The organism is Klebsiella sp. F11 (assembly GCF_056712265.1).
Genome location: NZ_CM160060.1, coordinates 1641716 through 1757058, shown reverse-complemented (window position 1 = coordinate 1757058; position 115343 = coordinate 1641716). Strand labels below are relative to the sequence as shown.

General features: G+C 57.2%; 103 protein-coding genes and 1 tRNA gene (2 of these 104 running past the window's edge). 30 read left to right on the top strand and 74 right to left on the bottom strand.

Features of this window, described 5'->3' with window-relative positions; genetic code table 11:
• On the bottom strand, positions 1 to 419 hold the beginning of the coding sequence (gene yejK, locus AC1M2H_RS08800) for a nucleoid-associated protein YejK (RefSeq protein WP_095100661.1). The gene continues 589 nt to the left of window position 1, outside the view; only the first 419 of its 1008 coding nucleotides appear in the window; it begins with the start codon at positions 417 to 419; its stop codon lies beyond the left edge, outside the window.
• Between the two features lie 190 nt (positions 420 to 609).
• Between yejK and AC1M2H_RS08795 the strand changes: the two genes are divergently transcribed.
• From AC1M2H_RS08795 to eco, 5 genes are all read left to right on the top strand, one after another.
• Entirely contained in the window at positions 610 to 837 is a 228-nt protein-coding gene (locus AC1M2H_RS08795; protein ID WP_426814100.1) for a YejL family protein, read from the top strand.
• 19 nt (positions 838 to 856) lie between these two features.
• The gene (gene yejM / locus AC1M2H_RS08790; RefSeq protein WP_480151071.1) at positions 857 to 2617 is read left to right on the top strand and encodes an LPS biosynthesis-modulating metalloenzyme YejM; all 1761 of its coding nucleotides are present in this window, start codon (positions 857 to 859) and stop codon (positions 2615 to 2617) included.
• Between the two features lie 76 nt (positions 2618 to 2693).
• Positions 2694 to 2770 (top strand) — tRNA-Pro (locus AC1M2H_RS08785).
• 297 nt (positions 2771 to 3067) lie between these two features.
• Positions 3068 to 4177 (top strand): AI-2E family transporter, encoded by a 1110-nt coding sequence (locus tag AC1M2H_RS08780; RefSeq protein ID WP_426814098.1) that lies wholly within the window; start codon positions 3068 to 3070, stop codon positions 4175 to 4177.
• A 227-nt stretch (positions 4178 to 4404) separates the two neighbouring features.
• Entirely contained in the window at positions 4405 to 4896 is a 492-nt protein-coding gene (gene eco / locus AC1M2H_RS08775; protein WP_480151070.1) for a serine protease inhibitor ecotin, read from the top strand.
• Between the two features lie 46 nt (positions 4897 to 4942).
• Here eco and mqo read toward each other — a convergent pair whose 3' ends face one another.
• Positions 4943 to 6574 carry a malate dehydrogenase (quinone) gene (gene mqo, locus AC1M2H_RS08770; protein ID WP_480151069.1) on the bottom strand — a complete coding sequence of 544 codons (1632 nt, stop codon included), beginning with the start codon at positions 6572 to 6574 and terminating at the stop codon, positions 4943 to 4945.
• 270 nt (positions 6575 to 6844) lie between these two features.
• Between mqo and AC1M2H_RS08765 the strand changes: the two genes are divergently transcribed.
• On the top strand, positions 6845 to 8092 hold the full coding sequence (locus AC1M2H_RS08765) for a SulP family inorganic anion transporter (protein ID WP_480151068.1): 1248 nt from the start codon (positions 6845 to 6847) through the stop codon (positions 8090 to 8092).
• Here AC1M2H_RS08765 and mgtE read toward each other — a convergent pair.
• The 6 genes from mgtE to AC1M2H_RS08735 form a co-directional block, all read right to left on the bottom strand.
• The gene (gene mgtE, locus AC1M2H_RS08760) at positions 8055 to 9491 is read right to left on the bottom strand and encodes a magnesium transporter (RefSeq protein ID WP_480151067.1); all 1437 of its coding nucleotides are present in this window, start codon (positions 9489 to 9491) and stop codon (positions 8055 to 8057) included. The two genes, AC1M2H_RS08765 and mgtE, sit on opposite strands and share 38 nt — an antisense overlap.
• Positions 9492 to 9641: 150 nt before the next feature.
• Positions 9642 to 11285 (bottom strand): multidrug ABC transporter permease/ATP-binding protein, encoded by a 1644-nt coding sequence (locus AC1M2H_RS08755; protein WP_480151066.1) that lies wholly within the window; start codon positions 11283 to 11285, stop codon positions 9642 to 9644.
• Positions 11286 to 11360: 75 nt separating this feature from the next.
• A complete protein-coding gene (alkB, locus tag AC1M2H_RS08750) occupies positions 11361 to 12011 on the bottom strand; it encodes a DNA oxidative demethylase AlkB (protein WP_480151880.1) in 651 nt (216 codons plus the stop codon).
• Positions 12011 to 13072, bottom strand: a complete 1062-nt coding sequence (gene ada / locus AC1M2H_RS08745; protein WP_480151879.1) for a bifunctional DNA-binding transcriptional regulator/O6-methylguanine-DNA methyltransferase Ada — start codon at positions 13070 to 13072, stop codon at positions 12011 to 12013. The genes alkB and ada overlap by 1 nt, the downstream gene beginning before the upstream one ends.
• 72 nt (positions 13073 to 13144) lie before the next feature.
• A complete protein-coding gene (apbE, locus tag AC1M2H_RS08740; protein WP_480151065.1) occupies positions 13145 to 14197 on the bottom strand; it encodes an FAD:protein FMN transferase ApbE in 1053 nt (350 codons plus the stop codon).
• A gap of 102 nt (positions 14198 to 14299) precedes the next feature.
• Entirely contained in the window at positions 14300 to 15394 is a 1095-nt protein-coding gene (locus AC1M2H_RS08735) for a porin OmpC (RefSeq protein WP_480151064.1), read from the bottom strand.
• 771 nt (positions 15395 to 16165) lie between these two features.
• On the opposite strand from AC1M2H_RS08735, the gene rcsD reads away from it, so the two are divergent.
• Both rcsD and rcsB read left to right on the top strand, forming a co-directional pair.
• Positions 16166 to 18820 (top strand): phosphotransferase RcsD, encoded by a 2655-nt coding sequence (rcsD, locus tag AC1M2H_RS08730; RefSeq protein ID WP_480151063.1) that lies wholly within the window; start codon positions 16166 to 16168, stop codon positions 18818 to 18820.
• Between the two features lie 16 nt (positions 18821 to 18836).
• A complete protein-coding gene (rcsB, locus tag AC1M2H_RS08725; RefSeq protein WP_041146527.1) occupies positions 18837 to 19487 on the top strand; it encodes a response regulator transcription factor RcsB in 651 nt (216 codons plus the stop codon).
• 93 nt (positions 19488 to 19580) lie between these two features.
• Here the strand turns inward: rcsB and rcsC are convergent, their stop codons facing one another.
• Together rcsC and gyrA are read right to left on the bottom strand one after the other, a co-directional pair.
• Positions 19581 to 22412, bottom strand: coding sequence for a two-component system sensor histidine kinase RcsC (gene rcsC / locus AC1M2H_RS08720; protein WP_480151062.1), 2832 nt, complete (start codon positions 22410 to 22412; stop codon positions 19581 to 19583).
• A gap of 154 nt (positions 22413 to 22566) precedes the next feature.
• Positions 22567 to 25206 (bottom strand): DNA topoisomerase (ATP-hydrolyzing) subunit A, encoded by a 2640-nt coding sequence (gene gyrA, locus AC1M2H_RS08715; protein ID WP_480151061.1) that lies wholly within the window; start codon positions 25204 to 25206, stop codon positions 22567 to 22569.
• Positions 25207 to 25352: 146 nt separating this feature from the next.
• Between gyrA and ubiG the strand changes: the two genes are divergently transcribed.
• The 4 genes from ubiG (at position 25353) to yfaE (ending at position 30193) form a co-directional block, all read left to right on the top strand.
• On the top strand, positions 25353 to 26081 hold the full coding sequence (gene ubiG, locus AC1M2H_RS08710) for a bifunctional 2-polyprenyl-6-hydroxyphenol methylase/3-demethylubiquinol 3-O-methyltransferase UbiG (RefSeq protein ID WP_480151060.1): 729 nt from the start codon (positions 25353 to 25355) through the stop codon (positions 26079 to 26081).
• 345 nt (positions 26082 to 26426) lie between these two features.
• Entirely contained in the window at positions 26427 to 28712 is a 2286-nt protein-coding gene (gene nrdA, locus AC1M2H_RS08705; RefSeq protein WP_480151059.1) for a class 1a ribonucleoside-diphosphate reductase subunit alpha, read from the top strand.
• 96 nt (positions 28713 to 28808) lie between these two features.
• The gene (nrdB, locus tag AC1M2H_RS08700; RefSeq protein WP_480151058.1) at positions 28809 to 29939 is read left to right on the top strand and encodes a class Ia ribonucleoside-diphosphate reductase subunit beta; all 1131 of its coding nucleotides are present in this window, start codon (positions 28809 to 28811) and stop codon (positions 29937 to 29939) included.
• Entirely contained in the window at positions 29939 to 30193 is a 255-nt protein-coding gene (yfaE, locus tag AC1M2H_RS08695; protein ID WP_045855971.1) for a class I ribonucleotide reductase maintenance protein YfaE, read from the top strand. The genes nrdB and yfaE overlap by 1 nt, the downstream gene beginning before the upstream one ends.
• A gap of 62 nt (positions 30194 to 30255) precedes the next feature.
• On the opposite strand, the gene glpQ is transcribed toward yfaE, so the two are convergent.
• Together glpQ and glpT are read right to left on the bottom strand one after the other, a co-directional pair.
• Positions 30256 to 31335, bottom strand: a complete 1080-nt coding sequence (gene glpQ, locus AC1M2H_RS08690; protein ID WP_480151057.1) for a glycerophosphodiester phosphodiesterase — start codon at positions 31333 to 31335, stop codon at positions 30256 to 30258.
• Between the two features lie 9 nt (positions 31336 to 31344).
• Complete coding sequence (gene glpT, locus AC1M2H_RS08685; protein ID WP_480151056.1) at positions 31345 to 32691, bottom strand: glycerol-3-phosphate transporter; 1347 nt, start codon at positions 32689 to 32691, stop codon at positions 31345 to 31347.
• A 271-nt stretch (positions 32692 to 32962) separates the two neighbouring features.
• Here glpT and glpA point away from each other — a divergent pair, with 271 nt between their 5' ends.
• Genes glpA through glpC form a run of 3 tightly spaced genes read left to right on the top strand, consistent with a single transcriptional unit; the run spans position 32963 to position 37009 of the window.
• Positions 32963 to 34585 carry an anaerobic glycerol-3-phosphate dehydrogenase subunit A gene (gene glpA, locus AC1M2H_RS08680; RefSeq protein WP_480151055.1) on the top strand — a complete coding sequence of 541 codons (1623 nt, stop codon included), beginning with the start codon at positions 32963 to 32965 and terminating at the stop codon, positions 34583 to 34585.
• Entirely contained in the window at positions 34575 to 35834 is a 1260-nt protein-coding gene (glpB, locus tag AC1M2H_RS08675) for a glycerol-3-phosphate dehydrogenase subunit GlpB (RefSeq protein ID WP_480151054.1), read from the top strand. Before glpA ends, glpB begins: the two co-directional genes overlap by 11 nt.
• Positions 35831 to 37009, top strand: coding sequence for an anaerobic glycerol-3-phosphate dehydrogenase subunit GlpC (gene glpC / locus AC1M2H_RS08670; protein ID WP_480151053.1), 1179 nt, complete (start codon positions 35831 to 35833; stop codon positions 37007 to 37009). Before glpB ends, glpC begins: the two co-directional genes overlap by 4 nt.
• Positions 37010 to 37034: 25 nt before the next feature.
• Here the strand turns inward: glpC and yfaU are convergent, their stop codons facing one another.
• From yfaU to AC1M2H_RS08635, 7 genes are all read right to left on the bottom strand, one after another.
• Positions 37035 to 37838 (bottom strand): 2-keto-3-deoxy-L-rhamnonate aldolase, encoded by an 804-nt coding sequence (gene yfaU, locus AC1M2H_RS08665; protein WP_480151052.1) that lies wholly within the window; start codon positions 37836 to 37838, stop codon positions 37035 to 37037.
• Positions 37839 to 37854: 16 nt separating this feature from the next.
• Positions 37855 to 39144, bottom strand: coding sequence for an MFS transporter (locus tag AC1M2H_RS08660; RefSeq protein WP_480151051.1), 1290 nt, complete (start codon positions 39142 to 39144; stop codon positions 37855 to 37857).
• Between the two features lie 52 nt (positions 39145 to 39196).
• A complete protein-coding gene (gene rhmD, locus AC1M2H_RS08655; protein ID WP_480151050.1) occupies positions 39197 to 40402 on the bottom strand; it encodes an L-rhamnonate dehydratase in 1206 nt (401 codons plus the stop codon).
• A gap of 13 nt (positions 40403 to 40415) precedes the next feature.
• Entirely contained in the window at positions 40416 to 41198 is a 783-nt protein-coding gene (locus tag AC1M2H_RS08650; RefSeq protein ID WP_480151049.1) for an IclR family transcriptional regulator, read from the bottom strand.
• Between the two features lie 204 nt (positions 41199 to 41402).
• Positions 41403 to 42599, bottom strand: a complete 1197-nt coding sequence (locus AC1M2H_RS08645) for a nicotinamide mononucleotide deamidase-related protein YfaY (protein ID WP_133599199.1) — start codon at positions 42597 to 42599, stop codon at positions 41403 to 41405.
• A gap of 94 nt (positions 42600 to 42693) precedes the next feature.
• Entirely contained in the window at positions 42694 to 43236 is a 543-nt protein-coding gene (locus tag AC1M2H_RS08640; protein ID WP_480151048.1) for a YfaZ family outer membrane protein, read from the bottom strand.
• A gap of 303 nt (positions 43237 to 43539) precedes the next feature.
• Positions 43540 to 44496 (bottom strand): Rpn family recombination-promoting nuclease/putative transposase, encoded by a 957-nt coding sequence (locus AC1M2H_RS08635; protein WP_480151047.1) that lies wholly within the window; start codon positions 44494 to 44496, stop codon positions 43540 to 43542.
• Between the two features lie 137 nt (positions 44497 to 44633).
• Here AC1M2H_RS08635 and nudI point away from each other — a divergent pair, with 137 nt between their 5' ends.
• Entirely contained in the window at positions 44634 to 45059 is a 426-nt protein-coding gene (gene nudI / locus AC1M2H_RS08630; RefSeq protein ID WP_480151046.1) for a nucleoside triphosphatase NudI, read from the top strand.
• 81 nt (positions 45060 to 45140) lie between these two features.
• On the opposite strand, the gene menE is transcribed toward nudI, so the two are convergent.
• The 7 genes from menE to AC1M2H_RS08595 form a co-directional block, all read right to left on the bottom strand.
• Positions 45141 to 46514, bottom strand: a complete 1374-nt coding sequence (menE, locus tag AC1M2H_RS08625; protein WP_480151045.1) for an o-succinylbenzoate--CoA ligase — start codon at positions 46512 to 46514, stop codon at positions 45141 to 45143.
• Positions 46511 to 47476 (bottom strand): o-succinylbenzoate synthase, encoded by a 966-nt coding sequence (gene menC, locus AC1M2H_RS08620; RefSeq protein ID WP_480151044.1) that lies wholly within the window; start codon positions 47474 to 47476, stop codon positions 46511 to 46513. The genes menE and menC overlap by 4 nt, the downstream gene beginning before the upstream one ends.
• A complete protein-coding gene (gene menB / locus AC1M2H_RS08615; protein ID WP_480151043.1) occupies positions 47476 to 48333 on the bottom strand; it encodes a 1,4-dihydroxy-2-naphthoyl-CoA synthase in 858 nt (285 codons plus the stop codon). Before menB ends, menC begins: the two co-directional genes overlap by 1 nt.
• Before the next feature lie 14 nt (positions 48334 to 48347).
• Positions 48348 to 49106: a 2-succinyl-6-hydroxy-2,4-cyclohexadiene-1-carboxylate synthase gene (gene menH, locus AC1M2H_RS08610; protein WP_480151042.1), complete on the bottom strand. Its 759-nt coding sequence runs from the start codon at positions 49104 to 49106 to the stop codon at positions 48348 to 48350.
• Positions 49103 to 50773 (bottom strand): 2-succinyl-5-enolpyruvyl-6-hydroxy-3-cyclohexene-1-carboxylic-acid synthase, encoded by a 1671-nt coding sequence (menD, locus tag AC1M2H_RS08605; protein ID WP_480151041.1) that lies wholly within the window; start codon positions 50771 to 50773, stop codon positions 49103 to 49105. Before menD ends, menH begins: the two co-directional genes overlap by 4 nt.
• A gap of 76 nt (positions 50774 to 50849) precedes the next feature.
• The gene (menF, locus tag AC1M2H_RS08600) at positions 50850 to 52145 is read right to left on the bottom strand and encodes an isochorismate synthase MenF (RefSeq protein WP_480151040.1); all 1296 of its coding nucleotides are present in this window, start codon (positions 52143 to 52145) and stop codon (positions 50850 to 50852) included.
• 125 nt (positions 52146 to 52270) lie between these two features.
• Positions 52271 to 52747 (bottom strand): GNAT family N-acetyltransferase, encoded by a 477-nt coding sequence (locus AC1M2H_RS08595; RefSeq protein WP_480151039.1) that lies wholly within the window; start codon positions 52745 to 52747, stop codon positions 52271 to 52273.
• Between the two features lie 54 nt (positions 52748 to 52801).
• Between AC1M2H_RS08595 and rnz the strand changes: the two genes are divergently transcribed.
• Entirely contained in the window at positions 52802 to 53722 is a 921-nt protein-coding gene (gene rnz, locus AC1M2H_RS08590) for a ribonuclease Z (RefSeq protein WP_480151038.1), read from the top strand.
• A gap of 83 nt (positions 53723 to 53805) precedes the next feature.
• Here rnz and nuoN read toward each other — a convergent pair whose 3' ends face one another.
• The 14 genes from nuoN to AC1M2H_RS08520 all read right to left on the bottom strand — a co-directional run bounded on the left by nuoN (position 53806) and on the right by AC1M2H_RS08520 (position 70539).
• Positions 53806 to 55263, bottom strand: a complete 1458-nt coding sequence (nuoN, locus tag AC1M2H_RS08585) for an NADH-quinone oxidoreductase subunit NuoN (protein WP_480151037.1) — start codon at positions 55261 to 55263, stop codon at positions 53806 to 53808.
• A 6-nt stretch (positions 55264 to 55269) separates the two neighbouring features.
• A complete protein-coding gene (nuoM, locus tag AC1M2H_RS08580) occupies positions 55270 to 56799 on the bottom strand; it encodes an NADH-quinone oxidoreductase subunit M (protein WP_480151036.1) in 1530 nt (509 codons plus the stop codon).
• A gap of 250 nt (positions 56800 to 57049) precedes the next feature.
• Entirely contained in the window at positions 57050 to 58891 is a 1842-nt protein-coding gene (gene nuoL / locus AC1M2H_RS08575; protein ID WP_480151035.1) for an NADH-quinone oxidoreductase subunit L, read from the bottom strand.
• Positions 58888 to 59190, bottom strand: coding sequence for an NADH-quinone oxidoreductase subunit NuoK (gene nuoK, locus AC1M2H_RS08570; RefSeq protein WP_002913148.1), 303 nt, complete (start codon positions 59188 to 59190; stop codon positions 58888 to 58890). The genes nuoL and nuoK overlap by 4 nt, the downstream gene beginning before the upstream one ends.
• The gene (gene nuoJ, locus AC1M2H_RS08565; protein ID WP_480151034.1) at positions 59187 to 59741 is read right to left on the bottom strand and encodes an NADH-quinone oxidoreductase subunit J; all 555 of its coding nucleotides are present in this window, start codon (positions 59739 to 59741) and stop codon (positions 59187 to 59189) included. Before nuoJ ends, nuoK begins: the two co-directional genes overlap by 4 nt.
• Positions 59742 to 59751: 10 nt before the next feature.
• Positions 59752 to 60294 (bottom strand): NADH-quinone oxidoreductase subunit NuoI, encoded by a 543-nt coding sequence (nuoI, locus tag AC1M2H_RS08560; RefSeq protein ID WP_015365590.1) that lies wholly within the window; start codon positions 60292 to 60294, stop codon positions 59752 to 59754.
• A 14-nt stretch (positions 60295 to 60308) separates the two neighbouring features.
• A complete protein-coding gene (gene nuoH / locus AC1M2H_RS08555; protein ID WP_076945791.1) occupies positions 60309 to 61286 on the bottom strand; it encodes an NADH-quinone oxidoreductase subunit NuoH in 978 nt (325 codons plus the stop codon).
• Positions 61283 to 64009, bottom strand: a complete 2727-nt coding sequence (nuoG, locus tag AC1M2H_RS08550) for an NADH-quinone oxidoreductase subunit NuoG (RefSeq protein WP_480151033.1) — start codon at positions 64007 to 64009, stop codon at positions 61283 to 61285. Before nuoG ends, nuoH begins: the two co-directional genes overlap by 4 nt.
• A gap of 82 nt (positions 64010 to 64091) precedes the next feature.
• Positions 64092 to 65429: an NADH-quinone oxidoreductase subunit NuoF gene (gene nuoF / locus AC1M2H_RS08545; RefSeq protein ID WP_480151032.1), complete on the bottom strand. Its 1338-nt coding sequence runs from the start codon at positions 65427 to 65429 to the stop codon at positions 64092 to 64094.
• A complete protein-coding gene (gene nuoE, locus AC1M2H_RS08540) occupies positions 65426 to 65926 on the bottom strand; it encodes an NADH-quinone oxidoreductase subunit NuoE (RefSeq protein WP_480151031.1) in 501 nt (166 codons plus the stop codon). The genes nuoF and nuoE overlap by 4 nt, the downstream gene beginning before the upstream one ends.
• A 2-nt stretch (positions 65927 to 65928) precedes the next feature.
• Positions 65929 to 67737, bottom strand: a complete 1809-nt coding sequence (nuoC, locus tag AC1M2H_RS08535) for an NADH-quinone oxidoreductase subunit C/D (protein WP_426814062.1) — start codon at positions 67735 to 67737, stop codon at positions 65929 to 65931.
• Between the two features lie 88 nt (positions 67738 to 67825).
• Positions 67826 to 68500 (bottom strand): NADH-quinone oxidoreductase subunit NuoB, encoded by a 675-nt coding sequence (nuoB, locus tag AC1M2H_RS08530; RefSeq protein WP_002913178.1) that lies wholly within the window; start codon positions 68498 to 68500, stop codon positions 67826 to 67828.
• A 15-nt stretch (positions 68501 to 68515) separates the two neighbouring features.
• Positions 68516 to 68962 carry an NADH-quinone oxidoreductase subunit NuoA gene (gene nuoA / locus AC1M2H_RS08525; RefSeq protein WP_004865103.1) on the bottom strand — a complete coding sequence of 149 codons (447 nt, stop codon included), beginning with the start codon at positions 68960 to 68962 and terminating at the stop codon, positions 68516 to 68518.
• A 653-nt stretch (positions 68963 to 69615) separates the two neighbouring features.
• Entirely contained in the window at positions 69616 to 70539 is a 924-nt protein-coding gene (locus AC1M2H_RS08520) for a LysR substrate-binding domain-containing protein (RefSeq protein ID WP_480151030.1), read from the bottom strand.
• An 881-nt stretch (positions 70540 to 71420) separates the two neighbouring features.
• On the opposite strand from AC1M2H_RS08520, the gene alaA reads away from it, so the two are divergent.
• Positions 71421 to 72638, top strand: coding sequence for an alanine transaminase AlaA (gene alaA, locus AC1M2H_RS08515; RefSeq protein WP_480151029.1), 1218 nt, complete (start codon positions 71421 to 71423; stop codon positions 72636 to 72638).
• Positions 72639 to 72724: 86 nt separating this feature from the next.
• Entirely contained in the window at positions 72725 to 73324 is a 600-nt protein-coding gene (gene yfbR, locus AC1M2H_RS08510; protein WP_480151028.1) for a 5'-deoxynucleotidase, read from the top strand.
• Positions 73325 to 73369: 45 nt separating this feature from the next.
• On the opposite strand, the gene AC1M2H_RS08505 is transcribed toward yfbR, so the two are convergent.
• The 4 genes from AC1M2H_RS08505 to yfbV all read right to left on the bottom strand — a co-directional run bounded on the left by AC1M2H_RS08505 (position 73370) and on the right by yfbV (position 76986).
• On the bottom strand, positions 73370 to 75202 hold the full coding sequence (locus tag AC1M2H_RS08505; protein ID WP_480151027.1) for an SLC13 family permease: 1833 nt from the start codon (positions 75200 to 75202) through the stop codon (positions 73370 to 73372).
• A gap of 76 nt (positions 75203 to 75278) precedes the next feature.
• Positions 75279 to 75938, bottom strand: a complete 660-nt coding sequence (locus tag AC1M2H_RS08500; RefSeq protein ID WP_480151026.1) for a sugar phosphatase — start codon at positions 75936 to 75938, stop codon at positions 75279 to 75281.
• 11 nt (positions 75939 to 75949) lie between these two features.
• Positions 75950 to 76444 (bottom strand): YfbU family protein, encoded by a 495-nt coding sequence (locus AC1M2H_RS08495; protein WP_426814057.1) that lies wholly within the window; start codon positions 76442 to 76444, stop codon positions 75950 to 75952.
• Between the two features lie 86 nt (positions 76445 to 76530).
• Positions 76531 to 76986: a terminus macrodomain insulation protein YfbV gene (gene yfbV, locus AC1M2H_RS08490; protein WP_426814056.1), complete on the bottom strand. Its 456-nt coding sequence runs from the start codon at positions 76984 to 76986 to the stop codon at positions 76531 to 76533.
• A gap of 338 nt (positions 76987 to 77324) precedes the next feature.
• Here yfbV and ackA point away from each other — a divergent pair, with 338 nt between their 5' ends.
• From ackA to AC1M2H_RS08475, 3 genes are all read left to right on the top strand, one after another.
• A complete protein-coding gene (ackA, locus tag AC1M2H_RS08485; RefSeq protein WP_480151025.1) occupies positions 77325 to 78527 on the top strand; it encodes an acetate kinase in 1203 nt (400 codons plus the stop codon).
• A gap of 254 nt (positions 78528 to 78781) precedes the next feature.
• Entirely contained in the window at positions 78782 to 80926 is a 2145-nt protein-coding gene (gene pta / locus AC1M2H_RS08480) for a phosphate acetyltransferase (protein ID WP_480151024.1), read from the top strand.
• A gap of 170 nt (positions 80927 to 81096) precedes the next feature.
• A complete protein-coding gene (locus tag AC1M2H_RS08475; protein WP_480151023.1) occupies positions 81097 to 83790 on the top strand; it encodes a sigma-54-dependent transcriptional regulator in 2694 nt (897 codons plus the stop codon).
• A 36-nt stretch (positions 83791 to 83826) separates the two neighbouring features.
• On the opposite strand, the gene alsE is transcribed toward AC1M2H_RS08475, so the two are convergent.
• The 13 genes from alsE to AC1M2H_RS08410 form a co-directional block, all read right to left on the bottom strand.
• Positions 83827 to 84510: a D-allulose 6-phosphate 3-epimerase gene (gene alsE, locus AC1M2H_RS08470; protein WP_480151022.1), complete on the bottom strand. Its 684-nt coding sequence runs from the start codon at positions 84508 to 84510 to the stop codon at positions 83827 to 83829.
• 3 nt (positions 84511 to 84513) lie between these two features.
• Positions 84514 to 85557, bottom strand: coding sequence for a galactitol-1-phosphate 5-dehydrogenase (locus AC1M2H_RS08465; RefSeq protein ID WP_480151021.1), 1044 nt, complete (start codon positions 85555 to 85557; stop codon positions 84514 to 84516).
• Positions 85558 to 85596: 39 nt separating this feature from the next.
• Positions 85597 to 86160: an SIS domain-containing protein gene (locus tag AC1M2H_RS08460; protein ID WP_480151020.1), complete on the bottom strand. Its 564-nt coding sequence runs from the start codon at positions 86158 to 86160 to the stop codon at positions 85597 to 85599.
• Positions 86161 to 87201: a galactitol-1-phosphate 5-dehydrogenase gene (locus tag AC1M2H_RS08455; RefSeq protein ID WP_480151019.1), complete on the bottom strand. Its 1041-nt coding sequence runs from the start codon at positions 87199 to 87201 to the stop codon at positions 86161 to 86163. It abuts the gene before it with no gap.
• Between the two features lie 83 nt (positions 87202 to 87284).
• Positions 87285 to 88106 (bottom strand): PTS system mannose/fructose/sorbose family transporter subunit IID, encoded by an 822-nt coding sequence (locus AC1M2H_RS08450; protein WP_480151018.1) that lies wholly within the window; start codon positions 88104 to 88106, stop codon positions 87285 to 87287.
• Between the two features lie 48 nt (positions 88107 to 88154).
• The gene (locus AC1M2H_RS08445) at positions 88155 to 88895 is read right to left on the bottom strand and encodes a PTS mannose/fructose/sorbose/N-acetylgalactosamine transporter subunit IIC (protein WP_480151017.1); all 741 of its coding nucleotides are present in this window, start codon (positions 88893 to 88895) and stop codon (positions 88155 to 88157) included.
• A 199-nt stretch (positions 88896 to 89094) separates the two neighbouring features.
• Positions 89095 to 89577 carry a PTS sugar transporter subunit IIB gene (locus AC1M2H_RS08440; RefSeq protein ID WP_480151016.1) on the bottom strand — a complete coding sequence of 161 codons (483 nt, stop codon included), beginning with the start codon at positions 89575 to 89577 and terminating at the stop codon, positions 89095 to 89097.
• Between the two features lie 14 nt (positions 89578 to 89591).
• Positions 89592 to 89981: a mannose/fructose/sorbose PTS transporter subunit IIA gene (locus AC1M2H_RS08435; RefSeq protein WP_480151015.1), complete on the bottom strand. Its 390-nt coding sequence runs from the start codon at positions 89979 to 89981 to the stop codon at positions 89592 to 89594.
• Between the two features lie 302 nt (positions 89982 to 90283).
• The gene (locus tag AC1M2H_RS08430; RefSeq protein WP_480151014.1) at positions 90284 to 91237 is read right to left on the bottom strand and encodes a transketolase family protein; all 954 of its coding nucleotides are present in this window, start codon (positions 91235 to 91237) and stop codon (positions 90284 to 90286) included.
• Complete coding sequence (locus AC1M2H_RS08425) at positions 91230 to 92060, bottom strand: transketolase (RefSeq protein WP_480151013.1); 831 nt, start codon at positions 92058 to 92060, stop codon at positions 91230 to 91232. Before AC1M2H_RS08425 ends, AC1M2H_RS08430 begins: the two co-directional genes overlap by 8 nt.
• Positions 92057 to 93448 (bottom strand): PTS ascorbate transporter subunit IIC, encoded by a 1392-nt coding sequence (locus tag AC1M2H_RS08420; protein WP_480151012.1) that lies wholly within the window; start codon positions 93446 to 93448, stop codon positions 92057 to 92059. Before AC1M2H_RS08420 ends, AC1M2H_RS08425 begins: the two co-directional genes overlap by 4 nt.
• Positions 93449 to 93468: 20 nt before the next feature.
• Positions 93469 to 93741, bottom strand: coding sequence for a PTS sugar transporter subunit IIB (locus tag AC1M2H_RS08415; protein WP_041146575.1), 273 nt, complete (start codon positions 93739 to 93741; stop codon positions 93469 to 93471).
• Positions 93742 to 93818: 77 nt separating this feature from the next.
• A complete protein-coding gene (locus AC1M2H_RS08410) occupies positions 93819 to 94262 on the bottom strand; it encodes a PTS sugar transporter subunit IIA (protein ID WP_480151011.1) in 444 nt (147 codons plus the stop codon).
• 237 nt (positions 94263 to 94499) lie between these two features.
• Here AC1M2H_RS08410 and AC1M2H_RS08405 point away from each other — a divergent pair, with 237 nt between their 5' ends.
• Complete coding sequence (locus AC1M2H_RS08405; protein WP_480151010.1) at positions 94500 to 95519, top strand: LacI family DNA-binding transcriptional regulator; 1020 nt, start codon at positions 94500 to 94502, stop codon at positions 95517 to 95519.
• Positions 95520 to 95523: 4 nt separating this feature from the next.
• Here the strand turns inward: AC1M2H_RS08405 and yfcD are convergent, their stop codons facing one another.
• The 4 genes from yfcD to AC1M2H_RS08385 form a co-directional block, all read right to left on the bottom strand.
• A complete protein-coding gene (gene yfcD / locus AC1M2H_RS08400) occupies positions 95524 to 96078 on the bottom strand; it encodes an NUDIX hydrolase YfcD (RefSeq protein WP_426814041.1) in 555 nt (184 codons plus the stop codon).
• A gap of 58 nt (positions 96079 to 96136) precedes the next feature.
• Positions 96137 to 96688, bottom strand: coding sequence for a phosphodiesterase (gene yfcE, locus AC1M2H_RS08395; protein WP_480151009.1), 552 nt, complete (start codon positions 96686 to 96688; stop codon positions 96137 to 96139).
• A gap of 54 nt (positions 96689 to 96742) precedes the next feature.
• Positions 96743 to 97387: a glutathione transferase gene (gene yfcF, locus AC1M2H_RS08390; protein ID WP_480151008.1), complete on the bottom strand. Its 645-nt coding sequence runs from the start codon at positions 97385 to 97387 to the stop codon at positions 96743 to 96745.
• Between the two features lie 85 nt (positions 97388 to 97472).
• A complete protein-coding gene (locus tag AC1M2H_RS08385; RefSeq protein ID WP_480151878.1) occupies positions 97473 to 98894 on the bottom strand; it encodes an aldehyde dehydrogenase family protein in 1422 nt (473 codons plus the stop codon).
• 103 nt (positions 98895 to 98997) lie between these two features.
• On the opposite strand from AC1M2H_RS08385, the gene AC1M2H_RS08380 reads away from it, so the two are divergent.
• The 6 genes from AC1M2H_RS08380 to AC1M2H_RS08355 all read left to right on the top strand — a co-directional run bounded on the left by AC1M2H_RS08380 (position 98998) and on the right by AC1M2H_RS08355 (position 103603).
• A complete protein-coding gene (locus AC1M2H_RS08380) occupies positions 98998 to 99906 on the top strand; it encodes a LysR family transcriptional regulator (protein WP_480151007.1) in 909 nt (302 codons plus the stop codon).
• 78 nt (positions 99907 to 99984) lie between these two features.
• The gene (gene yfcG, locus AC1M2H_RS08375) at positions 99985 to 100614 is read left to right on the top strand and encodes a GSH-dependent disulfide bond oxidoreductase (protein ID WP_480151006.1); all 630 of its coding nucleotides are present in this window, start codon (positions 99985 to 99987) and stop codon (positions 100612 to 100614) included.
• 65 nt (positions 100615 to 100679) lie between these two features.
• Positions 100680 to 101042, top strand: a complete 363-nt coding sequence (gene folX / locus AC1M2H_RS08370) for a dihydroneopterin triphosphate 2'-epimerase (RefSeq protein ID WP_426814035.1) — start codon at positions 100680 to 100682, stop codon at positions 101040 to 101042.
• A gap of 18 nt (positions 101043 to 101060) precedes the next feature.
• A complete protein-coding gene (locus AC1M2H_RS08365; protein WP_480151005.1) occupies positions 101061 to 101954 on the top strand; it encodes a TIGR01777 family oxidoreductase in 894 nt (297 codons plus the stop codon).
• A 493-nt stretch (positions 101955 to 102447) separates the two neighbouring features.
• On the top strand, positions 102448 to 103014 hold the full coding sequence (locus AC1M2H_RS08360) for a helix-turn-helix transcriptional regulator (protein WP_480151004.1): 567 nt from the start codon (positions 102448 to 102450) through the stop codon (positions 103012 to 103014).
• A gap of 85 nt (positions 103015 to 103099) precedes the next feature.
• Positions 103100 to 103603, top strand: coding sequence for a GNAT family N-acetyltransferase (locus AC1M2H_RS08355; protein WP_480151003.1), 504 nt, complete (start codon positions 103100 to 103102; stop codon positions 103601 to 103603).
• Positions 103604 to 103641: 38 nt separating this feature from the next.
• On the opposite strand, the gene hisP is transcribed toward AC1M2H_RS08355, so the two are convergent.
• From hisP to argT, 5 genes are all read right to left on the bottom strand, one after another.
• Complete coding sequence (gene hisP, locus AC1M2H_RS08350) at positions 103642 to 104415, bottom strand: histidine ABC transporter ATP-binding protein HisP (protein ID WP_480151002.1); 774 nt, start codon at positions 104413 to 104415, stop codon at positions 103642 to 103644.
• Positions 104416 to 104422: 7 nt separating this feature from the next.
• Positions 104423 to 105139, bottom strand: a complete 717-nt coding sequence (locus AC1M2H_RS08345) for an ABC transporter permease (RefSeq protein ID WP_480151001.1) — start codon at positions 105137 to 105139, stop codon at positions 104423 to 104425.
• Positions 105136 to 105822: a histidine ABC transporter permease HisQ gene (locus tag AC1M2H_RS08340; protein ID WP_041146590.1), complete on the bottom strand. Its 687-nt coding sequence runs from the start codon at positions 105820 to 105822 to the stop codon at positions 105136 to 105138. The genes AC1M2H_RS08345 and AC1M2H_RS08340 overlap by 4 nt, the downstream gene beginning before the upstream one ends.
• 66 nt (positions 105823 to 105888) lie before the next feature.
• Positions 105889 to 106671, bottom strand: a complete 783-nt coding sequence (hisJ, locus tag AC1M2H_RS08335; RefSeq protein WP_480151000.1) for a histidine ABC transporter substrate-binding protein HisJ — start codon at positions 106669 to 106671, stop codon at positions 105889 to 105891.
• A 245-nt stretch (positions 106672 to 106916) separates the two neighbouring features.
• Complete coding sequence (gene argT / locus AC1M2H_RS08330) at positions 106917 to 107699, bottom strand: lysine/arginine/ornithine ABC transporter substrate-binding protein ArgT (RefSeq protein WP_133599261.1); 783 nt, start codon at positions 107697 to 107699, stop codon at positions 106917 to 106919.
• A gap of 21 nt (positions 107700 to 107720) precedes the next feature.
• On the opposite strand from argT, the gene AC1M2H_RS08325 reads away from it, so the two are divergent.
• The gene (locus AC1M2H_RS08325; RefSeq protein WP_480151877.1) at positions 107721 to 107909 is read left to right on the top strand and encodes a hypothetical protein; all 189 of its coding nucleotides are present in this window, start codon (positions 107721 to 107723) and stop codon (positions 107907 to 107909) included.
• Between the two features lie 80 nt (positions 107910 to 107989).
• On the opposite strand, the gene AC1M2H_RS08320 is transcribed toward AC1M2H_RS08325, so the two are convergent.
• The 8 genes from AC1M2H_RS08320 to truA form a co-directional block, all read right to left on the bottom strand.
• A complete protein-coding gene (locus AC1M2H_RS08320) occupies positions 107990 to 108559 on the bottom strand; it encodes a UbiX family flavin prenyltransferase (protein ID WP_480150999.1) in 570 nt (189 codons plus the stop codon).
• Positions 108560 to 108700: 141 nt separating this feature from the next.
• Positions 108701 to 110218 (bottom strand): amidophosphoribosyltransferase, encoded by a 1518-nt coding sequence (gene purF / locus AC1M2H_RS08315; protein ID WP_123755266.1) that lies wholly within the window; start codon positions 110216 to 110218, stop codon positions 108701 to 108703.
• 33 nt (positions 110219 to 110251) lie between these two features.
• Positions 110252 to 110740, bottom strand: a complete 489-nt coding sequence (gene cvpA / locus AC1M2H_RS08310) for a colicin V production protein (protein WP_480150998.1) — start codon at positions 110738 to 110740, stop codon at positions 110252 to 110254.
• A 312-nt stretch (positions 110741 to 111052) separates the two neighbouring features.
• A complete protein-coding gene (gene dedD / locus AC1M2H_RS08305; RefSeq protein WP_480150997.1) occupies positions 111053 to 111757 on the bottom strand; it encodes a cell division protein DedD in 705 nt (234 codons plus the stop codon).
• Positions 111747 to 113015: a bifunctional tetrahydrofolate synthase/dihydrofolate synthase gene (folC, locus tag AC1M2H_RS08300; RefSeq protein WP_480150996.1), complete on the bottom strand. Its 1269-nt coding sequence runs from the start codon at positions 113013 to 113015 to the stop codon at positions 111747 to 111749. Before folC ends, dedD begins: the two co-directional genes overlap by 11 nt.
• A 130-nt stretch (positions 113016 to 113145) precedes the next feature.
• On the bottom strand, positions 113146 to 114060 hold the full coding sequence (accD, locus tag AC1M2H_RS08295; protein ID WP_480150995.1) for an acetyl-CoA carboxylase, carboxyltransferase subunit beta: 915 nt from the start codon (positions 114058 to 114060) through the stop codon (positions 113146 to 113148).
• A gap of 200 nt (positions 114061 to 114260) precedes the next feature.
• The gene (locus AC1M2H_RS08290; RefSeq protein ID WP_480150994.1) at positions 114261 to 114920 is read right to left on the bottom strand and encodes a DedA family protein; all 660 of its coding nucleotides are present in this window, start codon (positions 114918 to 114920) and stop codon (positions 114261 to 114263) included.
• A gap of 148 nt (positions 114921 to 115068) precedes the next feature.
• On the bottom strand, positions 115069 to 115343 hold the end of the coding sequence (gene truA, locus AC1M2H_RS08285) for a tRNA pseudouridine(38-40) synthase TruA (RefSeq protein WP_480150993.1). Its footprint extends 538 nt past the window's final position; the window shows 275 of its 813 coding nt (coding positions 539-813); its start codon lies beyond the right edge, outside the window — the gene reads right to left on this strand; it ends in the stop codon at positions 115069 to 115071.

Sequence of the window (115343 nt, the reverse complement as noted above, 5' to 3'; positions counted from 1 at the left end):
TAGTGGGTGGAGCGGATATCCAGCTCTTCGTTGACCCGCATGCTGCTCAGGTTATTCAGCACCGCCACCAGCAGATACTCAACCGCCAGATAGCGATACTGGCAAAACAGGACGATCCCGCCTTCGGCAAAGGGATATTTCGCCAGCTCGTCGCGCAGGCGGCCGGTGGCCGCGCGGCTGAACGGCAGAAAATCCTCTTCGCCTTTGCGCTGCAGGCGCAGCGCCTGCGCCAGCTCGCTCTCTTCATTAAACAGGCCATAGGCCTTGTTTTTTGCGCTATAGACGCGATGCAGCTCGGCCATCATCTCCACGACCGTGGCATTAGGCTCGAGCAGCGAATCGCGCAGCACCAGCTCGAGGTTTTGTTCATCACGTTTAATTAACTGATGCAGGGCAATCTGGTCGATATCCAGACTCATGTTAAACTCTCCTTTTAGACCGGGCGGTATTCAACCACCGCCGGGACGGCGACGCAACCGGCGCATGACTCTTCGGCTCGCGGAAACTCGCGATCCTGCTCGCTTTTGCGCCGTGGCGAAAAAATGCGGAAAAAAAGCTGCTGCTACGGTAATATGTTGCCCTTTCACGAACAAACAGATTTTGACTTTTATGCCGCAATTATCCCGCTATAGTGATGAACACGTCGAACGGCTGCTCAGCGAGCTGACCAACGTGCTGGAAACACACAAAGCCCCCGTTGACCTTTCACTGATGGTGCTAGGCAATATGGTGACCAACCTGATCAATAGTAGCGTCGCGCCGGCGCAGCGTCAGGCGATCGCCCGTTCTTTTGCCCAGGCTCTGCAGTCCTCAATCAACGACGACCCGGCGCACTAAGGATAACCAACAACTTTATATGGTGACTCTTCGTCAGCCCTACCGAGAAAAAGTCTCCCAGATGGTCAGCTGGGGGCACTGGTTCGCCCTATTCAACATGTTGTTGGCTATGGTGCTCGGCAGCCGCTATCTTTTTGTCGCCGACTGGCCAACGACGCTGGGGGGACGCGTTTTTTCGTACGTCAGCCTCGTTGGTCACTTCAGTTTCCTGGTCTTTACCAGCTACGTACTGATCCTCTTTCCGCTGACCTTTGTCGTGATATCACAGCGGCTTATGCGCTTCCTGTCGGTCATTCTGGCCACCGCGGGAATGACGCTGCTGCTGATTGATAGCGAAGTTTTCACCCGCTTCCACCTGCATCTCAACCCTATCGTCTGGGAACTGGTTATCAACCCGGATCAGAACGAAATGGCGCGTGACTGGCAGCTGATGTTTATCAGCGTGCCGATTATCTTCCTGCTGGAAATGCTCTTTGCGACCTGGAGCTGGCAGAAGTTGCGCAGCCTGACGCGCCGCCGCCACTACGCGCGCCCCGTCGCCTGGTTTTTCTTTATCTCCTTTATCAGCAGCCACCTGATCTATATCTGGGCCGATGCGAATTTCTATCGTCCGATAACCATGCAGCGGGCAAACCTGCCGCTCTCCTATCCGATGACCGCGCGCCGCTTCCTTGAGAAACACGGCCTGCTGGACGCCCAGGATTACCAGCGTCGGCTGGTGGAACAAGGCGCTCCGGAAGCCGTATCCGTACAGTATCCGCTGAGCGATCTGCGCTATCGCGATCTCGGCGCCGGCTATAACGTGCTGCTGATTACCGTTGATAACCTGAACTACTCGCGTTTCGAGAAGAACATGCCAGAGCTTGCCGGCTTCGCGCAGGGTAGCGTCAACTTTACCCAGCATATGAGCTCAGGCAACAGCACCGACAGCGGTATTTTTGGCCTGTTCTACGGTATTTCACCGGGCTATATGGACGGCGTGCTGTCGGCCCGTATTCCGGCTGCGCTGATTACCGCGCTCAACCAGCAGGGCTATCAGCTGGGCCTGTTCTCTTCCGATGGCTTCAGCAGCCCGCTCTATCGCCAGGCGCTGCTGTCTGACTTCTCGCTGCCGGTCGCCAAAACGCAAAGCGATGAGCAGACGGCAAACCAGTGGATTGGCTGGCTGAATCGCTACGCTCAGGATGAAAACCGCTGGTTCTCGTGGATTTCGCTCAACGGCACCTCGCTTGACGACGGCCAGCAGCAGAACTTTGTACGCCGCTATAGCCGCGCGGCGGGCGATGTCGATACGCAAATCGGCCGGGTGCTCAGCGCCCTGCGCGAAGCGGGCAAGCTGGATAACACGGTGGTTATCGTCACCGCCGGTCACGGCATGCCGCTTAATCCTCAGCACGGCAAGTTTGACTGGTCGAGAGATCGGCTGCAGGTTCCGCTGGTGATTCATTGGCCGGGCGTTCCGGCGCAAACTATCGCGACGCTGACCGATAACAAAGATGTAATGACCACGCTGATGCAGCGTCTGCTGCACGTCACCACCCCGGCGAACGAGTATTCGCAGGGTGAAGACCTGTTTAGCCCTGCGCGTCGCCGCAGCTGGGTCACCGCGGCGAACGGCGATACGCTGGCGGTAACCTCGCCGGAAGCCACCGTGGTGTTGAACCACAACGGAACCTACAGCACCTGGAATAGCGATGGTAAGAAGATCGACAATCGCAAACCACAGCTCAGCCTGCTGCTGCAGATCCTGACGGATGAAAAGCGCTTTATCGCTAACTAATTGATTAATTATGAATCAATCGGTCGTTCCCCCGCTTGCATTCGCCTGGGGAACGGGTAATATTACCGCCATGCGTCGGCACGTAGCGCAGCCTGGTAGCGCACCGTCATGGGGTGTCGGGGGTCGGAGGTTCAAATCCTCTCGTGCCGACCAAAAAAAACCTTATAAACCAGCCTCTTAAGGCTGGTTTTTTTATGTCTGTTTTTTGTACGGGGAGTTAATGGGGTGAACCCCGGACAATAACCCCATACTTCGTCGCTATTCCTGCGTATCAGAACCTATAAAATATCCCATCGTCGATTCGTTTCGTTGCGCCCGAAAGCTGACGCGAACCCGGCCGCGGCGCCGCTCTTGCGCCAGGCAGCAAAATAAACTGCGATACCGCTGATTGTAAATCGAGAAATAGCTTCTATCATTCGACTGTATCAGTCATACGCCAGGAAGATAAATATGAGAGTTAATGGAATTACCAAGGGATTTTTTATCCTGATTTTACTGATAGTCAGCCTTGCCTTTTTTGACGTCCTTTCTCCCTATTACTCAGCCATTCTGTGGGCGGCGATTCTGGCCGTGATCTTCAATCCGGTGAAGAACAAGATCCGCGGCAGGCTTGGTGAACGTAATGGTCTGGCCTCGCTGCTGACCGTGGTGATTATCTGCCTGATTGTCTTCACCCCGCTGGCGATTATTTTCTCCTCGCTGGCGCTCGAGCTAAACATGGTTTACACCAGGCTTGAGCATAATGACACCCAGTTTCCTGCGGTAGTGGCGAGCCTGTTTGCCCATCTTCCGGAGTGGGTCAGAAGCTTCCTCTCGGAGCATAATCTCGACAGCGCCGATCAGATTCAGAAGCAGCTCTCAGACGCGGCGCTAAAAGGCGGCCAGTACCTGGCCGGCAGCGCATTTCTGATTGGCAAAGGGACGTTCGGCTTTACCATTAGCTTTGGCGTCATGCTGTATCTGCTGTTTTTCCTGCTCAAGGATGGTCCGTATCTGGTGATGCTGATCCTCGAGTCCCTGCCGCTGTCTAATTACGTTAAGCAGCACCTGTTTGCCAAATTTGCCGCCGTCGCCAGGGCCACCGTGAAGGGCACCGTCGCCGTCGCCCTGGTCCAGGGCATACTGGGCGGAATAGCCTTCTATGTCGTCGGGATTGACGGCAGCATTTTGTGGGGCGCGATTATGGCGTTTCTGTCGCTGATCCCGGCGGTAGGTTCAGCCATCGTCTGGGTTCCCGCGGCCATTTTCCTCTTCGCCACAGATCAGCTATGGCAAGGGGCGTTTGTCGTCGGTTTCTTCGTGATTGTTATCGGGCTGGTGGACAACATTCTGCGTCCGCTGCTGGTGGGTAAAGATACCAAAATGCCGGACTACATGATTCTGATAGCCACCCTTGGGGGCATGGAGATTTACGGTATTAACGGTTTTGTGATCGGTCCGCTGATCGCCGCGCTGTTTATCGCCTGCTGGAATCTGCTCTCAGGCCGCGAACATGCCGGCAATACCGATGAAATTGATGAAGAGTTTATCGAGGAAGGCAAGCTAAACCGCGATGAGTAGGCCGCTCGCTCGCGCCGTGACGTCAGCTGCCGCAGGCGGCAGCTGACACAAACCGTAAAATAATATCTCTGCAGTTAAGCATATTTTTAGCAAACTCCCATGCGTAACAACAATAAACCAGCATATAACGCTGCTTTATATGCAAATATTGGTAAATAAATCTTACCAATGGGGTGAAAAATGATACTCTTTTCGCGTTGAAGAACGATAACAAAGGATGATCGATCGTGAAAAAAATCGCTACGTTTGCTGTTTCCCTGCTGACCGTTGCCTGTGTCTCCACCAGCGCACTGGCCGCCGAACAGCCTCTGGAAAAGATTGCGCCCTACCCCAAAGCGGAGAAAGGCATGAAACGTCAGGTGATCCAGCTGCCGCCGCAGCAAGACGAATCGGCCTATAAAGTTGAGTTGCTGATTGGCCAGACGCTGGAGGTCGACTGCAACCACCACCGCCTCGGCGGCCAGCTGGAAAGCAGAACCCTCGAGGGCTGGGGCTACGACTATTACGTTTTCGATAAAGTGACGTCGCCGATTTCAACCATGATGGCCTGCCCGGACGGCAAGAAGGTGCCGAAGTTTGTCACCGCAGGGCTGGGTGACGCCGGCATGCTGCGTTACAACAGCAGGCTGCCGGTCGTGGTTTACACGCCGGATAACGTAGAAGTGAAGTACCGTATCTGGCGCGCAGACGAAACGGTCGGTAACGCCGTCGTGCGCTAATCGCGGGCGACAAGAAACCGGCGGCCAGGGCCGCCGGTTTTGCTTTCTACAGGGCGATATCCGCGATCGGCTTACCATCCGTCAGCGGCTTCAGCTCTGCCTGAGGAGCCTTATCCGCCACTGAGGCCGGCTCATAGCGCAGCTGCAGGACCTCGCTGGTCCACGCCAGCGCCTGCTCAATCGCCGCTGAATTGCCGTCAAGACGCAGGCCATAGGAGGGAATAATCTCTTTCAGCTTCGCCTGCCAGGCGGCTGAATGCACCTTATCCTTAAACACCGTTTCCATCAGCTGCAGCATAATCGGCGCGGCGGTCGAGGCGCCGGGAGAGGCGCCCAGCAGCGCCGCAACGGTACCCTCATCATCGCTGACAACTTCGGTTCCCAGACGCAGCACGCCCTTCTTACCGTTGCGCTTAATGATCTGCACGCGCTGGCCGGCCTGCCACAGGCGCCAGTCGCCTTTATTCGCTTCCGGATAGTATTCGCGCAGCGCCTCGTGACGATCTTTATCTTTCTGCATCACCTGGCTAATCAGGTATTTCACCAGATCGAAATTATCCAGACCGACGTTGAGCATCGGCAGAATATTTGACGTGTTGGTCGATGCCAGCAGATCCCACAAAGAGCCGTTTTTCAGGAAGCGGGTGGAGAAGGTCGCAAACGGCCCAAACAGCACCACGCGCTTGCCGTCAATAATCCGCGTATCGATATGCGGCACCGACATCGGCGGCGCTCCCACCTCGGCCTGGCCGTAGACTTTTGCCAGATGGTGGTTAACCACCTCCGGGTTTTCACAGACCAGGAACTGACCGCCGACCGGAAAGCCCGCGTACTCTTTAGCCTGAGGAATACCGGTTTCCTGCAGCAGCGTCAGCGCCGCGCCGCCGGCGCCGATAAAGATAAATTTGGCTTTAATCACCCGCTTCTGGCGGCGGTTGTTGGCATCCGCCAGGGTCACCGTCCAGCTCTTGTCGGCATTGCGCTTGAAGCGGCGCACAACGGTGCCCAGCTGCAAGGAGAAATTCGCGTGGGTCTGCAGCCCGGCAATCAGCTGACGGGTAATTTCGCCGTAGTTGACGTCGGTGCCGACCTCGGTGCGGGTCGCGGCAACCTTTTGCTGCGGATCGCGCCCTTCCATTACCAGCGGCGCCCACTCTTTAATCTGCTGATGATCTTCAGAATAGCGGATACCGCGGAACAGTTCGCTCTGCTGCAGAGCGGCGTAGCGCGCGCGCAGGAAGTTGACGTTATCTTCGCCCCACACAAAGCTCATGTGCGGTACGCTGTTGATAAACGATTTCGGCTTACTCAGAATGCCGCGCGTGACCTGGTGGGCCCAAAATTGACGAGAGATATGGAAGGATTCGTTGATATCGACCGCTTTGTCGATGTTGATCCCGCTGGCGGTCTGGGGCGTATAGTTCAGCTCCATCAGCGCCGCATGCCCGGTACCCGCATTATTCCAGCCGTTCGAGCTCTCTTCCGCAACGCTGGACATCTGCTCGACCATGGTAATAGACCAATCCGGCTCCAGTTCCTGCAGCCAGGTTCCCAACGTGGCGCTCATAATGCCGCCGCCAATCAACAGTACATCCGTCTCTTGCTCATGGCGGGTGTTGGTCCGAGGTGTACTTGAACCAACCGCCGGTGAGCTGGGTACGGCCATCTTTTTCTTCATCGAATTTGAGCCTTACTTTACTCGCTTTTTTATTTAGCGCAGGTGACACGATTATCAAGAATCAAAGTAACACTGAAGATAAAAAAATTAAATATTGTTTAAAATTTAAGTTGAGTTTTGAGATCTGTTATAAAAATGTTTAATAAATGTGTACCATAAATCACATTTTGTACTGGTATAAGCGACGCGGCCGCGCTATCATCCCTCGTTTTGTGACAGACCGCACGCAAGACTCGTCCCGGCTTAAACTAACCTGCGAACTTCCCATCTATGTCTCAGGCTCCAAACCACGCAACGCCCGCTGCAACAGGCGCTATTCGCCACGTACTCCGTTCGCCATCGCTGCTCACGCGCGAGGCCCTGGCTGGCGTTCTGACCGCTCTGGCTCTGATTCCGGAGGTGATCTCCTTCTCGGTGATTGCCGGCGTTGACCCAAAGGTCAGCCTGATGGCTTCCGTTGTGCTGTGCCTCGCGATGTCGATACTCGGCGGCAGACCGGCGATGGTGACCGCCGCCGCCGGGTCGGTGGCGCTGGTGATTGGGCCGATGGTGCATCAATACGGCGTCGGCTATATCCTGCCCGCCGTCATTTTGGCCGGTATTATTCAAATTTTGTTTGGTTTGGCCGGCATGGCCCGGCTGATGCGCTTTATTCCGCAGGCGGTAATGACCGGCTTCGTCAACGCGCTGGGGATTTTGATCTTCTTCGCCCAGGTCCCCCATTTCTGGAGCAGGCAGCCGCTAATCCTCGGCCTGTTCGTGCTGACGCTGCTGATTGTCCTGTGGGCGCCGCGCTATATTAAAGCGATCCCCGCGCCGCTGATTGCCATTGTGGTATTAACCCTGTTTACCGCCACCACCGGGCAGCTGCTGCCGACCGTGGGCGATGAAGGCTCGATGAGCGGCGGGCTGCCGGGCTTCACCGCCCTGCTGATGCCGCTCAATCTCGACACCCTGCAAATTATCTGGCCCTGCGCCCTGAGCATTGCCTTTGTCGGCCTGATGGAGTCGCTGCTGACCGCCAAACTGGTCGATGACCTGACCCACACGCCGTCCAGCAAAGCGCGCGAGAGCGCCGGGCTGGGAATCGCCAATATTCTCGCCGGGTTCTACGGCGGCATCGCCGGCTGCGCGATGATTGGTCAGACCATTGTTAACGTTGAAATGGGGAAAGGCCGCAGCCGCGTCTCCACCCTCGCCGCCGGCGCGGTGCTGCTGCTTCTGGTTACCGCGCTCAGCGAAGTGATGGCAAAAATTCCGATGGCGGTACTGGCCGGAGTGATGGTCATTGTGGCGGCAAAAACCTTCAGTTGGCACAGCCTGCGCCCGGCCGAGCTAAAGCGTAATCCGTGGCCGGAAACGCTGGTTATGCTGGTGACCGTCGGCGCAACGGTGGGCACCAGCAATCTGGCAATTGGCGTGCTGGCAGGCCTGGTGGCGATGGCGCTAATCCCACGCAGGCTGCGCAGCGGAGCGCCAGTTACATCAGGAAAATCGTCGCCAGACCGAGAAAAATAAAGAAGCCGCCGGTATCGGTGATGGCGGTGATCATCACGCTGGAGCCGACCGCCGGGTCGCGCCCCAGCTTCACCATCACCATCGGGATAATCACCCCCATCATCGCCGCCATCAGCAGGTTCAGCATCATCGCCAGCGTCATCACGCCGCCGAGCTGCGGGTCGCTGTAGAGCCACCATGTTATGGCGCCCATGATCCCGCCCCACACCAGACCGTTAATCACCGCGACCCCCATTTCGCGCAGGATCAGGAACGAGAAGCTTCCCGGCTGAATATGCTGCAGCGCCATCGCCCGTACGATCATGGTGATGGTTTGATTACCGGTATTGCCGCCGATCCCGGCGACGATCGGCATCAGCGACGCCAGCGCCACCAGCTGTGAAATGGTGTGCTCAAAGCCGTCGATTACCCGCGAGGCGATAAACGCGGTGCAGAGGTTAACCGCCAGCCAGGCCCAGCGCGTTTTCACCGCTTTGCTCACCGGGGCGAAGACATCGTCATCGTTGCTCAGGCCCCCCATCCGGCGTAAGTCGTTATCGGTCTCTTCATAGACCACGTCCACGATTTCGTCGATGGTCAGACGCCCCATCAGCTTGCCATCGGCATCAATCACCGCGGCGCTGAGCAGGTCATCACGTTCGAAGGTACGCGCAACCTTTTCCGCATCCTCATGCGGCTGGAAGGTGACCGGATCGCCTTCCATCACTTCCCCTACCCGCTTCTGCGTATCGTTAAGCAGGATGGTTTGTAGCTCCAGCTCGCCAAGCAGCAGCTTATTGCGGGTGGTAACAAACAGCTTATCGGTGTTTTCCGGCATTTTGCCTAACCGCCGCAGGTAGCGCTGCACCGCGGCAAGCGTCGCCTCCGGACGGACGGTGATCACCTCGAATTCCATGATCGCGCCGACGGTATTGTCGGCGTAGCGCATCATCTGGCGAATACGCGCGCGCTTATCCGCCGGCAGCGTCGCCAGCAGGCGTCCGGTCAGGTCGCGCGGCAGGTGCTGCAGGAGATAGACCTGCTCATCAATATCCAGGTTCTGCAGAGCGAAAAGCAGCTCGTGATCGCTCATCTTATCGATGAGATCGCCCCAGACGCTTTCCGACGCCTCAAGCAGCACTTCGCCGCGCTTATCGTCGGCAACCAGCCGCCACAGCGCGTTACGCGCGTCGTAAGGCAGCGCTTCCAGCGCATCGGCGAGGTCCGGCGGCGGCAGGTGGGAGACCAGTACCTCCACTTCCGCCAGATCGTCGGCAAGGGTGCCGTCGTCATAGCGTTCGGCCAGCGTTAATTTGCCCAGTAATGAGGAGGTAACGGCTTTATCGGTGCTCAGCAGCCAAATGAGGCGGGCGCGCTCTTCGTCGCGCAATCTGGCGCTTTTTTTATGCAAAACGGACATCGGTCAGGCAATCCTTGTGAGAATAGTTGGCCGACCAGCAGGCCAGGTGCCATAAGCATAGCGCGAGGAGGGAGAAATAATAACCGCCGGCAGGTTCGTCCGGCGGAAAAATCAGCAATAGCGCCCGCCGCTGGCCGGCAGGCGAGGATTTCAGGCGGTGCGGGAGACCGCATCGCGGGTCGCCAGCTCGCGCTCTTCGCCGGTCAGCTCCGCCAGCTGGCCGGCGCGCATCTCCAGCAGGCGGTCGGCATGCTGGAAATAGTGATCGTCGTGGCTGATGGCGAAAATGGTTTTGCCCATCTGCTGCATCAGCGGCAGCAGCACCTGATAAAACTCACGGCGGAAGTGCGGGTCCTGATCCGCCGCCCACTCGTCAAGCAGGATGATATCGCGGTCTTCGGCCAGGGCCAGCAGCAGCGCCACGCGCTTTTTCTGCCCCTTCGAGAGCTTCAGATCGAGGATCTTGCCGTTATCCAGCCGCAGCTTGTGGGTCATTTTCAGGTGCGCCATCCACTGGTTCACCCGCGCGGGGTCGGCCGCTTTCCCCTCCGGTCCCAGCAGCTGGTCAAACAGCCAGACATCGGTAAATACCGCCGAGAACAGCTTACGATAATCTTCCGGCCGGTCTACCGCCAGCGCCTTGCCATCCAGCAGGATTTCGCCGGAGGCCGGCTGATACAGCCCGGTCAGCAGCATCGCCAGCGTCGACTTGCCGCTGCCGTTGCCGCCGATAAGGAACACCAGCTCGCCGCGTTTCAGGGTCATATTAATGGGCCCGACGGCGAAGGTGTTGTCCGGATAATGGAAGCTGACGTCGCGCAGCTCCAGCGTCTGCCAGTGCGGATGCGCTTGCGGCCGCGGGAATTCGGCGCGGTACGGCGCCAGGGAGAATTTGTGCAGCTTATTGAAGGCCACTTGGGCGCTGAGCAGCGTCGGCAGCGCGCCAACGGCCGAGAGCAGCGGCGTGCGCAGGAACAACAGGGTCAGAGAGTAGGTCGCCGCCACCGCGGTATTCGCCCAGCCGAGGCCGTTGGCCATCCAGAACACCAGGCCGATGGCACCGAGCATCATAATATTCGACCAGTTCACCGCGCTGAGGTGGAAGGTGTCGGTGCGGATAATATGGTGCCGATACTCGCGTGCGTCCGGCAGATAGAGCTGGTTGAACACGTATTCGGCACGCTCGCGATTGAGCGTCAGCTCCTTGCGCCCTTCCAGCACCGTCTGGTAGTCGTGGTACAGCTTATCTTCGGTTTCCCGCAGCGTCGCCATATGCTTATAGACGCGCGCCACCAGCACAAATCCGCCCCAGATGGTAAGCGCCATCCACAGGGCGGTCACCAGCATCATTTTCCCCGACAGCCACGCCAGATAGGCGGCGGAGCCAAAGGTCAGAATAATCCCCTGCACCAGCTCGGGCAGGCGCACAAAGGCAATGGTGATGTTGCGTACGTCGCTGGTTAGGCCGGCGAGCAGCGAGGCGCTGCCGATCTTCTCAACTTTCTCGATTGGGGTGTCGAGGATGCGCTTAATGAACTCCCCGCGCAGGCGGAAAACAAAATGGTGCCCAAGGGTCGTCAGGGCCAGCTGCGATCCCAGCGTCACCGCCATCAGCAGCAGCAGCAGGCCGAGAAACTCCGGCAACACCGTCAGCGAGGTATCGACAACGGTCATCAGCCGCAGATTGATAAAGGCAATAAGCCCGATCCCCAGCGCCGCGCTGAGCAGGCTCAGGGCAATGACGGAAATAAACGGCCAGCGATACTGGCGCCAAACAAGTAGAAGAAGTTCCATAACAGGCAATCCGGGCAAGCAAAACAGCCAGCAGTGTAAACTGCTCGCCGATGACATCAAGAATAATTCTTATTTTTATTCTTTATTGCCCGCCAGCCGGAAGGTGAGGTTGTAGCGACAGGCGCCGGTGTCCGGATGGTCACCCTCTTTCAGCGGCTGAATGCCGTGATAGAACAGCCGCGACTCGCCGCCCCAGACCACCACATCTCCGTGCTCCAGCAGCACTCTGCGCAGCGGATCGCTACGCTGCAGTCCGCCAAACTGAAACACCGCCGGTAGCCCCAGCGATACGGAAACGATGGGCGCGCGCAGGTCGCGCTCGTCCTTATCCTGGTGCAGGGAGAGCTTCGCCCCGGGCTGATAGCGGTTGATCAAGCAGGCGTCGGGCGCAAAGCCCGGGTAGCCGCAGGCGAGCGCCGCCTCCGCGGCCAACTGAACGAAGATCGGCGGCATTGGCGGCCAGTCGCGTCCCGTGAGCGGATCGCCCGGAGCATACAGATAGCCGTGCATATTGGTCGTCCAGCCCAGCGGCCCGCAGTTGGTCATCGCCACCGACATGGTATAGCCGCCGGGCGTGACCATCTGGCGAAACGGCGAAGCCTCGGCAACGCGCAGAAGCGCCTGCAGCAGATCCGGGGCGCGCTGGCGGGCGAAGCGCCGCAGAATGGCGGCGCCGGGCGCCAGCGGCTCCTGCCAGGGCGGCGTATCGGCAAAGAGATCGAGCATCATGACTCCTCGGTTTGTGCTTCCCGGGCCAGCAGCTGCGCTTTGCGGGCGGTTCCCCAGCGGTAGCCGGAGAGCGCTCCGCCTTCGCGGACCACCCGGTGGCACGGAATAACGATAGCCAGTCGGTTGGCGGCGCAGGCTCCTGCTACCGCGCGGACGGCACGCGGCTGACCGATGCTTTGCGCAACCTGACGATAGCTGCGCGTTTCGCCCGCCGGGATCTGACGCAGAGCCTGCCAGACTCTCTGCTGAAAGGCGGTGCCGCGAATATCCAGCGGCAGGTCGATCGCCTGGCGGCTATCGTCAATATGGGCAAAAATCTGCGCCACCCGCGCGGAAAAATGCGCGTCGCCGGGCAGAAGCCGGGCGTGGGGGAACAGGCGGCGCAGCTCGTCTAGCGGCGCGTCGCCCTCGCCGGGCAGGACGGCGCATACCCCGCGCTCGCTTTGCGCCACCAGGCAGCGGCCAATCGCGCAGTCGCCGAACGTATAGACGATATCGGTATCATCCCCGCCGCGGCGAAACTGGCTGGCGGTCATGCCAAGCACGGCATCGGCCTGACGGTAGTAGCTGCTGCCGTCGGGAAAGCCTGCGGCCAGCACCGCCGGGGTTACTTTTCCCCCCTGCGCCAGCGCGTCCCGTAAACGCCGCGCGCGCCACGCCTGCTGCCAGGCCTTCGGCGTCATGCCGGTGACGGATTTGAATAAACGGTGGAAGTGGTACGGGCTGACCGCCAGCTCGCGGGCCAGCGCCTCGAGGGTTATCGGCGCTTCCTGCTCAAGCAGGCGGCAGGCCCTGGCGACTTTCTCGACCTTCTGCCGCTGCGGGTCGCTTTTGTCCGGCTGGCAGCGCTTGCAGGGGCGAAATCCGTCGGCGATGGCGGCAGCCGCATCAGGGTAAAAGCGGACGTTTTCCCGCAGCGCCCGCCGCGAGCGGCAGGACGGACGGCAGCACACGCCGGTGGTCAGCACGGCAAACACAAACTGACCGTCGGCGCGGGCATCGCGCTCGCATACCGCCTGCCAGCGGCGGTCATCGGTATCAGCAATAATCGGTTTCATCATCGGCTCCTGCTTTAAGTGTATAGCCAGTCTGCTTCACCGCCCGCTGAATAAAACCCGAAATCTTGCTGTTTAATTCTTTTCGCCAACCAGGAAGGTGCGGAACTGCGGCGACATCCAGGTTTTAAACCCCTCGCCCTCTTTGACAATCATATAGACGGCCAGCCCCTGCTCTTTCACTACCTCCTGCGCCTTTTCCGGACCGAGCACCATCAGCCCGGTATCCCAGCCGTCGGCTTCCAGCGCCGTCGGCGCAATCACCGTCACCGAGACCAGATTATGCTCGATCGGTCTGCCGGTTTGCGGATCGATCACGTGCGAGATCCGTTTGCCATCCAGCTCGTAATAGTTGCGGTAGCTGCCGGAGGTGCTGATACCGTGGCCGTTGATATCGACGATGGCCTGGACGGCATTTTCGCGATCGGTCGGCTTTTGGATCGCCACCCGCCACGGCTGCCCGTCGGGGTTCATCCCTCGGCTAACCAGCGCGCCGCCGACGGAGACCAGATAGCGGGAAATGCCCTCCTGCTCCATCAGGCGCGCCAGATGATCGGCGGCATAGCCCTCGCCCACCGTCGAAAGATCGACATACAGATCCGCAATATCCTTCTGCAGATACTGACGATCCGCGCGGTTAATCACCGTCAGATGCTGCAAGCCCGTCCGCGCTTTTGCCGCCGCGATCTGCTGAGGATCCGGCGTTTTTACCGGCTGCTTATCCGGGCCAAAGCCCCACAGATTGACCAGCGGCCCGACGGTAATATCCATTGCGCCGTGGGTTTTCGCGCCAATACGCAGCGACATGGTGACGATATCGGCCATCGCTTCGCTGACCGGCCACGGCTCAGTGGTGGTGGCGTGGTTAAATTGCATTAGCGCCGAATCGTTTTTCCAGGTGGAAAGCAGGCGATCGTCGGCGTCCAGCCGGGCCTGTACCTTCTGGCGCAGCGCCCGGGCCTTAGTTTCATCCACGCCAATGACGCTGACCCGCCAGAATGTGCCCATCGTTTTGCCATCCAGTACGGTCGCGGCGCTCTTTGGTGTCGCAGGAGAAGTGGCTGAATCACAGCCGGAAAGAAGTGCGCAAACGCCGAGCAGCGCGGCGCGGAAAAAAGTGATATCCATAAAATAGGTTCCTCTTGCTAAGGCAGCAAGAGTACACCAGCCTGCTTAAACGAGGCATAAAAAAAGGCGCCATAGGGCGCCTTTTTCGAAACTTCAGCGTGCTTAGAACTGGTAAACCAGGCCCAGAGCGACGATATCGTCGGTAGAGATACCGGCGTTACGAGTGAAGCTGTTGTCGTCCAGCAGGTTGATTTTGTAGTCAACGTAGGTGGACATGTTTTTGTTGAAGTAGTAGGTCGCGCCCACGTCAACATATTTCAGGATATCCTGGTCGCCGTAGCCTTCCAGATCCTTACCTTTAGACTGCAGGTAAGCAACGGACGGACGCAGACCGAAATCGAACTGGTACTGTGCAGCCACTTCGAAGTTCTGCGCTTTGTTAGCAAAGCCCAGGCTACCGGCGCGGGTTGCGTTGTAAGTCTGGGTGTACTGAGTCGCCAGGTAGATGTTGTTCGCGTCGTATTTCAGACCGCCGGTGTAGGTTTCAGCATATTTGCCGTCGCCCAGCAGGCCAGATGCGTTCTGATCATCGGTACGTTTAGAGTGACCGTATGCGAAACCAGCGCTGATGCCGTCCCAGATATCATAAGTTACAGAAGTACCGAAACCGTCGCCGTTCTGTTTGTTCCAGTCACGACCGTTGTTGGTCTGGCCTTCGCCGCTTGGGCTGCCGTTTTTACCCTGATACTGCAGAGCAAAGTTCAGGCCGTCAACCAGACCGAAGAAGTCAGAGTTACGGTAGGTTGCAACGCCGTTAGCACGGGACTGCAGGAAGTTGTCAGAACCGTAGGTGTCGCCGCCGAATTCCGGCAGAACGTCGGTCCAGGAAGTTACGTCGTAAACAACGCCGTAGTTACGACCGTAGTCGAAAGAACCCGCGTCGCCGAATTTCAGACCGGCGAATGCCAGACGAGTCCATGCCTGATCGCTGGAGCTTTCAGTGTTGTTCGCCTGAACGTTGTATTCCCACTGGCCGTAACCGGTCAGCTGGTCGTTGATCTGGGTTTCGCCTTTCACGCCAATACGCATGTAGGTCTGGTCGCCGTCAGCGCTCTTGTCGTCAGAGAAATAGTGCAGGCCGTCGATTTTACCGTAGAGGTCTAATTTGTTGCCATCTTTGTTATAAATTTCAGCCGCATTTGCTGCGCCTGCTACCAGCAGAGCCGGTACCAGGAGGGACAGTACTTTAACTTTCATGTTATTAACCCTCTGTTTGTTATATGCCTTTTATTATGCCACTGCTTACTGATTACCCTTCTAATCAGTCGGCTATATTCATTGTGCTGTAAAATGCAGAATAATCCAACAAGAATATGATACGAAAACTTCTAAGGTGTTTCAAAATGCCCACAAGATGTTTCAATTTGTAAACCAAAGGGAACTTTTCGCCACAATGAAAAATCGAAAAATAAGCACCAATAATCAAGAAAATATTTTTTTCAATTTAGAATCATGTGGTTATACACCCATCCAAGTATAGCACTGAATGACAAAACAAAACCGTCACCTGCGACTAGAATAACTATCGCTATCATCATTAACTTTATTTATTACCGTCATTCAGTTCTGAATGTCTGTTTACCCCTATTTCAACCGGATGCTTAGCATCCGGTTTTTTTTACCCTTCTTTACATAACTTTAATTATAACTGTGCCCGCCGCGATAAAAATAACGGTTATTAATCAATCACTCCGCGCATAAGAAAGTGCTTATCCGGGTAATTTCTTGTTATTTCGTGCTATTCCCTGAAACCAATCGGAAAATAACTGTACAGAATCAATCCCGCTGTACATTTTTATTGTTACCTCTTCTTTAAGATAAATCCCAAAGCAAAAAAAGCGCGGAAGGCCATTCTGTAGTATGGATTTGATAAATTAGCCTTTATACTGCTTAGCGAATTCACTCTGCTACCAGTTACCTTGGTGCAACATCCTGCTTACAAACATTGATGAGTCGCACTGCTACACGATGACCCAGAAAAAATTCACCCTGATACCTGGCAGCATCACCCGTTTCTTCATTTTAATGGTCATCGTCCTGCTGGCGACGATGAGCGTGACGCTGCAAAGCGCGGTCAACGCCTGGTTAAAAGAGAAAAGCTATCAGGTTGTCGACGTAAGCCATGCGCTGCATAAGCGTATCGATGCGTGGCGCTATGCCACCTGGCAAATTTACGACAATATAGCCGCTACCTCCTCCAGCGCCGCCGGCGAGGGTTTACAGGAGACGCGATTAAAGCAGGATGTCTATTATCTGGAAAAGCCGCGGCGTAAAACCGAGGCGCTGATTTTCGGCTCTCATGACAGCTCAACGCTGGAAATGACGCAAAAAATTTCCAGCTACCTCGATATTCTGTGGGGTGCGGAGACCATTCCGTGGTCGATGTACTATCTCAACGGGCTGGATAATAGCCTGATTCTGGTCTCGACCCTGCCGCTCAAAGACCTCTCTTCCAGTTTTAAAGAGTCGACGATTAGCAACGTGGTGGAGTCCCGCCGCGCGGAAATGCTGCTGCAGGCAAATACGCTCGACGAACGCGAAACCTTCTCCTCGCTGCGCCAGCTTTCATGGCAAAACGGCCACTATTTCACCCTGCGGACCACCTTCAACCAGCCGGGCCACCTGGCCACCGTGGTCGCTTTTGATCTGCCGATTAACGATCTGATCCCGTCCGGCATGACTCTGGACAGCTTCCGCCTTGAGCCTGACCCTTCGCAGAGCGCGACCGGCAATCCGGATAAAGAAGAGTCTGATAACGCCAGCATCAACTTCAACGGTACGCGGATTGAAATTACCACCGCCATTAATACCACCGGGATGCGTCTCATTTGGGTGGTGCCATTCGGTACTCTGATGATCGAGTCGCTGCAGAACGTCCTGCTGCCGCTGCTGCTGATTATCGGCCTGCTGGCATTGACCCTGTTTGGCTTCACGACCTTTCGCCACTACAGCGGCCGTAGCCGTCAGGCCGGGACGAGCGTCGCCGCCGCCAGCGGCGAGCATCGTACGCTGCGGGCAATAAACGAAGAGATCGTCTCGCTGCTGCCGCTGGGGCTGCTGGTTCACGATCTGGAAGCTAACCGCACGATTATCAGCAACCCCATCGCCGATCATCTGCTGCCGCATCTGAACCTGCAAAATATTACCAATATGGCGGATCAGCATCAGGGCGTAATTCAGGCGACGGTGAATAACGAACTGTATGAGATTCGCCAGTACCGCAGCCAGGTCGCGCCGCGAACGCAAATCTTCATCATCCGCGATCAGGATCGGGAAGTTCTGGTAAGTAAAAAGCTCAAGCAGGCCCAGCGCCTGTATGAGAAGAACCAGCAGGGTCGCACCGCGTTCATGCAGCACATCGGCGCCGCGCTGAAGCAGCCCGCCCGCAGCCTGGCGGAAGAAGCCGCCGCGCTCGGCGTCGCCGAAAGCCGCAGGCTGGCGCAGCACGCGGATGAGCTCGTACAGCTGGTTGACGAAATTCAGCTGGCAAACCTGCTGGAAAGCGATAGCTGGAAGAGCACGCCGGATCGGTTCTCAATTCAGGAACTGATCGATGAAGTGGTGCCAGAAGTGCTGCCCGTGACGAAGCGCAAAGGTCTGCAGCTGCTGATTAACAACGCCTTACCGGCAAACGAGCAGCGCTACGGCGACCGCGACGCGCTGCGCCGCACGCTGCTGCTGCTCATTCAATACTCGGTGACCACCACGCAGATCGGTAAAATCACTCTCGAGGTGAGCAAGGATGAATCCGCGGACGATCGCCTGACCTTCCGCATTCTCGATACCGGCAACGGCGTTTCGGCAAACGAAATCGATAACATGCACTTCCCGTTCCTGAACGATACCCAGGCCGATCTCTACGGTAAGGCCAATGCGCTCACCTTCTGGCTCTGCGATCGGCTGACGCGCAAGCTCGGCGGCCAGATGAATATCAAAGCGCGCGAATCTCTGGGCACCCGCTACTCCCTGCATCTCAAAATGCCGGCCAGTGAAGAAGAGAGCAACACCGGCGAACATCTGCTGGATGACGTGGTGGTACTACTTGATATTACCGCTAACGAGGTCCGAAAGATCGTCACCCGCCAGCTTGAAAGCTGGGGAGCGAGCTGCATTACGCCGGATGAGAGGCTGACCAGCCAGGAATACGATCTCTTTTTAACGGATAATCCGTCTAATCTTACTGCTTCGGGCTTGCTTTTAAGCGATGATGAGGTCGGGATACGAAAAATAGGCCCGGGCCAACTGTGCGTCAATTTCAATATCAGCGCGGCCATGCAGGAAGCGATTCTGCAACTGATTGAACAGCAGCTGGCGGAAGAAAACGTGCAACCTGCTCCTCCGGGAAGCGGGAGCAACGCCGAACTGCACGCCAGCGGCTATTACGCGCTGTTTGCCGATACTGTTCCGGATGATGTTAAGAGACTGTATACTGAGCTGGCAACAAGCGATTTAGCTGCGCTGGCCCAGACTGCGCACCGCCTCAAGGGGGCGTTTGCTATGCTTAACCTGGTACCCGGCAAACAGTTATGTGAAACGCTTGAGCATCTGATTCGCGAAAAAGATGCGCAAAGCATAGAAAAATACATCAGCGACATTGACGTTTACGTCAAGAGCTTGCTGTAGCAAGGTAGCCTAATACATGAATACTATGAACGTAATTATTGCCGATGACCATCCGATCGTACTGTTCGGTATTCGTAAGTCACTCGAGCAAATTGAGTGGGTAAACGTTGTCGGCGAGTTTGAAGACTCCACTGCACTTATCAATAATCTGCCGAAATTAGACGCCCATGTTTTGATTACCGATCTGTCCATGCCTGGCGACAAATACGGCGACGGGATCACGCTGATCAAGTACATCAAGCGCCATTTCCCGGATCTGTCGATCATTGTTCTTACCATGAACAACAACCCGGCGATCCTCAGCGCGGTACTGGATCTGGATATCGAAGGGATCGTACTGAAACAAGGCGCGCCGACCGATCTACCGAAGGCGCTGGCGGCGCTGCAGAAAGGCAAAAAATTCACTCCGGAAAGCGTTTCGCGCCTGCTGGAAAAAATCAGCGCCAGCGGCTATGGCGATAAGCGCCTGTCGCCGAAAGAGAGCGAAGTTCTCCGCCTGTTTGCCGAAGGTTTCCTGGTGACCGAGATTGCGAGAAAGCTCAATCGCAGCATTAAAACCATCAGTAGCCAGAAAAAATCGGCCATGATGAAGCTCGGCGTAGAAAACGATATCGCCCTGCTGAACTACCTCTCTTCCGTTTCGCTGAGCGCCACCGACAAAGAGTAACGCTCGCCTTCCCGGATACGGCGCGGCCATCATGCGCCATATCCGGGGCAACGACCCGCTCTGACCGGGCCGCGTCCGCGGAAAATTCTCGCCCTATCCTCTGCTCTTACGCACCCGTGCGGCGTACAGCGCCAGGGTTTGCTTAATAATATCCAGCGTCACCGGTTTGGAAAGACAGCTGTTCATACCCGACTCGAGGCAGCGCTGCTTCTCTTCCGCCAGCGCGTTGGCGGTAACCCCGATAACCGGCAGCGTCATACCCAGCTCGCGAATACGCTGCGTCAGGCGATAGCCGTCCATATTCGGCATGTTGACATCGCTCAGTACGATATCAATATGCTGCTTGCTCAGAACGGCCAGCGCATCAACCCCATCGTTCGCCGTCACGCACTGATAGCCCAACGATCCGAGCTGGTCGGCCAGCAGCCGGCGGTTGATCGGATGATCGTCCACCACCAGAATCATCATGTCGTCGTGGTTGGCCGTCTGCGCTTCCGGCGCGGATAGCGCCGGACCGTGCTCGGCGCTCGCCACCTCAATGCGCAGGATCCGTCCCAGCAGCGGCAGCAGCTCGTGCGGCGTCGTGACGCTATGCAGCCACTCTCCCGGCGCGCGCTCCAGCGGAATGCCGATATGTCGACGGCAGAAAATAATAGCCGCGGCCCCTGACCAGCCGGTACAGGACTCATCATCGGTGAGTAAAATATCGTCGGCTCCCGGCGCCTCGCCGGCATAGCTTTTCACCTTAACCCCGTGGTGATTGAGCAGCGAGGTGATAAACATCGTCAGGGCGGTGTTGTGAACGGCGAGCCAGCAGCATTTTCCCGCCAGACCATCAGCAACCAACGGTACACCGTTTTGCACGCCATACAGCGGAATACGGATGGTAAAGCGGCTGCCCATACCGGGCTCGGTTTCTACGGCAATATCGCCATCCATCATGCTGATGAGCTTCTCGCAAATCGCCAGCCCGAGGCCCGTTCCCTGGAAATTGCGCTGAACGCCGGTGCCGACCTGGAAGAACGGGTCAAACAGGCGCACCACCTCTTTGGCCGGGATCCCCTCCCCGGTATCGCGCACGCTGATTTGCAGATAATCGCCGGCGCACTGAACGTGCAGGATAATGCAGCCGGTATCGGTAAATTTGATGGCGTTACTCAACAGGTTAGAAATGACCTGCTGCAGGCGCATCGGATCGCCGGACATCAGCTGCGGCACATCGGGCTCGATAAAGCAATACAGCCCGAGCTGCTTGCGCACCACCAGCGGCAGATAGTTCGCCGAGATATGGTTCATCACCTCCCGCGGCGAGAACTCGCTCGGTTCGATTTTCAGCTGTTCGGACTCAATTTTCGAGAAATCCAGAATATCGCTGATGATCTTCAGCAGCAGGCTGGAGGAGTTGTTCATTGCCGTAACCAGCCGGTCGACGCCCTTCGGCAGCTCTTTGGTCTGCAGCAGATCGAGGTTGCCGATAATGCCATACAGCGGCGTGCGCAGCTCGTGGCTCACCGTCGCAAGGAACATCGATTTCGACTGGCTGGCCTGCTCTGCGGCCTGCGCCATCTCCTGCAGCGACTCTTCCATTTTGACGCGAGCGCTGACGTCCACCAGCACGCAGATAGCCACGTTTTCGTTGCGGTAGCGCGAGTGAACGAAGCTGATTTGCAGGTTGGTATTATTGCTGGTCAGCACATCGACAAAATTGACCTGCTGGCCGCAGATAATCTGCGTCAGCCGCTGCCGATCCTCATGGGTCAGCATATTGAGGTAGTTATGCGCCAGCTCGTTACTCAGAATATTGGTGCCGTCGAGAGTGCGCAGAATACAGATCCCCACCGGCGCCGATGCGACAATCTTACGGTTAAACTGCTCGTGTTCCTCGAGGCGCTGGGCGTCATTTTCCGCCGGGATAAAGATCCGCCGCTCGTACATTCGCGCGAGGGCGAAAAGCATCACCCCGGTCAGGATATTAAGGACTATCGCATTGAGGATCAGCATCCGAATACGCTCGAGAACCTGATCGACCGATACCGAGTAGACGATACTCAGGGAGGATGGCGGCAGGCTCTTCTTCATGGCCAGCTCGCGGAAGCCGGAGGTATAGCCGAACCAGATCCGTTCCTGCATCCAGCGGGCCTCGCCCTTGATTTTCGCCTCCGGGCCGGCGAGGGAGATGAGCGGCTGGCCGCTGTCGTCAAGGATCGTGACGTTCATCGGCAGGCTTCCCGGCGTGAAGAAGCTCTCCATGCGCAGGGTTTGTTCGACGCCGAGCATCGCCTGCAGGCGGTTGGCCATATACACCGGCGTCAGGGCATAGAAGTAGCCGACGCCGGGGCGAGCGCCCTGGCTAATCCAGAACAGATTGCTGCCGCGTTCGCTCTGCGGGGCGTCGCGGTACTGCTCGATACGCTGATGCAGCACCTTCAGCGCCTGGTCCCGCTCCAGCGGCATTTCTCGCAGCCCGAAGTTCGCCATGCACAGATTATCGCTGCCAATTAAAAAAATACGGTTGAGGTCGTAAGCCGCGGAGAAATTATCGCGCCAGTAGCGCATAAACCATGCCAGCGACTGCAGCGAACTGCGCCAGGTGCCGCTCATTGCTCCGCAATCTGAATCCGGGTAGAGCGGCTCGAAATCCGGCACCGCGATGTCGCCATTTGGCACCGGCGACGCGCCGCCCGGCCGATTGCCGGCAACGTACTTCAGCTCTTTAATAACATCGGCCGTGCGCTGGATATAGCGCTGCGCCTGATCGGCGTTGAGGTTAAACTCCTGGCGGATCTCCGACTCCCGGTCATGCAGCGCGTTAACAATATAAAACACCGACGCGAAAGCAATCAGCATCCACAGCAGAACCGCCAGCGCCCGGAACAGGTAGCGTGAAATTTTTAGCGTGGTATGAAAAGAAGCAAGATATTTCAATGTGGCGATGCTCGGCCGTCAGGGACTCAACAGAATGGGGTTAAGGTAGCGGTAAACAGGTTTTGTCGCAACGTTATACTCTCTGGATTACCCGCGCCGGGCAAATAAAAAAAGGCCGGGGTATCCCCGGCCCTTTTCGCAGCATTACCGCAGATTATTCATCATCTTCGGCGATGTCATCATCAGCGTCGGCGTCGATTTCCGGCGCGATATCGTCATCGCCTTCCGCCACGCTGCCGTCGATGGCATCCAGCTCTTCGTCATCGACCGGTTCAGCGACGCGCTGCAGGCCGACCACGTTTTCATCTTCCGCTGTGCGGATCAGAATGACGCCCTGAGTGTTACGACCCACGATGCTCACTTCCGATACGCGAGTACGCACCAGGGTGCCCGCATCGGTGATCATCATGATCTGATCGCAATCGTCCACCTGTACCGCCCCCACCACGGCGCCGTTACGCTCGGTCACTTTGATCGAGATAACGCCCTGAGTGGCGCGGGACTTGGTCGGATACTCTTCCGCCGCCGTACGCTTGCCGTAGCCGTTCTGCGTGACGGTCAGGATCGCCCCTTCACCGCGCGGAATGATCAGCGAGACCACTTTATCTTCACCCGCCAGCTTGATACCGCGTACGCCGGTGGCGGTACGGCCCATGGCGCGGACCGCGCTCTCTTTAAAGCGCACCACTTTACCGGCCGCGGAGAACAGCATCGCTTCGTCTTCGCCGTTGGTCAGGTCAACGCCGATCAGCTCATCGCCTTCGTTCAGATTCACCGCAATGATGCCGGCTGAACGCGGACGGCTAAACTCGGTCAGCGCCGTTTTCTTAACGGTACCACTCGCGGTCGCCATAAAGACGTTCACGCCCTCTTCGTACTCGCGTACCGGCAGAATGGCGGTGATACGTTCGTTGGCTTCCAGCGGCAGCAGGTTGACGATTGGACGCCCGCGCGCGCCACGGCTGGCTTCCGGCAGCTGATACACCTTCATCCAGTAGAGACGACCGCGGCTGGAGAAGCAGAGGATCGTATCGTGGGTGTTGGCCACCAGCAGGCGGTCAATAAAGTCTTCTTCTTTAATACGCGCGGCCGATTTGCCTTTCCCGCCGCGGCGCTGCGCCTCGTAGTCGGTCAGCGGCTGATACTTCACGTAGCCCTGGTGAGACAGGGTGACCACTACGTCTTCCTCGTTGATCAGATCTTCGATGTTGATATCCGCGCTGTTGGCGGTGATTTCGGTGCGACGCGGGTCGCCGAACTGTTCGCGCATCGCTTCCAGTTCTTCACGAATCACTTCCATCAGACGGTCGGCGCTGCCGAGGATATGCAGCAGTTCGGCAATCTGTTCGAGCAGCTCTTTGTATTCGTCGAGCAGTTTTTCATGCTCAAGGCCGGTCAGCTTCTGCAGACGCAGATCCAGAATCGCCTGGGCCTGCTGTTCGGTCAGATAGTATTGACCGTCACGCACGCCGAACTCCGGCTCCAGCCACTCCGGACGCGCGGCGTCATCGCCGGCGCGTTCCAGCATCGCCGACACGTTGCCCAGATCCCAGGAGCGGGCAACCAGCCCGGCCTTCGCTTCCGCAGGCGTCGGCGCGCGGCGGATAAGCTCGATGATCGGGTCGATGTTGGCCAGCGCAATCGCCAGCGCTTCAAGGATATGCGCACGATCGCGGGCTTTACGCAGCTCGAAAATAGTACGACGGGTAACCACTTCACGGCGGTGGCGCACGAACGCGGAAAGAATGTCCTTCAGGTTCATGATCTTCGGCTGGCCGTGGTGCAGCGCAACCATGTTGATGCCGAAAGAGGTCTGCAGCTGGGTCAGCGAGTAGAGGTTATTAAGAACCACTTCACCAACCGCATCGCGCTTGATCTCAATCACGATGCGCATGCCGTCTTTATCAGACTCATCGCGTAGCGCGCTGATCCCTTCCAGACGCTTCTCTTTCACCAGCTCGGCCATTTTCTCGATCAGGCGAGCCTTGTTCACCTGATAAGGAATTTCATGCACGATGATGGTTTCGCGGCCGGTTTTGGCGTCGGTTTCTACCTCGGCGCGGGCGCGAATATAAATTTTGCCACGACCGGTACGGTAGGCTTCCTCGATGCCGCGACGGCCATTGATAATGGCGGCGGTCGGGAAGTCCGGGCCCGGGATGTGTTCCATCAGGCCTTCGACGGAGATGTCCTCATCGTCGATATAGGCCAGACAACCGTTAATCACTTCCGACAGGTTGTGCGGCGGAATGTTGGTCGCCATCCCGACGGCAATACCGGATGAACCGTTTACCAGCAGGTTGGGGATTTTTGTTGGCATGACGTCAGGGATGCGCTCCGTGCCGTCATAGTTATCAACGAAATCAACCGTCTCTTTTTCGAGGTCGGCCATCAGCTCGTGAGCGATTTTCGACATACGGATTTCCGTATAACGCATCGCTGCGGCGGAGTCGCCATCGACAGAACCGAAGTTACCCTGGCCATCGACCAGCATATAACGCAAGGAGAATGGCTGCGCCATACGGACAATGGTGTCATAAACTGCGGTATCACCGTGAGGGTGATATTTACCGATTACGTCACCAACGACACGGGCGGATTTTTTATAGGCTTTGTTCCAGTCATTGCCCAATACGTTCATGGCGTAAAGTACGCGACGGTGTACCGGTTTCAGTCCATCTCGGACATCCGGCAGCGCGCGGCCAACAATGACCGACATCGCATAATCCAGATACGAGCTCTTCAGCTCTTCCTCAATGTTGACCGGTGTAATTTCTCTCGCAAGGTCGCTCATCTAACCGCTATCCCTCTACTATATCCCGGATTCAAAGGTCGCAAATTATAACACAGCCGCGGTGATACCGGTAAACCTATACGCTTTATTCGCTCCCCCAGCCTGATATACTCGATTGTCTTGCTAAATAAGGAGTAAAAGCGCTCATGAATGCCGAAAAACCGCCGGTGGCCCACAACGTTGATCATAATGAAATCGCTAAATTTGAAGCCGTCGCCTCGCGCTGGTGGGATTTAGAGGGCGAGTTTAAACCATTACATCGCATCAACCCGCTGCGCCTGGGCTATATTGCGCAGCGCTCCGGCGGCCTGTTCGGCAAAAAAGTGCTCGACGTCGGCTGCGGCGGCGGCATTCTTGCCGAAAGCATGGCACGGGAAGGGGCTACGGTCACCGGGCTGGATATGGGCTTTGAACCGCTGCAGGTGGCGAAGCTGCACGCGCTGGAAAGCGGCGTTCAGGTGGAGTATGTCCAGGAGACCGTCGAAGAGCACGCGCTGAAGCACGCGCAGCAGTACGACGTCGTGACCTGTATGGAGATGCTGGAGCACGTTCCCGACCCGCAGTCCGTCGTCCAGGCCTGCGCGCGGCTGGTGAAGCCCGGAGGCCAGGTCTTCTTCTCAACCATCAACCGCAACGGCAAAGCGTGGCTGATGGCGGTAGTCGGCGCAGAATACGTGCTGAAAATGGTGCCTAAGGGAACCCATGACGTGAAGAAGTTCATCAAGCCGGCCGAGCTGATCGGCTGGGTAGATCGGACAAATCTGAAAGAGCAGCATATTACCGGCCTGCATTTCAATCCGCTAACCAATACCTTCAAGCTGGCGCCGGGCGTAGATGTTAACTATATGTTGCATACAACGGCAAAAAACGCATAACGTCAGCTGTTTTTCATATGATGATTGCGCGGTATCAAGCCGCGTAATTTTCCCCGACGCTGAAGAAATCAGCACTCGATCAAATTTTCATTTTTATTTTTGAGTTTATTGACATCTTCTCCAGGCCTTATGCGACGTGCTCCCGGCTATTATTACGCTTCCGCAACCTCAATTTAACGTCAAAATCAACTCTTGTACTCAAAAGAATCCTTACTAGAATACTCACCATATAGCGTTCTTTTTATCAACAAACCCCTATATGTAGTATTTATCCACAGAGTTAGTCACAACGGCAAGCTGTGGATAAGCGGGGGATATTTTCTTTCACGGACAGGTAAAATCCACATGAATCAGAGTCTGCTGGTGACAAAGCGCGACGGTACAACCGAGCGTATTAATCTCGACAAAATCCATCGCGTACTGGATTGGGCGGCAGAAGGACTGAATAACGTTTCGATTTCTCAGGTAGAATTGCGTTCCCATATTCAGTTCTACGACGGCATCAAAACCGCCGATATTCACGAAACTATCATCAAAGCGGCCGCGGATCTTATCTCCCGCGATGCCCCGGATTACCAATATCTCGCCGCGCGTCTGGCAATTTTCCATCTGCGTAAAAAGGCCTACGGCCAGTTCGAGCCGCCGGCGCTGTTCGATCACGTCACGAAGATGGTCGAAAAGGGTAAATACGATACTCATCTGCTGGAAGACTACACGGAAGAAGAGTTCAAGCAGATGGATTCGTTCATCGTGCACGATCGCGATATGAGCTTCTCCTATGCGGCAGTCAAGCAGCTGGAAGGTAAGTATCTGGTGCAGAACCGCGTGACCGGCGAAATTTATGAAAGCGCCCAGTTCCTCTACATTCTGGTCGCCGCCTGCCTGTTCTCGAACTACCCGCGCGAGACCCGTCTCGACTACGTCAAGCGCTTCTATGACGCGGTCTCTACCTTTAAGATTTCGCTGCCGACGCCGATCATGTCCGGGGTGCGTACGCCGACCCGCCAGTTCAGCTCCTGCGTGCTGATCGAGTGCGGCGACAGCCTGGACTCCATCAACGCCACCTCCAGCGCAATTGTGAAATACGTTTCCCAGCGTGCCGGTATCGGTATTAACGCCGGGCGCATCCGCGCGCTGGGTAGCCCGATTCGCGGCGGTGAAGCCTTCCACACCGGCTGCATCCCGTTCTATAAGCACTTCCAGACCGCGGTGAAGTCCTGTTCGCAGGGCGGCGTGCGCGGCGGCGCGGCCACCCTCTTCTATCCGATGTGGCATCTGGAAGTTGAAACCCTGCTGGTGCTGAAAAACAACCGCGGCACCGACGCAAACCGAGTTCGTCACATGGACTACGGCGTACAGATCAACAAGCTGATGTACACCCGCCTGCTGAAAGGTGAAGATATCACCCTGTTCAGTCCGTCCGACGTCCCGGGCCTGTATGACGCCTTCTTCGCCGATCAGGACGAGTTCGAGCGTCTGTACACCCAATACGAAAAAGACGACAGCATCCGCAAGCAGCGCATTAAAGCGGTTGATCTGTTCTCTCTGATGATGCAGGAACGCGCCTCAACCGGCCGTATCTACATCCAGAACGTTGACCACTGCAACACCCACAGCCCGTTCGATCCGGTTGTCGCGCCGGTTCGTCAGTCTAACCTGTGCCTGGAAGTCGCCCTGCCGACTAAACCGCTGGACGACGTCAACGATGAAAACGGCGAAATCGCGCTCTGTACGCTGTCGGCGTTCAACCTCGGCGTGATTGAGAGCCTGGACGAGCTGGAAGATCTGGCGGTGCTGGCGGTTCGCGCGCTGGATGCGCTGCTGGATTACCAGGACTATCCGATCCCGGCGGCTAAGCGCGGGGCGATGGGCCGCCGTACCCTCGGTATCGGCGTGATTAACTTTGCCTACTACCTGGCAAAACACGGCAAACGCTACTCCGACGGCAGCGCCAACAACCTGACGCACAAAACGTTCGAAGCTATCCAGTACTACCTGCTGAAGGCCTCCAACGAGCTGGCTATCGAGCAGGGCGCCTGCCCGTGGTTCAACGAAACCACCTATTCCCAGGGCATTCTGCCGATCGATACTTATAAAAAGGATCTTGATACCGTCGTGAGCGAGTCGCTGCACTACGACTGGGAGCAGCTGCGCGAGTCGATCAAAACCCACGGCCTGCGTAACTCGACCCTCTCCGCGCTGATGCCTTCAGAGACCTCTTCGCAGATCTCTAACGCCACCAACGGCATTGAGCCGCCGCGCGGCCATGTGAGCATCAAGGCCTCGAAAGACGGTATTCTGCGCCAGGTGGTTCCGGATTACGAAAAGCTGCAGGACGGCTACGAGCTTCTGTGGGAAATGCCGAGCAACGATGGCTATCTGCAGCTGGTCGGCATTATGCAGAAGTTTGTCGACCAGTCGATCTCGGCTAATACCAACTACGACCCGACGCGCTTCCCGTCCGGTAAAGTGCCGATGCAGCAGCTGCTCAAAGACCTGCTCAATGCCTATAAATTTGGCGTAAAAACTCTGTACTATCACAACACCCGTGATGGCGCGGAAGATGCGCAGGACGATTTGGCGCCATCCATCCAGGACGACGGCTGCGAAAGCGGCGCTTGTAAGATCTGATAACGCCCCCCTCGCCTCAGGGCGAGGGAACATCAAAGCCCGGCCCCGTCTGCAGGGCCGGCGCGAGGGGCAATAACATCACAGGACGCACATTTAATGGCATATACCACCTTTTCACAGACCAAAAACGATCAGCTGCTTGAGCCGATGTTTTTTGGCCAGCCGGTTAACGTTGCCCGTTACGATCAGCAAAAATATGACATCTTCGAAAAGCTCATCGAAAAGCAGCTCTCCTTCTTCTGGCGCCCGGAGGAAGTTGACGTTTCCCGCGATCGTATCGATTATCAGGCGCTACCGGACCATGAAAAGCATATTTTTATCAGCAACCTGAAGTACCAGACCCTGCTGGATTCCATCCAGGGCCGCAGCCCGAACGTTGCGCTGCTGCCGCTGATTTCGATTCCTGAGCTGGAAACCTGGGTAGAGACATGGGCATTTTCTGAAACCATCCACTCGCGCTCCTACACCCACATCATCCGCAACATCGTCAACGATCCGGCGATGGTCTTCGATGATATCGTCACCAACGAGCAGATTCAGAAGCGTGCGGACGGCATCTCCAGCTACTACGATGAGCTCATCGAGATGACCAGCTACTGGCATCTGCTGGGTGAAGGCAGCCATAGCGTTAACGGTAAAACCGTCACCGTGAACCTGCGCGAGCTGAAAAAGAAACTGTACCTGTGCCTGATGAGCGTGAACGCGCTGGAAGCAATTCGCTTCTACGTCAGCTTCGCCTGCTCCTTCGCCTTCGCCGAGCGTAAGCTGATGGAAGGTAACGCTAAAATTATCCGCCTGATCGCCCGCGACGAAGCGCTGCACCTTACCGGTACCCAGCATATGCTGAACCTGCTGCGTTCCGGCGTCGAGGATCCGGAAATGGCCGAAATTGCCGAAGAGTGCAGGCAGCAGTGCTACGACCTGTTCGTGCTGGCTGCTCAGCAGGAGAAAGAGTGGGCGGATTATCTGTTCCGTGATGGTTCGATGATCGGTCTGAACAAAGATATTCTCTGCCAGTACGTCGAATACATCACCAACATCCGCATGCAGGCGGTCGGCCTCGATCTGCCGTTCCAGACCCGCTCCAACCCTATCCCGTGGATCAATACCTGGCTGGTATCCGATAACGTGCAGGTTGCGCCGCAGGAAGTGGAAGTCAGCTCCTACCTGGTGGGCCAGATCGATGCCGAAGTCGATGCCGACGACCTGAGCAACTTCCAGCTCTGATGAAACGCATTTTTTTGAAAATTTCTGACACTCATCTCGAGTGTCAGGATGAACACCGCTGCCTGCTTGATGCCCTGGAATCGCATAATATCGACGTGGAATATCAGTGCCGCGAAGGTTATTGCGGCTCCTGCCGCACGCGGCTGGTGTCCGGCCAGGTTGACTGGCTGACCGAGCCGCTGGCGTTTATTCAGCCGGGAGAGATTTTGCCCTGCTGCTGCCGGGCAAAAAGCGATATCGAAATCGAGATGTAGCTGCCCGGCAAAATCCCATCCGCGCCGGCCGGCGCGGACAGGTTTGCCATTCACGCCGCGGGTTAGCGGCGTTCCCCTTCTTGCTGCAGGAACTGCACCGCCTTATCCGGGAAGTCGCTGAACAGCCCATCGACGTCGGCCTTGTTATACAGCAGGTCGAACAGCTGATTCACGTTGGTCACGTAATCCGGCAGCTGGTCCGCGCGGACGGTATACGGGTGGACCACCAGATGCTGGCGATGCGCCTCTTTCACCATGTCGGTCAGCGTCACCTGCCCCGGTCCAGCGTTCGCCGCCACCAGCATGTGGTAGTCCGGACCAATACCGTCGGCGTATTGCGCAATCTGCCCCATCGCGCCGGGCTTAAACATCCAGTCATAGCTGTAGTTCACCCATTTACCATTCGCCTCGCGCTGCTGGGTTTCGTGCCAGTCGGTGTAAGCGATCAGCTGCACCAGATTCAGGTTCATACCCATCTTCGGTTCCAGCTCATTCTTAATGCGCTTAAGCTCGTTGGCATCAAAACATTGCAGATACACTTTATCCTGCTTGCTGGTGTAGCCATACTTCTTCAGCACCTGCAGGGCAGCGGTGGCGATATCCTTGCCTTCCTGATGGTGGAACCACGGCGCTTTAATTTCCGGGTAGATACCGATATTTTTCCCGGTTGAGTGGTTCAGTCCCTGAACAAACTCAATCTCCTCTTCAAAGGTATGGATGCGGAAATCCGCTTTTCCCATCGGGAATCGCCCCGGGAAGGTCTGGACGTTCTTACCGTCTTTCGGCTCAAACCCCTCGCTGAACTTCAGCGTTTTTATCTCCGCCAGGCTGAAGTCGATCGCGTAGAAGCGGCCATCCTGGCGCGCGCGCTGCGGGAATTTCTCCGCCACATCGGTAACCCGATCGAGATAGTGGTCATGCAGCACCACCAGCCGATCGTCCTTGGTCATCACCAGATCCTGCTCGAGGTAATCGGCGCCCTGGGCATAGGCCATCGCCTTCGCCGGCAGCGTATGCTCCGGCAGATAGCCGCTGGCGCCGCGGTGGGCGATGACAATCTTATCCCCCGCCTGAGCGGCAAAGCTCAGCGTGGAGCCTGCCAGCAAAATCCCGGTCATCAAGGTCGTTATTGCCGTTTTCATACGCATTCCTTAAGACTGTTTCAGCTGCTGGTGATGGCGTTTTTCGCCAAGCATCACCACAATCAGCAGCAGCACCGCCAGCACGCTACCGCCGATCATCACCATAAACCCGCCGTCCCAGCCGAAGAAGTCAACGGTGTAGCCGACGATCGCGCTGGCGGCAACGGAACCGCCGAGATAACCAAACAGTCCGGTAAAGCCCGCCGCGGTACCGGCGGCCTTTTTCGGCGCCAGCTCAAGGGCATGCAGGCCAATCAGCATCACCGGACCGTAAATCAGGAAGCCGATGACGATCATGCAGGTCATATCAACGCCCGGATTACCCGGCGGGTTAAGCCAGTAAACAACGGTCGCGATGGTCACCAGCGTCATAAAGAAGACTCCGGTCGCTCCGCGGTTGCCTTTGAACACCTTATCCGACATCCAGCCGCAAATCAGCGTCCCGGGGATCCCCGCATACTCGTAGAGGAAATAGGCCCAGGAGGATTTATCCAGCGCAAAGTGCTTCACCTCTTTCAGGTAGGTTGGCGACCAGTCGAGAATGCCGTAGCGCAACAGGTAGACAAAGACGTTGGCGATGGCGATATACCACAGCAGCCGGTTTGGCAGAATATACTGCTGAAAAATCTGCCGGGTGGTGAGTTCCTGTTCATGCTGCTCGCTGTAATCATCCGGATAATCGTTCTTATACTCTTCAATCGGCGGCAGGCCGCAGGACTGCGGGGTATCGCGCATCATGGCAAAGGCGAAAATGGCCAGCAGGATCGCGCCGAAAGCCGGCATATAGAGCGCCGCGTGCCAGTCGTTAAACCACGCCATCCCCAGCAGGAACAGCAGCGGCGGGATCCCGCCGCCAACGTTGTGCGCGCAGTTCCACACCGAAACAATGCCCCCACGCTCCTTTTGCGACCACCAGTGCACCATCGTGCGCCCGCACGGCGGCCAGCCCATCCCCTGGAACCAGCCGCAGAGGAACAGCAGTACAAACATGATCATGATGCTGGAGGTCGCCCAGGGCACAAAGCCCATAACCAGCATCACCAGCGCCGCCAGAATCAGCCCCGCGGGTAGAAAAATGCGCGGATTCGAGCGATCGGATACCGAGCCCATAATGAATTTTGAAAAACCATAGGCGATGGAAATCCCGGACAGCGCAAAGCCGAGATCGCCGCGGGAGAATCCCTGTTCAACCAGGTAGGGCATGGCCAGAGCAAAGTTCTTGCGCACCAGATAGTAGGCGGCATAGCCAAAGAAAATACCGATAAAAATCTGCCAGCGTAATCGACGATAGTGCGGGTCAATTTCCGCCGCGGGTAGACGCGCTTTGTGTGGCGCAGGTTTAAAAATAGTTAACATAGCAGCCTCCGTTGCCATTTGTTTTATATGGGTATCGGTAAAAAAAAACCTAATTTAATCACCCACTTCTGATATGGCGCGATGGTAGGGAAACCTCGCCGACGATACTGTGAAACATCGCACGCTTTGTTACAAAAATATGACAAAACATTCCATTGTGAGCATGAAATCACACTCCACGCTCGATAAACGCGCGAATATGCTCGAAATCAAACAATACGTACTGTTTGTGTGGCTAAATGGCGTAAAACGAAAGTAGAGGGATAGAGAGATGGCCGAGACCGGTGAATGTGATGTCATTGTCATTGGCGGCGGCGCAACCGGAGCAGGGATCGCCCGCGACTGCGCGCTCCGCGGGCTGCGCGTAACCCTGGTGGAACGCCACGATATCGCCACCGGGGCGACCGGGCGCAATCACGGGCTGCTGCACAGCGGCGCCCGCTACGCGGTGACCGATGGCGAATCGGCGCGCGAATGTATCAGCGAAAACCGGATCCTGCGCCGCATCGCCCGACACTGCGTGGAACCCACTAACGGGCTGTTTATCACCCTGCCCGAAGATGACCTCGCCTGGCAGCAGACTTTTATTCACGCCTGTCAGCAGGCCGGAATTGAGGCCCGCCAGCTCTCGCCCGCCGAGGCGCTGCGCATTGAGCCTGGCGTCAACCCCGCGCTGCTCGGCGCCGTTCAGGTACCCGACGGCACGGTCGATCCGTTCCGTCTGAGCGCGGCCAATATGCTGGACGCCCGCGAACACGGCGCCACCATCCTCACCGGCTGCGAAATCACCGGCCTGCTGCGCAGAGGCGATCGGGTCAACGGCGTGCGCTACTATGACCATAAGCGCCGCGAGAACCGCACGCTGCACGCCGGGGTAGTGGTCAACGCCGCCGGGATCTGGGGGCAGCGGATCGCGGAATATGCCGACCTGCGCATTGCGATGTTTCCGGCTAAGGGATCGCTGCTGATCCTCGACCATCGCATCAACCGGCACGTGATCAACCGCTGCCGCAAACCCGCCGATGCCGATATTCTGGTACCCGGGGATACCATCTCCCTGATTGGCACCACCTCGGTGCATATCCCCTACGATGAAATTGACGATAATCGGGTCACCGCTGCGGAAGTCGATACCCTGCTGCGCGAAGGCGAGAAGCTGACGCCCGCGATGGCCCACACCCGGGTGCTGCGCGCCTACTCCGGCGTGCGGCCGCTGGTGGCCAGCGATAACGACCCCAGTGGGCGTAGCGTCAGCCGCGGCATTGTGCTGTTAGATCACGCCGAACGCGACGGGATGGACGGGTTTATCACCATTACCGGCGGCAAGCTGATGACCTACCGCCTGATGGCGGAATGGGCGACGGACGCCGTGTGCCGCAAGCTCGGCAATACCGTGCCCTGCACCACCGCCGATACCCCTTTACCGGGCTCCCGCGAACCGATCGCAACAACTCTGCAGAAAATCATCTCGCTGCCCGCGTCGCTGCGGGGCTCGGCCGTTTACCGTCACGGCGATCGCACGCCCGCCTGGCTTGGCGATCGCCGCCAGCACCGCAGCCTGATCTGCGAGTGCGAAGCGGTGACGGCGGGGGAAGTGCAGTACGCGGTAGAAAACTTAGCGGTCAACAATCTGCTCGACTTACGCCGCCGCACCCGAATCGGCATGGGAACCTGCCAGGGCGAGCTCTGCGCCTGCCGCGCCGCCGGGCTGCTGCAGCGCTTCAATGTCGCCACGCCGGCGCAATCGCTGACCCAGCTATCGGAGTTTTTAAATGAACGCTGGAAAGGCGTACAGCCCGTAGCCTGGGGCGACGCGCTGCGCGAAAGTGAATTCACCCGCTGGGTCTATCTCGGGCTGTGCGGTTTGCAAAAGGAGCAGCAGGATGAAATTTGATTGCGTGATTATCGGCGGCGGGCTCGCCGGGCTACTTTGCGGACTGAGCCTGAATCAATACGGTTTGCGCAGCGCAATTGTCAGCCGCGGTCAAAGCGCGCTGCATTTCTCCTCCGCCTCGCTGGACCTGCTTTCCGAACTGCCCAACGGCGACAAAGTTACCGACGTCGCCCAGGGGATCGCCCGGCTGGCGGCCCAGGCGCCGGAGCATCCCTACGCGAAGCTGGGCGCAGAACGCGTGATGGACTACGCGGCGCAGACCCAGGCGCTGCTGGCCGCCAGCGGCATTGTGCTGCAGGGCGATGCCGCCCGGCCGCACCTGCGCGTCACGCCGCTCGGCACCCTGCGCGCCGCGTGGCTCTCCCCGCAGGAGGTTGCGGTTTATCCGTTAGCCGCCCTGCGCCCCTGCCTGGTCGGGATCGGCGGCTTTGCCGACTTCCAGCCGCATCTGGCCGCCGCGGCGCTGAATCAGCACGGAGTGAACGCCAGCGCGGCGGAAATCGCGTTACCGCTGCTGGACGTCCTGCGCGAGAGCCCGAGCGAATTTCGCGCCGCCAATATCGCCAGAGTGCTGGATGACGAGCGCCACTGGCCGGCGCTGCTGGCCGCGCTGCTTCCGCTGGCGCGCGAGCACGATCTGCTGATCCTGCCCGCCTGCTTTGGCCTGAGCGATAACCACCTGTATCTATGGCTACAGGAGCGCCTGCCCTGCCCGCTGCGCCTGCTGCCAACCCTGCCCCCTTCGGTAGCGGGAATGCGCCTGCATAGCCAGCTCCAGCGCCGCTTTATTCGCGGCGGAGGAACGTGGCTGGCCGGCGATGAGGTGACCAAAATCAGCCATCAGGATGGGACGGTCAGCGAGGTGTGGACGCGCAACCACGGCGATATTCCGCTGCGTCCGCGCTTTACCATCCTGGCCAGCGGCAGCTTCTTCAGCAATGGCCTGATTGCCGGACGCGATGGCGTGCGCGAGCCGATTCTTGGCCTCGATCTACAGCAAAGCCTGCCGCGTGAGAGCTGGTATCAGCGGGATTTCTTCGCCTCCCAGCCGTGGCAGCGCTTCGGCCTTAAAACGGACGCCATGCTGCGTCCGCTGCTGCAGGGGCGGCCGCTCAGCAACCTGTTCGCCGCCGGTTCTCTGCTCGGCGGTTTTGACGCTATTCAGCTGGGATGCGGCGGCGGCGTTTGCGCCGTCACCGCGCTGCACGTAGCCAAACAGATCAACGACCTTGCCGGAGGCGAACGATGAACGATACCCGCTTTGAGAGCTGCATCAAATGCACGGTTTGCACCACCGCCTGCCCGGTCAGCCGGGTTAACCCGCGCTATCCCGGCCCTAAACAGGCGGGCCCCGACGGCGAGCGGCTGCGGCTAAAAGACGGCGCCCTGTATGACGAAGCGTTGATGTACTGCATTAACTGCAAGCGCTGCGAGGTCGCCTGCCCCTCTGATGTTAAAATCGGCGATATTATCCAGCGGGCGCGGGAGCAGTACGGCCAGCACAAGCCCACTCTACGCGATGCGGTGCTGAGCCATACGGATCTTATGGGCACGCTTTCTACGCCGTTTGCGCCGCTGGTCAACGCCGTCACGGGACTACAGCCGGTGCGCCGGCTGCTCGATACGGCGCTCAAGATCGATCACCGTCGGACGCTGCCAAAATACGGTTTCGGCACTTTCCGCCGGGCATACCGCCAGCTCGCCGCGCGGCAGGCGCAGTTTAGCGACCAGGTGGCATTCTTTCACGGCTGCTACGTCAACTACAACCATCCGCAGCTGGGTAAAGATCTTATCCGCGTGCTGAACGCCATGGGCACCGGGGTACAGCTGCTGTCCAAAGAGAAATGCTGCGGCGTGCCGCTGATTGCCAACGGCTTTTTCGCCAAAGCCCGCAGGCAGGCGCTGAGCAACGTTGCCGCCATGCGCGAAAGCGCGCTGCCGACCATCGCCACCTCCTCCACCTGCGCCTTCACCCTGCGCGATGAGTATCCGCACGTGCTGGATGTCGACAACAGCGACGTGCGCGACAGGGTTGAGCTGGCGACGCGCTGGATCTGGCGCCAGCTTGACGGCGGGCGAACCCTGCCGCTCAAAGCGCTGCCGCTGAAGGTGGTCTACCACACCCCCTGCCATATGGAAAAGATGGGCTGGTCGCTGTATACCCTCGAACTGCTGCGGCAAATCCCCGGGCTGCAGCTCGAAGTTCTGGATTCGCAATGCTGCGGCATCGCCGGCACCTACGGGTTTAAGTCGGAGAACTACGCCTCTTCGCAGGCCATCGGCGCGCCGCTGTTCCGCCAGATTGAGGAGAGCGGTGCCAATATGGTGGTGACCGATTGTGAAACCTGCAAATGGCAGATTGAGATGTCCACCAGCAAGCGCTGTGAACATCCCATCACCCTGCTGGCGCAGGCGCTGGCCTGAAGCCCTGCGCCATTGTTACGGGGGGTCAGTAGCTCCCCTTCGCCTCCTCCCGCCGCGCGCCGGGCTTAAACATCGCCAGCCGGCTATCCAGCGCGTCGGTATAGAGCTGGGTATCTACGCCAACGGCGACAAAGCTGGCGCCCCACTCGAGGCTTTTTTGCGCCATTTTCGGATCGACGGCGAGGAATCCGGCCGCTTTGCCCGCCGCGCGAATGCGGCGAATGCTCTGTTCAATAATCCGCTGCACGTCAGGATGAGCGGCGTTATCCGGGTAGCCGAGAGAGGCGGATAAATCGGCCGGGCCGATAAATACGCCGTCGATACCGTCCACTTCGAGGATCTCATCCAGATTGTCGAGCGCCGTCTTGCTCTCAACCTGGATCAGCAGACAGAGCTCGTCATTCGCCTGCGCCATATAGTTCCCGACCCGTCCCCAGCGCGCCGCCCGCGCTACGCCGGCGCCCACTCCGCGCGTGCCGAGGGGCGGATAGCGGGTCGCCGCAACGATATCCCGCGCCTGAGCGGCCGTATCGACCATTGGGATAAGCAGCGTCCGGGCGCCGATATCCAGCACCTGCTTAATCAGGCTGCGGCTCCCTTCCACCGGGCGTATAACCGGCTGGCTGGCGTAGGGGGCAATGGCCTGCAGCTGATGGTAAAGATCCTGAATGGTATTTGGCGCATGCTCGCCGTCAATCAGCAGCCAGTCGTAGCCTGCCGTGGCGGCAATCTCGGCCACGTAGGAAGAGGTTGAGCTCAACCACAGGCCAATCTGCGTTTCTCCCCTGGATAATCCCGCTTTAAACGGGTTCGATAAAATCGCGTTCATAAAGTCTTCCTTAATATTAATGCGGTACGCTGCCGGACTGCGGCACCATGCGGGTTACGCTCAGTGAAAAGATAATAACGACGCCCACTATCGCCACGCAGGAGAGCGTCAGCAGGCCGGCGGATTGGCTGGAGAAAATCGTTTCCGCCTGAACGCGAACGATTGGCGCCAGAAAACCGCCGATTGCGCCAAACAGGTTGACAAAGCCAATGCCTGCGGCCAGCGCGGTGCCGGACAATAATTGCGTCGGTATCGTCCAGAATACCGGCTGGACGGCGATCACGCCGACCGCCGCGACGCACAGCGCCAGTATCGCCAGTACCGGCGGAACCAGTCCGGAGACGCCGATGCCAATCGCGGCCGCCAGTAGCGTCAGCGCGGCAATATTCCGCCGTTCGCCGGTCCGATCGGAGTAGCGCGGAATAAGCCAGGTCCCCAGCAGGGCCGCAATCCACGGGATCGCCGTCACCACCGAGGCCACAAATCCCACTTTGGTGCCCAGCAGCGCGGCAACCTGGGTCGGCAGGAAGAAGATCAGGCCGTAGACGGCAACCTGAATCGTCAGATAGATAATCGCCAGCTGCCAGACCCGCCCGTTGCGCAGCGCGTCGGAGAGTCGCGAGGTGACCTTTTTCTCCTCTTCGCTGGCCAGTTGGCTAATCAGCGCCTGCTTTTCAGCGGCGGTGAGAAAACGCGCATTCTGCGGCGTGTCGTCGAGCCAGAAGAAGGTGAAAAAGCCCGCGCAGACGGCCAGCAGCCCTTCAATCACGAACATCCAGAACCAGCCGGGATGCCCCATAAAGCCGTGCATCTCCAGCAGCGCGCCGGACAGCGGCGAGCCGAGCGTCAGCGCCAGCGGCGCGCCCATATAGAACAACCCCATAATGCCGGCGCGGTTTTGCTGGGGAAACCATTGAGAAGTCAGGTAAATCATTCCCGGAAAGAAACCCGCCTCGGCGGCGCCAAGCAGCGTGCGTACCAGCAGGAATTTTGCTTCGCTATCCGCCCATGCCATGGCCGCAGATAGCACGCCCCACAGCAGGGTGGTACAGCCAATCCATTTTCTCGCGCCAAATTTACGCATCAGCAGATTCGCCGGGACCCCGAGAAAGGCATACACCACAAAAAATATTCCGGCGCCAAGGGCGTAAGCCTCGTTGCTCAGCCCGGTATCGAGCTGGTAGGTCTCTTTGGCAAAACCAATATTCGAACGGTCGAGAAATGCCAGCACGTACAACGCCAGCATAAAGGGAATCAAACGGGCGCGGTTTTTCTTCACCACGCTCTCCAGCAAATTATTACCCATTGCAATATCCTCAGGAGTTGGCCGCACGGCGCCGCCGCGCGGCACGACGAGATCAGTGGCTATAGGGACGTTTGAGATGACAGTCGCGGTTGAGCTCAACGCCAAAGCCCGGTTTATCCAGCACGGATTTATGGATCCGCCCGTTCTCCGGCACCGGCTCGCCCAGCAGGATCGGGTCAAACTGAGGGCGCAGCGTGGCGCAATCCGGGCTGGTCATCAGGAACTCGCTAAACGGAGTATTGGTGAAGGTAATAACCGCGTGGTGCGAATAGACCGACGAGCCGTGCGGCACCACCAGTTGACCGCGCGCCTTAGCGATTGCAGCGATCTCTACCAGGGTGGTGAGGCCGCCGCACCAGCCGACGTCGGGTTGCATAATATCGACGCCGGTTTCCGACAGCGTACGGAAAGATTGCAGCGTGCCGTGGTGCTCGCCGCTCGTGACCATCATCCCGGCAGGCGCATTGCGCTTGAGTTCACGATAGCCTTCGTACTGCTGCGGCGGCAGGCACTCTTCAATCCACCTGAGGTTATAGGGCGCACAGGCGTGGGCCAGCTTAGTGGCGTAATTGACGTCCTGGCTCATCCAGCAATCCAGCATCAGCCAAAAGTCCGGGCCGCATTTCTCGCGATATTCCGCGACCATCGCGGCGTCCTTGCGGATCCCTGCGTCGCCGTCGTGGGGTCCCCAGTGCGTCGGCATTTTGCCGCCGATAAACCCCATATCCTGCGCCAGATCCGGACGTGCGCCGGTGGCATAGAACTGAATTTCATCGCGAACCGCGCCGCCCAGCAGCTTGTAGACCGGCAGGCCAACCACTTTGCCGAACAGATCCCACAGCGCCAGGTCAACACAGGAAATCGTATTCAGCACCAGGCCGCCGGAGCCAGAGTAGTACAGGGTGGCATTGAGCATCTGATCGTGGATCAGTTTGATATCGCTGACGCATTTCCCTTCGATAAAGCGGCTCAGGTGCTTTTCGACAATAAAGCAGCCCATCTCTCCCGCCGTCGACACCGCGAAGCCGGTCTGCCCGCTGTCGGCCTCCACTTCAACAATCAGCGTCCCCAGAACGTTAATGCCGAACGACTGGCGGGATTGTTCATACTGCGGATATTTGCTCATCGGCGTCGCGATATGATCGTCAATCCAGTGGTTGGCTCCCTGATCGTGATAGTCGCCGCCGCCGGCGCCTTTATCCGCGGTCGCCCCGCCGATAAACCACGCACGGATATGTTTAATTTTCGGTAGGATCATGATGTTCTCCTTGTTATGAGGCTCGTTGCTCGAAAGGGCTCTTCCATCCCAGCAGACGGGAAATATCTTTGGCACAGGCAATCGCCTTACCGGCGAGGTAATCACGATTGTCTTCGTTGATTTGCAAACGCGTCCCTACCACCGAGATCGCGGCGGTGAGATCGTTATTAGCGTTAAAGACCGGCGCGGCCACGCAGCGGACGTCGAGGTAATCCTCGCCGTTATCAAAGCTCCAGCCTCGGGCGCGAATGTGTTCCAGCTCATCGTAGAGGCGCTGGGCAGTGGTAATGGTGGTCGGCGTAGCCCGCTCCCAGCGAAGTTCGCTGATGATGGCGCGCTGAATATGCGCTGGCTGCCAGGCCAGCAGGCATTTGCCAATGCCGGAGCGATAAAGCGAGAGGCTTTTTCCCTCGTGCGAGCGCACGCTGATGGTGGCCGGCGATTCGACTTTCAGGATGTAGTAGGCGTTACCCTGATCGATGATGCCCAGATGGCAAAGCAGACCGCAGTCGTCCATCAGCTGAGTCAGACGCGGGCGGGCCAGCTCCCGCAGATCCATTTTGCTCACGGCGTGCCCGGCCAGCTCCACCAGCTTGGTCCACAGGCAGTAGTTATCCTGGTTATCCATACTGAGAAAACGCTGCTTTCTCAGCTCTCCGAGCAGCAGGTAGGTGGTACTTTTCGGAATACCGAGCTCGTCGATAATCGTCGCCGCGCCGCAGGGGCCAATGCGAGCGATTAAGTTGAGAATATCGATGGCGCGGGTCAGCGCCGGGACTTTGCTTGATTCCAACATGCTGGACTCCAATCCTGAATACTGGAATCAGTGTTGCGATTGTCAGGGGGGAAAATTGTGAGCGGTCTCAAATCACGGCGTTATTCCAGCCAGGTGGACATTGCGAAGGATATAAATGAGGGATAGCGCACAGAATATTTAAAAATAAGTACAGTGGGCTGGACTGACATCGCGCCGGCAGACACTCCCGGCGCGATTAACGACCTAGATCGACAGCGTTTCGACAACGTTAATCCAGCCGTGATCGCCGGCCACCGGCTGGCCATTCAGCCAGCGGCGCAGCATATTCAGGGCCATCATCGCGCAAACCTCCTGACGAACCTGCAGGCTGTAGCGGGTGACGCTGAGCTTAACCCGCAGCGCGTGAGTGCCTTCCGGGGTAGAGAGCACGAAGTTCAGGTAATCAGCCTCCTGACCGCAGACCGCCAGCGCAAGGCCGGCAAAATGCTTCACCCGCCGCTCTGACGTCCAGCGGGCAGACTGCGCCAGCGTCTCCTCCTGCGCGGGGACCACTTCGCTGGCCAGCAGCGGAGCATTGGCGCGGGAGAGCTGGAGCGACAGCAGGCCGCTGGTAAACTGCTCGCTGAGGGTCAGGCTCAGCTGCCGCTCCTGCAGGCGGCGCGCAATCTGCGCAGGAAGCCCTTCGGTGCCTTCGAAAATCAGGTTCTCGCCGGCCACTTTCTGCACTTCTGGCCATAGCGCCAGCATCGCGTCGCGCTGTTCAGCCGGCCCGGTGAGTTTGAGCTCAATAATCGGCATCGAAGAGCGATAGCCCATCACCACGCCGGGCGGCAGCGGCAGCGGGTTGAGGCTTTGCGCCAGGTCGCTTTCTGAACGGCCAAAGGTGGTCAGGCGCAGGCACAGCGGCGGCGCAGACAGCGGGAAGCGTTCGCGCAGGCGCGGTAGAATCTCCTGCTCAACCATCACCTTAAATTCCGACGGCACGCCGGGGGTAAAAAACATCAGGCAGCGATTAAGCTGAACGGCAAAACCGCAGGCCGTGCCCACCGGGTTGTCGATCATCTCCGCGCTGGCGGGAATTTCCGCCTGCTTGCGGTTGCTTTCAGCCATCGGTCTTCCGCGTTCGGCAAAGAAACGCGTCATCGTCTCCAGCCATCCGGCGTGCAGAATTAACGACTCGCCTTTGGCGGTTGCCGCAGCCAGCGCGCTGAGATCGTCGCTGGTTGGCCCCAGCCCGCCGTTAACAATCAGTACGTCCGCATGCTCGCTGCGCTCGCGTAAAATCGCGATCAGAGAGTCAAGATCGTCACCGACGGTGTTGCGACGCGTTAAAGGTAATCCCTGATTAAAAAAGAAATCCGCCAGCCACGCGGCGTTGGTATCGACAATTTGCCCATGCAGCACTTCGTCGCCGGTGGACAGCATTTCCACGTTTAACATTGTGAACTCCAGCCTGATAAGTGGAATTACTATAACGCAAAGGCGCTGGCTGGGTAGACAGGAAATCGGCGCGGCATGATACCGCGCCCGGGGATCAGAAGCTGGCGCTGACGCCGACGTACGGGCCATCGGCAATGGTATTATCTTTGTTACCGTCTTTACCCGCCAGGTTCAGGTAGCGATAGCCGGCCTCAATGCTCAGAGGACGCATAACCGTCCAGCTCGCGCCGGCATTGGCTTCCTGATAGCTCTGGATGCCGCTGGAGAGGGAGTCAGGAGAATAGTAGTATTCGCCAAACAGGCGGAAGCTGTCGCCAATTTTCCACTGCAGGCCGCCGCCTGCCGCTGCCGCATAGCCTTCGTCACCGCTTTTCGGATTGGTATAGACGCCTTTACCACCCACCGTTGCGAGGAATGGCCCCAGCGGAACGTTTAAACCGAGACCTAAACCTGCCGCGTCGCCGTCGTTATCGCTGTGCAGCCAGTTGCCGGTTACCGCCAGTCCGCTTGATTCGGTACCAAAACCGACGCCAAGGTTGGTGTAGTGCTCACCCGCCTGCCCGGTGACGCTAATAGCGTTTGCCGCCGTGGAGACGAACGCCATGCCGGCAAGGCCGATTAATACGCATTTTTTCATTTTTTACTCTATCCAGAAATCAAGAATCAAAGAAATCCCCAAAACCGCAGAATTGTACTGCCGAATGCTGCGGAATCAATGTCCTAAAACGACCTTTATTGTTGTGATTGTAACCAGTTGCTACCGGAACGCCGGATTTGGGCGGTCGCAGCGCCGCCATCGGCAGCGGAGAGGGGAAGATATCTATTCAAAACGAGCGCTCAGAGCGCCGTCACGGCGCCTCGCCGGGACAGGGGCTTAGGCAAAAGCCACGACGAAAAAAAGCGGCAGCCGCCCGGCCACCGCATTATGCGCAATAATACGCTAGTGCCTGAGCTGCGCCAGGTACTGCAGGGACAGGCCGGTCAGCTCGGCGACCAGAGGCAGCGCAAGGCCGCTGTCGATCATCGCCAGGGCAATACGCTCGGCGGCCATTTGTTCACCTTCCTGCCGGCCTTTTTCGATTCCGGCTTCAAGCCCCTGCTGCCTTCCCTGCAGCATCCCTTCCTGACGACCGCGGTCCTCCAGGAACTGAGCAATATTCATGAGCGCCTCCTTATGCGGCTGTAGCGGCACGCTTTGCGCCAGCTGACGCAGAAATGCCACGGGATCGGCGGTACTCCCCGCCTGGAGTAGATAGTGCAACAGCGTCTGTAGCTGTCTTTCGCTAGTGTATCCCAGCGCTAATAAGCTGACTACCTGCGCCTGAAGTTCCATCAGATCCCGCTGCCGAATGTGCTTTTGCAGCAGTTCCAGCATCGCCACGCGACGATGCTGCAGCAGATCGCTATCCGGGATAGTCGTCACATCCACCAGCGGAAAGGGCTGGCTATAGAGCTTTTCGGCTACATCCGGCTGCGAAAAATCATCCAGCCAGCGCATCGAGTGCGGCCAGGGGCTCGCCTTACCGTGATAGAAAAGCAGCGGGATCACCAGCGGCAACTGCTCCAGGCCTTTATCGAGATGGCGCTGCATCGCCGCCACGGCGTAGCGCATTAAACGAAAGGCCATATGCCGATCCGCAGAACTTTGATGCTCAATCAGCAGATAGATATACCCTTCGCCAGTCCGGGTCTGCACGGAATAGAGAATATCCGTGTGGCTTGCCCGTAAATCATCGTCAATAAAGCTGCCTGATTCCAGATGCAGGGTCTGCAGATCGCACAGCTCGCGTAAACTCTCCGGCAGGTGAATCAGTAAAAAATCCGCCGCCGTCGCCCGGTCCGATAGCAGGCTCTTAAACACGGCATCATGCGGAAAGCTCGCTGTCGCCCGACTCATGCTGACCTCCTGTCCGTCATTTCAACCCACCCTACCACCGCCAACGCCGGGCGTGCGTTTTCGCTTGCGGTTTACCGAGGCGGCTCGCAAACTGGCAGCCAGAAGCTTTGCTAAACGTGCACCGAAAGGAGATAACCATGCGCCAAAGGACTATTGTCTGCCCCTTGATTCAAAATGAGGGATGCTATCTACTCTGCAGGATGGCCGACGATCGCGGCGTTTTTCCCGGCCAGTGGGCGCTTTCCGGCGGCGGCGTGGAGCCTGGCGAGCGCATTGAGGAAGCCCTGAGACGCGAAATTCGCGAAGAGCTGGGCGAGGCGCTGCGGCTGACGAGCATTACGCCCTGGACCTTCAGCGACGACGTGCGGGTCAAAACCTACGGCGACGGCCGGCAGGAGGAGATCTATATGATCTACCTGATTTTTGATTGCGTCAGCGCCAACCGTGAAGTCACCATTAACGAAGAGTTTCAGGAGTATGCGTGGGTCAGCGTCGAAGATTTACCGCACTACGATCTGAACGTCGCGACGCGCAAGACGTTATCGCTGAAAGGACTGCTCTAACCGTACACCGGCGGCCAGAAAAGCGGCCGCCTGGCCTGTGGCGATCTGCCGCTGCGCCAGCAGGGATTAAACCGCCGACGGCTAACCGCATTCGTCCCACCGCGCGTTGACCCACTCGCGTAGCGCCCGACGCGATATCTTGATGCCGCCGGTTTTCAGCGTTGCGGGCAGCGCCAGCCAACGTACCGGCCGCTGAAAGCGCGCCAGCTTATCCTCTACCCAGGCCGCTAACTCCGCCATATCGCAGCGCGCGTCGCCTTCTACCACCGCCACCGGACGCTGGCCAAACTCGGCATCATCCAGAGGCACAATGAACGCCTGATGGACCTGGGGATGAGCCATAATCACCCGCTCAACCTCTTCCGGTTGGATCCCCTCGCCGCCGCTGAAAAAGAGATTGTCCAGACGCCCAAGGATCGCCAGCTTGCCGTTGCGCAGCTCGCCGCGATCGCGGGTCGCAAACCAGCCCTGCTCGTTAACCAGCGGCACCAGCTCTCCGTCGCGCCAGTAGCCCGCCGCCATGCTGGCTCCGCGCAGCCAAACCTCGCCGTCGACAATTTTCAGCTCCCGCCGGGGCAAAGGCTGCCCGACATCCGCCTCGCCGTCGGCCTCTTTGGCGCACACCGTCGAGGCAAATTCGGTCAGGCCATACCCACACCAGCTGCGGATGCCTTTCTCCCGGGCCTGCTCGGTGAGTTCGACGGGAATCGCCGCCCCGCCCAGAAGAACGGCCTTCAGCGATACCTGTGCATCGCTATTGAGCAGCCGCCACAGCTGCGTTGGCACCAGCGACGCGTGGCTACAGCCCTGAAGGGCCTGCTCTAACGGCCGCTTTTCCCGCACCGTCAGGCGCGATCCGGCCAGCAGCCAGCGCCAGAGAATGCCCTGCCCTGAGACGTGAAACAGCGGCAGGGAAAGCAGCCAGTCGTCGTCCGCCGCCAGCGGGATCATCGCCAGCACTCCTTGCGCGCTGGCAAGATGGGCGCGGAAAGTATGCACCGCGGCCTTCGGCAGACCGGTAGAACCGGAAGTCAGGGTCATCGACGCCAGACGATCTTCCCGCCAGGCCAGCCTGCGGTCGCCGGCGACAGCCTGCATAACCAGCCGCGGATAGCCGAGGGCGAGATCGTCGCCGCTAAGCGCCAGCAGATAATGAACGTTGAGGGACGGTAGCAGCTGCGTCAGCATTGACGAGGGCAGCTGCGGATTAAGCGGCAGCACCCGGGCGCCGCACTGCAGCAGCGCCAGCCACGCCAGCAGCGCCGCTGGCTGATTGTGGGCCCGCACAATAACGCCGTCGCCTTCGCCGACGCCCTGAGCGACAAACCCCGCCGTCAGCGCATCGACCCGCTCGCACAGCTGCTGCCAGGTGAGGCTATCGTCGTTCAGCCGCAGAGCAAACGCCTCGCCCCGCCGCTCACCCCAATGGCGCCACGGCCAGTCGCGAAAGATCACAGCAGCGGCTCCAGCGCATCCGTTGACAGGCACGGCTGCGCGCTTGCGGGCCACGGGCGTACCAGTTGAGTCTGCATCAGCGCCAGCGTATCAAGGCCCGGAACGGTCTGCGGCGTCAGCCAGGCCGCGATACGCGCCAGCTGCGTCAATCCGAGGCTCGATTCAATCGAAGAGCTGATAACCGCCGTCAGCCCCAGCGCGTGGGCGGCGGCCACCTGTTCCTGCACCTTCTGCAGGCTACCGGTCAGGGTTGGCTTAATCACCACCGCTCCGACCCCTTCCTCGGCCTGAAAGCAAAAATCGGCTTCGCGCAGGCTCTCATCCCAGGCAATGGTAATACCGGTTTGTTTAGCGAAAGCGCGGGAATCAGCGCGGGTTTTGCACGGTTCTTCGAGGAAAGCGATGCGATCCCGATATTGCGGCTGCACGTATTTGGCGAACTGCTGCGCTTTGAGCGGCGTCCACGCCCGGTTGGCGTCCAGACGCAGCCGCAGCTCAGGGATCGCCTCCAGCTGCAGGTTGACGACCATCCCGTCGCGCACCGCCTCATACAGGCCCACCTTGACCTTGGCGATCTTCTCGCCCGGCATCGCTGCAAGTCGGGCAAACAGCTCATCCGGATCGCCGGTGCACAGCGGCGCGGCGCGATAATCTGCCGCCTGCGGCAGTTCGTCCTTCAGCTCGGCCAGCGCGCAGCTGACCCCGAACGCCGCGCAGGGCTGCGCAGGCAAAGGGCGATCTTCCCCCTGACGCCAGGCCGTCACCCACGCCAGCAGCGCGGCCTGCGCCTCTTCCAGGGTCTCTTTGCTAAATCCCGGCAGAGGAGAAACTTCTCCCCAGCCTTCGCGCCCGCCCTCCTCAAGATGGACGAACAGCCCGTCACGGGTTTTTAGCCGCCGTTCGCGCAGCACCACGCCCGCGTCCATCGGTATCTGCCAGCGGTAAACCTGCGCCCGGCGCATTATGGATTCCGTTTAAATTTGCTGAAGTCCGGCTGACGCTTCTGATTAAATGCGTTGCGCCCTTCCTGACCCTCTTCGGTCATGTAGAACAGCATGGTGGCGTTACCCGCCAGCTCCTGCAGGCCTGCCTGACCATCGCAGTCGGCGTTCAGCGCCGCTTTCAGGCAGCGCAGAGCCATCGGGCTGTTTTGCAGCATTTCGCGACACCAGCGAACGGTCTCTTTTTCCAGCTCGGTCAGCGGGACGACGGTGTTGACCAGCCCCATATCCAGCGCCTGCTGCGCATCGTACTGGCGGCACAGGAACCAAATTTCGCGCGCTTTTTTCTGCCCGACGATGCGCGCCATATAGGCCGCGCCCCAGCCGCCGTCGAAGGAGCCCACTTTCGGACCCGTCTGGCCAAAGATGGCGTTTTCCGCGGCGATAGTCAGGTCGCAAATCATGTGCAGCACGTGGCCGCCGCCGATGGCGTAGCCGGCGACCATCGCGACGATCGGTTTCGGACAGGTGCGGATCTGACGCTGGAAGTCGAGCACGTTCAGGTGATGTACGCCGGAATCGTCCTGATAGCCGCCGTAGTCGCCGCGCACCTTCTGGTCGCCGCCGGCGCAGAACGCCAGATCCCCTTCGCCGGTCAGGATAATGACGCCGATGTTGTCATCATAGCGGGCATCCGCCAGCGCCTGAATCATCTCTTTGACGGTCAGCGGGCGGAATGCATTACGTACCTGCGGGCGGTTAATGGTGATTTTAGCAATACCATCCGTCGATTTTTGGTAACGAATGTCGGTATAGCCTTCGGAACAATCGTGCCATTCAACGGGGGCGTAGAGCATGGCTTCATCAAGAGAGAGCATAGAATGTCCTTTAGTTAACTTGCTAAAAACTGCGCCAGGCAAGCGGCTACCGCGGCGGGATTTTCCCGATGCGCGTTGTGCCCGGCATGATGAATAACGTGTATCGTGGCGGCTAAATCGCCCGCTAGCGCGCGGAATTTGTCATCGTGCGCGCCGCAAAGATAGTGAAAAGGAAAGCGGCAGGCTCGTAATGCCGGGCGCAGATCGGGCTGCACCGCCAGCGATGTTGCCTCCAGCATGGCGGCCAGATTTTCGCCACGATTGCGGCTGCGTAAGGCGATTAGGGCCGCCCGCTGCTGCGCATCCAGCGCGGCGAAAACCGGCTGCTGGTACCAGTCAGCGAAGACTCTGGGCAGCGGTTCGCGGCGAAAGCGCTCGGCCCAGACCGCATCGCTGCGCCGACGCAGCAGGCGCTCGCTATCGTCGCGCAGTCCCGGATGACCGCCCTCCACGACCAGCCCGCACAGCCCTTCGCGCGGCTGGCTGGCAAAGGCCATCGCGATGCGGCCGCCGAGGGAGTAGCCAATCAGCCAGTAGTTAAGGATGCTGTAACTATCCAGGGTCTCCTGCAGCAGCCGGCAGACGTCGGCAAAATCAGCTACCTCAATATCGCGGGAACCGCCGTGGCCCGGCAGGTCGATATAGAGGCGCGAACGGGCGCTAAACGCCTCGCCGACCGGCCGCCATTCACGGCTGTCGCCGGAAAAACCGTGTAAAAACACCAGCCAGGGTTCGTTGCTCGGGCCGCGTTCGCACTCGGCGTGCAGGCTCATAGATGACTCACCTGCACCAGCAGCTGCTGCAAAGTATGGGTGCCGTCGGTTTCGTTCACCACCAGCTCAATCACGGTCGCGCCAGGAGTCCGCCACGCGCCGGACAGCGCTGCCTCCAGTTCGTCCCAGTTGCCCGGGCGGCTGTAGTTGAGATCGAACATCGCCGCGGCGTGCCCGAAGTTGACGTCCTGCGGCATCAGGTAAAACTGGCGCCTTTCGTCCTGCGGCGTCGGCAGCAAAGAGAAGATCTGCCCGCCGTTATTGTTGACGACAATCAGCACCAGCGGCGCCGAGGCATGGCGCAGCAGCGCCAGCGAATTAAGATCGTAGAGCGCAGAGAGATCGCCGACGATCGCCAGCAGCGGACGAGCGCTGGCCCGCTGTACGCCGGCGGCGGTTGCCAGCAGGCCGTCAATGCCGCTGGCGCCGCGGTTGCTGTAGACCGGATATCCCGCCGGCAGTTGCGATAGCGCATCAATCAGGCGCACCACCAGGCTGTTGCCGACGAACAGCTGCCCCTGCTCCGGCAGATAGCGATGAATACGGTGGGCCAGCTGGGCCTCGCCGAAGCGTTCGCTGCTTTCCACCGTCGCCTGCCAGGCTTGCTCGGCAAGAACCGGCAGCGTCGTGGCCCAGGGCTGGCGTTTTTCCGCCGGATGCAGTTCAAGCCACTCCCCCACCGGACAAACCAGGCGACGGCCGCGGTGCTGGGCCGGATCTAAACGCCCGGGTAAATTATCGACCAGCCAGTACTCCTCCGGCTCGCAGCTCGCCTGCCACTGCAGGAGGCGCTTTCCGGTCAGGCTGCTGCCGAGCTGGACGACGATTTGCGCCTGCTCCAGCTCGCTGACCGCTTTGCCATTGCCCAGCCACAGGTCGGCGCAGGGCAGCGGCTGCCCGGTTTGCGAAAGCACATCGCCAATCAGCGGCCAGCCAAGCATTTTCGCCCACGCCGCGGCTTGTAGCCCTTCGGCGGCGCTCATGCGCCCGGCGATAACGACGCCGCGCTTTTGTCGCCAGAAAAACCAGTCGCGCTGCTTTTCGCTGCCGAGATGCAGCGACTGGCTCAGCCAGGGCCTGTCGCTCTGCCACCAGTCTCCGAGCTGCTGCTGCCAGCTGACGCCGGTATCGTCCAGATCGCCGTACAGCGGCTCGGCAAACGGACAGTTAATGTGTACGCCGCCGGAATGCAGCGCGCCCAGCGCCTGGTCGATGGTTGAAACCAGCCAGCGCGCGGGAATATCCTGCGACGGACGCGGCAAAGAGAGGGTTTCGGACGGGTGCGATGCGAACATGCCCGGCTGGCGGATCGCCTGGTTGGCGCCGCAGTCAATCAGCTCCGGCGGCCGGTCGGCGGTGAGCAGAATCAGCTTCTCGCCGGTTAGCCCGGCCTCAATCAATGCCGGATAGAGATTGGCCGTGGCGGTACCGGAGGTGACGATGACCGCCACCGGCTGCCGGCTGGCCTTCGCCAGCCCCAGCGCCAGGTGGCCAAGCCCGCGTTCGTCAAAATGAGTATGGGGAATCAATGCGCGGTTTTCCGCGGCTGCCAGCGTTAAGGGCGTCGAGCGCGACCCCGGCGCAATGCAAATATGCTGCACGCCGTGGCGGGTTAGTGCTTCCAGGATCACCGCCGCCCAGCGTCGGTTAAATGCGCTTACTGACATGAAATTGTCCGATATCAAATATTGAGGCTAAGTATAGGTAATACAAAGTGATGGAGTATTGATATGCATCGTCTATCTACATTTTTCTCAGCAGCAACGAACGCAGCCCCGCCGCTTTATTTTCAATTTCCTGCCACTCTTGTTCGGGATCGGAACCGCTGACAATCCCGGCGCCGGCGTACAGCCTGAGGGTGTCGTTCTCCACCTTCGCCGAGCGCAGCGCCACGCAGAATTCGCTTTGCGCCAGCGACAAATAGCCGGCGGAACCGGCATACCATTCGCGGGTAAAGGGTTCATGGTGGCTGATAAAGTCCAGCGCCGCTCGCCGCGGCAGCCCGGCAACCGCCGCCGTAGGCTGCAGCTGGAGCAGGCAGCGGGCGTCGTCGGGTGAATTCAGCGCCGTCCAGATGCAGCGTCGCAGATGCTGCACGTTGCGCAGGCGCACCACCTGCGGCGGCAGCACCTCCAGCATCTGCGCCTCGCCCTGCATGCGCTGGCAAATATCCTCCACCACCAGCATGTTTTCCCGCTGGTTTTTATCATCGCGCATTAGCCAGTCGGCCAGCGCCTGCGCCTGGCGATCGTCAGCGTGGCCGGCGACGGTACCCGCCAGCGCCTCGGTACGCAGCAGCGTTCCGCGCCGACGCCACAGCCGCTCCGGCGTTGAACCGAAAAACGCCTGCTGCGGGCTAAAGGCCATCAGGAAGTGAAAGCAGTTAAAGTTGCGGCGGCGGCTGGCGGCCATAATCGACCAGGCATCCAGGGGAGCGGCAAAGCGCAGGTCCGTGGCGCGAGCCAGCACCACTTTTTCCATCTCTCCGGCCGCAATGGCCCGGGTAGCCTGCAGAATAAGCTCACGCCAGCGCGGATAATCCGGGAAGTGCCGTTCGCTGAGTACGGCCGGTATCGCTACAGGCTGCGCCTGTTCTGCCGTTAATGTCCGCAGAAACTCGCGCGCCGCCCGGGCATCTTCGCGCAGCGACGTCGCGCTGCACAGCACCAGCCGCAGCCACGCCGTTCCCCCTACCCGTCGCCACTCCAGCCTCGGCAGCACCAGCGCCCCGTCCTGCGGACTGAACGCATTCAGGCCGCAAATACGCAGATCCTGATGCTGCTGATGCTGTAAAAAGCGCTGGGCTTCGGCCAGAGAAGAGAACCTTTTCACCGCACCGAGCGCGGCCAGCTCTTCGTCGCCGCTGCGCTGCTGCCAGTAAAACTGCGGCCACTGGGGCTGGTGCCCGCACCACAGCAGGGGATCAAACGCATCGTGAAGAGGAAACGAGACATCGAAAATTCGCGTGCCGGACGATGCGGGGAACTCATCGCTCAGGCAGCCGCGTAAGCTTTCCAGCGCAGCGGAAACAGACAGCACGCAAACCTCCACAGACTAAAAACCCCACATTATACGGGGTCCTGGCGAGAAATAGCAGTACCCACGATGAGGGAGTGGCCTTTGGCTGCCCGTCCGTCATTTCAGACAGTATAGATAAACTGCGGCTATTCGGGCGGGAGCGGGTCCGCTGCGGCCTCGCGGGCCATACCGATATGCGCGATCCCGTCTTCGTCGTAAACCTCGGTCACCGGCCGGAAGCCGAAGCTGGCGTAGAAGCGCTGTAGATGCGCCTGAGCGCCGAGGTAGATAGCTTTCTGTGGCCAGCAGCGGGCGCAGCTGGCGAGCGCATTTTCCATCAGCCGATAACCGAGCTTCTCGCCCCGCACCGTCGGGCTGACGATAACCCGACCAATCACCACCGGTTCGAAATCCTCTGCGCTTTTCAGGATCCGCGCATAGGCCACCAGCTTATCGCCGCGCCAGCCGAGAAGATGGCGGTTTTCGCCGATCAGATCGTCGCCGTCAACATCCAGGTAGGGACAGTTTTGTTCGACGACAAAGACTTCACAGCGCAGTTTGAGCAGCGCATAGAGCTGCGGCACGGTCAGCTCGCTGTGGTGGAGATCCTGCCATGTAATCATTGACTGCTCCTGTATACTTTAGTTTTTTCACCCACGCCCTAAGGATACAGGACGATGGAATTAACTTTTTTGGGGACATCCGCCGGCGTACCGACCCGTACGCGTAATATGACGTCTATCGTGTTGAATTTACAACAGCCAACGGCAGCGGCGGTCTGGCTGTTCGACTGCGGGGAAGGCACCCAGCATCAGTTTCTGCATACCGCCCTGCATCCCGGCAAGCTGAATAAAATTTTCATTACCCATCTCCACGGCGACCATCTGTTTGGTCTCCCCGGCCTGCTGTGCAGCCGCTCGATGCAGGGAAACTCGCTGCCACTGACCCTATACGGGCCAAAAGGCCTGCGGGAGTTTGTCGAGGTGGCGCTGCGCCTCAGCGGCTCGTGGACCGATTATCCGCTGGATATTGTCGAAGTTGGCCCGGGCCTTGTCTTTGACGAAGCCGGATATCGGGTCACGGCCTGGCCGCTAAACCATCCGGTGGAATGCTACGGCTATCGCATTGAGGAGCACGATAGGCCCGGCGCCCTCGACGCGGCCCGCCTTATCGCCGACGGCGTCCCCTCCGGGCCGCTGTTTCAGCAGCTTAAGCAGGGGCTAAGCGTCGAGCTTGCCGACGGGCGAATCGTCGATGGCCGCCGCTATCTTGGCCCGACGGCGCCGGGCAAAAAGCTGGCCATCTTCGGCGATACGGCGCCCTGTGCGGCGGCGCTGGAGCTGGCGCGCGGCGTCGACGTCATGGTCCATGAGACCACCCTGGAGCAGGCGATGGCCGGGAAGGCGAACAGCCGCGGGCACTCCTCCAGCCAGCAGGCAGCGGCGCTGGCGCGCGATGCCGGCGTCGGCACCTTTATCGCCACCCACTTCAGCTCTCGCTACGATCCACAGGGCTGTCAGCGCCTGCTGGCGGAGTGCCGGGAGATCTTCCCGCAGACCCTGCTGGCGGAGGATTTTATGGTCCATCCCATCGGCTAAAAGGGCGCCTTAACCGGGCTAACCGACGCGCATAAAAAAACCGCCGATCGTCAACCGGCGGTTTTTTTGCAGCCGTAGCCGCTTTACATCAGCGGCGTTGCCAGCTGTACGATGCTAATCAGCGGCTGCGGCCAGACGCCGAGCAGCAGCACCAGCAGGGCCGAGATCAGCACCACGATACCGCCGGCGCTGTACTGCCAGTTAGACGGCGCATCGCGGTTCAGTTTCTCCGGCGCGCTCAGATAGAGGCTCACCGCGACGCGCAGGTAGTAGTAAAGACCGATAGCCGAACCCACCACCACGGCGGCAACCAGCCACCACAGATGCGCGTGCACGCCGACCGCCAGCACGTAGAACTTACCGATAAAGCCCAGCGTCATCGGGATACCCGCCAGCGACAGCATCATTACCGTCATCACCGCCGACAGAATTGGACGGTGCCAGAACAGGCCGCGATAGGAGTACAGCGAGTCGGCATCCGGGCCGCGGTACGGGCTGGACATCAGGCTCACCACGCCGAAGGCGCCGAGGCTGCTGAACAGGTAGCCGGCCAGATAGACGCCAACCGCTTCCATCGACATTTCGCCGCTCTGCAGGGCGATCAGCGCCACCAGCAGATAGCCCAGATGCGAGATCGAGGAGTAGCCGAGCAGGCGCTTGATGTTGGTCTGGCTCAGCGCCATCAGGTTACCGAAGATGATGGACGCAAAGGCTATCAGACCCAGCACGATGCGCACCGCTTCGCTATTGCCTACCGGCATATAGAGGAACAGACGCATCACCACGCCGAAGATAGCAATCTTGCTGGCGGTGGCCAGGAAAGTTGATACCGGCGCCGGCGCGCCCTGATAAACGTCCGGCGTCCACAGATGGAACGGCACCAGCGACAGCTTAAAGCCCAAGCCGACAATCATCAGGCCCAGACCCGCCAGCAGCAGCGGTTCGTGCAGGGCATTATCCGCCAGGCTCTTACCGAGGGCCAGGAAGGAGAGATTGCCGGAGTTCGCGTACACCAGCGCCATACCGAACAGCAGGAAAGAGGAGGCTGCGGCAGACAGAATGGTGTATTTGATACTGGCTTCCAGAGACCGCTTCTGACGGAAAGCGTAGCCAACGAGGCCGAACAGCGGCAGCGAAATCAGTTCGATACCAAGGAACAGCGCCGCCAGATGGTTAGCGCCCGCCAGCAGAATGCCGCCCAGCGCGGCGATAAGCACCAGCAGGTAGAACTCTTCTTTATTGTCCTTGTAACCCTCAAGCCACGGATAGGCAAAAGTACAGGTCGCCAGGCTCGCCAGCAGCACCAGCCCGGTGTAGAGCATGGAGTAGCCGTCAACGCGGATCAGCGGCGTGACGTCCATCGCGCCGTTTTGACCAACAAACCAAAGCGATATCAGCGCGGCGTTAAGCCCGAGAACCGACAGCGTGGCATTAAGGAAATGATTGCGTCGCCACGCAATGGAGAGCATCACAACCACCACCGTCAAGCCGACGATCAGCAGCGGTAGCAGTGCGATCAGTTGTTGTGGAGTTATTGTCATGGCGAATTACGGCCTTGTAGTAGAAACAGAATTAACAAACCACTGCTGAATGTTGCTCATCGCAGCATGTGAGGTGTCCAGAATCGGCTGCGGGAAGAAGCCCAGCAGCACCAGCAGAACCACCAGCAGCAGGATAATCGACAGCTCACGCAGCGACATTCCCGGCAGCTCTTTCGCCGCAATCTCGCTCTTCGCTTTACCGAAGTAGGCGCGATGCAGCATCGCCAGCGAGTAGACGGAAGCGAACACCAGACCAAAGGTGGAGATCACGGTAATCACCGGCACCACTTTATAGCTGCCGAACAGGATCATGAACTCGCCGACAAAGTTACCGGTACCCGGCATCCCGAGGGTCGCCACGGCGAAGAACATCGACAGCGCCGGCAGCCACTTAATTTTATTCCACAGGCCGCCCATCTGACGCATGTCGCGAGTGTGCAGGCGCTCGTAGAGCTGGCCGCAAAGGATAAACAGGCCGGCAGCGGAGAGACCGTGCGCAATCATCTGAATCACCGCCCCCTGATAGGCCAGCTGGCTGCCGGTATAGATGGCAATCAGCACGAAGCCCATATGGGAAACGGAGGTATAGGCAATCAGGCGTTTGATATCGTACTGGCAGAAGGCCATCCATGCGCCGTAGAAAATACCGATGATACCCAGCCACATAGCGATTGGCGCAAATTCGGCGGAGGCGTTCGGAAACAGCGGCAGCGAGAAACGCAGCAGACCGTAGGCCGCGGTTTTCAGCAGGATCCCCGCGAGGTCAACGGAACCGGCGGTCGGCGCCTGGGAGTGCGCGTCCGGCAGCCAGCCGTGCAGCGGCACAACCGGCATTTTCACCGCGAAGGCGATGAAGAAGCCCAGCATCAGCGCATATTCCACGCCGTGGGACATCGGGGTCTTCAGCAGATCTTCATAGTTGAAGGTCCACACGCCGGTGGCGTTGAAGTGAACGAACGCCAGCGCCAGGATGGCAATCAGCATCACCAGCCCGCTCGCCTGGGTATAGATGAAGAACTTGGTGGCCGCCGTGATGCGCGTTTTGCCGTCGGAAGCCTTATGGCCCCACAGCGCGATCAGGAAGTACATCGGCACCAGCATCATTTCCCAGAAGAAGAAGAACAGGAACATATCGATGGCGAGGAACACGCCGATAACGCCGCCCAGGATCCACATCAGGTTGAGGTGGAAGAAGCCCTGATACTTTTCGATCTCACGCCATGAGCAGAGTACCGCCAGTACGCCGAGCAGGCCGGTCAGCACCACCATCAGCAGCGACAGACCGTCGATTGCCAGATGAATGCTAATACCGAAGCGAGGGATCCACGGCATGACAAATTCAGACTGCCACTGGGGAATACCCGCAGCCTGTGTCAGAGAATAGCCGCCCTGCAGCCACAGCTGCAGCGAGAGAACCAGCGTCAGTCCCATGGTAATCAGCGCAATCCAGCGCGGCATCTTCACGCCAAAGCGTTCGGTCTGCCAGCACAGAAACCCGCCGATAAAGGGGATTAGTATTAACCAGGGTAATAACATAGCTGAGTATGTCCCTTATATTTACTCCTGCTCAGGCTATCTCGCTCGCCAGCCCGAACTCCGGCAGCGCTCATAATCCTCGCGTACTTTAGTACGCTGCGGTTACTCTGCGCTGGCGGTCTCCGGTCTGACTTCGCCGATGACGCCTGTACCTCAGGAACAGATTTTCAACGAATTCTAAAATTCTTTTAGGGTTTGTCGGCCGGATAAGCGCAGCGCCATCCGGCAATCGCTCACCCAGCCAACAAACTCAACGCAATACCATCAGCAGCGCCAGCACGACAACCGCACCGATGCTCATTGACGCGACGTACCAGCGTAAATAACCGTTCTCGCTTAGCAGCAGGCCTTTACCTGCAAAGCGGGAGAGGATCGCCGGAATGTTCATCATTGAGTTCAGCGGATCGCTTTTCAGCAGCCACGCCACGCCGAGGAACGGCTTCACGAACACTTTATCGTACAGCCAGTCGAAGCCCCAGGCGTTGTACCACCAGGTGCCGAGCAGGCGGCCAGGCGCGCTGTTGGCGATGGAGGTCACCAGCGTGCGTTTGCCCAGCCACAGCCATGCGGCGATCAGGATGCCGGCAATCGCGACGATCCCGGAGGTGATTTCCAGGGTCATTACGCGGCCGTGCTCAAGCTCGGTGGTCTGCGGCAGTACGCCCTGCAGCGGCGGCACGATCATGGCGCCAACGAAGGTGGACAGAACCAGCAGAACAATCAGCGGCAGGTGATGGGTAATCCCCTTCCCTGCGTGCGCGTGGATCTGCTCTTTGCCGTGGAACACGATGAAGATCATACGGAAGGTATACAGCGAGGTCATAAACGCCCCGACCAGGCCAGCAACCATCAGGTTGATATGACCGTTTGCCATCGCCCCTGCCAGAATCTCATCCTTACTGAAGAAGCCTGCGGTGATGAGCGGCAGTGCGGACAGCGCCGCGCCCCCCACCAGGAAGCAGACGTATACCAGCGGAATCGACTTACGCAGGCCACCCATTTTGAAGATGTTCTGCTCGTGATGGCAGGCGAGGATCACCGAACCAGACGACAGGAACAGCAGCGCTTTAAAGAACGCGTGGGTCATCAGGTGGAAAATCGCCGCGTCCCATGCCTGAACGCCCAGCGCCAGGAACATGTAGCCAATCTGACTCATCGTCGAGTAGGCCAGCACGCGTTTGATGTCGGTCTGCACCAGCGCGGCGAAACCTGCCAGCACCAGCGTCACCGCACCAACGATACCCACCAGATGGAGAATTTCCGGCGTCATCAGGAACAGGCCGTGCGTGCGGGCGATCAGATACACGCCCGCGGTCACCATGGTTGCGGCGTGGATCAGCGCGGAGACCGGCGTCGGGCCGGCCATCGCGTCCGCAAGCCATGTCTGCAGCGGCAGCTGCGCGGATTTACCCACCGCGCCGCCCAGCAACATCAGCGTCGCCCAGGTCAGCATGTTGTTGCCGGCTTCGAAGTGCTGAGGCGCCAGCTCGACCATTTCGCGGAAGTTCAGCGTGCCCAGCTCGTTGTAGAGGATGAACAGCGCGAAGGCGAGGAACACGTCGCCGACGCGGGTCACCACGAACGCTTTCATCGCCGCAGCGCCGTTCTTCGGATCGGTATAGTAGAAACCGATCAGCAGATAGGAGCACAGGCCCACGCCTTCCCAGCCGAGGTACATCAGCAGCAGGTTATCGGCGAGCACCAGAACCACCATGCTGGCGATAAACAGGTTGGTGTAGGCGAAGAAGCGGGAGTAGCCCTCTTCCCCGCGCATGTACCAGGAGGCGAACATGTGGATCAGGAAACCGACGCCGGTGACCACGGAGAGCATGGTCAGGGAGAGACCGTCCAGCACCAGGTTAAAGCCGATGTTGAAATCGCCCACCGACATCCAGGTCCACAGCGGAACGCTGACCGCCTGTCTGCCGTTAGCAAAGAAGTCCATCCCGACGAAGGCCGTGACCAGCGCGGCCAGACCGACCGAGCCCATTCCCACGGTGGCGGAGAGATTTTCCGACCAGCGCCCGCGGGAGAAGGCCAGCAGCACAAAGCCAATCAATGGCAAAAGAATGGTTAAGGCAAGCATGTTCATCCACGCAACTCACTTACTGAATCGATGTTCAGGTTCTGGCGGCGACGATGGAGCTGCAGCAGCAGCGCCAGACCGATACTCGCTTCCGCAGCCGCAAGGCTGATCGCGAGAATATACATTATCTGACCATCGGCCTGACCCCAGTAGCTTCCGGCAACCACGAAGGCCAACGCCGCGGCGTTGATCATGATCTCCAGGCTAATCAGCATAAACAGCAGATTGCGGCGAATCACCAGACCCGTCAGACCGAGAACAAACAGGATCGCGGCGAGGATCAGTCCATGTGTTAAGGGGATCATGCGTGCTCCTCCGTTTTTCTTTTGTCGCTATCGTTCTGGCGGTTGCTCAGCACTTCACCGGCGCGCTCTTCGCGGCCGATGTGGAAGGCAACGACCAGACCTGCCAGCAGCAGCATGGAGGCCAGCTCCACCGCCAGTACGTACGGGCCAAACAGCGCAATACCGACTTCTTTCGCGCTTATCGCGTTGCCTTCAATGCCCTGATCGTTGAGACCGAGGATGGCGTAAACGATAACCACCAGCAGCACCGCGGAGAGAACGGCCGGACCGACCCAAATCGCCGGCTGCAGCCACTTACGTTCCTGCTCAATTTCGCTGCCGCCAAGGTTAAGCATCATCACCACGAAGACGAAGAGCACCATGATGGCCCCGGCGTAGACGATGATCTCCAGCGCCCCGGCGAAGTACGCGCCCAGCGAGAAGAACACCCCGGCAATCGCTAACAGCGAAATAATCAGGTACAGCAGCGCGTGCACCGGATTAGTGTGGGTGATCACCCGCAGGGTTGCGAGGATGGCGATAAGGCCACAGATATAAAAAGCGAATTCCATTGCCCTCTCCTTACGGTAACAGGCTCTTGACGTCGATAGGCTTAGCTTCGTTCTCTGCTTCGCCCTTATCTTTGCCGTCGATTGCCATACCCGCCATCCGGTAGAAGTTATATTCCGGGTATTTGCCCGGACCGGAAATCAGCAGATCCTCTTTTTCGTACACCAGATCCTGACGCTTGTATTCACCCAGCTCGAAGTCCGGGGTCAACTGAATCGCCGTGGTTGGGCACGCTTCTTCGCACAGACCGCAGAAAATGCAGCGCGAGAAGTTGATGCGGAAAAACTCCGGGTACCAGCGGCCGTCTTTGGTCTCTGCTTTCTGCAAAGAGATACAGCCTACCGGACACGCTACCGCACACAGGTTACAGGCAACGCAGCGCTCTTCGCCGTCCGGGTCGCGCGTCAGCACGATACGGCCACGATAGCGCGGCGGCAGATATACCGGCTCTTCCGGGTACATCTGGGTTTCACGTTTGGCGAAGGCGTGCATCCCGATCATGCAGATACTGCGGACCTGGGTGCCGAACCCCACCAATAATTCTTTTAAGGTCATGGTCAATTCACCCCTTATTGCGCCTGCCAGAGAATGACAGCCGCCGTTACCAACAAGTTGATCAGCGTTAATGGCAGGCATACCTTCCAGCCAAAGGACATTACCTGGTCATAGCGTGGACGCGGTAATGATGCGCGGATCAAAATGAACATCATCATGAAGAACGCGGTTTTCAGCGCGAACCAGATGAACGGAGGTAACCATGGGCCATTCCAGCCGCCGAAGAACAGCGTCACAATCAGCGCTGAAACGGTGACAATCCCGATATATTCACCGACGAAGAACAGGCCGAACTTCATGCCGGAATATTCGATGTGGTAACCATCGGCCAGCTCCTGCTCGGCTTCCGGTTGGTCAAACGGGTGACGGTGACACACGGCCACGCCCGCAATCGCAAAGGTAACGAAGCCAAAGAACTGCGGGATAACGTTCCACAGATGCGCCTGGTTGTTGACGATATCGCCCATATTGAACGATCCCGCCTGCGCCACCACGCCCATCAGGGAGAGGCCGAGGAACACTTCGTAGCTCAGGGTCTGCGCGGAAGCGCGCATCGCGCCCAGCAGCGAGTATTTGTTGTTACTCGACCAGCCGGCAAACAGCACCGCATAGACCGCCAGGCCTGCCATCATCAGGAAGAACAGGATGCCGATGTTCAGGTCTGCCACCACCCACGACGGGCTGACCGGCACGATAGCGAAGGCCAGCAGCAGCGAGGTAAAGGCAATAACCGGCGCCAGAGTAAAGATCACGCGATCGGTAAAGCGCGGAACCCAGTCCTCTTTAAAGAACATTTTGATCATGTCGGCAACGAGCTGCAGCGAACCGCCCCAGCCCACGCGGTTAGGTCCATAGCGGTTCTGGAACAGACCCAGCAGGCGACGTTCGCCGAAGCTCATGAACGCGCCGCAGGTGACAACCACCAGCAGAATGACTACCGCCTTCAGGATGCTTAACAGAATGTCGATGAGATCCGGAGTTAACCAACTCATGCTTTTGCCTCCTGCAGAGTATCAATACGCGCTCCGGTCAGAACCGGCGCAATGCCAGGCATGCCCATCGGTAGGCCCACCTGCCCTGCCGTCAGGCCCGCAGAGATAACCAGCGGCAGGCTGAGCAGATGGCCCTCAACGCTGAAGGAGACCATCGCCCCCGCGTTGACGCCAAGCTTCGCGGCATCTTCCGGGTTAAGCTTGAGATACGGCTGCGGCATGCGGCTCTGGAACACCGGCGAGCGCTGCGACAGCTCGTCGCTGCCGAACAGATGGTAGTACGGCGCGATCCGCCATTTCCCTTCTTCTGCCTGGAAGCTTTCCGGCACCGCGGTGAAGTAGTCCAGCCCGTCGGCGGAGGCTTCAATCAGGCGCACGCCCGGATCGCCGTGGCGCAGCTTGCCGCCCACTTCATCCTGGAATTTGTTCCACGCCTGCGGGGAGTTCCAGCCCGGAGCCCACGCAAACGGAATTTGCGAGCGCGGCGCGGACGGCTGGTTGTTCCCTTCCATCGAGAAGGCAAACATGGTGTCTTTGTCCTGCGGCTGGCGCGGTTCATGCACGCTGATATTGGCGCGCATCGCCGTGCGGCCGCTGTAGCGATGCGGTTCACGGGCCAGCTTCTGACCGCGAATGCGGAAGGTCGCGTCCGGCGCGGCGTCTTTAATGCCGGCCAGCTGCGGCAGCTTAGCCACCACCGCGTCAATCACGTGGTCCAGCTGTGTCCAGTCAACCTGACGGTTGTCGACGGTGCTGTGCAGCGAGTGCAGCCAGCGCCAGCTCTCCAGCATCACGGTATTCGCATCGTAGTAGGCCGGGTCGTAGACCTGGAAGAAGCGCTGGGCGCGGCCTTCGTTGTTGACCACCGTGCCGTCGCTTTCTGCGAAGCTTGCCGCAGAGAGCACCAGGTGCGCTTTTTCCATGATCGCGGTGCGCTGATGGTCAACGACCATCACCAGCGGCGCTTTAGCCAGCGCAGCGTCTACGCGCGCGGCGGAAGCATGGCGATGCAGATCGTTTTCCAGCACGATAACCGCATCGGCGGCGCCGGTTTCCAGCTCGCTCAGCGCCTCTTCCAGAGAGCCGCCGCCAATCATACCCAGGCCAACGCTGTTCACCGCGCGGGCAACCATCGTTACACCGACGTCTGCGCCGCGTCCCTTCAGAGCCTTAGCCACGTTCGCCGCCGCCTGAATAATTTCGATGCTGCCGGCGTTGGTGCCGGAGACGATCAGCGGTTTCTTCGCCCCGGCCAGCGCCTGGACGATCACGTCGATTTTACTCTGCAGATCTTTGCTCAGGCCTTCCACCGCCGGCGAGGTTTCATCCAGCGCGTGCGCGATGGCGAAGCCCAGCCGCGCCTGATCTTCAACCGGCGCGCGGTAGGTCCACGCGGCGATGTCGTCCAGGCGGGTATCGTCGATATTGGTAACAAACAGCGGATGCTTCGCACGCTGGCCGATGTTGAGGATCGCGGCAATCTGCCAGTCGGCGACTTTCTGCGCCGCGGCCATTTCACGCGCTTTTCCTTTCACCGCCTGGCGCACGGCCAGGGCAACGCGGGCGCCGGTCTGGGTGATATCTTCGCCCAGAACCAGCACCGCATCGTAGGATTCGATTTCGCGCAGCGCCGGGGTATGGATACCGCCGTCGCGCAGCACCGTCAGCATCATCTGCAGGCGTTCCTGCTCGGCTTTGGCGATGCCGGTATAGAAGTTTTCGGCGCCGACCAGCTCGCGCAGCGCAAAGTTGCTTTCGAGGCTGGCGCGCGGGGAACCGATACCGATCGCTTTTTTCGACTGGCGCAGAATATCCGCCGCGCCCTGCATTGCCTGTTCGGCATTGAGGGCGATCAAATCGTCGCCGCGGCGCTGAACCGGCTGACGCGGACGGTCTTTCAGGTTCACGTAGCCATAGCCGAAACGACCGCGGTCGCAGAGGAAGTAGCGGTTTACGGTGCCGTTGTAGCGGTTTTCGATACGGCGCAGTTCACCGTAGCGCTCGCCCGGGCTGATGTTACAGCCGATGGAACACTGCTGGCAGATGCTGGGCGCAAACTGCATATCCCATTTACGGTTATAGCGCTCGGAGTGCGTTTTATCGGTAAATACGCCGGTCGGGCAGACCTCAACCAGGTTGCCGGAGAATTCGCTCTCCAGCACGCCGTCTTCCGGACGGCCGAAGTAGACGTTGTCATGCGCGCCGTAAACGCCAAGATCGGTGCCGTCAGCGTAGTCTTTGTAGTAGCGAACGCAGCGGTAGCAGGCGATGCAGCGGTTCATTTCGTGCGAGATGAACGGCCCCAGGTCCTGATTGCGGTGGGTGCGCTTGGTAAAGCGATAGCGGCGGAAGCTATGACCGGTCATTACGGTCATATCCTGCAGGTGGCAGTTACCGCCCTCTTCGCAGACCGGACAGTCGTGCGGGTGGTTGGTCATCAGCCACTCAACCACGCTTTCGCGGAACTGCTTCGCTTCGCCGTCGTCAATGGAAATAAAAGTGCCGTCCGATGCCGGTGTCATACAGGACATCACCAGGCGACCACGCGTGTCTTCCGCGTTTTGATATTGCTTCACCGCACACTGGCGGCAAGCGCCGACGCTGCCGAGCGCCGGGTGCCAGCAAAAGTATGGAATATCAAGACCGAGAGAGAGACAAGCCTCTAGCAGGTTGTCCGCTCCGTTGACCTCGTACTCTTTGCCGTCTACATGAATCGTAGCCATTAGCATGCTTCCAAATTAAAAAAATCGTTACCACTTCCTCACCCGGCTGCCGCCTTGAAGCAGCTGAATGAGTCGGTGGGAATCACCAGCGCGTCTTAAGCAGGTTCGGCTGAATCCCGTTGATTGCATGGGTATTACTGAACTGCTGCTTAATGCCTGCTTCGAATTCGTCGCGGAAATATTTAATGGCGCTTTGCAGCGGTTCGACCGCGCCTGGCGCATGCGCGCAGAAGGTTTTGCCCGGCCCAAGGAATCGACACAGTTGCTCAAGTGTCTCGATATCACCCGGCTGGCCCTCGCCGCGCTCCAGAGCGCGCAGAATTTTCACGCTCCACGGCAGACCATCGCGGCACGGCGTACACCAGCCGCAGGACTCACGGGCGAAGAACTCTTCGAGGTTGCGCACCAGCGACACCATATTGATCTCGTGGTCAACGGCCATCGCCAGCGACGTCCCCAGACGGCTGCCCGCCTTGCCAATACTTTCGAACTCCATCGGCAGGTCGAGATGCGCTTCGGTCAGGAAGTCAGTCCCTGCGCCGCCCGGCTGCCAGGCCTTGAACTTCAGGCCGTCGCGCATGCCGCCGGCATAATCTTCGAGGATTTCGCGCGCGGTGGTACCAAACGGCAGCTCCCAGACGCCCGGATTTTTCACCCGACCGGAGAAGCCCATCAGCTTGGTACCGGCATCTTTGCTGGTTGAAATGTTCTGATACCACTCGACGCCGTTGGCCAGAATCGCCGGGACGTTACACAGGGTTTCGACGTTGTTGACGCAGGTCGGCTTACCCCACACGCCGGAGCTCGCCGGGAACGGCGGCTTGGAGCGCGGGTTGGCGCGACGACCTTCGAGAGAGTTAATCAGCGCGGTCTCTTCGCCGCAGATATAGCGCCCTGCCCCGGTGTGCACGAACAGTTCGAAATCAAAGCCGGTGCCGAGAATGTTTTTGCCCAGCAGGCCGGCTTCGGTCGCTTCGGCAATCGCGCGGCGTAAATGGACCGCCGCTTCAATATACTCGCCGCGCAGGAAGATGTAGCCGCGGTATGCCTTCAGCGCGAACGCGGAGATCAGCATGCCTTCCACCAGCAGGTGCGGCAGCTGCTCCATCAGCAGGCGGTCTTTATAGGTGCCCGGCTCCATCTCATCGGCGTTACACAGCAGGTAGCGGATGTTCATGGATTCGTCTTTCGGCATCAGGCTCCACTTCAGACCGGTGGAGAAGCCCGCGCCGCCGCGCCCTTTCAGGCCGGCGTCTTTCACCTGGTTGACGATCTCATCCGGCGCCAGCCCCAGCAGCGCTTTACGGGCGCCCTCGTAGCCGTTTTTGCTCTGATACTCATCCAGCCATACCGGCTGTTTGTCATCGCGCAGACGCCAGGTTAAAGGATGCGTTTCGGGAGTGCGGATCACTGTCTTCATTTATACCGCTCCAACAGGCCAGGAATCGCCTCCGGCGTCAGATAACTATGAGTATCCTCATCAATCATCATCGTCGGTCCCTTGTCGCAGTTGCCCAGACAGCAGGTCGGCAGCAGAGTAAAGCGGCCATCAAAGGTAGTTTGACCCGGTTTGATGTCGAGCTTCTTCTCGATCGCCGACTGAATGCCCTGGAAGCCGGTAATATGGCAAACTACGCTGTCGCAATAGCGGATCACGTGGCGGCCAACCGGCTGGCGGAAGATCTGGCTATAGAAGGTGGCTACGCCTTCCACGTCGCTTGCCGGGATGCCCAGCACGTCGGCGATCGCATAGATCGCGCCATCCGGCACCCAGCCGCGCTGTTTCTGAACGATCTTCAGCGCTTCAATGGACGCCGCACGCGGGTCTTCGTAGTGGTGCTTCTCGTGCTCAATGGCCTCACGCTCTGCCGCACTCAGCTCAAAAGCCTCGGTTTGTGGTTGTTGATTCTCGTGCATAATTAGCGGTCCACGTCTGACATAACAAAATCGATACTACCCAGATATACGATAAGATCGGATACCAGGCTGCCGCGAATCGCCGCCGGGATCTGCTGCAGATGCGCATAGCTCGGCGTGCGGATACGGGTGCGATAGCTCATGGTGCTGCCGTCGCTGGTCAGGTAGTAACTGTTAATACCCTTCGTCGCTTCAATCATCTGGAAGGATTCGTTGGCCGGCATCACCGGGCCCCAGGAAACCTGCAGGAAGTGCGTGATCAGGGTTTCGATATGCTGCAGCGTGCGCTCTTTCGGCGGCGGCGTGGTCAGCGGGTGATCCGCCTTGAACGGCCCTTCCGGCATATTATCGAGACACTGCTGAAGAATGCGCAGGCTCTGGCGCAGCTCTTCGACTTTCAGCATTACGCGGGTGTAGCAGTCGGATACGCCGCCGCCAACCGGCACTTCAAAGTCAAAGTTTTCATAGCCAGAGTACGGACGCGCTTTACGCACGTCGAAGTCGATCCCGGTGGCGCGCAGGCCAGCGCCGGTGGTACCCCACGCCAGCGCTTCTTTGGCGTTATAGGCGGCAACGCCTTTCGAACGACCTATCAGAATGGTGTTGCGCAGCGCGGCTTTCTCGTAAGAGTCCAGACGCTTAGGCATCCACTCGAGGAATTCACGCAGCAGGCGATCCCAGCCGCGCGGCAGGTCGTGCGCTACGCCGCCGATACGGAACCACGCCGGATGCATACGGAAACCGGTGATGGCTTCGACCAGATCGTAGATTTTCTGTCGGTCGGTGAAAGCAAAGAATACCGGCGTCATGGCGCCGACGTCCTGAATAAAGGTGGAGATGTACAGCAGGTGGCTGTTGATACGGAACAGCTCGGAGAGCATCACGCGAATCACGTTGACGCGATCCGGCACGGTGATCCCCGCCAGCTTTTCGACCGCCAGCACGTACGGCATCTCATTGACGCAGCCGCCGAGGTATTCAATACGGTCGGTGTAGGGAATATAGCTGTGCCATGACTGGCGTTCGCCCATCTTTTCCGCGCCGCGGTGGTGGTAGCCGATATCCGGTACGCAGTCGACGATCTCTTCGCCATCAAGCTGCAGGACGATACGGAAAGCACCGTGCGCGGAGGGGTGGTTCGGGCCGAGGTTAAGGAACATAAAGTCCTCATTTTCGGTCCCGCGCTTCATGCCCCATGCTTCCGGCTTAAAGGTCAGCGCTTCCATTTCCAGATCCTGCTTGGCTTTGGTCAGCTCAAACGGGTCGAATTCGGTGGCGCGCGCCGGGTAGTCTTTACGCAGCGGATGGCCTTCCCAGGTCGGCGGCATCATGATGCGCGTCAGGTGCGGGTGGCCTTCGATATCAATGCCAAACATTTCCCACGTTTCGCGCTCATACCAGTTGGCATTCGGGAACAGTTTGGTAAATGTCGGAACGCGCAGATCGTTTTCGGATAATGCTACCTTGAGCATGATATCGCGATTGCGTTCAATGGAAATCAGGTGATAGAAAACGGAAAAATCCGCGGCGGGAAGCCCGTCACGGTGGGTGCGCAGACGTTCGTCCATGCCGTGCAGGTCAAACAGCATCACGTAAGGTTTCGGTAATTTCTTCAGGAAATCACCCACCTCCAGCAGCTGTTCGCGCTTAACCCAAACTACCGGTACGCCGGTACGGGTTGGCTGAACGGTAAAGGCATCCGGGCCAAAACGATTGCGCAGTTCGCCGATCACCGGGTCATCAAGGTGATCGCGGGTTTGCCAGGCTGGTGCGGCGTCATGCGCGTTTAAATCGGTCATATTGTTCACCATTGCAAAAGGTCCGTGGTGACTGTCGGGCGGGCTTCGCGCTGTTGTAGATTGATTTGCGAAGTATTATGCCGCCGCCCGCAGGCGCAAATTAAATCTCGTCCGGTGTCCGCAGATTGGTCACTGCAATGCGTTCGCCGCGTTTACGCTCACGTTCCGACTGCATGTTGGCGCGATAAACGCCCTGATCGCCAACCACCCACGAGAGAGGGCGGCGCTCTTTACCAATAGATTCCTGCAGCAGCATCAGCGCCTGCATATAAGCTTCCGGACGCGGCGGACAGCCCGGGATGTAAACATCAACCGGAATAAATTTATCTACGCCCTGCACGACAGAGTAAATATCGTACATACCGCCGGAGTTGGCACATGCCCCCATGGAAATAACCCATTTCGGCTCCAGCATCTGATCGTAAAGGCGCTGAATAACCGGGGCCATCTTGGTGAAGCAGGTGCCGGCGACCACCATCAGGTCAGCCTGACGAGGAGAGGCACGCAGTACCTCGGCGCCAAAACGCGCAACGTCATGCACCGCAGTGAATGACGTCACCATTTCTACATAGCAGCATGACAGGCCGAAGTTGTATGGCCAGATTGAGTTCTTACGGCCCCAGTTCACCATGTCATGCAGCGCGTGTTCGAGTTTCCCCATATACACGCTTTTGTTAACTTCTTGCTCCAGGGGGTCAGTTACGATCTCCTGTTTTTGCAGGGGGTAACGGTCGTTCTCACCGTTGGGATCTATGCGGGTGAGCGTATAATCCATCTTATTGCCTCGCTTTTACTGCATATGACGGTTAGTGGGACTGTCTGTTTCTGAGTTAACCAGCGTGCGACGGGAACGCGCGGGCGTCCAGTCCAGTGCGCCAATACGGACGAGATAAACCAGACCAGCCAGTAGCACTAAAATGAAAATTGCGGCTTCCACAAAGCCGACCCAGCCGCTTTCACGGATAGATGTCGACCATGCGTAGAGATACAGGGCTTCCACGTCGAAGATAACGAAGAACATGGCAACCAGATAAAACTTCGCAGAAAGACGTAAGCGAGCCGAACCGACGGAGTCGATCCCCGATTCAAACGGCGTGTTTTTGCTACGCGCGCGCGCGCGACCGCCGAGGTACCAGCCCCCGACAAGCATCAGGCAGCACAGGCCGATGGCAATGATGAGAAATATAGCGAATGCCCAATGATGAGCGATGACTTCAGTGGATGTTGACATACGCATTGCTTAACCAAAAAAGTGTAGCGCTAAACCCTCTGCTCTTACTGGCAGATGAACGCCACAGCGTTTCACGGGGAGGAATAAAAAAAATAACCTTGCAAAAAAGCGTCCCTACTTATCGTGGAAGGCCATATGCGCTGGCTTTTTACCCCTTTCTTTAACCTTTTGTCAACTTCAACAAAAGTTTTAACAACATTAATTTACATTAGGTTTTTTTCATTAACATTAAATGCCCTTTTATGCGAAATAACCTTGCATACTAATTGGATTTAGTGTTGTTGAATCGTGTCCGTTTCCATTGCAAATCATAATTACCCGCCTATTTTGACAGGATTTAGCCTCGATTCCTCCCCCTAAGGAGGGGTATTTTCTTGATCTGTGACACGCTTTTGTTAATTAAACCGAAAAAACAGCAACAAACTTGCCGGTTTTTTAACATCAGCATGAACTATTGAAAGTGTAGGGAAAAGTAGAGAAGTGTCTGTGGAAACGTCGCTAACCAACTGATATAGATAACAATAAAACAACAATACGTTAAAAATCGCTGTAAAATACGAAAAAAAAGAACCGCAGGGTCCAATTCCAACCTCAGCGGCTCCTTTTTGCATTTACATTTTGTTACCAGCTTTTTGTGACCAATGTGGCTTTAATTTCCCTCACGAGAAGAGGGTATGCCCTCCCCCTTCGGGGGTAAAGAGGAGGCCCGATGAGGGGCTATAGTCCTGACTCAGCGACTGAAAAATGGCCTGCGCCAGCTCGCTTACGCTCTGCGGATCGCAGCTCAAAACGTAGCAAGTATCCGGTAATTCCGGCAGGCCGTCGCTCTTGCCAACCACCCGCAGTTCGGAGCTCATCATCTCTACCGGCCGCGCCGTAACGCCAAGCCCGGCTTTCACCGCCGCTTTAACGCCCGCGAGCGAGGATGCCGAGTGAGCCAAATGCCACGGCGTCTGCGCGCTATCGAGCGCCGAAGTAATATCATCCCGTAAGGGTCCCGCCCCCTCAAGCAGGATCAGCGGCACCGACGACTCATGGGGCAGCACGTAGTCCGCCGCGCAGTACCACAGGGTTGGTGAAGTGCGCAGGGTCAGCGTTTCAAAGCTGTCCGGCTGATGGGTGGTCAATGCGAGGTCTATTGCGCCGTTTGCCAGCCTCTCCACCGCACCGGCATGATTCAGAATCTTAATTTCCAGAGTCAGCCTCGGGTAGAGGCTGCCAATCCGATTAAGCAAAAACGGCAAAATGGTATCCGCCGTTTCGTCGGTTGCGCCGATAGTCAGCGTACCCTGCAGGCTGCTAAACATTAACGACATGCAGGCTTCATCATTAAAGCGCAAAATTTTCCGCGCATAGCCGAGCAGCTGAATGCCCTGCTCAGTTAACAGCTTATTCCGCCCGTGGCGGGCAAAGAGCTCTTTTCCGACCAGCTGCTCCAGCCGCTGCATCTGTTGGCTCACCGCAGACTGGGTACGGCGTACCGCCGCAGCCGCGGCCGCAAAAGTACTCAGATCGGCGACGGCAACAAACGTTCTCAGCAGATCGAGGTCGAGATTTAGTATTGGGCGATTTGCATTTATCATGTTGCTTCACTCACAGGTAGCTATCGCTTACCTGCCTTATTGATGCTGTGCTCCAGGTTTCCGGCTATTCCTTGAGCCTTGTGTCATCCGCAAAAAGGAAACGGACGACAGCTGGAAGAACGTTATTGCATTTGAAAGTGCTCGTCCGCGTCAATTGTGCGGAACTTCTGAGTCATATTTTGTTCGTATGTCTACGCTTTTTCTAATTTACGGCGACCCGCTTTATGTGACCTGATTCAAAAAAGCCGCCTGTGGCGCAGCCCTGCGCATCAATACGCAGCCAGCCGCTGCCAACGCTTGCTAAACGACAAAAAAATCCTGCAATAACAATATATTAATAATAAAAACCTCATTATTTAAGAGGTTTTCTTGATATTAACACCGACATCCTAACCGAAAACAGACTTATTTATAAGGGAAAATCAGTATTATTAAATATAATTTTAAAATTTTTTTCAGGACTTTAATTAAATTAACAAAACCAGGATTATTCATTGTTAAAAAATAAGACTCATTAATCTCTTAGATGTTTTTATTAAGTATATTTAACATTACTGCTACAGTCTTACCGCACTCAGTTAAAAGCATAGTGCTTTTTTGTGAGCAAAAAAGTATCAGCGCAGGGCCTGCCGGCAGCCGCAAACCAGATAAACACTCATGATATGACGATTAAACCACAACATATGACCAATAAAACATGACTTAAAGGCATATTCTATAAATACAAAAGCCGGTCAGCAGATAAATCGATTACCCTAAAAAAAGAGTATTAGCAAAATCTTCTCCTGTTAACCCTTCAAAACAGCGGGGATGAAGAGTACATTGTTCCGAGCTGACTTCCACGGCAGGGAGTGGCGATAACAGCTAAAAGGCAAAGATTCATGTCCCCTATCGAAAAATCCAGCAAGTTAGACAACGTCTGTTATGACATCCGCGGCCCGGTACTGAAAGAAGCGAAGCGCCTTGAAGAAGAAGGCAACAAAGTCCTGAAGCTGAACATCGGCAACCCGGCACCGTTTGGCTTTGATGCCCCGGATGAAATCCTCGTTGACGTCATTCGTAATTTACCGACCGCGCAGGGCTACTGTGACTCCAAAGGCCTCTACTCGGCGCGCAAGGCTATCATGCAGCACTATCAGGCCCGCGGCATGCGCGACGTGACGGTTGAAGATATCTACATCGGCAACGGCGTATCGGAACTGATTGTCCAGGCCATGCAGGCGCTGCTGAACAGCGGTGACGAAATGCTGGTCCCGGCGCCGGATTACCCGCTGTGGACGGCGGCGGTATCGCTCTCCAGCGGTAAAGCAGTGCACTATCTCTGCGATGAGTCCGCTGGCTGGTTCCCGGATCTCGACGATATTCGCGCCAAAATCACCCCGCGCACCCGCGGGATCGTGATTATCAACCCCAACAACCCGACCGGCGCGGTCTATCCAAAAGAGCTGCTGCTGGAGATCGTCGAAATTGCGCGTCAGCATAATCTGATCATCTTCGCTGATGAAATCTACGACAAGATCCTGTACGACGAGGCCCAGCACCACTCGATCGCCGCGCTGGCGCCTGACCTGCTGACGGTGACCTTTAACGGCCTGTCAAAAACCTATCGCGTCGCCGGCTTCCGCCAGGGCTGGATGGTGCTCAACGGCCCGAAAAAGCACGCCAGGGGCTATATCGAAGGCCTGGAAATGCTGGCCTCGATGCGCCTGTGCGCCAACGTTCCGGCGCAGCATGCCATTCAGACCGCGCTGGGCGGCTATCAAAGCATCAGCGAGTTTATTGTCCCCGGCGGGCGCCTGTATGAGCAGCGTAACCGCGCCTGGGAGCTGATCAACGAGATCCCCGGCGTCTCCTGCGTCAAGCCGCAAGGCGCGCTGTATATGTTCCCGAAAATAGACGCCAAGCGTTTTAACATTCACGACGATCAGAAGATGGTTCTCGACTTCCTGCTGCAGGAGAAAGTGCTGCTGGTTCAGGGTACCGCCTTTAACTGGCCATGGCCGGATCACGTGCGTATCGTCACCCTGCCCCGCGAAGACGATCTGGAAATGGCCATTTCGCGGTTCGGCCGCTTCCTCTCCGGCTATCACCAGCTCTGATAAGTCGCCCCCGCCGCCGGTATTTGCATCCGGCGGCAATCCCTGCGCACAATGGAACCCGATGTCGTCACTGATTAAGGGTCCTTATGAGTCAGAGTCATTTCTTTGCCCACCTCTCCCGCCTGAAGCTGATTAACCGCTGGCCGCTGATGCGCAACGTGCGCACCGAAAACGTGTCCGAGCATAGCCTGCAGGTCGCCATGGTCGCCCACGCGCTGGCGGCAATTAAGAATCGCAAGTTTGCGGGCAAGGTTAACGCCGAGCGGATCGCGCTGCTGGCGATGTATCATGATGCGTCGGAGGTATTAACCGGCGATCTGCCGACACCGGTAAAATATTTCAACTCGCAGATCGCTCAGGAGTATAAGGCCATCGAGAAAATCGCCCAGCAGAAGCTGATTGATATGGTCCCCGACGAGCTGCGCGATATTTTTGCGCCGCTGATTGATGAACACAGCTACAGCGAGGAAGAAAAATCAATCGTCAAGCAGGCCGATGCGCTCTGCGCCTATCTGAAATGCCTCGAGGAGCTGTCGGCCGGCAATAACGAATTTTTACTGGCCAAAGGCCGGCTTGAAAAAACGCTGGAATCACGCCGCAGCGATGAAATGGACTATTTTATGCAGGTATTTGTCCCAAGCTTTCATCTCTCGCTGGATGAAATCAGCCAGGATTCCCCGCTGTAAATCGACGCCAGCCCGGCCAGCGGCCGGGCCATCGGGAACCGAAGCTCAGAACGGGAACAGGACCGGGATCAGCAGCACGCAAACCACCATCACCAGCACGGTAAAAGGCACGCCGATCTTCACAAAATCGCTGAACGAGTATTTACCGGGCCCCAGCACCAGGGTGTTAACCGGTGAAGATACCGGGGTCATAAACGCCGCCGAAGCCGCCATCGCCACCACCATAGCGAAGGGGTAAGGCGACACGCCCATTGAGTTTGCCGCCGCCAGCGCAATCGGCGCCATCAGCACGGCCGTTGCGGTGTTTGAAATAAACAGGCCAATAGCCGCGCACATCACAAACAGGCAGCCCAGCATTAAATAGGGGCCTTTGCTGCCGGCAACGTCCATTAATCCCTGGACCACTAAATCTACGCCGCCGGTTTTTTGCAGCGACAGCGCAAAGGGCATCATCCCGACGATCAGAATGATGCTCGGCCAGTGAATCGCTTTGTAAGCGCTCTCGGCGTTGATGCAGCGAAATTTGCCCATCAAAAGGCAGGAGATAATAGCGGCGATGGGATTGGGGATTTCATCGGTGAGCATCAGGGCCACCATCAGCACCAGGCAGAAAATAGCGTGCGGCGCCTGGCTGTGGGCCGGTGACGCGTCGTTCACCTCGACCGGCATATTTAACACCACAAAATCACGTCCGCGCTTCGCCAGCAGAGCGATTTGCCGCCAGTTGCCGACCACCAGCATGATATCGCCCAGCTGCAGGGACTCATCGACCACCGCGCCGTCAAGAGCTTTACCGTCCCGCTTGAGGCCAACAATATTGAGCCCAAAGCGGGTGCGGAAACCGATTTCACGCACCGTTTTACCGATAAGCTCCGAGTCGGGGATCAGCGTCACCTCGGCCATGCCGACATCCAGCGCCTGGTCGGAGAAATACTCCCCGCGTAGCACCATCGGCTCAAGCATTTGCTCCCCGCAGAACTGGCGCAAATCGACGTCCGACGCCGACATATCGATCAGCAGGACATCGCGGGCGCGGAACTCGGATACCCCGTTAACGTTCACAATCACCCGCCGGAAACGGCGCCAGCGTTCGACGCCGATAACGTTAGCGCAGTAGCGCTCGCGTAGCTTAAGGTCGTCCAGCCGCTGGCCAATCATCGGCGAACCGGGGCGGATCGCCAGGCGACGCGCCCTGCCGGTTAAATGGTACTCTTTGATTAAATCGCGAAAGGTGCTCTTCTTACGCCCGTCGCGCGCCAGCTCGCTCTCATCGCCTTTTAGCATAAAGCGCACCGCCAGCATGTAGAAAACGCCCAGCACTAAAACCACCAGGCCAATTGGCGTGACGCTAAAGAAGCTAAAGCCCTGAAGCCCTTCGCGTATCAGCTCGCTGTTGACCACCAGGTTGGGCGGGGTTGCCACCAGGGTCATCATCCCGCTGATCAGTCCGGCAAAACTCAGCGGCATCATCAGGCGCGACGGAGAGGCATTCATACGGGCGGAAACGCTCAGCACCACCGGGATAAAGATCGCCACCACTCCGGTTGAGCTCATAAAAGCGCCAAGTCCGGCGACGGTTAGCATCAGGTAGATCAGCATTTTCGTTTCGCTGCTGCCTGCCACCTTCACCAGCCAGCTGCCTACTTTGCTTGCGACGCCGGTGCGCACCAGACCGTCACCGATGATAAACAGCGCGGCGATAAGAATAACGTTCGGATCGCTAAACCCGGAAAACGCTTCGCTGAGGGTCAGCGTATCGCTGAGGACAAAGGCCACAATCACCAGCAGCGCGATAGCATCCATGCGCACTTTTCCGGTGGCAAAAAGCACGACCGCAACGGCAAGAAGAGACAACACCCAAATCAGTTCACCGTTCACAACTTATCCTTGTCTCAAGATGGAGTCGAAATTGTGGCACAAAAAAGCCCCGACAGCGCGGGGCTAAATCATGAGATTATGCTTTAAGCGTAACGCTAACGTTGCCGTCTGGCTGCCGGACAATCATCAGCTCTTCGAGGCTGGTCAGCACAAAGTCGGCTTCATCGAGACGCGGCGCGTCGGCAGGTACGTTAACGGCAATCGTCCGGCATCCGGCGTTTAGCCCGGACAGCAATCCCGCCGGCGCGTCTTCCACCACTACGCAATCCTGCGGCGCCAGCCCCAGCAGTTCCGCTCCGAGCAGGTAGGCATCTGGCGCCGGTTTGCCGTGCTTAACCCGCTCCGCCGTAACGAAAACTTTAGCATCGGGCAGCCCCGCCGCGCGATGGCGGGCGTGAGCTACGGGCTGCGATCCCGACGTGACGATGGCCCACGGAATCCCCGCTTCATCGAGCGTGGCCAGCAGCGCAACCGCCCCCGGCAGCGCCGTGATACCGTTAGTATCCGTTGCTTCCACCGTTTCCAGGTAAGTGAACTCCGCCTGGATCGCCTCTTCGCTGCGTCCGGGTAAAAAATGGCGTAACGAGGTTATCGCCTGCTTGCCGTGGATAAAGTTCAGCACTTCATCATGCGCGATGCCGAAACGATCCGCCCACGTGCACCACGAGCGCTCCACCACCGGCAAGGAATCAACTAACGTCCCGTCAAGATCGAACAGGAAACCTTTACACTGCACGGACACCTCCATCAGGCGTTGATAATTTGATTAATTTCGTTGCTGCTCAAATGGTACTGGCGCGGGCATGAGTGCCAGGCGGCCAGCATACGCTGATATTTTTCCCACATCGGCGTTTGCGAATTGAAGCCGTGGGTGCCGGCGTCAAAGTGGCTGTAGCGCCCCTCGACGTTGACGATAAAGCGCACGTAGCCGAGGAAGCGCGCTTCGGTGGCCACATCGAACCCCAGGAAGGTCACCCGACGCTCGTCGATTTCGCTGCCGTCTTTGAGGTTAGTCCAGGAGACGTGCATCGCATGGTACATTTCCATGACATCAATAACGGTACGGCAGGTTTCTTCGGTCAGCTCACCGAACTCGCGGTCCAGTTCGCGCATCTGCAGCCCGTATCCACGCTCGATGATGGTTTGCAGACGGCGATAGCGCTCAGCGTTGTCCGGGTCGAGCATCGTCATCATCTTGTACTGATTTGATAAAATCAGGCGCTGCGCATTGGTCATTTCCATTTTTTGACTCCTGTGGCACTGTACGGCGTGAAAAAAGAAGGCGCATTAATTATGCGCCTTCTTTTATATGCGTTTTCCTTAGGGAATTACAAATCATCCAGGAAAGTTTTATCCAGTTGTTTGAAGGCGCGCTTAAGCGTGTCAGCTAAAGCCTGATAATCCGGCTTACCGTCAACCGGCGCCAGCGCCTGTCCCGCCTCCTGCAGCTTACCGCGAACTTCATAAAACCAGCTCAAAACCGACGGCGGCAGCGGCGTTACCGAACGTTTCCCCAACCACCACAGACCCTGCATTGGCAGACTCAGAGCAAACAGCGCCGTGGCGACCGCCGGGCCCAGCTGGCCGCCGAGGGCAATTTGCCAGCACAGGGTAAAGACGGCAACCGGCGGCATGATACGAATCGCGTAGCGGGTGGCGCGAATAATGCGGTTTTCAACAAAAACCGGGGCGAGGCGTTTATCTAAAGGCCAGGTCTTTGTGTAGTGCTGCCCGCGGCGAAACAAGCTGAAAAAGCTAACGGGGCTATTCTCGGGTGTCGACATGGCTTTACCTCAAATTTACATATAAATCTTAAAATATTCGTGCAAAACACCAACTATGCATGACAACGTTCAAAACATTTTGGCAATGGGTGCGGCAATCAGGTATCCTGTGCCCACCTGAAAGGGCGATAGACCCTTTTACCAGGTTAGTCAAAATTATCGCATATTCTGCCATTGTCTGAAAATTATCCAAAATGGCATAAAATCAAATGTACTTATCTCATCGTGCCCGGAAACAGAACAAGGCATGATGTTAATCATAAATGTCGATGTCATCCTGCGCTACGCTTGGTGACACTATGACGTTTTTTTAGCCACGTATCATAAAAGGTACTTCCATGTCGAGTAAGCTAGTACTGGTTCTGAACTGCGGTAGTTCCTCACTGAAATTTGCAATCCTTGATGCTCTCAACGGTGACGAATATCTGTCCGGTTTAGCCGAATGTTTCCACCTTCCTGAAGCGCGTATCAAATGGAAAATGGATGGCAGCAAACAAGAAGCAGATTTAGGCGCCGGCGCCGCTCACAGTGAAGCGCTTAACTTTATCGTTAACACTATTCTGGCACAAAAACCAGAACTGTCTGCTCAGCTGACGGCAATTGGCCATCGTATCGTTCACGGCGGTGAAAAATACACCAGCTCCGTGGTGATTGACGACTCCGTCATTCAGGGCATCAAAGATTCCGCCTCTTTCGCTCCGCTGCACAACCCGGCGCATCTGATCGGTATTGCCGAAGCGCTGAAATCCTTCCCGCACCTGAAAGAGAAGAACGTTGCCGTGTTCGACACCGCGTTCCATCAGACCATGCCGGAAGAGTCTTACCTCTACGCCCTGCCGTACAGCCTGTATAAAGAGCACGGCGTCCGTCGCTATGGCGCCCACGGCACCAGCCACTTCTACGTCACTCAGGAAGCGGCAAAAGTTCTGAACAAACCGGTTGAAGAGCTGAACATCATCACCTGCCACCTGGGCAACGGTGGTTCCGTTTCCGCTATCCGTAACGGTCAGTGCGTTGACACCTCCATGGGCCTGACCCCGCTGGAAGGCCTGGTCATGGGCACCCGCTCCGGCGATATCGACCCGGCAATCATCTTCCATCTGCATGACTCCCTGGGCATGAGCGTTGATGCAATCAACAAAATGCTGACCAAAGAGTCCGGCCTGCTCGGTCTGACCGAAGTCACCAGCGACTGCCGCTATGTTGAAGACAACTACGCGGATAAAGCGGACGCTAAGCGCGCGATGGACGTTTACTGCCACCGCCTGGCGAAATACATCGGTTCCTACACCGCGCTGATGGACGGTCGTCTGGACGCGGTTATCTTCACCGGCGGTATCGGTGAAAACGCGGCGATGGTTCGTGAGCTCTCTCTGGGCAAACTGGGCGTACTGGGCTTCGATGTTGATCATGAACGTAACCTGGCGGCCCGTTTCGGCAAGTCCGGCTTCATCAACAAAGAAGGCACCCGCCCTGCTCTGGTCATCCCGACCAACGAAGAGCTGGTTATCGCGCAGGACGCCAACCGTCTGACCGCCTGATTTCACATCGCCAGCGATAAGCCTGAATCATTCAAGTTGCAGGAAGGCGGCGACGCGGCGAATCCCCGGGAGCGGACCAGGAGTACGTGACCGGGGTGAGCGGCAAATCTATCGTCGCGGCGGCCCCTAAGGGCGAGGCTCATGGATGAGCCGAGCAGCAAAGCCAACGCACGTGCAGCTTGAAGTATGACGGGAAGCTGGGAGTGCAGTTTTGTATCCCGCCTGATACCGGCGGTAACGAAAGAGGATATATCGTGTCCCGTATAATCATGCTAATCCCTACCGGAACCAGCGTAGGCCTGACCAGCGTCAGCCTCGGTGTTATCCGTGCTATGGAACGTAAAGGCGTTCGCCTGAGCGTCTTTAAACCGATCGCGCAGCCGCGCGCTGGCGGCGATGCGCCTGACCAGACCACCACTATCGTTCGCGCTAATTCCAACCTTCCGGCCGCAGAGCCGCTGAAGATGAGCCACGTTGAGTCGCTGCTGTCCAGCAACCAGAAAGACGTGCTGATGGAAGAGATCATCGCTAACTACCACGCCGCGACTCAGGATGCTGAAGTCGTGCTGGTAGAAGGCCTGGTTCCGACACGTAAGCACCAGTTTGCCCAGTCGCTGAACTTCGAAATCGCCAAAACGCTGAATGCTGAAATCGTCTTCGTGATGTCTCAGGGTACCGACACCCAGGAGCAGCTGAACGAGCGTATCGAACTGACCCGCAACAGCTTCGGCGGCGCGAAGAACACCAACATTACCGGCGTTATCGTCAACAAGCTGAACGCGCCGGTTGACGAGCAGGGGCGTACCCGTCCTGATCTGTCAGAAATTTTTGATGACTCTTCCAAAGCCAAAGTGGTCAAAATCGACCCGGCTCAGCTGGCGACCGGCAGCGCGCTGCCGATTCTCGGCGCGGTGCCGTGGAGCTTCGATCTGATTGCCACCCGCGCAATCGACATGGCGCACCACCTGAATGCCACCATCGTCAACGAAGGTGACATCAACACCCGTCGCGTGAAATCGGTAACCTTCTGCGCGCGCAGCATTCCGCACATGCTGGAACACTTCCGCGCGGGTTCCCTGCTGGTGACCTCCGCCGACCGTCCTGACGTGCTGGTTGCGGCCTGCCTGGCGGCAATGAACGGCGTAGAAATCGGCGCCCTGCTGCTGACCGGCGCCTACGAAATGGACGCCCGCGTGAGCAAGCTGTGCGAACGTGCGTTTGCCACCGGCCTGCCGGTATTCATGGTCAACACCAACACCTGGCAGACCTCTCTGAGCCTGCAGAGCTTCAACCTGGAAGTGCCGGTTGACGATCACGAGCGTATCGAGAAAGTTCAGGAATACGTGGCAAGCTACATCAACGCCGACTGGATCGAGTCCCTGACCGCGACCTCCGAGCGCAGCCGCCGCCTCTCTCCGCCGGCCTTCCGCTACCAGCTCACCGAGCTGGCGCGCAAAGCGGGCAAACGCGTCGTTCTGCCGGAAGGCGACGAGCCGCGTACCGTTAAAGCCGCGGCAATCTGCGCAGAACGCGGTATCGCGACCTGCGTGCTGCTGGGTAACCCGGATGAGATCAACCGCGTTGCCGCCGCTCAGGGCGTAGAGCTGGGTTCTGGTATCGATATCGTCGATCCGGAAGTGGTTCGTGAAAGCTACGTGGCTCGCCTGGTCGAACTGCGTAAGAGCAAGGGGATGACCGAAGCGGTTGCCCGCGAGCAGCTGGAAGATAACGTGGTTCTCGGCACTCTGATGCTGGAACAGGACGAAGTCGACGGCCTGGTATCCGGCGCGGTACACACCACCGCCAACACCATCCGTCCGCCGCTGCAGCTGATCAAAACCGCTCCGGGCAGCTCGCTGGTCTCTTCCGTGTTCTTCATGCTGCTGCCTGAACAGGTTTACGTTTACGGCGACTGCGCGATTAACCCGGATCCGACCGCAGAACAGCTGGCAGAGATCGCGATCCAGTCAGCGGACTCCGCGATTGCCTTTGGCATTGAGCCGCGCGTGGCGATGCTCTCCTACTCCACCGGCACCTCCGGCGCCGGTAGCGACGTCGAAAAAGTGCGTGAAGCAACGCGTCTGGCTCAGGAAAAACGTCCTGACCTGATGATCGACGGCCCGCTGCAGTACGACGCCGCCGTGATGGCCGACGTGGCAAAATCCAAGGCGCCGAACTCTCCGGTTGCCGGCCGTGCAACCGTGTTCATCTTCCCGGATCTGAACACCGGTAACACCACTTACAAAGCCGTACAGCGTTCTGCCGACCTGATCTCCATCGGGCCGATGCTGCAGGGTATGCGTAAGCCGGTGAACGACCTGTCCCGCGGCGCGTTGGTAGACGATATCGTCTACACCATCGCGCTGACCGCGATTCAGTCGTCTCAGCAGCAGCAGTAATTGCCGCCAGCCAACCCCCCTCGATAAGAGGGGGTTTACATATAAATTCCTCTCTCCGTAAGCAACTCCGCGCCAAATACAGGTTCTGTATCTTTTGTTGCTGGCTCACAGTAATAACCGCCAGACTTTATATAATTACCCTACCCTGTAAATTATAATCAAAAGACAAAATGACCCGTAAAAAAAGAATTCTTACTTATCTGACTGATTTATGTAAAAAAACACCGGGCGGCGCAACGACTCAACAAATATCCGACACGCTGAAAATTTCACGCCCTAACGTCAGTAGTGATTTAAACCTGCTGGTTAAAGAGGGAATTATCGCTAAAAGTAACACGCGTCCGGTTTATTATTTTGTCAGCAACGAAATAACCAGCCAAAAAGTAAGTTCTCCGGACATCAGCGATCCTTTCACTTATCTGATTGGCTATCATGACAGTTTGCAAAAACAAATTAGTCAGGCGAAGGCTGCCATTATTTACCCGCCGCGCGGCGTACATACATTGTTAACCGGTGAGACCGGTACTGGTAAAAGTTTGTTTGCCCGGTTGATGTATAATTATGCTATCGCCCGGCAGCTGCTGAAAGAACATGCACCTTTTATTGTGTTTAACTGTGCTGATTACGCCAGCAATCCACAGCTGCTGGTTTCTCATATTTTTGGTCATTCCAAAGGAACGTTCACCGGCGCCGATAAAGACAAACCCGGTCTGTTAAGTGAAGCCGACGGCGGTATGCTTTTCCTCGACGAAGTACACCGCCTGCCGCCGGAAGGTCAGGAGATGATCTTCTACTTTATCGATACCGGAACATGGGGCCAGCTGGGTGAAACAAAGCGCGATCACCGCGCCGAGATCCTGCTCATCTGCGCCACGACCGAAGATCCCAGCTCCTCGCTGCTCTCCACCTTCCTGCGAAGAATCCCCATCACTATCAATTTGCCCGGCCTCGCCAGCCGGCTTCCCGAGGAGCAGATTGAGCTACTTAAATTTTTACTTAAAATTGAGGCGGCGCGCATTGGCTGCACGATTACCATTGATGCTGACAGCGCCAAATCGATACTTGGCAGTTCCTTTGCTGGCAATGTGGGTAAACTTAAGTCGACTATTCAGTCGGTCTGCGCCCATTTTTTTATGGAAAAACATCAGCAGCAACAGAGGCTGGATATCCGCTTTGAGCAGCTCGCGCTGGATATTAAAACGGGGATCTTCAATCTTAAGCGTAATAATGATTATCTGGCCCGCCTGCAATATAGTCTGGGCGATATTATGACTATTTTACCGGACGCCATTCCCACTCATCCGGCACTCAGTATCAACAAAAACGACAGCCCGCTGCGAATGTATGATTTTATTGATAATAAAATTAATTTTATGCTGGAGCAGAACTTTACCGATAGCGACATCAACCGCTTTATCACTTTGGAAATTAATAACTATATTGACGTTAAGCTTCCCCGCACGCGCCAGTGGTTCGATCACGGGTTAGATAAGAAAACGCTACTTTTTTGTCAGTCACTTAAAACAGAAATTGAGCTACAGATGGGAAAAGAGTTCGGCGATAATTTTCTGTTCTCACTGGGGTATCATCTGGCGAATCTCACCCGGAACCACGCTCATTCCCCCGGAAATAGCTGGACACGCCGCTACCGGGTTAACAAACTCCCGGAATATGATTCCGCCTTAACCATTAAAAAGCGGCTGCAAGACGAATTCGATATCGACATTCATGAAGATGAAGTAGCCTATCTGACCATTTTACTCAGCTCGCTGGTGATCCGCGAAAAAGAGAAACTGATCCACGTGATTGTCGCCACCCACGGGGATCTCATTGCCAGTAATATGGTAGACATTGCCCGTACGCTGATCGCCGAAGAGAACATTTCGGCGGTTAATATGCCTCTGGATATTCGTCCCAATCAGGCCATCGCGCAGATAAAAGAGACGATTCTGGCCACGCCTAACGCCCGGGGATTTTTACTGCTGGTCGATATGGGATCGCTACTGCATGCCGGAGATATTATCGCCCAGGAGTGCCGGATAGCGATGCGTACCCTGGATATGGTTTCCACCCCGCTGGTGATCGAAGCGCTACGCCGCACGTCCATTCTCAATGCCGAGCTGGACGATATCTATTTCAGTCTGCTCCATTTCAAAGGCTACGGTGCGAATCAGCATCGGGAACAGCCGGTGCCTGATAAGCCGCTGGCGGTTCTGGCCATCTGCTCTTCCGGCGAGGGGATCGCTAAAAAACTGCAGTCGCTGTTGCGTTCGGTACTGGATGAAATCAACCGCAGCGATATTCACATTATTAATCTTTCCGCCGATGAAATGCTCAGCCGACGGCAGAGTTTGTTGAGTGAGTACCAGGTACTGCTCTCGGTTGGGATAGTCGATCCAGAGTTTAATCTGCCCCATATTCCGCTGGCGGAGTTTTTCTCCCGCCAGGGAGAGCTTAAGTTTCAGACGGCGATCGGCGGCAGCTACGTTAGCCAAAGCAGGGCCGACAATCCCGTCACCCTGACCAAATTGAGCGAGCAGTACCTGCAGGATTTCCTGGTGTTTCTCAACCCCAAAAAGGCGGTGCCTATTGTGATGTCATTTATTCAGATGATTAAGGAGCATCGGCGGCTGGAGGACCAGGGCAGCGGACTACTTAACATCTGCGTACATATTTGCCTGGCCCTCGAACGTTCAGTACGTAACGAAACCATTACCTACAACAAACAGAACCGGGAGGAGTATCTCTCCAGCCCGGTGATGACGATTTACCAGACGGCGAACGATACGCTGGAAAATAAAACAGGGGTAAAACTAAGCGACGACGAACTGCTGTACATTATGGATATGCTGGAGGACAAATAGAGAAAGCGGCGCGATGTCAGCATCGCGCCCGTCCCTTTAAACCGGAGCTAAAGCTTCCTGCAGATCGGATTGCATCATTTGCCACGCCGCCGCAATTTCCGGCGCATGGTTAAATAGCCCGCTTGAACCCACGATCAGAATATCGGCCCCTGCGGCCATCAGGCTGGCGTAGGTATTCTTGTTACAGGAGCCGTCAACCTCAATCAGGTAGTTCAGACCATGTTGTTCACGCCAGGCGGCAAAGGCTTTTATTTTTCCCAGCATTTCGGGAATAAACGCCTGGCCGGCGAATCCCGGATCGACGGTCATAATGGTGACCTTCTCAATACGAGCCAGGTAAAGCGTCACATCCTCCAGCTGAGTTTCCGGATTGAGCACCAGCCCGCACTGCATTCCCGTATGACGAATAGTATCAATCAAACGGAAGGCTTTGCCATTCACCGCCTCCGCGTGAAAGCTGACCATTGTCGCCCCGGCTTTCGCGAGGGCCTCAACGTAGTTTTCCGGGTCGGTCACCATCAGATGGCAGTCGATCGGCGCTTTAGCCAGCGGACTCAGGTTTGACACAAACCAAGGAGAAAGCGTTAAATTCGGAACAAAGTGCCCATCCATAATATCCACGTGAAACCAGGCAATCTTGTCGTTGAGAAACAGAATCTGATTGCGAAAATCAAGCAGATCCATGCACATAAGTGAAGGTGCAATAGCCGGTAATTTCATAACTTACTCCTCTGCCGTCACCATGCATTTGCAGGTAAATTGCTGACGCTGATGAATGGCGTTTAAGAGATCGATTGCCTGTCCGATACCGACCTGATGGGAAATCAGATCGCTAACCAGCAGAGCGCCGGAACTGATAGCCCGCGCCGCATCCGCCCATTCATCGTGGGGATATCCCTTGTAGACTGAGTTGTACACGCCGGTCAGCGTTAGCTCCTTACGCATCGCCCGGTCATAGGCCAGGCGTGGAATAACCATTTCCTCATGGCAATTGCCCAGCAGCATCACGCTGCCAAAAGTACGGCAGGCATCCAGCGCGAAGCAAAGCCCAGGAGCGCTACCGCTGCCTTCAATGACGACGTGGGCACCTCCGTCGGTTAACTGTCGAAGACTATCCAGCGCGCCTGCCTCATCGCAGCGCAGCGCATACTCAAAGCCGAGCTGCTTGCAGAAGGCGATTTTGTCGGGATCGATATCCAACAGCACAATTTTTCCGGCTCCGTGGAGCTGCGCCCAGCGGGCGGTTAGCAGTCCGATCGGCCCCGCGCCAATAATGGCCACCGTATCGTTGAGGTCGAGCGCCGCCCGGCGCACCACGTGTAGTGCGATGGTGGCGGGCTCCAGCATCGCCGCCTGCGGATAGCTGACGTCGTCAGCAAAAAATACCAGGTTAAATAGCGGCACCGTAAGATATTCGCTAAAACCGCCATCGCAGCGGGAACCGTACGAGCTGTAGTTCAGACATCTGGCGTAGTGATGATGCCGGCAGAACACGCACTCATGACAGGGTTTGATGGGGAACACCGCCACCCGTCGCCCGATTAGCGCTTCATCTCCCCCGACCCCTACGGCGTCAATCCGTCCGGAAAATTCGTGGCCGATCACCCGAGGAAATGACGGCGTTCCCGTGCGCCATATTCTGGGAATATCCGATCCACAGACTCCGGAGGCCATCACTTTGACCCTGACCTCTCCGCTTTTCGGTACCGGTAATTCTCGCTCCTCCAGCGCCAGATCGCCCACAGCGCGTAGTGCAACAACTTTCATGTCATCCTCCTGCGGGACATGACTGCCCGCATTAGCAAATCATTCCAGGTTCGCATGGTTCAGGCGGACCTGCTCAAATGTCATACCCTGCATATCCATAATGCGCAGGCAGATAAGATCGCCAAAAATCATCAACGATTGTTCAAACAAGGTAGTCATCGGTTGAATAGACATTTGCGTGCCGAAGCCAGACTTAGAACCGCAGTGGAAATCCACCACCACGTCTGACATACGGGCAATGGTGCTTGCCGGACTGGAAGTCAGATGTACCACCGTTGCGCCATAGCGTTTCGCACATTGGGCAATGTGTTTCGGGAAGATAGACTCACCCGATCCGGAGCCCACCACCAGCACATCGCCAGGAGCAATAGGCGGCTCATTAATAGCGCCGACCTCACAGGCGGTAATGCCGATGTGGTTCAGGCGCTTGACCGTGGTTTCCAGCGCCAGCGCAACACGACCGACCCCTACGAAAAAGACCTTGTTGGCCTGGCGTAGCGCCGCAATATAGTCGGCAATCTGCGCCTCATCGATGCTCTTTAATACCGATGCAATTTCACTGGTAACCGCCTGCGCCGCAGCTGAATAACTTGCGTTCGTCATTTAAATCACCATCATTGCTTTACAGAATAAGGTGTCATTCGCATGAACCAGGTCGAAGAGATCGGCGAGTCCATCAATACCCACCTCATGGGTGATTAAATCGCTAACTTTGAGTTTTCCGCTGCCGATGGCCGCTGCAGCATCCTGCCATTCGTCATGTGGCTGCTGCTTATAAACGGAGTTAAAGACCCCAAGAAGAGCGGCCTCTTTGCGCATAAATTTGTCGTAGACGCCGCGGGGAATATGCATATCCCCATGAGGGTTGCCGAGCATAAGTACCTTGCCAAATACGCGGCAGGAAAGAAGAGAGTTGGAGAGTCCGCCGGAGGAACCGCTGCCCTCAATACAGACGTCTGCACCGTTTCCCTCGGTCTGATGCATGACCCACTCAACCGGATCGTCCCGACGGGCGTCGCACAGTAGTTCAAAGCCCAGAGAACGGCAGAAATCGATTTTCTTACTGTCAACATCGACCAGCATGACTTTACGCGCGCCGTAAATAGCCGCCCAGCGCGCGATCATGATACCAATCGGCCCGGCGCCATAAATCACCACGTTATCATTCATATCGAGGCGAGCGCGGCGCATCACGTGCAGCCCCACAACGGCAGGTTCCAGCATCGCCGCTTCACGTAAGTCCGCATCGTCATTCAGGAACACAAGGTTAAATAATGGGACGGTCAGATATTCACTAAATCCGCCATCCTGTCGCGAACCGAAGTAGCTGTACTGAATGCATTTCGCAAAGTGACGCTCCTGGCAAAAGGCACATTGGTTACAGGGAATCAGCGGGAATATTGCCACTTTGCGACCAATCAGCCCCGAATCCACATCCTCCGCAACTTTTTCAATCTGGCCGGAAAATTCGTGGCCAAGCACAATCGGATAATGATACGGGCCATTAACAAACGCGCGCGGAATATCGGAACCACAAATACCTGCGGCGCGAACTTTTACTAACACCTCTCCGGCAGCAGGTACAGGAACAGGTCTTTCCTCGAGTGAAAATTTACCTAATTGCGTCAATGATAATACTTTCATTTAATTATCCTCTGTAATTCAGACGTGCGTCCAGATTACAGGCCAGGAACCTGTAATCTGAGCCAAGCCGGATGTAATTTAAGTTATTGTGCAGGAACGGCCAGAATACCAAGCCAGGAGGTAATAATGTCGACGAAAAATATAACCGCAATAACCGTGTTAGGTTTCATTTTTCGGCGAATCATTTTTAGTATGCCGAGCGTAATTATCAGCGGAATTAATGATGGCAATAATGTATTTAAAATATCCTGAATACCAATATTAGCGCCTTTAATATGTATCACCAATGGGGTCACAATATCAACGCGCGAAGCCGCCATACCTCCTACTACCATTAGCCCAATAAGCCCAAAGGCATCGGTCAGTTTATCCATCAGGCCTTTTTTTAAAATATCCAGGATCACCGTGCGACCTTTTCGGTAGCCCAGAAAGAACATATTCAGACTACAGAAGATCATGATGAACTTATACCCCAGTTCAAAGAGTATGGGGCCGGCAAAATTTCCCTGAATCGCCAGATTACAGGCGATAGCCGCAAGAATAGAGTAAACAATGGCCTGGAGAGTGTCGCCGATCCCGGCCACCGGCCCCATCAATCCGGAACGTAGCGAGGTTATCGCTTCCGGCGGCAGATCCATACCTTTTGCTCTCTGTTCTTCCATCGCCACCGATACGCCGGTGATCACGTGGCCGCAGAATGACGGTTCGGTATTAAAGAAGTTAAAATACTTCTTCAGTTCTTTCACCTGACGGGCTTTATCCCCCGGATAGAGTTTGCGTACTACCGGAACCATCGCACTGGCCTGTCCTAAAGCCTGTAAACGTTCATAGTTATAACAGGTTTCTGACGAGTAATTTAACGCCCAGGTTTTTAACAATTCGGTACGGGTCAGGGTTTCACCCATCACAGTTTTTTCGGTTTCATTATTTATGGTCATAATTATTATTTCCCGTTATTTCTCGACGGAGAATTTCGTATTAACGTTCAGAATAACGGCGGCGATAATAGCAAACACCGCAATCGCCATAATTCCGAGTTTAAGAAATGCGACAAGGAAAAAACCGAGGAAGAAAAACGGCATCAGATGTTTTTTCCCCAGGAAAGAAACAAGCATGGCAATACCCAACGCAGGCATAATACCGCCAATTACCTGGAACGCGCTAACCAGTTCCTGCGGGATTTTTGCCAACATTTCACGCATAAAATCGGCGCCGAAGTAAACCATCGCAAATGCCGGCAGTCCCACAAGAATAAAGATAACGAAGAATGAAGGCACATAGTTCATCAGACGCATACCGGTGATATTGCCGCGCTCCAGCATCGCCTCAGCTTTATGCACCCACAGCGCGTTAATACTCATCGATGCCTGGAAAGTCAAAATGCCCAGCAACGAGAACGGCACCGCGAATACCACCGCCGTCGACGGTTCCGCACCGCTGAGGATGGTCATGGCCGTACCAAATACCGAAGCCACCGGTAAGTTCCCGGGCATCGTACCGCCTACCGTCATCCAGCCAAGATAAGCAAGGTTGATATAGGCGGCGGCTTTCATCCCTTCTACCGGTTCACCGAGAGCTAACGCGACCAGAAAACCGGAAATAATCGGGTAGAGCCAGGTTCGAGTAATAAGGTGGCTGACCCACCAGTTACTCATTGTAGCGATCAGGGCAACAAGAATAGCTGAAAGTAACATAGTACTTTGTCCTCTTATTATATTTTGCCGGGTTTAACACCAGCATATAGTTTGCAGGAATAACGCTATCTGTCTGCATACAGCAATGCTTAGGGTAATAATCCCCCTGCCACATAACGCGACATAACACACTATCAGTCGTCTTCTTCATGGTTATGCAACGGCACCTCAGAATGAACGCTGCACCGCTGTCAATTTTTCATAAATAGGTCATCAAATTTGCCGGCGTATCTCCAGGAAGCACCTGTATTTGGACCGGAATACCCATTTTTTCTATTTCCTTGAAGGCCCGGCGTTCGGCATCGGATGCGGCAAGATTACGATAAAGGCGGGAACGGTTTTCATTTACCCCCATACCACCCACCGTCAAATTCTGAAATTTAGCCCCAAGATTCAGCATTTTCAGTACCGTCAGTGGGCTTTTCACCAGAATAATAATATTGTCGCTGTTGTCATCGGCGATGACTTCGCCAAGCTTCACAGCAGCGGCCTCAGCATCATAAATATTGAGCGTCATGTTATTAGGAACCGCCATTTCCAGTACCGAAATCATAAACTCATCATTGACCAGTTCGTCATCGACAATAACAATCTTCGTGGCATTAAGATGTTTAACCCATCCAGTCATTACCTGGCCGTGGATCAATCGGTCATCAATTCGTAAAAGCGATATCATAGACATTGTGATTTCCTTTTTTACAGGGGCTTTATCGCACTTTTGCCAACGTTTACCGATAATGTCACCAACTCCTCTAGCGAGGAGACATCCTGACGCTCCAGTAAAATATTAACCAACATCGGAATATTGACTCCAGCGATTAGCCTGGTATCCGGTCGGTGTTTAACAAAATAGCTTGAAGCATTAAAAGGCGTTCCGGAATGGATATCCACCAGGAGCAACAGCGGAATATCCGATGAAATATCAGAAATAATTACTGCAAGCTTTTTCATTAAACTTTCAAGATTTTCTCCAGGCATAAAATCAACGGTCAAAACATGTTTCTGGCTACCAATAAGCATATTGGTAGTATTAATCAGTTCACACGCCAGGTTGCCATGCGTCACAACAATAACGGAACATTCCATGGCTAACGATTCCTCTTTATCAATGGGCGGATTATGTTAGTTCCTCCTTTCCCACTTTTACATCATGAGAAAGCCTTCCCGAGGATAAAGCAGCTATCGTGCCAAACTTTAAATGTATATTCTTATCAATACCTTAAAAAGTTTTTTAATACTGTGTATGGCGGCAGAAGTGAGTGTATCGGTTTAACAGGCTGAGTGTATCGACCCATAGGGTCAAGAGTTGCGGAAGGTCTTGTTGGCGGCAGAATAGTGGCAAAAAACAGTAGAAAAAGCTCCCACAGTTCGACTGTGGGAGCCTGCGCTTAAAGTAATTCCCGCGCGCTGGAAACAATGTCATGCGCCGTCAGGCCGTACTCCTTCTGCAGGAAATCCTGGGTACCGACCTGGCCATAGCGCTCCTTCACCCCCACGCGGCGCATCGGCACCGGGCAGGTTTCCACCAGCACCTCGGCCACGGCAGAGCCCAGCCCGTTGTGAATGCTGTGGTTTTCGCAGGTCACGATACGCCCGGTTTTCTCGGCATAATTTTTCACCAGCATGCGGTCGATAGGCTTGAGGGTAAACATATCGATTACCGCCGCGCTGACGCCCTCCTGCTCGAGCTGGCGCGCCGCCTCCAGCGCCTCCGCTACCATAATACCGTTGGCAATCAGGGTAATATCTTCGCCTTCGCGTAGCACGTTGCCCTTGCCGATGGTAAACGTTGATCCCGGCGCGTAGACGCTCGGCGCCTGCTTGCGGATGGTGCGGACCCAGTAGAAGCCGTCAAGCTTCATCAGCTGACGCAGTACGTCTTCGAACATCACCGCATCGGTCACCTCCAGCACCACCGAGTGCGCCAGGCCGCGAACGATCCCCATATCTTCAAACGACATATGGGTGCCGCCGTTATGGCAGGCGGTAACGCCGGCGTCGGAAGCAATGACCTTGACGTTGTTACGCTGATAATCCAGAGACATAAACAGCTGATCGAAGCAGCGGCGGCTGGCAAAAGCGGTAAAGGTGTGAACAAACGGCCGACGTCCGGTCAGCGACAGACCGGCGGCGGTACCAATGACGTTGGCCTCCATAATGCCGCAGTTGATCACGTGCTGCGGATAATCCCGCGCCACGCCGTCCATTGCCATCGAGCTCATCAGGTCGGCTTCGAGGGCGATAATGTTGCTCCCGGCCTCAATCTGCCGGGCGACAAATCCGGCGTACACTTTACGCATTTCCACTGCGTCTATTTGTCCTGCGGGTGCGACGTTAATCATGTGCGGCCTCCAGTTGACGAATCGTCTCGTTCAGCGCCGCAGTCATCTCATCCGTCAGGCGCAGGTGATGGGAGTTGCTGAGCTGCTCGAGATACGGCACGCCCTGCCCCTTAATGCTGTCGAGGATCACCACCCGCGGGCGCGCATCGGCGTCCGGGACGGGCTCCACCGCCGCCAGCAGCCCGACGATGTCGTCCCCCTTCACGGTGATGGCGTCAAAACCAAAGGCGCGGAACTTCTCCTCGAGGTTGAAGGCGCGGATGATTTCGTCGAGCGCGCCGTCGAGTTGCAGTTTGTTCCAGTCAACAAACACCGTCAGGTTATTCAGGCGATGGTGGGCGATAAACTGAAAAGCCTCCCAGCACTGCCCCTCATTGAGCTCGCCGTCGCCGACGATGCAGAATACCCGATTCGGGCGCCCGGCCAGCTTATGGGAGAGCGCCATGCCGCCGGCAATAGAAATCCCCTGCCCCAGCGAACCGGTGGTCGCATCCACTCCCCGGGTTTTCAGGCGGTCCGGATGGCTCGGCAGGCGGGTTCCGTTATGGTTGAGCGTGCTGAGCTCCTCCATCGGGAAATAGCCTTTGATGGCTAAGGTACTGTACAGCGCCGGGCCGGCATGGCCTTTTGACAGTACAAAGTAGTCGCGTTCCGGCCAATCCGGGTCGGCAGGGTCGATTTTCATCACCGCGCCGTACAGCACCGCCAGCGTTTCGACCACCGACATGCTGCCGCCGTAATGGCCAAAGCCCAGATTGGTCAGCGATTTAAGCGTGGCGACGCGAATGTCGCGCGCCAGTTGGGTCACTTCTTGCACATTCATGATTTAGCTCCGGTATTCTCCTGCGCGCTGCTGGCCGCAGATTTCTTCTTCGCAAAGACGTTGTACGCAACCAGCAGAGCGAACAGCGCCACAACAAGACCCGTAATGGCAAACGGCGACAGATAGCGCGCCAGATTGCCGAGCACGATACCAATCGCGCCGAAATCGGCGTCAGAGAAGGTGGTATTGGCAAATCCGATCGCCCCCAGCACCGGCAGCAGCAACACCGGCAGGAAGGTGATCAGCAGGCCGTTGGCAAACGAGCCAATCATCGCGCCCCGACGGCCGCCGGTGGCGTTGCCGAAGACCCCCGCCGTCGCGCCGGTGAAAAAGTGCGGCACGACGCCCGGTAGAATCAGCACCAGATTCATTTGCCCAAGCAGGAACAGCCCCACCAGCCCACCGAGGAAGCTAAACAGGAAACCGATCAGCACCGCATTGGGCGCATAGGGGTACACCACCGGGCAGTCCAGCGCAGGACGCGCGTTCGGCACCAGTTTTTCAGAGAAGCCGGTAAACGCCGGCACGATTTCCGCGAGGATCAGGCGCACACCTTGCAGGATAATAAACACCCCGGCGGCGAAGGTAATCGCCATGATGATGGCGTAGACCAGATAGTTCTGACCGCCGCTGAAGGTGCTTTCCACATACTCACGCCCGGCGCTCACGGCCATGATCAGGTAGATAATCATCATCGTCAGGGAGATCGAGATTGAGCTATCGCGCAGGAAGCTTAAGTTCTTCGGCAGATTCATCTCTTCGGTGGAGCGGGAGCCTTTTCCGCAGACGCTGCCAATCCAGCCCGAGAGCACGTAGCCCAGGGTGCCGAAGTGGCCGAAGGCGATATCATCGGTTCCGGTAATGCGCTTCATATAGCGCTGCGCCAGCGCCGGGAAGAACGCCATCACCAGGCCTAAGATCAGCGAACCGGTAAACACCAGTCCGACGCCTTCGAAGCCCGCCACGGTGAGGATCACGCCGATCATACAGGCCATATAGAAAGTATGATGCCCGGTCAGGAAGATATACTTCAGCCGCGTAAAGCGGGCGACGATAATATTCGCGACCATCCCAAAGGCCATAATCAACGCGGTTGACGCACCGTATTTTTCGAGGGCAATAGAAACAATCGCCTCGTTATTTGGAATAATCCCCTGGATATTAAAGGCGTGTTCAAACATGCCGCCCAGCGGATTCAGCGAGCCAACTAATACCGTCGCCCCGCCGCCCAAAACAATAAAGCCAAGAATGGTTTTAATCGTTCCTTTGACGACGTCAGAAAATGATTTTTTTTGTGCCACCAGGCCGATCAGCGCAATTAACCCCACCAGCACCGAAGGCACTTTCAGAATATCAACAACAAAATTCAGCGTTTCAAGGATAAACATATCCGCCTCGCTACAAATAGTTATTGTTTGGCGAACCACGCGCGCAGCTGCGCTTCGAGTTCATTGATGTCGATGATGTTGGTAATCACCACCAGCTGGCTTTCCGGCACGCTGGCGCTGGCGGCGATGTCTTTAGCCATCACGAATAAATCTGCCGCTCCCGGCGTTGCCGATGAGAGATCGGAGTGTTCAACTTCCGCTTCAATTTCGAGTTTTTTAAGCACTTTTTTAATATTCATTTCAACCATAAAACTACTGCCCAGGCCAGAACCACAAATCGCCATAATTTTCATTGTTATCACCTTTTTTGGGTACAGTTGATCCGCATCACGCCGGGCGTAATGGGTTATAAATCAGGTTATGAATAAGATCAGAATCGCGCGATTATCGTTTTAATCTCCTCCAGGGTTTTCGCCTGATGTAATTGCTCCATATCTTCGTCACTGGAAAATAATTCAGCCAGCGCGGATATCATCTCGATATGACTATGCTTGTCGGGTGCCGCCAGCATAATAATAATATCGACCGGATCGAACTCTGCTGAACCAAACGACACGCCCTGCTCCAGCTTCAGCAGCGAGAGGCCGAGGCCTTTGGCTCCTTCCTCCGGCCGCGCATGCGGCATTGCCAGCCCCGGCGCCAGAACATAGTACGGCCCCAGCTTCGCGTGTTGTTCCACAATCGCGGTCAGGTACTCGGGCGCAATAACGCCAGCCTCTAGCAGCGGCCCGGCGCAAATCTCAAGAGCCTGAGGCCACTCTTCGACGCTCTGCCGGAGCGTGATAGTGGCATCGCAGATCCAGTTGCTGAGCATTTTATCTCCCCCGTCTTTTAGCAAAAGATGGGCAAACTTTATTCAAGCGCACAGCAGTTAGCTGCGACAGAGATCACAAAGATAGCGCTACCAATAGATAACATTCAAATTTGTGATAGCGCTATCAATTCGTAATCATCATATGGAAACGCAGCAAAAATGTGGATTTAAGGCGTATACTCCCTGAAACGTAACGTAATGGATGTTAATGAAAGCGTCAGTTCAGCAGGAAGGTGTATGTCTCTAACCCGAAAACGGCGTAGTACCGGTAAGGTCACGATTGCCGACGTTGCCCAGCTTGCCGGCGTGGGTACGATGACCGTCTCGCGTGCGCTACGCACGCCGGAGCAGGTTTCCGACAAGCTTCGCGAAAAAATCGATGCCGCGGTGCAGGAGCTGGGATATATGCCCAATCTGGCCGCCAGCGCGCTGGCTTCCGCCTCCTCAAGAACAATAGCCATGGTGGTGCCCAATCTTGCCGAAGCGGGCTGCTCCGCGATGTTTGCCGGGCTTCAGCAGGTACTGCAGCCGGCGGGTTATCAAATTATGCTGGCGGAGTCGCAGCACCGCCTTGAGCAGGAAGAGAAGCTGCTGGAAACGCTGCTGGCGTCAAACATTGCGGCCGCCATCCTGCTCAGCGTGGAACATAGCGATACCGTGCGCCACTGGCTGAACAACGCCTCGATTCCGGTGATGGAAATGGGCGCCATGCGCGCCGACCCGATTGATATGAACATCGGTATTGATAACGTTGCCGCCATGTTCGAACTCACTGAAATGCTCATCCACCGCGGCTACCAGAATATCGGCCTGCTGTGCGCCAACCAGGAGCAGTGGATTTTTCAGCAGCACCTGCACGGGTGGTACAAAGCGATGCTGCGCCACCATATGTCGCCGAATCGGGTGATTAACGCCGCGCTTCCCCCCAGCTTCTCCACCGGCGCTTCTCAGCTACCGGAGTTTTTGCTGGCGTGGCCGGAGCTGGACGCGCTGGTCTGCGTCTCTGACGAGCTGGCGTGCGGCGCACTGTACGAGTGCCAGCGTCGACGTATTAAGGTCCCGGACGATTTGGCAGTAGTCGGCTTCGGCGATAGCGACGTCAGCCGGGTCTGCCAGCCGCCGCTAACCACGATGGCCGTACCGCATCACAAGATTGGAATTGAAGCTGGACGCGCCCTTCTGGAGCGCCTGAATGAAGGAAACTGGAGCGGCAGAAAACCCATCGTCTCCAGTTTATGCCTGCGGGATAGCTGCTAGGCGGCTACTCCGCCTCCTCCTGCTTTTCCGCTTTTGCCGACTCGTTGTTGGCATTGCGGGTCATCCACAGCGCCAGCGCTTTTAACGAGTCCGGAGTAAACTCATCGCAGCGGGCGGTGATCTCTTCCGGCGTCAGCCAGCACACTTCGCTGACCTCCTCTTCCTGCAACGCAAAGGGGCCGTGCGACACGCAGCTAAACAGGCTTCCCCAGACGCGGCAGTGCTTATCTTCGTAGTAGAACTGGCCGTGGTCGGCGAAGGGGACACCGGCAATACCCAGCTCCTCTTCGGCCTCACGGCGCGCCGAATCCAGCAGTTGCTCGTCGGCCTGCACCACGCCACCGGCGGTGGCATCCAGCATGCCCGGCTGAAAATCTTTTATCTCGGTACGACGCTGCACCAGAATTTTGCCCATGCCATCATGAACGACAATGTAGGTTGCACGATGGCGCAGGCACTGCGCGCGCATTTGCACGCGGCTGGATTGCGCTATCACCTCATTGTTTTCATTAACGATATCTACCCATTCTGTGCTTGCCAAATCGTTCTGTTCCGCCATCAGGAAACCTTACTTTTTAAAGCGCTCTTGCGGCGCGTCTTTACGGTTGGGGGGTAAATTACGGGTTAATTGCCACCTCTGCAATAACCTGATGTCCATCGAGCGCTAAAACCTGCAGCCGATCCCCTTCAAGGAGGCCGTAGCTGGCGGGAAATCCCCCTTTAGGGAGGCTCACGGAACCGGGGTTAAAGAGAAAAATATCGCCGCGTTTCTCGGCTACCGGAATATGAGTATGACCATAAACCAGGACATCGCCAGCGCAGAGCGGCGGCAATTTTTCGGGGCTGTACAGATGCCCGTGAGTCAGAAACAGCCGATGTTGTTCGGTCAGAATCTGCTGCCAGGGCGCGGTGATGGGAAAGTCCAGCAGCATCTGATCGACTTCGCTGTCGCAGTTGCCGCGTACGGCAACGATGCGCGCCGCGGCGCCGTTGAGCTTTCCCGCGACCTCCGCCGGCGCATAGCCCTCGGGGAGCGCGTTACGCGGCCCGTGGTTGAGCAGGTCACCCAGAATAATCAGCCACTGCGCCCCGCTCTGTGCGAACAGCTCCAGCACGCGCTCGGCGGCGGGCAGAGAGCCATGAATATCCGATGCAAACATCAGCCGCATTTTTTCATCTCCACGCATTACGATGCCCTATGATAGCGGAACCGCGAAGGCGAATCAGCCGGTGCGTTTGGCCGACAGTGCGGCATAGCGTTGAACGGATGCGCGCTGCCACTGGAAGGCGGCGTAATCTGCCAGCCGCTCCGGCACCTCATCGCCGTTGAGCACCAACCGATTGAGCATCAGCGCGAGATCGGTATCGGCAATAGACCATTCGCCAAACAGATTGTTGCCGCCGTGGGCCAGCAGTCCGGAAGCGGTCTCGAAGAGTTTTTCTGCGCTCCTGCGCCCCGCCGCGCTCAGCGCGGGTTTCTTTTGCCCGGCGAAAATCATGTCGGTAGAACGCTCTTCGCGAATGGGCAGCAGATCGCTGCGCAGCCAGGCCTGAACCTGACGGGCGCGGCCCCTTTTTTGCAGATCGTGGGGATAGAGCCGCTCCCACTCCGGCGGGGCAAAGCGCTCGTCGAGATATTCGCTAATCGCGGATGATTCGCTGAGGGCAAAATCGTCGACCTCCAGCAGCGGCACGCGACGGGTGACGGAGTATCCCTTCCAGCCCGCCTGCAGGTGCTCGCCGCTATCCAGATTGACGGTTTTCAGGGTAAAAGGCAGGCTCTTCTCCTGCAGGGAAACGTACGCTGACATCACGTACGGAGAGAAGAAATCGGCATCGGACCACAGGGTAATGACCGGCTGGCTCATGGCATCCTCAATAAGTAATGGGGCGATAAATCAACATATCCTGTCTTCTGAGGGATGTCACTTATCGCACCATGAGGATTTTGCACTAGCCAACGAGCAGCGTTTTCGGCTCCAGGTAGGCCTGCATCCCCCACCTTCCCATTTCACGCCCCACGCCGGATTGCTTGAACCCGCCAAATGGCGCCTGCGGTTCATGTTCGAGGGTATTGACCAGCACGCGCCCGGATTCAATCGCCAGAGCCACCTCCGTACCGCGCTGGCGATCGCCGCATAATACCAGCGCGCTGAGGCCGTACGCGGTGTCGTTGGCAATCGCAATCGCCTCGGCCTCGTCCTGATAAGGGATAATGACCAGCACCGGGCCAAAAATCTCTTCCCGCGCGATACGCATCTGGTTATGCACATCGCTGAACACGGTCGGTTTAACGCACCACCCTTTTTCCATGCCCTGCGGCCGGCCGACGCCGCCCGTCAGCACCCGGGCGCCCTCCTGCTGTCCCAGACGAATATAATCCTGTACCCGCTGCCACTGCTTCTGGCTGACCATCGGGCCAATCGCGGTCCGGGGATCGCGCGGGTCGCCAGACAGATAGTCGGCTTCCACGGCCTGCACGATTGCCTGCTCAAACTCGGCCTGACGCCGGGCGGGGAGCAAAATACGCGTCCCGGCAACGCACGCCTGCCCGCTGTTCATAAACCCGGCCGCTAAGGCCAACGGAACCGCCTGCTCGATATCCGCATCATCAAGAATGACGGTGGGCGACTTGCCCCCAAGCTCCAGCGTTACGCGCTTGAGCGTTTGCGCTCCGCTTTCGATAATATGTTTGCCGACGGCGGTTGAGCCGGTGAACGAAATTTTTGCGATATCGGGGTGATGGTTAATCACATCCCCCACGACCTCGCCGCGCCCGGTGACGATATTAAATACGCCCGCCGGGAGCCCGGCCGTGTGCAGCGCTTCGCTAATAATCTGCGTTTGCCAGGCGCTCATCTCGCTCGGCTTAATCACCGCCGTACAGCCTGCCGCCATCGCCGTCGCCAGCTTGCTGCAGATAAAACCGGCATCGCTGTTCCACGGCGTAATCAATCCCGCGACGCCGACCGGCGTCATTACCACCCGGGCGCGGCCGGCCTGCTCGACAAACTCAAAGCGCTCCAGCGTGGCCATCGCCTGCCTGATGGTTTGCGCCGGCCACGCCGCCATCCACTGCGAGCGGGAAGCCGGCGCGCCGTATTCCGTCACAATGGCTTCCAGCAAATCGTCTTCCCGCGCCTGAACGGCCTGATACATCCGTTCCAGCACGGCCAGACGCTCCTCTTTCGTCGTCCGCGACCACGCCGGAAAGGCCGCTTTGGCCGCGGCAATCGCCCGTTCTGCATCCTGCTCGTCAGCCAGCCGAACCTGGCCAATTGTCTCTTCGGTCGTCGGGTTAAACAGCGCAAACTCTTCGCTACCGCGCGGCGTGACAAACTGGCCGTTGATATAAATTTGGTCGATGTTCAGCATCATGATTTTCCCATCTTGTTGGATATCCGGGAGTATAGGAGCGTCGTATTGCCGCGATAAGCGGGTATAATCAGCACACTCTGTTACGATAATTGGGATAATTATGCAGCGTAGCGGTATTACTGAACTTGAAGTCCTCCTTGCCGTCGCGCATCGGCAAAGCTTTCGCGCGGCGGCCCGGGAGCTGGGGATGTCGGCTACCGCCGTCAGCAACGCCGTTGCCGGGCTGGAGGCGCGTCTCAGCGTGCGCCTGTTTAACCGTACGACCCGCAGCGTCGCTCTGACCGAAGCCGGACAGCGCTACGTTGAGCGAATCGCGCCCGCCGTGGCCGAAATCCGGCGCGCCTCGGAGGAGGTGGCCACCCAGCCTGAAATGCCGAGCGGAACCCTGCGGATTAACGCGCCGCGCGAAAGCGTTGCCCTGCTGTTTGATATTTTCGAGACCTTCCTCAAGCGCTACCCGGCAATGCGCCTGGATATCGCCACCGAATCCCGGCTGGTAGATATCGTTGCCGAAGGCTACGACGCGGGGATTCGCCTGGCAGAGTCGCTGCCGCAGGATATGATTGCCGTCGCCCTGACGCCCGACGCGCGGATGCTGATCGTCGGCACTCCGAACTATTTTGCCCAGCACGGCGTTCCGCAAGGTCCGGACGATCTTATGCATCACCAGGGGATTGGCATGCGTATGTCGCACGGCGGAATTTATCGCTGGGAGCTGGAACGGGATGGGCAAAAAATGGCGCTTAGCGTTCCGCCGCGCATTATTCTTAACGAGATGCAGGCCATCCACCGCGCGGCGCTGGCGGGTCTCGGGCTGGCGTTTGTTTCTGACTGGTTTATCCAGGACGATCTTGCCAACGGCAGGCTCATCAGCGTCATGGAAGAGTGGTGTCCTTCTTTTGGCGGCCTCTCCCTCTACTATCCGGGCCGCCGCCATATTCCCCCCGGGCTGCAGGCGTTTATCGCCCTGGTGCGCGAAATGGGGATACCTGCCGCAAGAACGCGCTGAATTTATCGCCCTGTGCTCCCGCAATACGTCAGGTCACCTATACTCGAAAACTGGCGACCGACGACGGCGGGAGACATCATGATCGATCTTTACTACGCACCCACTCCAAACGGCCAAAAAATCGTTCTGTTCCTCGAAGAGGCGGAGCTGGCCTATCGGCTGATTCGGGTCGATATCAACAAAGGCGAACAGTTCCGCCCGCAGTTTCTCAGCCTCTCGCCGAATAATAAAATCCCGGCGATAGTCGACCACCTCCCTACCGACGGCGGAGCGCCGCTGAGTCTGTTCGAATCCGGGGCCATTCTGCTCTACCTTGCCGAGAAATCGGCAAAGCTGCTGAGCGGCGAGCTGCGCGAGCGCCACGCTACGCTGCAGTGGCTGTTCTGGCAGGTGGGCGGGCTGGGGCCGATGCTCGGCCAAAATCAGCACTTTAACTATTCAGCCCCGCAGACGGTTCCCTACGCTATTGAACGCTATCAGGTGGAAACGCAGCGGCTATACAGCGTGCTCAACCGGCGCCTGGAGGTCAGCCCGTGGCTCGGCGGCGAACGCTACAGCATTGCCGATATCGCCTGCTGGCCGTGGATTAGCGCGCACCAGCGCCAGCGTATCGAGCTCGCCAACTTCCCGGCGGTACATAACTGGTTTGAGCGTATTCGCCAGCGCCCTGCAACCGCCCAGGCATTGCTGAAAATTCAACAATATTAACCCCCTGCTCGCACGACCCGCTTTCATGTATGATTGCGGAAATGACAACACGAAGGAAGCCTGCAATGTCTCAGCCAGACGCCATTATTCGTATAAAAAACCTACGCCTGCGTACTTTTATTGGTATTAAAGAGGAAGAGATCGCTAACCGTCAGGATGTGGTGGTCAACGTCGCCATTCACTACCCGGCGGAACAATCCCGCAACAGCGAAGATATCAACGATGCGCTGAACTACCGCACCATCACCAAGCGTATCATCAGCCATATTGAGAATAACCGCTTCTCCCTACTGGAAAAATTAACGCAGGATGTGCTCGATATCGCATGCGAACATCACTGGGTCACTTATGCTGAAGTTGAGATCGATAAACTTTATGCACTGCGCTACGCCGACTCGGTATCAATGACCATGAGCTGGCGGCGGTAGGCTTCTTAGGGAGGCGCTATGAAGATTCTGCTTACTGGCGGTACCGGCCTGATTGGTCGACATCTCATCCCCCGGCTGCTGGAGCTGGGGCATAACGTAACGGTATCCACGCGCAGCCCGGAAAAAGCCCGCTCCCGGCTCGATCCCCGCGTCACCCTGTGGCGCGGTTTTGACAGCCAGCAGCATCTCAACGACATTGACGCGGTTATCAATCTGGCGGGCGAGCCTATCGCCGATAAACGCTGGACGGCGGAGCAAAAGCAGCGTTTGTGCCACAGCCGCTGGGATATCACGCAACAGCTGGTCGCGCTCATCAACGCCAGCGACACCCCGCCTGCGGTGCTGATTAGCGGCTCTGCGGCCGGTTATTATGGCGATCTCGGGGAAGTGGTCGTCACCGAAGAGGAGCCACCGCACAATGAGTTTACCCACAAACTCTGCGCCCGCTGGGAGCAGCTAGCCTGCGAAGCGCAAAGCGATCGTACCCGCGTCTGCCTGCTGCGCACCGGCGTCGTGCTGGCCTCGAGAGGCGGCATCCTTGCCAAAATGACCCCGGCCTTTAAGCTCGGCCTCGGTGGCTCTATCGGCAGCGGCAGGCAGTATCTGGCGTGGATCCATATCGATGATATGGTTAACGCTATTCTGTGGCTGCTGGATAACGACCTGCGCGGTCCTTTTAACATGGTTTCGCCCTATCCGGTTCGTAACGAACAGTTCGCCCACTCGCTTGGGCAGGCGCTCAAGCGCCCGGCCATTTTCCGCGTCCCGGCGTCGGCAATACGCCTGCTAATGGGTGAATCATCGGTACTGGTGCTCGGCGGCCAGCGCGCGTTGCCAAAGCGTCTGGAAGCCGCCGGCTTTGGCTTTCGCTGGTACGATCTGGATGAGGCGCTAAAAGACGTCCTCGGGTAAACGCGCCGCATCTTTAATCCCGGGAGAGGGGCCGATCTCCCGGGTCTTCTCTGATAGCCTGCCGCCTGTGGAAGCTATCTCGCAGTAATCCACTCTCCTGTCGCCGTTCGTCTGGCGCCGTGAAGCTCGTTCCAACTTCCTTTCCCGCTCTCTGTCATAACGTCCCGGTGTCAGTTTTTTCAGCACAACACCGTTGACAAACGTCAACATAAGATTCAGTATCAGAGGACGCATTGATGAAGGAACATCCGGATAAACACATCAGGGCCGCCATCGAATATGCTCGCACACGGGGGTGGGTTTTTATTGCTGGCGGGAAAAGCGCGCACTGCTTCGGACGACTCAGGTGCGGGACGGCTAATCATCGTGAACACATGATGAGCATCTGGTCGACCCCTGCCGTTCCCGAGAATCACGCGAGGCAAATTATCAGGATGGTCGACCGCTGCCGTTCAACGTCGGTGGCTAGGTTTAATCATAAGGATCGCAAACTATGACCCTCTATAACTTTACCCTAACGCTATCAGGCGTTAGCGCTCATACACCAGGTCTTGAAGACACGCTGCATCACGCCGGCTGTACTGACGCGCTGGTTTGCTTTTACGGAACGGCGGTGTACCTGGAGTTCGATCGCGAAGGCGAAACGCTCGAACAGGCGATTCTGTCTGCCATCGATAACATCGAATCCGCATCGGCGCTGAATGCCCGGGTCGAGTCCGTTGACGCTGTCCTGGTGGGTCTAAGCGACATCGCCGAACTCACCGGTCTTTCACGACAGGCCGTTGCCCTGCTGAAAGACGGGGCGCGCGGCTCCGGCAAATTCCCCGGCCCCGTACAGCGCGTCAAGGGCAACTCGCCGCTGTGGCGCTGGAAAACCATTGTCGGCTGGCTGGTCGCGGAAGCAAGAATTGCGGCAGACTCGCCGCTGGTGGCGCACGCGGAGGTCCTCGACGGCCTGAATCTGGCCCTGCAGCTGCGGGCCTCCCGGCAGAGCGAAACCGTGATGCACTATTTTCGCGGGCTCAACAAGACGCTACCGACCTCCCCAGCAGCCGGATAACCGCCGCAACGATCGGTACAGGATCGTGTTATCCGGTGCTTTCTGGTGTTAAGGTGAACCCACTACCCATCGTAATGGCCCGCTTATGATTACGCTAACCACCCCGCGCCTGCTGCTCTCTCCGTTCAGCGAATCCGACTGGCCCTTTTTCCTGCGCCTGCGTAGCGATCGCCAGGTAATGCGCTTTATGGGACCTATTCTTGACGAGGCGGCGCTGCGAAGCGTCTTCGATGCGCGCCGTGCAGCATCCGGCGTCTTCGTGCTACGCGATAGCCGCGGCGAAGCGCTTGGCGACATCGGCCTGCGCATCAGCAGTAAAAACCCGCACGAAGCCGACGTCGGCTACGCCCTGCTGCCCGAGGCTCAGGGGAAAGGCTACGCCAGCGAAGCGCTAAAGGAGATTTGCCACTACGGATTTACCCGGCTCGGCATCAACGCGATTAATGCGTGGGTTATCGGGGATAATTCAGGCTCTTCACGGCTGCTGGAAAAGCACGGTTTCCGGCGGATCCAGGTTCTGGAGAAGGCCTGGCATCTGGACGGCGTTGACTACGATGACTGGATCTATCGCCTGGAGCGTCGATCCTGACCCGGCGGGGTATTTCCCCGCCGGGGAGATCGCGGAATTTACTTCAGCGAGCCTTTGAGAAACTGCTGCAAACGCGGACTTTTCGGATTGCCGAAAAGCTCATCGGGATGACCTTCCTCTTCAATTTTACCCTGATGGAGAAAAATAACGTGCGAGGAGACGTGGCGGGCAAAGCCCATTTCGTGCGTCACCACGACCATCGTTTTCCCCTCTTCCGCCAGCTGCTGCATAATGCGCAGCACTTCCCCCACCAGCTCGGGATCGAGCGCGGAGGTCGGTTCATCGAACAGCAGGACTTCAGGCTCCATCGCCAGCGCGCGCGCAATGGACACGCGCTGCTGCTGGCCGCCAGAGAGATGCACCGGATATTTGAGCTGCTGGCGCTCGTCAATGCCGACTTTCGCCAGGTACTTTTCTGCCCGTACCCGCGCTTCCTGCTTGCTTAACCCCAGCACCTGAATGGGCGCTTCCATGACGTTTTCCAGCACCGTCATATGGCTCCACAGGTTGAAGTGCTGGAATACCATCGTCAGACGGGTGCGCAGCAGGCGCAGTTGATTTTTATCTGCCACCTTGAGCTGGCCATCCTTGTCGCGAACCAGGCCAATATTCTGCCCGCTCACGACAATCGTGCCTTCGCTCGGTTTCTCAAGAAAGTTAATACAGCGCAAAAAGGTACTTTTACCGGAACCCGATGAGCCGATGATGCTGATAACGTCCCCGGCTTCTGCCCGCATCGAGACACCTTTCAGTACCTCATGCTCGCCGTAACGTTTATGGAGATCGATAACGTTTAATTTATTGTCGGACATGGCGTTCTCAGTGCGTCGAAGAAGGTTTTATATGCTGCAGCCAGCGCTTTTCCGCCTTGCGGAACAGGCTAATCAGCACATACGAGATAATTAAGTACAGCACCGCGGCAATGCCGAAGGCGGTAAACGGCTGATAGGTCGCCGAGTTAATATCACGAGCAATTTTCAGCAGATCCGGCACCGTGGCGGTAAAGGCCAGCGCGGTGGAGTGCAGCATCAGGATCACTTCATTACTGTACGCCGGCAGAGCGATGCGCAGCGCGGAGGGAAGGATAATGCAGCGATACAGCTTGACCGATGAAAAACCATACGCCCGCGCAGCCTCAATCTCCCCGGAGGGGACCGAACAAATCGCCCCGGCAAAAATCTCCGTCGTATAGGCGCAGGTATTCAGCGTCAGCGCCAGCACCGTACAGTTCAGGCCGCTGCGGAAAAAGGCGTTCAGCAGCTCGGTGCCTTTGACAATTTCCAGCGTGTACATACCGGAGTAAAACACCAGCAGCTGCACGTAGAGCGGCGTACCGCGGAAAATATAGGTAAAAAGCCAGATCGGGAACTGAATGTACTTATTGCTGGAGACGCGCCCGATAGCGAGAAAAATCGCCAGCACGCCGCCCATCACCACCGAGGAGATTAACAGCCACAGCGTAATGGCAACGCCGGTAAAGCGGTAGCCGTCGCTCCACAGCAGGGATTTCCAGTACTCCTGAATAATCTCAATCACAGATCAGCCCTCTTCACGCCCACGGTATAACGGCGTTCAAGCAGCAGCAGCACACCATTGGAAATCGTTGTAAATACGAGATAAATCAGGCCGCAGACGATGGCAAAATAGAACGGCTGCCAGGTACTTTTCCCCGCCAGCTGCGTCGCTTTAACCACATCCTCCAGCCCGAGCAGCGAAACCAGCGCCGTGGCTTTCAGGATAACCTGCCAGTTGTTGCCGATCCCCGGCAGCGCATAGCGCATCATCGCCGGGAACAGAATGCGCCGGAAGGTCTGGCCGCCGCTGAAACCAAAGGCGGTCGCCGCTTCGATATGCCCCTTCGGGACCGCGAGGAAAGCGCCACGGAAGGTTTCCGTAAAGTACGCGCCGTAGATAAAGCCGAGAGTGATGATACCCGCAATCATCGGGTCGATATCAAACTGCGACATACCCAGCGCATCGGTGAGCGTGTTCAGCGCGATCTGCAGCCCGTAGAAAATCAGCAGCATCAGCACCAGATCCGGTACGCCACGAATTAAGGTGGTGTACCCTTCAAATACCAGCGCCAGCGGTCGATTGCTCGATAGCTTGGCGCCGGCGCCGGCCAGACCAATCAGGACCGCCAGCACAACCGAACTAAGGGCCAGCTCCAGCGTGACAAGAGCGCCCTGCAATATTACCTGTGAAAACCCGTACAGCATGCTGTCTGCCCTGTCTATCATCGACCACCGCGCGCGAAAATACGCGCGGTGGCGTACGCGTGATGGTTAGTCGCCGTACACGTTAAAATCGAAATATTTTTTCGCCAGCTTGTCGTAGGTGCCATCTTTGCGCATTTCCGCGAAGGCTTTATTCAGCGCTTCACGCAGCTCGTTGTCCTCTTTGCGCAGCCCCATGCCGGTGCCGACGCCAAACAGCTTCTCGTCCTTAATGGACGGGCCGCCGAACTGATAATCTTTTCCTACCGGCTGCTTGAGGAAGCCTTCGCTAGCGGCCACTTCATCCTGGAACGCGGCGTCAATACGCCCGGCGGTCAGGTCGGAATAGATATTGTCCTGCCCCTGATAGGAGACAATCTCAATCCCTTTTGGCGCCCAGTGTTCGTTACCGTACGTTTCCTGGGTTGTGCCCTGCAGCACGCCGATACGCTTGCCTTTCAGGCGGCTGAGATCCGGCGTGATATCGCTGCCCTTTTTCACCACCAGGCGGGAGTCGGCGGCATACAGTTTGTAGGTGAAGGCAATTTCCTGCTGGCGTTTTTCAGTAATAGAAAGCGAAGACATAATCGCATCGATTTTCTTCGCTTTTAAAGATGGGATCAGCGCATCCAGCGGGTTCTCAACGAAGGTACATTGCGTATTGATGCGCTTACACAGCTCTTTGGCCAGATCGATGTCAAAACCAATCAACTCACCCTGCGCATTTTTCGATTCAAACGGGGCATAAGTGGGATCTGTACCAATACGAACCTTTTGCGGAACTGCTGCGAATACCGTGGAAACGCTGGAAAGGGCCAGCGCTAAAGAAAGAGACAACGCCAGTTTTTTCATAACTATCCTCAACAAACTGTCATTCTAATGGGTTTATTAGAAGTACTTACGCCAGTTATCGTGCCACTTTTCTCCCCGATAAGGCAAAACATTCTGCGCCAGGGAGCAAATTTTTTCGCATCAGAAACGCTTAACTATGCAATTATTGCACCAAAATGAGACCGCGAGACGACCGATGCACCAATAAGGGGCATCGGTAGCCATGACAAATCTAAAAGGCCCGGTATCCCGGGCCAGTCGTGCGCTTAGTCACCGTAAACGTTAAAGTCGAAGTACTTCTTCGCCATCTTGTCGTAGGTACCGTCTTTACGCATTTCACCCAACGCTTTGTCGAAGGCGGCTTTCAGCTCGCCGTCCGTCTTGCGCAGGCCAATGCCGGTGCCATCGCCGAAGAACTGTTTGTCTTTTACGGAAGGACCAGCAAAGGCGAAATCTTTGCCGGCAGGCTGTTTGAGGAACCCTTCGCTGGCGGCCACTTCATCCTGCAGCGCGGCGTCGAGGCGACCGGCGGCGAGGTCAGAGTAAATCAGGTCCTGGTTCTGGTAGGCCACGACGTCAACGCCTTTACTGCGCCAGCGTTCGTTGCCGTAAGACTCCTGAGTGGAGCCCTGCAGCACGCCGACGTGTTTGCCTTTCAGCGACTCCAGCGTCGGCTGGATGGTGGAGCCTTTCGGCGCAATCAGGCGGGAATCTGCGGCATAAAGTTTGTCAGAGAAGGCAATCTCCTGCTGACGCTTTTCGGTAATCGATAATGAAGAGATGATGGCGTCAATTTTCTTCGCCTTCAACGACGGGATCAGTGAATCAAAGTCACTGCCAACCCAGGTACATTTTACCTTGATACGCGAACAGAGTTCGTTACCCAAATCGATGTCAAAGCCGACGAAATCACCTTTGGCATCCTTCGAGGAGAACGGCGCGTAGGTGGCATCGGTGCCGATGCGGATGCTTTGCGGCAGCGCTGCAAAGACGCTGGAAGCACTGCTAATTCCCATAATTAAAGAGAGGGCCAGAATCGTCTTCTTCATACAATACCCTTAAGTGTCGTGATGTTGTTATGCGGTGCATTGTTAGTTGTGTGTAGTACCGACGTATCCTGCAGTTTTTGTGCCATTTTCTCAGTGCGTGCCGGAAACAGCGTTAAATTTGTTAATATAAAGTTGCAGAATTGTCTTGAAAGGGAAGATACCAGCATTAACGGAGAAACCGCAGCGTCGAAGCGCAAAAAAACAAATTAAATGTTGAGGATTTGATCGGGGCGACAAAATTGCACCATCGGGGCGCAAAGAATCATAAAGCGCACTATTTTAGCGCGCGCCTATGCCCCCTGCCAGCGGGCGAACAGGTCCTGCGGCAGAGTAATATCGAACTGATCGATCACGCGATTGACCGTCTGGTTGATAACGTCGTCCAGGGTTTGCGGACGATGGTAGAAGGCCGGAACCGGCGGCATGATAACCGCGCCCATTTCCGCCGCCTGGACCAGCAGACGCAGGTGCCCGAGGTGGAACGGCGTTTCGCGCACGCAGAGCACCAGCGGACGACGCTCCTTCAGCACCACGTCCGCCGCCCGGGTCATCAGGCTATCGGTGTAGCTATGAACAATACCTGAAAGCGTTTTCACCGAGCAGGGCAATATCGCCATCCCGTCCGTTTTAAACGAGCCGGAAGAGATGCTGGCGGCGATATCGCGGGCATCGTGGACCACGTCAGCCAGCCCCTGAACTTCACGCAGCGCGTAGTCGGTTTCCAGGGCCAGAGTCTGCCGCGCTGCCGGGCTCATGATCAGATGGGTTTCAACATCCGCGACATCGCGCAATACCTGGAGCAGCCGCACGCCGTAAACGGCACCGCTGGCGCCAGAAATTCCAATGATAAGTCGTTTCACGATGATTGCCCCTTGTGCCTGGTGTCGCAGACTTTGCCGGATTATAGCACCGGACGCAAGCCCGGCGGCCAGCGAACCGGGTTGCGGAAAACAAAAAGCCCGCCGTCTGCAGACCGCGGGCTTTGGCTACAAAGGCGTGGCTTAGCCTTCGTTGTGCATCTCTAAGTTTTCCACTTCGTTCTGACGCTGCACCGCTTTGGCGTCGTCGTTACGCAGGGAGTCGAGATAATCAAGGTACCGCTGATCGACATCCTTAGTGACGTACACGCCGTTAAATACCGAACATTCAAACTGCTGAATATCCGGGTTCTCAGCGCGTACGGCGTCGATCAGATCGTTCAGATCCTGGAAGATTAAGCCGTCGGCGCCGATGATCTGCCGAATTTCGTCCACTTCACGACCGTGGGCAATCAGCTCGGTGGCCGTCGGCATATCGATGCCGTAGACGTTCGGGAAGCGAATCTCCGGCGCCGCGGAGGCCAGATAGACCTTCTTCGCACCCGCTTCACGCGCCATCTCGATAATCTGCTCCGAGGTGGTGCCGCGGACGATGGAGTCATCGACCAGCAGGACGTTTTTATCGCGGAACTCGGCGCGGTTGGCGTTGAGCTTACGGCGTACTGATTTACGGCGCAGCTGCTGGCCCGGCATGATAAATGTACGGCCGACGTAGCGGTTTTTGACGAAGCCCTGACGGTAAGGCTTATCGAGAATACGGGCAATTTCCAGAGCGATGTCGCAGGAGGTTTCCGGAATCGGGATGACCACGTCAATGTCCAGATCTTCCCACTCGCGGGCAATCTTCTCGCCCAGCTTGGTCCCCATATTCACGCGCGCGCTGTAGACGGAGATCTTATCGATGAAGGAGTCCGGACGGGCAAAGTAGACGTACTCAAACAGGCACGGGTTGCTCACCGGGTTCTCCGCGCACTGGCGGGTAAATAGCTGGCCTTTTTCGGTGATGTACACCGCTTCTCCCGGCGCAACGTCGCGCAGGAACTCGAAGCCCAGCGTATCCAGCGCCACGCTTTCGGAAGCCACCATGTACTCAGTGCGGCCGTCACCGACGTCGCGCTTGCCCAGCACCAGCGGGCGAATACCGTTCGGGTCGCGAAACGCAACCATACCGTGGCCGATAATCATCGCCACGCAGGCGTAGGCGCCGCGAATCTGCCGATTGGTCGCCGCAATTGCCGCAAAGATATTGTCGGCTTCCAGCGGGTAATGGCGGAAGTTATCCAGCTCGCTGGCGAAAATATTGAGCAGAATTTCAGAATCGGAGGTGGTGTTGATGTGGCGGCGTTTCTCTTCAAACAGCTTTTTACGCAGCTCGTGAGCGTTGGTCAGGTTACCGTTATGCGCCAACGTAATGCCATACGGCGAGTTAACGTAGAAAGGCTGAGCCTCGGAGGCGCTGGAGCTGCCGGCCGTTGGGTAACGGACGTGGCCGATCCCCATGTTGCCCTGCATACGCTGCATGTGGCGAGCCTCAAAAATATCGCTCACCATCCCGTTTGCCTTACGCAAGCGGAAGCAATTATTTGCATCAATGGTGATGATGCCTGCGGCATCCTGGCCACGATGCTGAAGCACCGTTAACGCGTCATAAATCGACTGGTTTACCGGCATAACACCGGCGATACCGACAATACCGCACATACGTCTTTTCCTCGTTCAGCTACGTCCCAACGCTTATGCTTTGGGCAAGAAACTTGACGAGCTCTGCAGATAGTCAAAAAACCATCTGATAACGAAACTGAGCTGCGGGATAAGCTCCGACTTTTGCCAGTCTTCACTCTTCGCCATACCGGTAAAACTATCGAGAAAGAACAGGATCGCCGAGACAATCAGCACGCCGCGAAGGGCGCCAAAACAGATCCCTAACACCCTGTCGGTACCCGACAGGCCCGTTTTCTCTACCAGTGCGCTAATCACGTAGTTAACGATAGCGCCGACGATAAGCGTTGCGATAAACAGTATCGCGATAGCAATCCCATTGCGGACCATTTCGTCTTCAAAGCCCGTGAACCAGACAGCCAGGTAAGTGTAGTAATGACTGGCAACAAAGAAAGCACATCCCCAGGTTACCAGCGATAACGCTTCACGAACAAAGCCGCGGATCAGGCTTACCAGACAGGAAAAACCAATCACCGCAATAATGGCGTAATCAATCCAGACCATATGCATCCTACGATTTTACGCCCTGTCGTCCGGTTCGGGGCGCATTCTAACAGAAAAAGAAAACGTTTGCGTAGGGATTTCCGTGCCCTACAGAAATAAAAATGGCGCTGAAAAAACATTCAACGCCATTCTGCCTTTTGCCTCTGCAGGGCCCGTCAGGTAAGGGATTCAGCCCCTCACTCGCTGACGGTGAGCGGGTTAGCGGGCCCGACGACTCGCTCACCCGATCGCGCCTGACTGCACAAGAGCAATCGCCTCCTGACCCGGCATCTGCATCGGCGTTCTGCAACGCTATCAGGCTGAATAGCAAGGCTAGTTTGGACTATATCCCATTACCACGCCGCTCAGACCTGACAGCTGCTTCAGATCGCCAAGCTGGCCTTTCAGCTTATCTTTCGAGGCATCAGGGCCAACCAGAATGCGGGTGATTTTCCCCTGCACCGGCGTCGAAGGCGACGTGTAAACCTTGAACCCGGAGGCGCGCAGCTTACCAACGATTTCGTTGACCTTGTCCGCATTCTTCAGCGCGCCCAGCTGCACCACGTAGGCTCTGCCGGTTGGCGCAGGAATTTCCGCAGGCTTCGGCGCCGGCGTCTGGGCGGCGGTCTGCTGCTGCGGCGGCTGCGGCTTATCGACCGGCTTAGGCTGCGGCTGCGGTTGCGGCTTCGGCTGAACCTGAGGTTTTGGCTGCGGCTTGGGCGCGACAACCGGCTCCTGAACATCATCGAAGCTGTTACTGTTTACCGGGATGCGCGACGGATCCAACGACGGCGCCGCCGCATTCCCGGCCCTCACCTCTTCCGCCGCCCCTTCCGGAGGCTGGGCAGGCAGGGCCTGAGTTGCCGCCGGCAGCATGTCAGGCTCATCGCGATCGCCCGGTTTCGGCACCAGCGGGATCGCCGCAAACTCATCCTGATAGTGTTTTTTCTGACCGTCAAGCAGCCCCGGAAGGATAATGACCCCCAGCGCCACCAGCACAATCGTCCCGACTAAACGGTTCTGAAACTTACTCGCCACCGATTCTCCCCGCGTCTATTTCTTCCATTACGTGCGCCACGGTGTGGAATGAACCGCACACCAGCACCGTATCTTCCGGTCCGGCATCGGCCATGGCCGCATGCCATGCTTGAGCGACGTCCGCGTAGGCTCTCCCCGTACGCAAATGCTCCAGCAGCTGTTCCGCCGTTGCCCCGCGCGGCCCTTCCAGCGGCGCGCAGTACCAGCAATCAACTTCCGCCATCAGGTTTGCCAGCGTACCGGCAATATCCTTATCATGCAGCATACCAATAACCGCCAGCACGCGCCCCGTTTTCGGCAGGCTTTTGAGACGCCCGGCCAGATACGCCGCCGCGTGCGGATTATGGGCAACGTCGAGGATCACCCGCGGCTCCTCGCCAATTATCTGGAAACGCCCGGGCAGCATCGCCTGCTTAATGCCGTCGCGGATCGCCCGTTCGCTCACCATCAGCCCGCTGGCGCGCAGGGCGGCCAGCGCCGTAGCCGCATTCGGCATCGGCACCTGAGGCAGCGGCAGCCCGGCCAGCGTCCCCTGCTCGTCGCTGAAATCCCACGCCTGCTCGCCGACAGCATAGCGCCAGTCAAGGTCACGACGCCGCAGCAGCGCGCCCTTTTCCGCCGCAACGTCGGCAATGGTAGAAGGCATATCCGGTTCCCCGACGATAGCCGGCCGGCCTGAGCGGAAAATACCGGCCTTTTCGCGGCCGATGCTTTCGCGATCCGGCCCCAGCCAGTCGGTATGATCGAGCGCGATGCTGGTCACCACCGCCACGTCGGCATCAACGATATTTGTCGCATCAAGGCGGCCGCCAAGCCCCACCTCAAGGATAACGACATCCAGCTGCGCCTGCTTAAACAGCCACAGCGCCGAGAGCGTACCGAACTCAAAATAGCTCAGGGATATTTCGCCGCGCGCGGCTTCGATTTCGGCGAAAGAGGCGGTATGCGCCGCTTCCGGCAGCTCCTCTCCCTGCACGCGAACGCGTTCGGTATAACGCACCAGATGCGGTGAACTGTAGACGCCGACCCGATAGCCCGCCGCCATCAGCACCGACTCCAGGGTACGGCAGGTGGTCCCCTTACCGTTGGTTCCCGCCACCGTAAATACGAACGGTGCGGGTTTCACAACCGCCATCCGCCCGGCAACTTCGTTCACGCGCGTCAGCCCGAGATCGATAGTTTTGCTGTGCAGATGCTCCAGATAAGAAAGCCACGTAGCCAGGGGCGACGTGGCCTGAGGAATAGGTTCTTTTTCCATGATGTCCGCAAGCGTTAACGGTAAATACGCTCATCCTTCAGCGTGCCGCGATGCGGTCAGATCAGGATGATGTCGCGTAGCTATTCGAATATAAAAAAGGGCAGCACCGTCAGGCCTGCCCTCTGCACTATCAGGCCTCTGGTTCCTGATCCGGTACCGGCGGCACCGCGTCGCCTTCGAGCGACACTTCCGGGCACGGCGTCGGAAGATTCATCAGCTTCGCCAGAATGCTGGCCAGCTTCAGGCGCATTTCAGGGCGACGGACGATCATGTCGATCGCCCCTTTTTCAATCAGGAACTCGCTGCGCTGGAATCCCGGCGGCAGCTTTTCGCGAACGGTTTGTTCGATAACGCGAGGGCCGGCAAAGCCGATCAGCGCCTTCGGCTCCGCGATGTTGAGATCGCCGAGCATCGCAAAGCTCGCCGATACCCCGCCCATCGTCGGGTCGGTCAGCACGGAGATATAGGGTAAACCGCGCTCCTGCATTTTCGCCAGCGCGGCGGACGTTTTCGCCATCTGCATTAGCGACATCAGCGCTTCCTGCATGCGCGCGCCGCCGGACGCTGAGAAGCAAACCAGAGGGCAGCCATCTTCCAGCGCCTGCTCAACGGCACGAACGAAGCGCGCGCCCACCACCGATCCCATTGAACCGCCCATAAAGGAGAATTCAAAAGCCGCGGCGACAACCGGCATGTCGTACAGCGTGCCCTTCATGACCACCAGCGCGTCTTTCTCACCGGTCTCTTTTTGCGCCGACGCCAGGCGGTCTTTGTATTTTTTCGAATCGCGGAACTTCAGCACATCTTTCGGCTCGAGCTCGCTTCCCAGCTCCACAAGGGAACCTTCGTCCAACAGGCTATGCAGGCGATTACGCGCCGACATACGCATATGGTGATCGCACTTAGGGCAAACCTCCAGGTTGCGCTCCAGCTCTGCGCGGTACAATACCTGGCCGCAGCTGTCGCACTTGGTCCATACACCCTCAGGAATGCTTGCCTTGCGGGTGGGAGTGATATTGCTTTTAATTCGTTCAATCCAGCTCATTGATAACCTTTCTGCCTGAACCTGGTCGATGCCAGTTTTGTCGTAAGGGGCGCATAATGCCATTTTTGACCCTTACAGACCATGAATGTTGCACATTAAATCATAACATCCCGTCACATGGGATAAAAAAGTGGTCGTACCGCTCACACTTCACTCTGCGGGCGACGGCGTTCCGCCCGCAGTCGATTAGGCTACTGAAATTATTTTGACTGCTTCGCCGCCGCGCGCTTGTGGCGAATGATTTCAATCACTCCCGGCAGCACGGAGAGGAGAATAATGGCGACAATCAGCAGCTTCAGGTTTTCCTGGACGATCGGTAAATCGCCAAACAGATAGCCTGCATAGGTGAACAGCATCACCCACAGCAGCGCGCCAACCACGTTATAGGCCGCAAAATGACGATAGGACATATGGCCCATTCCCGCCACAAATGGCGCAAAGGTTCTGACAATCGGCACGAAGCGGGCAAGGATAATGGTTTTGCCGCCGTGACGCTCGTAGAACGCGTGGGTCTTGTCCAGATAGCTGCGGCGGAAGATTTTAGAATCAGGGTTACTGAAAAGCTTTTCACCGAACAGCCGCCCGATGGTGTAGTTCAGCGCATCGCCGACAATCGCCGCGATCACCATCAGCACCACCATCAGATGCACGTTCAGATCGTTAGTCGGCAGCGCTGACAGCGCGCCGGCAACGAACAGCAGCGAATCTCCCGGCAGGAACGGCGTAACCACCAGACCCGTCTCGCAAAACAGAATCAAAAACAGGATGGCATAAACCCAGATACCGTACTCGGCAACCAGCTCGGCCAGGTGTACATCTATATGCAGGATGAAATCAATTAAAAAGCGAATCAGGTCCATACCGTTTTAGTCCTTAATAGCAATACGTAAAACCCTTCACGGCGCATTCAGGCGGCCGAACGGTAGCTCCCGGAGCGCGCGCAAAGCGGCGAGTCCGGGAAAACCAGCGCGGCCGACAAAGCGGCGGCTGAAGGATGAGGCGTATACGTCAGTCCGCCAAAAACAGCGGACCCATCGGCATCACCGGCAGATCGAAATGGGCCGGATAATCAACCGACACCAGATACAATCCCTCAGCTTTTGCCGTCGCGGCGGCTAGCGTCCTGTCTTTTGCCGCCAGAAGTTCTGCAATCCAGCTCTCCGGCTGGTTACCGGCCCCTACTTCCATCAGGCTGCCGACAATATTCCTTACCATATGATGTACAAAGGCGTTTGCTTTGATATCGACCACCACATATGGGCCGTAGCGCGTGACGCGAATAT

Coding starts and splice junctions, on each gene's coding strand:
- AC1M2H_RS08660 (WP_480151051.1), bottom strand. CDS start 39,144: ATGGGTAATAATTTGCTGGAGAGCGTGGTGAAGAAAAACCGCGCCCGT.
- glpT (WP_480151056.1), bottom strand. CDS start 32,691: ATGTTAACTATTTTTAAACCTGCGCCACACAAAGCGCGTCTACCCGCG.
- AC1M2H_RS08495 (WP_426814057.1), bottom strand. CDS start 76,444: ATGGAAATGACCAATGCGCAGCGCCTGATTTTATCAAATCAGTACAAG.
- nuoE (WP_480151031.1), bottom strand. CDS start 65,926: ATGCACGAGAATCAACAACCACAAACCGAGGCTTTTGAGCTGAGTGCG.
- AC1M2H_RS08445 (WP_480151017.1), bottom strand. CDS start 88,895: ATGTTACTTTCAGCTATTCTTGTTGCCCTGATCGCTACAATGAGTAAC.
- AC1M2H_RS08765 (WP_480151068.1), top strand. CDS start 6,845: ATGTCTCAGGCTCCAAACCACGCAACGCCCGCTGCAACAGGCGCTATT.
- AC1M2H_RS08340 (WP_041146590.1), bottom strand. CDS start 105,822: ATGCTGTACGGGTTTTCACAGGTAATATTGCAGGGCGCTCTTGTCACG.
- glpC (WP_480151053.1), top strand. CDS start 35,831: ATGAACGATACCCGCTTTGAGAGCTGCATCAAATGCACGGTTTGCACC.
- AC1M2H_RS08420 (WP_480151012.1), bottom strand. CDS start 93,448: ATGTTTATCCTTGAAACGCTGAATTTTGTTGTTGATATTCTGAAAGTG.
- yfcD (WP_426814041.1), bottom strand. CDS start 96,078: ATGGCGGAACAGAACGATTTGGCAAGCACAGAATGGGTAGATATCGTT.
- AC1M2H_RS08365 (WP_480151005.1), top strand. CDS start 101,061: ATGAAGATTCTGCTTACTGGCGGTACCGGCCTGATTGGTCGACATCTC.
- AC1M2H_RS08425 (WP_480151013.1), bottom strand. CDS start 92,060: ATGAATGTGCAAGAAGTGACCCAACTGGCGCGCGACATTCGCGTCGCC.
- AC1M2H_RS08460 (WP_480151020.1), bottom strand. CDS start 86,160: ATGACGAACGCAAGTTATTCAGCTGCGGCGCAGGCGGTTACCAGTGAA.
- ada (WP_480151879.1), bottom strand. CDS start 13,072: ATGAAACCGATTATTGCTGATACCGATGACCGCCGCTGGCAGGCGGTA.
- hisJ (WP_480151000.1), bottom strand. CDS start 106,671: ATGAAAAAACTGGCGTTGTCTCTTTCTTTAGCGCTGGCCCTTTCCAGC.
- nuoI (WP_015365590.1), bottom strand. CDS start 60,294: ATGACCTTAAAAGAATTATTGGTGGGGTTCGGCACCCAGGTCCGCAGT.
- cvpA (WP_480150998.1), bottom strand. CDS start 110,740: ATGGTCTGGATTGATTACGCCATTATTGCGGTGATTGGTTTTTCCTGT.
- yfaU (WP_480151052.1), bottom strand. CDS start 37,838: ATGAACGCGATTTTATCGAACCCGTTTAAAGCGGGATTATCCAGGGGA.
- AC1M2H_RS08405 (WP_480151010.1), top strand. CDS start 94,500: ATGTCTCTAACCCGAAAACGGCGTAGTACCGGTAAGGTCACGATTGCC.
- AC1M2H_RS08475 (WP_480151023.1), top strand. CDS start 81,097: ATGACCCGTAAAAAAAGAATTCTTACTTATCTGACTGATTTATGTAAA.
- glpQ (WP_480151057.1), bottom strand. CDS start 31,335: ATGAAAACGGCAATAACGACCTTGATGACCGGGATTTTGCTGGCAGGC.
- rcsD (WP_480151063.1), top strand. CDS start 16,166: ATGACCCAGAAAAAATTCACCCTGATACCTGGCAGCATCACCCGTTTC.
- AC1M2H_RS08650 (WP_480151049.1), bottom strand. CDS start 41,198: ATGTTGGAATCAAGCAAAGTCCCGGCGCTGACCCGCGCCATCGATATT.
- mgtE (WP_480151067.1), bottom strand. CDS start 9,491: ATGTCCGTTTTGCATAAAAAAAGCGCCAGATTGCGCGACGAAGAGCGC.
- mqo (WP_480151069.1), bottom strand. CDS start 6,574: ATGAAGAAAAAGATGGCCGTACCCAGCTCACCGGCGGTTGGTTCAAGT.
- AC1M2H_RS08290 (WP_480150994.1), bottom strand. CDS start 114,920: ATGGACCTGATTCGCTTTTTAATTGATTTCATCCTGCATATAGATGTA.
- nrdA (WP_480151059.1), top strand. CDS start 26,427: ATGAATCAGAGTCTGCTGGTGACAAAGCGCGACGGTACAACCGAGCGT.
- AC1M2H_RS08635 (WP_480151047.1), bottom strand. CDS start 44,496: ATGAGTCGGGCGACAGCGAGCTTTCCGCATGATGCCGTGTTTAAGAGC.
- folC (WP_480150996.1), bottom strand. CDS start 113,015: ATGGAAAAAGAACCTATTCCTCAGGCCACGTCGCCCCTGGCTACGTGG.
- alkB (WP_480151880.1), bottom strand. CDS start 12,011: ATGCTCGATCTCTTTGCCGATACGCCGCCCTGGCAGGAGCCGCTGGCG.
- alsE (WP_480151022.1), bottom strand. CDS start 84,510: ATGAAATTACCGGCTATTGCACCTTCACTTATGTGCATGGATCTGCTT.
- nrdB (WP_480151058.1), top strand. CDS start 28,809: ATGGCATATACCACCTTTTCACAGACCAAAAACGATCAGCTGCTTGAG.
- hisP (WP_480151002.1), bottom strand. CDS start 104,415: ATGTCCGACAATAAATTAAACGTTATCGATCTCCATAAACGTTACGGC.
- AC1M2H_RS08440 (WP_480151016.1), bottom strand. CDS start 89,577: ATGTCTATGATATCGCTTTTACGAATTGATGACCGATTGATCCACGGC.
- nuoC (WP_426814062.1), bottom strand. CDS start 67,737: ATGGTGAACAATATGACCGATTTAAACGCGCATGACGCCGCACCAGCC.
- AC1M2H_RS08520 (WP_480151030.1), bottom strand. CDS start 70,539: ATGATAAATGCAAATCGCCCAATACTAAATCTCGACCTCGATCTGCTG.
- yfaE (WP_045855971.1), top strand. CDS start 29,939: ATGAAACGCATTTTTTTGAAAATTTCTGACACTCATCTCGAGTGTCAG.
- AC1M2H_RS08735 (WP_480151064.1), bottom strand. CDS start 15,394: ATGAAAGTTAAAGTACTGTCCCTCCTGGTACCGGCTCTGCTGGTAGCA.
- purF (WP_123755266.1), bottom strand. CDS start 110,218: ATGTGCGGTATTGTCGGTATCGCCGGTGTTATGCCGGTAAACCAGTCG.
- yfbR (WP_480151028.1), top strand. CDS start 72,725: ATGAGTCAGAGTCATTTCTTTGCCCACCTCTCCCGCCTGAAGCTGATT.
- argT (WP_133599261.1), bottom strand. CDS start 107,699: ATGAAGAAGACGATTCTGGCCCTCTCTTTAATTATGGGAATTAGCAGT.
- AC1M2H_RS08360 (WP_480151004.1), top strand. CDS start 102,448: ATGACCCTCTATAACTTTACCCTAACGCTATCAGGCGTTAGCGCTCAT.
- yfcF (WP_480151008.1), bottom strand. CDS start 97,387: ATGAGCCAGCCGGTCATTACCCTGTGGTCCGATGCCGATTTCTTCTCT.
- menD (WP_480151041.1), bottom strand. CDS start 50,773: ATGTCAGTAAGCGCATTTAACCGACGCTGGGCGGCGGTGATCCTGGAA.
- menH (WP_480151042.1), bottom strand. CDS start 49,106: ATGAGCCTGCACGCCGAGTGCGAACGCGGCCCGAGCAACGAACCCTGG.
- AC1M2H_RS08325 (WP_480151877.1), top strand. CDS start 107,721: ATGTTGTTATGCGGTGCATTGTTAGTTGTGTGTAGTACCGACGTATCC.
- AC1M2H_RS08645 (WP_133599199.1), bottom strand. CDS start 42,599: ATGTTAAACGTGGAAATGCTGTCCACCGGCGACGAAGTGCTGCATGGG.
- nudI (WP_480151046.1), top strand. CDS start 44,634: ATGCGCCAAAGGACTATTGTCTGCCCCTTGATTCAAAATGAGGGATGC.
- nuoH (WP_076945791.1), bottom strand. CDS start 61,286: ATGAGTTGGTTAACTCCGGATCTCATCGACATTCTGTTAAGCATCCTG.
- AC1M2H_RS08435 (WP_480151015.1), bottom strand. CDS start 89,981: ATGGAATGTTCCGTTATTGTTGTGACGCATGGCAACCTGGCGTGTGAA.
- nuoL (WP_480151035.1), bottom strand. CDS start 58,891: ATGAACATGCTTGCCTTAACCATTCTTTTGCCATTGATTGGCTTTGTG.
- nuoM (WP_480151036.1), bottom strand. CDS start 56,799: ATGTTATTACCCTGGTTAATACTAATCCCCTTTATCGGCGGGTTTCTG.
- nuoJ (WP_480151034.1), bottom strand. CDS start 59,741: ATGGAATTCGCTTTTTATATCTGTGGCCTTATCGCCATCCTCGCAACC.
- apbE (WP_480151065.1), bottom strand. CDS start 14,197: ATGGATATCACTTTTTTCCGCGCCGCGCTGCTCGGCGTTTGCGCACTT.
- glpB (WP_480151054.1), top strand. CDS start 34,575: ATGAAATTTGATTGCGTGATTATCGGCGGCGGGCTCGCCGGGCTACTT.
- AC1M2H_RS08780 (WP_426814098.1), top strand. CDS start 3,068: ATGAGAGTTAATGGAATTACCAAGGGATTTTTTATCCTGATTTTACTG.
- menB (WP_480151043.1), bottom strand. CDS start 48,333: ATGCTCTCTCTTGATGAAGCCATGCTCTACGCCCCCGTTGAATGGCAC.
- AC1M2H_RS08595 (WP_480151039.1), bottom strand. CDS start 52,747: ATGATTACATGGCAGGATCTCCACCACAGCGAGCTGACCGTGCCGCAG.
- AC1M2H_RS08355 (WP_480151003.1), top strand. CDS start 103,100: ATGATTACGCTAACCACCCCGCGCCTGCTGCTCTCTCCGTTCAGCGAA.
- AC1M2H_RS08755 (WP_480151066.1), bottom strand. CDS start 11,285: ATGGAACTTCTTCTACTTGTTTGGCGCCAGTATCGCTGGCCGTTTATT.
- nuoN (WP_480151037.1), bottom strand. CDS start 55,263: ATGACAATAACTCCACAACAACTGATCGCACTGCTACCGCTGCTGATC.
- accD (WP_480150995.1), bottom strand. CDS start 114,060: ATGAGCTGGATTGAACGAATTAAAAGCAATATCACTCCCACCCGCAAG.
- yejM (WP_480151071.1), top strand. CDS start 857: ATGGTGACTCTTCGTCAGCCCTACCGAGAAAAAGTCTCCCAGATGGTC.
- nuoF (WP_480151032.1), bottom strand. CDS start 65,429: ATGAAGACAGTGATCCGCACTCCCGAAACGCATCCTTTAACCTGGCGT.
- ubiG (WP_480151060.1), top strand. CDS start 25,353: ATGAATGCCGAAAAACCGCCGGTGGCCCACAACGTTGATCATAATGAA.
- rcsB (WP_041146527.1), top strand. CDS start 18,837: ATGAATACTATGAACGTAATTATTGCCGATGACCATCCGATCGTACTG.
- ackA (WP_480151025.1), top strand. CDS start 77,325: ATGTCGAGTAAGCTAGTACTGGTTCTGAACTGCGGTAGTTCCTCACTG.
- AC1M2H_RS08415 (WP_041146575.1), bottom strand. CDS start 93,741: ATGAAAATTATGGCGATTTGTGGTTCTGGCCTGGGCAGTAGTTTTATG.
- glpA (WP_480151055.1), top strand. CDS start 32,963: ATGGCCGAGACCGGTGAATGTGATGTCATTGTCATTGGCGGCGGCGCA.
- AC1M2H_RS08385 (WP_480151878.1), bottom strand. CDS start 98,894: ATGCTGAACATCGACCAAATTTATATCAACGGCCAGTTTGTCACGCCG.
- alaA (WP_480151029.1), top strand. CDS start 71,421: ATGTCCCCTATCGAAAAATCCAGCAAGTTAGACAACGTCTGTTATGAC.
- AC1M2H_RS08450 (WP_480151018.1), bottom strand. CDS start 88,106: ATGGGTGAAACCCTGACCCGTACCGAATTGTTAAAAACCTGGGCGTTA.
- yfbV (WP_426814056.1), bottom strand. CDS start 76,986: ATGTCGACACCCGAGAATAGCCCCGTTAGCTTTTTCAGCTTGTTTCGC.
- yfcG (WP_480151006.1), top strand. CDS start 99,985: ATGATCGATCTTTACTACGCACCCACTCCAAACGGCCAAAAAATCGTT.
- AC1M2H_RS08410 (WP_480151011.1), bottom strand. CDS start 94,262: ATGCTCAGCAACTGGATCTGCGATGCCACTATCACGCTCCGGCAGAGC.
- AC1M2H_RS08465 (WP_480151021.1), bottom strand. CDS start 85,557: ATGAAAGTTGTTGCACTACGCGCTGTGGGCGATCTGGCGCTGGAGGAG.
- rnz (WP_480151038.1), top strand. CDS start 52,802: ATGGAATTAACTTTTTTGGGGACATCCGCCGGCGTACCGACCCGTACG.
- gyrA (WP_480151061.1), bottom strand. CDS start 25,206: ATGAGCGACCTTGCGAGAGAAATTACACCGGTCAACATTGAGGAAGAG.
- AC1M2H_RS08795 (WP_426814100.1), top strand. CDS start 610: ATGCCGCAATTATCCCGCTATAGTGATGAACACGTCGAACGGCTGCTC.
- yfcE (WP_480151009.1), bottom strand. CDS start 96,688: ATGCGGCTGATGTTTGCATCGGATATTCATGGCTCTCTGCCCGCCGCC.
- AC1M2H_RS08430 (WP_480151014.1), bottom strand. CDS start 91,237: ATGATTAACGTCGCACCCGCAGGACAAATAGACGCAGTGGAAATGCGT.
- nuoB (WP_002913178.1), bottom strand. CDS start 68,500: ATGGATTATACGCTCACCCGCATAGATCCCAACGGTGAGAACGACCGT.
- rhmD (WP_480151050.1), bottom strand. CDS start 40,402: ATGATCCTACCGAAAATTAAACATATCCGTGCGTGGTTTATCGGCGGG.
- nuoA (WP_004865103.1), bottom strand. CDS start 68,962: ATGCGTATGTCAACATCCACTGAAGTCATCGCTCATCATTGGGCATTC.
- nuoK (WP_002913148.1), bottom strand. CDS start 59,190: ATGATCCCCTTAACACATGGACTGATCCTCGCCGCGATCCTGTTTGTT.
- AC1M2H_RS08455 (WP_480151019.1), bottom strand. CDS start 87,201: ATGAAAGTATTATCATTGACGCAATTAGGTAAATTTTCACTCGAGGAA.
- nuoG (WP_480151033.1), bottom strand. CDS start 64,009: ATGGCTACGATTCATGTAGACGGCAAAGAGTACGAGGTCAACGGAGCG.
- AC1M2H_RS08380 (WP_480151007.1), top strand. CDS start 98,998: ATGCAGCGTAGCGGTATTACTGAACTTGAAGTCCTCCTTGCCGTCGCG.
- AC1M2H_RS08640 (WP_480151048.1), bottom strand. CDS start 43,236: ATGAAAAAATGCGTATTAATCGGCCTTGCCGGCATGGCGTTCGTCTCC.
- menC (WP_480151044.1), bottom strand. CDS start 47,476: ATGCGCCGGGCGCAGGTTTACCGCTGGCAGATACCGATGGACGCGGGC.
- folX (WP_426814035.1), top strand. CDS start 100,680: ATGTCTCAGCCAGACGCCATTATTCGTATAAAAAACCTACGCCTGCGT.